The following is a 92,136-nucleotide window of genomic DNA, read 5'->3' as shown; positions in this document are numbered from 1 at the left end:
TAGAGTTTTACAACACAAAAAGGCCTCACATGAGTCTCGACTATAAGACACCTGTTGAAGCCTCAAAGTGCAAAGGGAAAATCCCCAAGAGGTGGAAAAGCTATAGAGAGGAGTACCTTGAAAATCAAAAAATAGGATAGGTGCCCAAGTTTTGGTACCTTTAGTCCTGTGAGGGGTTTCCTTCCGGGCTACGCCCTCCAGTCAACCCCTCACAGGACTAAAGGCTAGAAAGTCAACATAAAGCAGGATTAATAACAACGTAACATTAACCGAGTCAACCTTTTTCAGGAAACCACATTTACCCCATTCATCGGCTCTGCGAGCCTCGAATGGGGGTTACGACAAATCGGACCTCCTCGCGGAGGTCCTTACCCATTGACTCTCTGATGAATGTCTCGTGGTAAGAACATTCTAATGCGTAACCCCTGGTCACTTTTCGGACATAATAAAGGGTGCAGGCTACCTAGGTAGTCTGCACCCTTATATGATCGGTTGTTATCGGCTTACTTAGAAAGCTCTTCTAGCTTAGCCTTAACCTCGTCAATGTCGTGACCACGAAGGAGTACCTCGCCCTCTGGTGAGAAGAGGATAAAGGTAGGTACGCCACTTACGCCATAGAGCTCTACGCCCTTGCTTTGAGCATCTTGCATGGTTGCCCAAGTGATTTTGTGGGTCTTTACCACCTCTGCATAGGCAGCGCCATCATTATCTCTTTCCCATACAGCGATGCTAACAGAAGAGAGGATCTTGCTATACTGCTTCTCAACCTCTGCTAGAGTAGGCATTGACCTCTTGCATGGGCCACACCAAGAAGCAAAGAAGTCGAGAAGGAAGTACTTACCCTCCTCACGGAACTCGCTTAGCATCTTGCTTTCGCCAGCAGGGTTAACGATCTCGTAGTCTACAAACTTACCACCTACACTAGTGCTAACGGCAGCCTTAGCCATGTTGTAGCGAGCTTGTAGGTCCTTGTCGTTTTTGATCATGCTTCCTGCAGCATCAAAGTGCTCAACATACTCTGCATCGTCGTACTGACCAGCAAGGTATGAGAAGGCTGTGTAGTCTAGAATGGTATTGCCCCCATCGGTATAGTACTTCTCGCTGATAGCTCTATACTCCTTGAAGAAGTCTGATTGGAGCTGGTTGATCTCGTTGATAAGCTCCTCAGAGGGCTCCTCACCTTCTGGTACTGTAGCCATCTTGGCATTAATGAGGTCGGTGTACTTCTTATTGACTGCTGCCACTTCGTCATTGAGGGCCTGAACCTTTACGAAGCTACTGGTTTCTTTGCCCCCACGAACTAAATTGGTGTTGCCGGCCTCGTCGGTTTGTTGTGTCAGGGTATACTCACCCTCTTCGCAAGAAAAAGCGATTGGGGTCTCCCCTACCATTATAGTCCTTGCTACAGTGTCATCAGCTGGAGTGGTGTAGACGAAGCCACCATTTTGGATTAGTACAGAGTCTATCACCTCATTGTTGATATCATAGACCTTAGCATAAGTCCCATTGATTCCCTCAGAAAGTCCAGTAGCTGTTAGCTTAAACTCCTTTTGGTTGGGTTGGCATGCGATAGCAAGCAGTGCCATAGCACTTGCTAATACGCCTAGTTTTAGTGAAATTCTTTTCATGATAAATAATTCATTGTTTAATGACTATTACTTCTATCACGCAAAGGTATAAAAATAAACCAATATAGTGTACGTTTGTGGGTTTATTTTACACTTATTGGGGTGGTAATCGGTCCAAAATTGTGTAGATGTCTGCTTTTTTTGGTATCTTTAGCCACTTTTATAAGTGAGGGGAGGTGCAGTACATATTTGTATCTACTAGCGAGTAACTAGTGGTTGAACTTTTTTTAGAAAGGATTAAGATTATGGAGCAAGAGAATACTCTTTTGACGCCTAGTGAGGAGAAGAATAATGTGACCCCAACAGAGGTGACACAGACTGATGGTGCTGAAGCTACGAAGGAGCAGCCTACGGAGAGCGAAGAGCTTGAGAAGGTGGATACTTCGGCATTTTCGGTTGCCGAATTATTGGATCATCTGTCTGAAATGATCAATAAGGAGCAGCTGCCAGAGCTCCAGGAGATGAAGCGTCTAAAGCGAATGATCAACCACCAAGAGCCTATCGCTAATGACGAGGAGGAGCTTGATGAAAAGGAAGAGACTGGCGAAGAAACCCCTGAAGCATCGGCCGACTCCAAGGATGAGTTATTGACAAGGTTCATCAATCTTAAGACCAGGTTCCACGAGCTACAGGCTAAAAAAGAGGAGGAGGAGAAGGCCGAAAGACGCCTCAATTATGATAAGAAGTTAGAGCTGATTAAGCGCCTTGAGGCCAATCTTGAGTCTACTGACGACTTCTTTAAGGTGCGTAATGAATTTGAGAATATCCGTAATGAGTGGAAGAATATAGGTCATGTACCTGAAAATCTACGCTCTGATCTGCTCAATCAATACTCTACTCTGCTGGAGAAGCACTATGAGATTAATAAACTCAATAAGGAGGCGCAGGAGTACGACTTCAAGCACAATCGTGTGGAGAAGGAGGGCTTCATCGCTAAAGCACGTGCTCTCGCAGATGAACCTGATATCGTGAAGGCCTTCAGAGAGCTCCAGACGCTCCACGATATGTGGAAGGAGACGGGGCCTGTGGCGCCAGAGTTTAGAGATATTATGTGGAAGGACTTTAAGGATGCCTCCACAGTGATCAATAAGCGTCATGATGATTACTTCAAAGAGCTCAGGGAGAAGGAGGAGCAGAACTGTGCTCATAAGATGGAGATTATTGAGAAGCTTGAAAATCTCTTAGTAACCCTTCCAACTACTCGTAGAGGATGGAGAGAGTATGAAGACCAAATGGAGGCGATCCGTAAGGAGTGGAAGTCGGCTGGTCGTGTACCACGGGCTAAGCTCAATGAGGTAAATATGCGTTTCCGTGTGGCGGTAGATGAGTTTTATCTACAGCGTAGGACGTTCCTCCGCGAACTGAGCGAGGAGATTACTCCTAAGCTGGAGCGTATGCGCGAGATCGTAGCTGAAGCCGATGCCCTTAAGGAGAGCACCGATTGGCAATCAACTGCCGATAAGCTGAAAGCTCTGCAAAAGGAGTGGACGGTGATCTCTAAGCTGGGTACCCGAGTAGGGGAGGCTCAGAAGCTTTGGAGGCAGTTCCGCAAGGCGTGTGATACTTTCTTTGAGGCAAAGAAGGTCAATCATAAGCACTTCTCTCGTGAAGAGAACCTGGAGAGGAAGCTGGAGATCGCTGATAAGATAGAGGCTCTGGAGGCTAAGAAGCTGGAGGATCCGACTGCCGAACTAGCTGAGATTGAGGCTGAGTGGGCATCGGTTGGCCCTGTGCCTGATGATCAAAAGAGCGAGGTGCTCAATAGATATTATGGTGCTCTAAGACGTCTGAAGGGGATGGACGATAGCCGTCGCAGTCCTCGTAGGAGAAACGATAACCAGCGTGACAACAATCGCCGTGATCGGAGACCACGCAAGGTGGATATGAAGAAGGATCTTACCGAGCTATCTAGCAATGAGCTAAAGGATGAGCGGAGTATGATCAATGGCAATATCTCTGCACTCGAGGAGGAGCTACGCCAGTATGAGAATAATATTGGTTTTTTCAATGCTTCGCCAGATAATCCTATGGTGATGCAGATACAGAAGAAGATTGATGCACTTCGTGAGAAGATTGAGTCGCTGGAGGGGCGTAAGCGTGAGGTAGCTGAGGAGATCAAAAATCCTACCGCTAAGGAGGAGGAAACTCCAAAGACAGAAGAGCCAGCTGAGACAACTGAATCTACTGAGACAACTGAGGCTTAAGCCTTATTAAATGATGGAAGGAGCCATGCTTTTAACGGTGTGGCTCCTTTTTAATGAGACTGTTGCACGAAGGCGATCTGCTGCGTTGCTTTCGGAATTCGGCCTCGGTCACGTACGTGAGTACGCTCCCTTCGGTCTCATCCTCAGCGCCTTGCATCTCATCCTTCGTGCAAAGTCTCAGCACATTTGATTTAAATGTGCGAGAATGGCACTTCGTGCAACATTCTCTTAATGGTATGGTGGTACACTTCTTTAATCCTGGTTACGAAGCCTCTATTCTTAGAGGTGTAGAGCATTATACCCCGCCTAAAATGGTTCGTAGGCTGAGGGAGGACCTACAGACGCTTCCTATCTACTATGCAGGAGATGAAGATAAGGTCTTGGTCACAAGGAGGTTGCCAGAGGAGTTGCGGCACTCTCGGCTGACGGCACATCTGCCTGTGGGGGCGGAGTTGATACCATGGGGGTGGGGACCTGAATTGCGTGGGCTTTTTCCATCTATTAAATTGCCGTATAGCTCTGCTGAGATGGCTTACTTCGCCAGTAGGGAAAGAGGGATGGAGCTTTGGCATAAAGTCTTTGAGGCATCGCCAAAGTGCTTTCGAGATACTCCCCCTCGTAAGGTGGAGCCATCGCTGGCATTATCGCCAGGTCGGTGGGTGCTTAAGGAGGACTTTACCAGTTCGGGTCGTGGCATTGAGATGCTGGATAGTAGCAACGTGGATATCACTGAAGTGTTGCAGACAAAGTGGGTTCAGACCCCTCCGAGGTCACTATTTATTGAGCCCTATTATGAGATTGTCTATGAATTGGGCTTTGAATACCAGCGGAAGAATGGAGCGGTAGCATATTTAGGTCATCATCGAGCCATCACCCACAAAGCACAGTACATAGGAAGCTATCTAGGTGAAGCGTCATTGGGAGTAGATATTGATGCCTACGCAGAATGGGTACGCCAATCCTTGCAAGAAATGGAGCTCTACGATTATGAAGGAATTATCGGGGTGGATACAGCCCTTTATCATTGGGCTGATGGCTCACTGCATTTCGTTCCTTGTTTGGAGGTGAATATTCGCCCTACAATGGGCTTTGTAGCTCTATCTCTAGCCCAAAGGTATCTCGGTAATAGGGGTGGACGCTTTGTGATTGCGAGGCGTGATGATCCTATTATTCGGAGGTTGACTGATTCTAAACCGCTCTACCTCTATGACGATTCCACATTGGTAGAAGGTGCTTATTTGCTTTCTCCTATCCTTGATAATACCTATTTCGTGGCTATCTTAGAGGTAGGACTGAAGCATTAAAAACTCCTTGCAACATTCTTTTTATAGGCATATTTATACCAAAGAAGAGTATATATTCGGTTGTTTGTTTTGCAAACTACCGAATTCTTTGTATCTTGCAAGCGAAAAGGAAATGTATTCACTATTAGATGAAGTATAAGATGCAAGAGTCGTTGGAAAAAACTAAGTCGCAGATGCGCAAGGGGGTAATGGAGTATGCCATTCTCTTGATATTACGTCATCGGGAGGCCTATAGCGTAGATCTCATCAATATCCTTAAGGAGAATGACCTGATCGTGGTGGAGGGGACTATCTACCCTCTACTCACTAGGCTCCGTAAGGAGGGACTGATCAAGTATACGTGGGTGGAAAGCTCGCAAGGGCCTCCTCGCAAGTATTACGTCATCACGGATGCCGGTAGGGTCTACCTAGATGAATTACGAAAGCTATGGGTATCGATGAGAGATTCTGTAGACCTGCTAGATAACGAGACACCCTCTTGGGGTACTGGCACCTCACGAACTGGTTTGGAGTTTGCCGAAGGGGAGTATGTTATCTCCACCCGTGATGATGACCGCTTTATCCAAAAAGAGGATGAAAAGGCTGTGAATGATCAAGAAGAGAAGTAATACACACCACACACATTACCAATATGAAAAAGACAATAAGCGTTAATCTAGCCAATCGCAATTTCTATGTAGAGGAGGATGCCTACTATGTGCTAGACCAGTATATCAAGGGGATCCGCGAATATTATCTTGCCGATGACCCAGAAGGGGAGATCGTTGGGGATTTTGAGATGAGGCTCGGGGAGTTATTTGCCGAAAAAATGAGACTGGGGCACGAAGTAGTGACCCTCGACCTAGCTAAAGAGGTGATTTCTCAGCTGGGGCGAATTGAGGATTTAGAGGCTCCGGAAGGAGGAGAAGAAGAGCCATCAGTGCAATCATCTTCGGGAGAGTCTTCACAGCCAGAGACTTCTGAAGCTTCGGCGAAAAAGGAGGAGACCTTTGCCGAGAAGCTCAATAAGAAGCTCTACCGCGACCCGAAGCATAAGTGGTTGGGCGGTATCATCGCAGGACTATCTGTGCACCTTGGTGTGGATGTGGCACTTCTCAGACTAGTGGCTGTTCTACTCCTCTTTACACCACTCAATTGGATCTTTGTGGTGCTCTATATTGTGGGGTGGATGGTGCTCCCTGAAGCCACTGAGGCAACCGACCGACTGCGTATGGAGGGTAAGCCACTCACTAGCCAAAACCTTTGGCAGACGATTTCAAGTGAAACACCAGGCGTCCAAACGGATGAAACTTCTGTGGAGCCAGAGACGGAAGTAAAGGAGAAGCGTCGGAATAATATCCTTTGGTGGATAGTGGCCTTCTTCCTAGTCCTATTTATTGTGGGAGCTTTGATTTGGGGGATTGTGGCTATAGGTGAGGGCACATTTTTCCCTGGTCTTCCCTTTGGTGACAGTAGTTCCACCGTATGGGTGGTAGGGCTGTCCATTTTACTTGCTATTTTTGGGTTGCTTTTAGCTTTGATGATTCTAGCTGGCATCATCACTCTAGTCTATATCTGGCCATTCAGTATCATCATGCGCTCCAAGTCGCTAAATACAGCCACTAAGATAGTGATTATAGCACTTTGGATTATCCTCACTACATTCTGGATTTGGTTATAGTTTTGTAAGTTCTCAATAAGCAAGGCGGGCTACATGAGTGATCATATAGCCCGCCTTCATTATAAATACGTTGCGATTACTTCTTCAAATAGCGATCCATCCAATCAAACCAAGTACGGTAGAATAGAATGCCATTTTGTGGCTGAAGAATCCAGTGGCTCTCATCGGGGTAGTAAAGGATACGAGCTGGGATGCCTCTTAGCTTAGCAGCATCAAACGCCATAAATCCTTGTGAAGAGAGGATGCGGTAGTCTCTATCACCGTGAGTAACGAGGATTGGGGTATCCCACTTATCCACAAAGCGATGAGGAGAATTGGCATAGGTGTGGCGAGTAGTGGCATTATCTTCCCAGTAGGCACCACCCATATCCCAATCGGCAAAGAACTTCTCCTCCGTCTCAAGGTACTGAGCATCGAAATTAAAGATACCAGCGTGGGCCGCTAAAGCCTTGAAACGACCCTCGTGGTGGCCTGCCATCCAGTAAGTAGTGTAACCACCATAGCTAGCACCCGTACATCCTAAGCGGTCGGCATCTACATAAGGCTCCTTTGCCACCTCATCAATAGCAGCTAGTAGGTCCTTCATATTCTGTCCGCCCCAGTCGCCCGAGATCTGCTCATTCCACTCCTTGCCAAAACCAGGCACACCACGGCGGTTAGGTGCCACCATAATATAGCCGTGAGAGGCAAAGGTGCGGAGATTCCAGCGATAGCTCCAGAATTGGCTCACCGTGCTCTGTGGCCCCCCTTGGCAATAAAGGATCGCAGGGTACTTCTTATTAGCATCAAAATGAGGAGGAAGAACCACCCACGTGAGCATCTTCTTGCCATCGGTAGTGGTGATCCACCGCTTCTGTATCTCAATATTTGGAATGGTAGCAAGGAGTGCGTCATTCTCAGTGCTCAGCTTCTCCATCGTTGCCTTCGCTCTCCTACGCTTTGGTGCTTGGAAAGCATAAATATCGGTGGGGTGCTTCATCGATTGCAAGGTGTAGAGGAAGTCCTTGCTATTACCAGCAAAGCCCACTACATCGGCCATGTCGTAGTCAGTGATTTTGGTTGCCTTGAGACTCTTAATATCTATCTCAAATAGATTGCCCAGCCCTTGGTCATTGGAGAGGAAACGGAATCCCTTATCCCCCTCTAGCCACTCAAACTGATCTACCCAAAGCTCATAATCGCGGGTCACAAAGGTCTTCTCCTTGGTCTCAAGATTCATCATGAAAAGACGGTTGAGGTCTGCCTCATACCCATCCCGCTCCATGCTGGTCCAAGCAATATACTTACCATCCGACGAGAACTTCGGCGTATCATCGTAGCCCATCATTCCCTCGGTGAGGTTAGTGGTGGTGCCGGTCGTTAAGTCGAGCAGATAAATATCAGTATTGGTAGAGCGCGCATACGCCAACCCCTTCAGCTTCTTGCAGCTATAGGCAATCGCCTTCGAATTAGGGTGCCAAGCCAGCTGATCAATCCCACCAAAAGGCTCTATAGGTAGCTCGTAGCTCTCTCCCTTAGGAAGTACATTCGTGAGCTTTTGTGAGATCGCAAGCCCTTCACCCACCTCGGCGATGTACGATTGTGGGTACTCAAGGGTCCAGTGATCCCAATGCTTGTACATTAAGTCATCGTAGATCCGTCCCGTTGCCTTATCGAGGTCGGGATTCTCTTGCCGCATAATGCTAGGCGTTTCCACCATCCGGCTAATGATCACCTTAGAGCGATCGGGTGCAAAAAGGAAACCTGTGACATCAAAGTCAAAGTCCGAAAGCGCCTTCTTCCCCGTGCCATCTACCTTGATGATCCCCACCTGTGCGTGCGCCCCCTCCGTAGAGATATAGGCTAGGGTCTCATTATCCAAGAAAATAGGCGAGTGCCCCTTGAGGGGAAGCACCTTTTTTTCTCCCCCTTTGCCCAAAGTCGATAGCACCATCTCCGTGGTACTGCTATTCTCCTTTACATTTGGAAGGGTTCGTGTGTAGACATAGCACTTGCCATCGGGCGAAAGCACCGGCGTCGATAGTCGCCACATTTGCATCAGCACCTCGGGTGTAAATTCAGTAGGCTGTGTGTCGCCTACGGGTGCTGCTGTGGAGTGAAGTATTGGCATACTACTCATGAGTAAAGCTGTAGAAACAGCGGTTAAAATGTTCTTTCTCATCGTATAAAAAATGATAAAAATAGAAATATTCCCATTTGAATGGCTAAATTACAAAATAAAAGTCTAACTTTGTGGGAAATGAGGGAAAAACTCCTATATTTGATAGGAAAAGGAATCATTCAAACCGACTTATATAGAATATGATGAAGAAAGTACAGTATGTAGCAATCGTAGCAATCGCCCTGCTCACAGCAGGTGCCATGACTTCTTGTAAACCAAAGCAGAGTGCCTATAAGGCTGTAATGGAGCGTGCACAGCAGAGAGAAATCGCTAAAGAGGCCGAGGAGACTCCTAAGGATGAGATCATCCCAGTGGTGACCGACAATGCCGATGTACGACCTGAAAAGGTGACCCCAGCCGTAGGAGAGGATGCCAGCGGACTTCGTAGGTACAGTGTGGTGATTGGTAGCTTCCTAAGCGTTACCAATGCCAATTCTCTTAAGGCTCGTATGGCTGATCAAGGGTACAACCCCATCCTAGCACAGAATGAGCAAGGTATGTATCGTGTGATCGTCACTAGCTTCGACGATAAGAGCGACGCTGTAAGAAGCCGTGAATCCATTAAGAGTATGTATGCCGATAAGGGACTCTTCCAGGATGCATGGATCTTGGAGCGTACCTATTAATCTGTGACTAGCTTTTATTTTTGAGATGAAAAAAGTAGAGACGTAATGGATATTGTTACGTCTCTACTTATTTTTTTCTATGCCAAAGAAAAGGAAGAATAACACCCACTGGAGGTTTGAAAACCCTCAAGCCAGCCCTCAGGAGAAACCCTATTATACCATAGGCGAGGTGGCAAGGCTCTTTAAGGTAGATGAAACGCAGCTGAGGTATTGGGAGCGACACACGCCCTTGGCACCTAAGCGGGCGGCATCGTCGGGTACTCGTCTCTATACTCAGGACGACCTGAAGCTGGTGGAGCGGATTCGCTACCTATTGATTGATAAAGGGCTCTCACTACAGGCGGTTGCGGAGCAGCTGCAGAGTGGAGGTGCGGTAGATACCGACCTTCAGATCCGTGAGAAACTATGGGAGGTGAGAGCAAAAGTGCTAGAGCTAAAGAGGGTGGTAGACCAACAATTGAATAATGCAAACAGCAGTAATGAATGATGCCAATTACGGCGATGGAATGTACCTAAAGGTGCTGGGCTGTGGCTCGGCACTCCCCAAGCCTGGACAGCAACATAGCTCACAGCTATTGCGTCTGCGGGAAAAAGTCTATATGATTGATTGTGGTGAAGGCACTCAGATGCAGTTGCTCCGCTTCGGTGGCTCGTGGGCCAATCTTCACCGCATATTCATCACCCACCTACACGGCGATCACTGTCTAGGTTTGCCCGGATTGCTCAGCAGTATGTCTTTGAGTGGTCTCGACCACCCTGTGCATATCTATGGGCCCGAAGGGATTGAGGCTTATGTCCGCTTTATCGTGGAGACCTTTTGTCGCGACGATGCCGAGCGAATCATTCCTCACCAGATCGATCATCGGCAGGTGCAAACGGTCTATGAGGATCATTCGCTAGTGGTCACCTCCTTTCCCCTCAAGCATCGGGTGCCCTGCATCGGCTACCGTTTTGATGAAAAACCAAAGCAACGGCACATTGATCGGGAGATGTGCGACTTCTACCAAATACCCATCGCCTACTTCGGACTCCTCAAGCAGGGAGCCGACTTCCAGCGGGAAGATGGTACCGTGATACCCAATCACAAGGTGACCAAGGCGCCCCGAGCACCCTATAGCTTTGCCTATTGTAGCGATACCGCCTACTTCCCTCCCATTGTGGAGACCATCAAGGGGGTGGATCTGCTATACCACGAAGCTACCTTAGGTGCCAAGATGACCGAGCGGGCAGCCGAAACCCTCCATAGTACCACCACCGATGCCGCTACCATTGCCCAGCAGGCCGAGGTGGGGCACCTCCTCATTGGGCATTACAGTGCTCGGTATGCCGCCCCAGCTCTAGTACAAGAGTTGCTCAGGGAAACTCAAGCTATCTTCCCATCTACTTTGGCAGCTGAGGAAGGGCTCACCATCGACTTTCAGAAATTACGAACACTATAATCCATTGCCCCCCTATGAAAATCCTACTTTGTGGCTCTGTCCATCAAAAGAGCGATCCAGAGACTTTCCGACAACTCATCAAGACGATCCTTGCGCTCCACCCTGAGCATTCTCTGCAGATCGAGCAGCGCCTCTACACCTATCTCCTCTCCGAAGGATTTTCACTTGGGGGTATCTCTATCTGCACTCCTAGAGGAGTGGTGGATACCGACCTGCTGATAAGTGTGGGCGGTGATGGTACCTTCCTACGCACTGCCAAGTTGATCGCCGGCACCAAGGCAGGCATTATCGGCATCAATTCAGGTCATCTCGGCTTCCTAGCAAGTCTACAGCCGGAGGACTTTCCCCACTTCTGGAAGGAGCTAGAGGAGGGCACCGCCCTTTCGGAAGAGCGCGACCTGCTGGAGTGCTTCGTCACCGACCCAGAGGGTAGGGAGACTTTCCGCGCCCTCACTCTCAACGAGGTGGCGGTGATGAAACGCGATACCGCCAGTATGATTTCAGTCGCCACCTATATCAATGGCGAATTGATTGCCAATACCGATGGCGACGGTCAACTCATCTCCACCCCCACTGGCTCCACCGCCTATGCCCTCAGTGTCAATGGCCCCGTCGTCCACCCACATAGCCCAGTGGTGCAGATATGCTCCATTGCTCCGCATACCCTCAATATGCGACCCATCGTGCTCCCCAATAGCGTCGAGATAGAGCTCCATATAGATAGCCGAAGCGGTGCCTTCCTCCTCGCTATCGATGGCAAAAGTCACCCCGAATCCATCGGAGCCACGGTGCATATCCGTCGGTCGGAAAAGCGACTCAAGGTGCTCCACTCACAGCACTACTCCTTCTACCAAACCTTACGCCAAAAGCTCATGTGGGGTCAAGACCCTCGCCTTTAATCCTCGCGTCCCCCGATTGAAGAGGTTCCATAAACGCACCCGACAGGGTGCCATTCAGATAGCCCCCGCATCGGAGGGGGCAGAAGCCCCCGAACGACCGGCGGGTAAAATAGTGCGATAATATCAATCGACCCTTGTGGTCGCACAACCTATAGCGGGGACAACCACCCCATCAGAAAATAGCGTCATCGGCACGGAAATAATCAATCAGCATCCATGGTGATTGGCTATCCATTCTGCCAAATAGATACTCCTCAATCATCTCCGACCCTAGATACCCTTTGCAAAAGGCAGCTTCATTTGGGGCTAATTCCCGCCAAGCAGCAAAGAAGTAAGTGCTATCGGGAGGGGCAATCGCAATCTGTAGCTTCCCAAAGTCTGGAGTACTTGACCCCTCGCCAAGAGAAGTCCTAGCACGCTGAAAAGTGGCATCCTCTCTAAATCGGTCTATAAATTGAGATAGCGGTTCACTGCCTTGATTAAAAGGTGCTTCGGCATCTTCAAAAATCATATTATTGGTATAATAATCCTTGTAAAGATCGTAGAGAGGCACCTCATTATTGGCTTCGGCGATCAGCTCCTCCGCTTCGTCTACAGAGAGACTGGAAGAAAGCGAATCCACTGGCCGTACTACCCGCTCCGTAGTAGTGACGATCTCTTTGTCGCTTGCACCTCTATCTCCATACTTGGTATAGAGCCAAACCCCTCCCAAGGCAAGTAATGCCACACCCCCTGAAATCAAAAGTCCCCTATGCTTTGACATGGTATTAAAGTATTGAAAATCTGTAGCAAAGATACTGAAATTATCGTAATCCGTGAGTGCTATTCGCAATACCTACAGGGGTTTACGCATTAGAAAGTTCACACCGTATGGTTTTCAGCTCCTCAAGCAGGAATAGCAGAAGCCCGAAGGGCTTCCATGGTCTATTAACCCAGCCTTCCCCCTCCGTAGGTAGGCGAAGCGTACCTAGAGGAGGAGAAGGTTGGGGAGAGGGGCAAGGCATCATCAACTACCCCGAAGGGGTTGCACTTTTACATCCATAAGCGATGGTGTATATGCAACCCCTTTGGGGTAGCTTATTTATAGTCCTTTCCCTACCCAAGCTTCACCTTCGGGCTCGCTAACGCTCCCCTTCAGGGGGAAGCTTGGGTTAATACACCATGAATCCCTCTTCGGGGTTTTCCATCAATCATTGATAAATAGACTCTTGCAATCCCCCTCCCCTTGAGGTGTTTTCTTCTCAATAAACAGCCCGCACATTTTCCGCTACGAGCAGGTCAAAAGTGGAGATGCAACTAAGCAATCGGCGAGATGCAACTAAGCATTTGCCGAGTTGCATCTCGCCGATCGCTTAGTTGCATCTCGGCAAACGCCTTCGTATGGTATTGAATTCCAATTGATTACGAAGGAGGTCTTGAAGCCCCTATTTTATTCAAATTTTGCATCTTAATTACTAGCTTGAAGAACGGGCTAGTGGAGTGCCCCGTGAGGTATAATCGGATGCCTGCTGACGCCCCCTGATAACCGTGAGCCACCATGGTAGACACCGCCCTCTCCTCTCATTCGGATGACTATATCTACCTCTCAAATGTTAAATTAATGGGGTAACCCTATTTTTTTACTATTAGAGTGAGAAATTGTTTGAGATACTGCAGAGATGTCGCAGTATCTAGTGCTATATTTGCCCCAAAAGAATAAACACATTAAGAGTAGTAGCACTATGATTTCGGGGAACATAACATTTAAATGTGATGAGTGTAAGCACAGATTTAGAGGTCCACGCATTGAGTACATGGCAACAGCCTTATCTTGTCCATTAAAGTGCCCCCACTGTGGTAGCTATCATACGTTACCATGGTCCCTTTTGGATTATTTCAACAAAAGTATATATAAGAAGATATGGGCTGATCGTGACCTCTATGAAAAAGGAAAGCAACAGAACCAACAATCCAAATGAGTCAACTATTGACATATCACAAAGCGAGCCAAACGCTTTCAATAATACATTTCTGGCACCCGCCACAGCGGTGAAATTAACCACCCACTAACTAACAATTTGTATACTATCATTAATAAGTAAATAATATGAGCAAAATTTATCAATCGTTCGTGTCAAAACTAGGTCGTGATGTTGTACCAGGTCTTTATGATTTTGTCGATAGAAAGTTCACATTTCTTATTGACATCCCTGATGACATTGCTCATCGATTGAGACGAGATTTTTACTTGTCTTATGATGAGGAAATTCTTATGTACAGTAGTATATTCCAAGTTAAAGGATACAATTCTATAATACCATTACTGCGTTCTTCTAAACAATTATCAGGGGATTTGCTTACTGACAAGCAGCTAATCTTTAAAGATGATGACTGTCAAAATAAAGAAGATATGATCGCAGTTGAGTGGAGTCGGATTGAGCAATTTACTTACAAAGATAGAACTTTATATCTCCATTTGCGTAATGGGAATGTTTTTGATCGTAATGTGTTTGCTTATTGGGGTTCAAATTATATTGATAAAGAAAAATTTGATGCTCTGGGATATGGAGAGTTATTTTGTGAGGCACTAAATGGGATTGTAGAAATTGCCAATAGTGAGAATCCTTTAACTGTAGTTTCCCAGATGATAGATGATGATAAGTTTGAGGAAGCAAGAACCTTATTGCAATCAACAATGGAAAGTTCAGAAGATACTTTTTTCAGACTTGTTTGCAAATATCGTTATGCTCAATGCTACTTTTATGAGGGTATGCAGTTGGATTGTGATGATGATAATCCTGATAGTGAGCAATGTAAAGAAAGAGATGGGCTATTGAAAGAGGCAATTACTCTTTGTAAGGATATTCTTGGCGAATTTGAGAGTGAAAGAAGGAAAAAGGATGATGGGTTAATTGATGGTTTGTGGCTGAGAGGTAGAGTTGCATATTTATTGGTATTTAGTTTTATCAATGTTTCTAATAACTTGGATTTGAATTTTACATTTGTTGAGGCTAGGAGATTTCTCTTCTATATTCTAGAAAGTGAAGATGAGGACCTCATTAAAGATGGAAAAGAAATACTAAATAATGCTTGGTCATTTAGAGTGGCATTAAAAAATGAAGAATCAGGTGCAGAGGAGTATATGTCATTTGCTGATGCGGTAGACTTTGATGAAAGAAGTGTAATGTTGGTTGTAAAGGACCAATCCGAACTTGCTGGTATGGTTGATGAGGAGGGGAATATACCTCTTGTTTGCACTGTTAGAGATTATCCGCCTAGCATTCAACTCCCTATTGGTCACCCAATAGCGAATACGTTATATTTTGCTCATCCCGTTAGACCTGATGTGTATCTTCCTTTTGAAACAGCATATGATGTATTATTTATTGAAAAGGTGAAAGAGTTCTGCTATCTCTGCCAATGTCTTGGCGCTACAGAAATTAAGTTTAAGATGACTAAAGGAAGTAGCTCTGCCAGCCAATCGAATATCATGAATAAGATCGGAGCAGAGGTCGGTGTGAAGGCTGTCAGTGTTAATGGTTCATTTGATGAAACTCTTGAGAAGAAAAATGCCTCAACAGAAAAAGGTGAGCATAAGATTACCTATACATTTGATCCAACAAATTACCCCTATGTCCCTAATGACTTAGTGTGGCTGAAAAATAATGAGGATTGGAAAATCCTCGTGCGTCAGCGCACGAATGGGGAAAATTTACTTAGCTATACGGAGAGTATTTCATCTTATGAGTCCTCTAATACGAGTGCCTCACATAACCTGCAGTTAAAAGCATCGTTCAAAAATTTAATATGTAAGGTGGATGCTTCATTTGAGCGGAATGTTGAGCAGACGTTTAGTAATGTTGAAGAGAAAGAACTCGTTATATCTGTGAGTTTCAAGTCTGTTGACCAATTGCAAAAGGTCAAGAGAGAAGATCCTGAGGTGGAAGTACCTATTATTGAGACCGAGGAGTATTCCGATACTGAAAAAGCTTTTATTGATGAGATTAAGTTCGCTATAGAAGAAGGTGGAACCATTACTCCTCTTCATAAAGTTTTTCTTGAGCAGGTTCGCAGTAAGCTTGGTCTCTCCAAAGAGGTGACTGATGCATTGATTGCAGAATATTCCGACCCTTACACAGAAAATGAAAAGGAATATATGAAGGCAGTCTCGGAATATATCGTTGATGGTGCCATTGCAGAAGGAAGTGATAGACTTCTTGTAAGACTAGCACAAGTGTTGGAGATTGATCAGGAGAGAGCGTTAAAGCTCCAATCAAAATGCCTCAAACAAAATTAATCATTGTTTAGTGGAATGGTGCTTGACAATTTGTTGTAGTTTTGGTCTACACATAGTCGAGCGATACTATTTTGAGTCATAATTAAGAAGTACAGATGATATGCAGAATGTTCAAGAACAAGTGAAGGAATTATGCCTATTGGCAGATATGGTTGTTTCCAACCCAAAAACCTCACTAGAGGTTATCGCTAAAGAAATCAATGTCGGTCCTGCTGTAGGTGCCTTTATTTCAGGACGATCAGCCATAGTAGGACCCATCATAATTGGTCAATTAAGACTTCCCTTTATCGGTAAGAAGGAGGTTAAGAATATAGTTATTAGGGGTACTGAAGTCTTATTCCCGACTATAAGCTATGTAATAGCTCCATTAGTGATGTCCTATTGGAAGAAGAATGCTCTAAAAAAGAAAATGGAAGAGATGAGGAAGATGCAGGATGAGGTTAATTCTACGCGATTCAAGATCATTAATTCAATGAAAGTCGTTGATAGCAATTATGGGCAGCTAGAGATTAGTAATCTAAACAATATGCTTGGACTCTTAGATACGGCAGTTTTAGACTTAAAGAGGTTATAGTAATTGTACGAAATTAAATAGTGAAGTTAACTAGCACCTTATATCTCATTAGTTAGTTAAGTCCTTTTCCTATTGTTTAGCTAGGGTGTGCAAGGAAGTTTGGGAGTGAAGCGATGAGCATCTTTTGTGGTGTTCATCGCTTTGCTTTTTATTGTGATTCTTTGTTTAGTTACTTGGTTGGCTGTACGTCAGTGAGTTCGCTTTGGTGATTGGGTGGGAGGGCTTTTTTTGTGTGGAAAAACTTTGGTGGGGGCTTTGTGGTGGCGGTAGTTTTTGGTATCTTGCACGAAAGGTAATTCTATCCAGTAACCATTTAATTAGAGTTGGAAACGTATGGAACAGGGAAAGGCAAAATTGATCGGGACGTTGGCTATAGCAGTGGCGATTATCGTGGCTGTAGCGATTGGAGGACATGCTCTTGTGCATCGTAATGATGGGCCTAAGACACTCAGTGTGAAGGGTGGGGCAGAGCAAGACTTTGTCAGTGACTTGGTGGTGTGGAATGTAACGATCCAGAGCCATTCGTCTACTCCATTGGAGGGGCTGAAGGATGTGGAGCGTCAGCAAAAGATACTTGCTAACTTTCTCACCACTCGTAAGGTGCAGGAGAGTGAGGTGGTCTTTGGACCCGTCTCTTATCGGGAGGATATCACCGGCTACTACGATCCTAAGCAGGAGCGGTATATTGAGATTAAGAATGGCTTTATCGTACAGCAAACTGCTACGGTGACTAGCCAGAGAGTGGATGAGATAGAGAATGTGGTGCGTGAGGTGGGTGAGCTGATTGCCCAGGATGTGACTGCCAACTCTGAGGATCCTCGTTATTACTACACTAAGTTGGCCGACCTGAAGCTACAGATGGTGGCGGCCGCCTCTGAAGATGCTCGTATGAGGGCAAAGCAGATTGCCGATGAGAGCAAGGCACGCCTGGGAGGGCTTCGGAAAGCGAGCCTAGGGACTTTCCAGATAATAGGGAAGCACTCTAATGAGGATTATTCGTGGGGTGGCAACTTCAATACCTCTAGTAAGGAGAAAACGGTGAGCATCACGGTCACTGCGGAGTATCTAGTGAAGTAAAGAAAACCCATAAATATCTCAGATCCCTCTACATAAGCATCTATGGATTTATTTCAGGCAGATTATGATCGGATAGAAGAGCTTCGGAAGCTTCTGGAGCGGTATGAGCAGGAGTACTATGTGCTGAATGCTCCTACCATTAGTGACCAGGAGTTTGACCTCTTGATGAAGGAGTTGGAGGCGCTGGAGGAGCAGTATCCCGACCGTGTGACTCCCGATTCGCCCACACAGCGGGTGGGCAGTGAATTTTGGAAGGAGGGCAAGCTGGGGAGGGTGAGCCAGTCTGAGGGGTCTACGTTTAAGCATCGCTACCCGATGCTTTCGCTTGCCAATAGTTACTCGTGGGAGGATACGCTGGACTTCTACCGGCGGGTTCATCAATTGGCGGGGAAGGATGCTGACTTGGTGGCGGAGCTGAAGTTCGATGGTACCTCTATCTCTATTATCTATGAAGGGGGAGTCTTGAGCCGGGCTTTAACGCGAGGTGATGGCACAGTAGGCGAAGATGTGACGAGGGCTATCCAAGCGATGGAGTGTGTGCCGAAAAGGCTTGCGGGCGATCATCTACCTAGCTATGTGGAGGTGCGTGGAGAGATCTTACTCCCTTGGGCGGAATTTCAGAGAATCAATAAGGAGCGTGAAGAGGAGGAGCTTCCTCCATTTGCTAACCCTCGAAATGCAGTGGCGGGAACCATTAAGACGAAGGAGCATGTGGAGGCGGTGATCCGTAGTCGTCGGCCGACCGCTTTCTTTTATTACCTACTGAGTGATGATGAGCAGTGGTTGCCAGACCTGCATCACGACCGCTTGGCGCTGATGAGGCAGCTGGGGCTCCCTGTGGATGAGCATAGCCAGGTATGCGATTCGCTAGAAGGTCTGAAGGCCTATCTGGACTATTGGGATACCCATAGGCATCAACTACCAGTGGCAACTGATGGAGTAGTGGTGAAGGTGGATAGCTATGCGTTGCACGCTCTTTTGGGCACCACGGCGAAGTCGCCCCGCTGGGCGATGGCCTATAAGTTTTCGGCAGAGAAGGCGTTGACGCGACTAGAGTCGGTCAGCTATCAGGTGGCACGGACGGGGGTGATGACTCCTGTGGCGAATCTGGAGCCGATAGAGCTCTCTGGGACTACTGTTTCGAGGGCTACGCTCCATAATGCAGATATCATTAGTGAACTGGATCTGCACATCGGGGACTTGGTGATGGTGGAGAAGGGGGGTGAGATTATCCCGAAAATCACCTCGGTGAGGTACGACCTTAGGGATGAGAAGACGGGTGCTGCGGTGACGATGCCTAAGGTTTGTCCGGATTGCGGAACTCCACTGGAGCGTGAGGAGGGGTTGAGTGCCACTTTTTGCCCCAATGAGTGGGGCTGTCCGGCTCAGATCGAGGGTAAGATAGAGCATTTCTGTAGCCGTAAGGCGATGGATATCAATATCGGTCCTAAGACCATTCACCTGCTCTGCACTTTGCTGGGGGTGAGGAGTGTGGCAGATCTGTATGACCTTACTGAGGGGGAGCTTTTGAGGTTGCCTAGCTTTAAGGACCAGAAGGCGACCAATCTACTCAAGAGTATTGAGGCCTCTAAGGCGACCCCCTTCGATCGGGTGCTTTTCGGCCTTGGCATTCGTCAGGTAGGGAGTACGGTGGCAGCACATTTGGCCGATCACTTTCGGTCACTGGAGGCTCTGCGGTCGGCAAGTCGTGAGGAGCTTTTGGAGCTAGAGGATATTGGTCCTGTAATTGCGGAGAATATCCTGAGGTATTTTGTGGAGAGCCACAATGTGGAGACTTTGGAGCGACTAGAGAGGGTGGGGCTACAATTGCGGTTTACGGAAGATACTGCTCCTAAGCCAAAGGGTTCGCTACTGGAGGGGATGAGCATTGTGGTGAGTGGCATTTTCCATACCATTACACGTGACGAACTGAAGGAGCTGATTGTGGCGAATGGAGGTAAGAATGTATCGAGTATTAGCGGAAAGACGTCGCTGGTGATCGCTGGGGAGAATATGGGGCCAAGTAAGAGGGAGAAGGCTGAGAAGCTAGGAATTGAGATGATGAGCGAAGAGCAGTTTTTCGCTAAGTATGATGAATTGAAGGGGAGGTAATATAGATGCAGAACTTTGTACACTTACATGTCCACTCTTACTACTCTGTACTGGATGGACAGTCGTCAATAGAGGGGTTGCTGGAGCAGGCCAAGAAGAATGGACAGCCAGGGATTGCCCTTACAGATCACGGGGTAATGCTGGGGATTAAGTCTTTTTGGGACGCCCCTAAATCGATGAAGAAGAAAAAGATCAAGGATCTTACGAAAAAGCTCGAAGGGGCTTCGGAGGAGGATAAACCTAAGATCCTTGAGGAGATAAAGGGGTGGGAGGATTGGAACTTTAAGCCGATCATTGGCTGTGAGTGCTATGTGGCAAGGAACGGACGCCTGAGCAAGAAGGGGAAGCAGGACTTGAGTGGCTATCACCTGATTGTTTTGGCGAAGAATATGCAGGGGTACAAGAACCTCATTAAGATGGTTTCGAGGTCTTCGTCCGAAGGCTTTTATGGTCGTCCTAGGATTGATAAAGAGCTGCTGGAGGAGTATCATGATGGATTGATTGTGCTGAGTGCTTGTCTCGGTGGAGAGATTCCGCAGCTGATCATGAATGGTCGGCTGGAAGAGGCTAAGCAGGCGGTGCTATGGCATAAGGAGGTCTTTGGGGAGGACTATTATCTGGAGTTGCAGCGACACAAGACCGATAAGCCAAGGGGAAATCAGGAGACCTACGCTCATCAAGTGAAGGTGAACGAGGTGTTGGTGCAACTCTCTAAGGAGACGGGTGTAAAGCTGGTAGCCACTAATGATGTCCACTTTGTACGAGAGGAGGATGGGGAGGCGCACGATAGACTGATCTGCGTGAGCATGGCAAAGAACTACGAGGATCCTAACCGTCTGACCTATACTAAGCAGGAGTGGCTCAAGAGTACGGAGCAGATGGTGGAGCTATTTGCCGATATCCCTGAGGCGATAGCCAATACCATGGAGATCTTTGATAAGGTTGAGACCTATTCTATTGAGAATAAACCTCTGATGCCACACTTTGAGATCCCAACTGAGTTTGAGAATGATGATGACTACCTCCGCCATCTAGCCTATGAAGGGGCTCATAAAAGGTTTGGTGAGGAGCTGAGTGCTGAGGTAACGGAGCGACTAGACTTTGAGCTCTCTACCATTAAGAACATGGGTTTCCCTGGCTATTTCTTGATTGTGCAAGACTTTATTGCCGAAGCTCGCAAACTGGGCGTGGCTGTGGGGCCAGGAAGAGGTTCTGCTGCAGGCTCTTTGGTTTCCTACTGTCTGCGGATTACCGACTTGGATCCACTGAAGTATGACCTGCTTTTTGAGCGTTTCTTAAATCCTGACCGTATTTCATTGCCGGATATTGATATCGACTTCGATGATGACGGTCGGCAAGATATCCTGAGGTGGGTGACGGAGCATTATGGTAAGGAGCGTGTGGCACATATCGTTACCTATGGTACGATGGCAGCTAAGATGGCCATTAAAGACCTTGGTCGTGTACTTGGATTGCCCCTTTCGGAGACCAATGCTCTGGCAAAGATGATCCCTGACCGTATGCCTGAGGGAGGAAAGGTCAATATCAATAATACGCTGAAGCAGATACCAGAGTTTAGGGATGCCTATTACGAAGGTGATCCTCTCAAACATGATGTGATAGAATATGCACGGCAGCTAGAGGGAACCGTGCGTAATACAGGGGTGCATGCTTGTGGTATCATTATCGGTCAGACTGATATTTCGGACGTTGTTCCGACCTTTGTGACCACTGATAAGGATACTGGTGAGGACATTTTGGTGACACAATATGAGGGGAGTGTGATTGAGTCAACCGGCTTGATCAAGATGGACTTTTTGGGTCTTAAGACCCTCTCCATTATTCGTGAGACGCTCAATAATATTAAGCTTCGCCACGGGATTGATCTAGATATCTCTAAAATCCCTCTGGATGATGCCAAGACTTATGAACTATTCAGCGCTGGAAAGACTTCGGCTGTATTCCAATTTGAGTCTCCTGGTATGCAGAAGTCGCTGATGCAACTGAAGCCTACTAAGTTTGAGGATTTGATTGCGATGGTGGCACTCTATCGACCGGGCCCTATGGATAATATCCCCTCCTTTATTGCCCGTAAGCATGGTAGGGAACCAATTACTTACGACCTCTCTGTGATGGAGGAGTATCTTGAGGAGACGTATGGTATCACCGTATATCAGGAGCAGGTGATGCTACTTTCCCGTAAGATTGCCAACTTTACTAGAGGGCAGTCGGACTCTCTCCGTAAGGCGATGGGTAAGAAACTGATTGACCAGATGGCTTCGCTGAAGGAGTTATTTATGGAGGGAGGTCAGAAGAATGGTCACCCTGCGGAGATTCTAGAAAAGATTTGGGGCGACTGGCTCAAGTTCGCTTCGTATGCCTTCAATAAGAGCCATGCTGCTTGCTATGCTTGGGTGGCGTATCAAACGGCTTATCTCAAGGCTAATTATCCTGCAGAGTTTATGGCAGGTGTGATGAGCCGAAACCTCAATAACATCACGGAGATTACGAAGTATATCGATGAGAGTAAGAAGATGGGAATAGAGGTCTTCAATCCTGATGTAAACGAATCCAACTTCGCCTTTTCGGTGAATAAGGCTGGGCATATCCGCTTTGGACTGGGTGCTATTAAAGGCTTTAGTAGTTCGGCAGCTCGTGAGATTATTGAGGAGCGGCGCGAGAATGGACTTTTTGCCGATGTCTATGACTTTTTCGCTCGGGTCGAAGGAAAAGCGACCACTAAGAAGGTCTCTGAAGCATTAGTGCTGAGTGGCGCATTTGACTCTTTCGAGACTTTCACTCGTGAGGATTACTATCAAATGGAGGGCAATAAAGAGGAGACCTTCTTGGATAAGTTGATCAACTATGGCAATAGAACTCAGGAGGAGAAGGCACACTCAATGGGCTCTCTCTTTGGTGATGACCTCTTTCAAGAGATGGCGAAGCCAACGCTCTCGGAGCATGCTCCTCAGTGGAATGATATGGACCGCCTGAATAAGGAGAAGGAATTATTGGGCTTTTATCTCACAGCCTCGCCACTAGACCAGTATGCACTTCCACTGAAGTATAAGTGCAATATTGGAGTGTCAGAACTACGAGACGTGATGGATCATGTGGGGAAGGAGCTGATCTTCGGTGGCATTGTGACTGGGTTCCGTGAGATGATGACCAAGAAGAATACCAAGGCGGGCTTCATTAAGATACAAGACTACAATGGTGAAGGGGAGCTGGCTCTCTTTGGTGACTCCTACCTTAAGTACTCTATGTATGGCCGTGAGGGACTATTTATTTTGGTGCGTGCTGAGGCAGAGATGGGCTACTCGGGTGACCGTGCTTTCCTTAAGATCAATAGCATACAACTTCTGGAGGAGGTGGCTGATTCACTACTGAGCGATCTGCAGATTACTATCCCCACATGGGCTATTACTGAGCAGTTTTATGAGGATATTATGCCTCCGCTGAATAATTGTAGAGAGACGAAGGGGCCTATGTCCATAGGTTTTTATATCTTTGATAGCACTCAGGATGTTTATGTCAATCTAGAGTCGTCGCAGCTCTCAGGAGTATCGGTCTCTACGGAGCTACTAGATAAGCTGGCTCTTTATGAGGAGAGTGGGGTTAGTTTTGAATTGAAATGAACTATCTAGGCGAGTGATGTGTTGAATATAGTAGAAGAGAGAATATAAACAGTATAATTTTAATAGAGATAAGTATTATGGCTTTAACTTTTACAGACGCTAACTTCCAAGAGGAGGTTGCTAAAGGTGGTGCAATGGTGATTGACTTCTGGGCACCTTGGTGTGGTCCATGTCGTATGGTTTCACCTATCATTGATGATCTTGCTGAGGAGTACGGTGATAAGGTACGTATCGGTAAGATGAATGTGGATGAGAATAACGATGTGGTAGCACAGTTCGGAGTTCGCAATATTCCTACAATCCTTTTTGTTAAGGATGGCGAGGTAGTTGACCGTAAGGTGGGTGCCCAAAGCAAGGACTCTTTGAAGCAGTCTATTGAAAAGATCCTATAAGCTATCGGCTTTGTGACAAATAAAGGGGTGCATACAAGCGTATGCACCCTTTTATTGATACTATCGCACGAAGGCGATATTATTGATTAGCGGTTAGCTGGGAAGTAGAAACCGGCAGGATAAGCTACCTTATTTTCGTACTTCTTAACGAGCTTACCAGTGTCGCCAGAGAGATCTAGCTCAAGGATGGCATTCACATCGTTTTCACTCCAATCTTTGATACGAGTGATGTAGACGTGACCTGTGCGTGGGTGTACCCCTAGGCTATTGTAGGTGATAGTTCCTTCAGGATAAAAGCCTTCGCTAGCTACATCGACCATTGCCTTTGTTTCGTTTTTAGCAAAGTTGTGACGGTAGATGACTGAGCCACCACCGGCGTAGTAGATGATGTCGTCTTTTGCAACAATCACTGATGACCTACCCCAGTAGTTATTTCCCATTGCCTTACCTTCTGCACCTGTAATTTCATTTTGCTTAATGATAGAGAGGTCATCGGAGTTGATTCTGTAAATGGTGCTCTTCTCACCTGCAGGAGCTGCTACAAACACATCTCTACGGCAAGCTTGTGCTATGCCCTTGATGGAAGCATCTAGTGTAAGCTCTTTGGTAACCTTATCTTCGTTCCTATTGATAGAGACTAGTTTCTTGTCTACTGCGGCTACTACTCTATTGTTTAGAGCTACCATTTGCATCTCGGAAGCACCGTCAGTGCCCTCTACCTTGGTGAGTTTGCCATTCACGAGGTCTAGACGATGGATCGCCTTTGCGTCACGAATAAAAATATTGTGTAGGTCGAGAATGGCGATGTGTGAAGGCTTTTCTAGATCTGAGATGAGTTCTGAGTAATCCTTATCTATGCTATAATCAGCAGTTTTTAGAGAAACCAATCGACCTTTGTGCGTTCCTTCTATTGGATCCTTGGCAATAACGTAGGTATAATCACTGAAGAAAGCGAGATCTTGTGCTGTGCCTCCTAGGTTTGATTTATCAACCTTAGACTGGTAGCCGCCTTCTGCATTAATGACGTCAAGGAAGCCAGTCTCTTTATTGTATACTCCTTCGTTGAGGACAAATACACGAGCATCATTTTTGCTCTTTTGTGAGTCTGGAGTCTTGTCAGAATCGGAGATACAGCTAAATAGCGCTAAGCTACTTAGTAGCGTGAGTAGTAGTAAATTAAGCCTTTTCATTGTTCTGTTGTTTATAAATTAATGAATACTTATTTATCTGGTATAGTAGCAGCTGTAAAGGTGTTGCTGAGTCGTTCTCCCTTCATTGAACCATTGTTTAATGGGCTCCAGGATATTCCGTGCCAGCTACCATCTATTAGTAGCGTATTCCAAATACCTGTGCTGGAGTAGCCAAATGGGTTGAGACGTCTTTCTTTGTGAAAGTAAGACCAATAACCAATCTTGTAAAAACCTGTCTGCCATCTGACGGTAGGGTCGCTAATGGTGAAATGGTCCACAGCATCGTCCTTCTTTGGATCAAAGTCCACGATATGTACCCCTTGGCTCTTGAGCGTGAGTGTCTTTTCTTGATATCTTATCTCATAGGGTGTAGTACCAATGACAGGGCGATAAGCGATGCTAAATAAACAAGTGCCACTTTTCATACCTTCACCGATGGCAATCAGTAGTCTAGGGTCTTGATTAGCGATCTCCTCTAGCATTTCACCTGCACTCTTCTTGCCGTCAAAACGATAGCCCCAGACAAGTGCTTCGGGTTGGTTTCCATCGTGCCAGTCGATTATTAGTGCTGCCTTTTTGCTACCTGTGCCAATCCAATACTTGATGTCTCTGAATGCGAAGTAAGGATCTCCACCACCTGAGCTATTTGCTGGGTCGTAATTAAAAAGCTGTGTACTAAGTGAGATCTTATCCGCAGTCTCAAGGCCAATGGCCATTTCGTCGCTGAAAGGAACGGCGTTGCTCTCAATGTCGGTGGCACTGATATGTACCTTGGTATCTTTGTTTACCTCGGGAAGCCATAATAGGATCTTTTGGCTTTCCTTTGGTTGCAGCTCTTGGACGTTGAAACTGAGTGGTAGGGAAGAGAGACTCTTTTCTCCTTTTAATTTGCCCTCTACATAATCATAAGTGGAACCTTCCCATAGCCATGGTGTATCGGAAGTGAGCTGCAGCTCCTTTGGTGCCGTAAGTGGTTGATCAGACTGATTGGATAGCTCAATAATAGAGAAGTGCCCAAGCGTGGAGAGCTGTAAGGATTGTTTGCCTGATGACCTGTGTAGAGTCGTCTCTGGTAGATAGATTGGTGGGTTAATGCCCTTCTCGCGAAGATTGAAGGAGGGGTTCTTGTCATTATCTTGTAGTGGCGCTTGATAGGCTAGTAGAGTAGGGGTCGAATGGTCATCCTTTCTTTTCACCTCCCCCCGAATGGTTAGTCGTGTGGTACGCATATCCTCAGGTAGGGTGATGGAAAGAGTCGCTTTCAGTCCATCGGAATGGCGGGTGGGGGTCAGTTCGTGGAGGGTGATGCTTTTGCCACCGCTGAGAATTTCTAGCGTAACTAGATCATCTTCTTGCCAGAAGTAGCTTAAATTTTTGCTTATCTCTTGGCCGGAAAACATTGCTGGCATGGAGAGTTCTAATTGAAGTTCTCCAGTATCAGGGGTAGACTTTTCACCCTTACATGCTGTTAGGAGCAGCGATAGTAGGGCAAGTAGGGAAATAATAGTTTTCTTCATGGTTAAAACCTTATTTGTAGTGAGCCAAGTACTGTGCGTCTAGGCATTGGGTAGTACTTGGTTGATTCGTAGTAAGTGTTGAATAGGTTGTCTATCCTTATTTGCGGGGTGATAGCGTACTTTCCGATGGTATAATGATATCCGAGGAGTAGGTGGGATACATTGTAGGGTCGGGTAAAGTAGCTTTGGTCGGTGGTAATGTATCGTACACCGACATAAGAGGTCTGTAGGTTGAGAAAGCAGCGTGCATAATCGAGTGTGAAGCGGAGGCTCCACTTCTGGCGAGGCACGTAGGGAAGTTGGTGGAGGAGAGCACCATCATCATTATGTTGCTTGGTGCGAGTAAAGGCTCGGGTAAAAGCGTAACTCCAAGAGAGAGAACTTCGAACCTTCTCGCCAGTGTAGGCTACTTTGAGGAGCAGGTCCGTGCCGTAAGAGCGCGTGTCTCTCTTATTTTGTGGTCGCCAAAGCCATTGATTGTGGCTCTGACCAGATCGCACCGTTTCGTCTACTGGTAGCCAGAGAATCCAATCGTCGATATCCATAAAGTATCCGGTTGCCTCAGCTGAGAAATCTATTGGGGCTTTGAAAGGGTGGATCTTGAATAGTAGAGTGGCATCATAAGTGTATCCTTTTTCAGGACGAAGGTGTGGATTGCCCCCCGGGTGCCAGTACAATTCATTGAGAGTGGGCTGTCGGTAGTTGTAGGAGAAGGAAGAGCGTAGATGAAGCATCTCGGGGAGTATCGTAGCGGATGCTCCTAGGGAGTAGGTGAGGACAGGGCGGCGCCAATCTATACTCTCAATCATCAATCGACCATCGGTAATTAGCCACTCTATAGGCTTATAGCGGAGTGCGTGGTGCCATGCGAGCATATCTCTGGCGGCACCTGCGATGGGATCCTCTTCTCTGCTATCCTCTGCTTTGGCACGGTCGTGCCGGTAGGTGAGGGTGGTATTGTAAAGCCACTTTGGGCTAAAGGAATGGCTAAAGTCAATGCTGGAGTGTACAGTGCGTGAGCCATTGAGGTTATTAGTCGGTGGAAAGTAGTTGTTATCAAACCACCGATGATACTTCATACCATACTGGATGTAGGCTATTTTGCCCTCCAGTTTACTAGCTCCAAAGTAACCATTGTACCCTATGTATGCTCTTAGGTTTTGCTCCTCTTGACGCTCGTGAACTGTGGTTTCAATACCTAGTGGCTGTGGTAGCATTCGATTGCCACGTTGATACCAAAGTGCCGATGAGAGAAAGGCTTGGTCGCCTAGCCGGAAGTGTAGTTCCTGCATAGCCGAGAGCATTGAGAAGCTTGCATCTTGTCGACGTTCCTTGAAGGCATCAAGGCCTGAGACTTTATTGATGTATTGATAGTCATTATCGGAGTGCTGGTAGTAGGCTCTGCTTTTGCCAGAAAAGCGACGGGTGCCGTATCGGGCATACCCTTTAGCCGTGTAGGTGTTGTAGGAGCCATACTCGGCACCAAGGTCAAAGTGAGAAGCTCCGTCCCAATAGGGGAGGTTATCGATGTTGACGCTTCCGCCCACTGCTCCTGTGCCACTCTTGATATCGTTGGCACCGTGATAGAGAGCTACCTGGTCGGCAAAGAAGACTGGCATCTGGGAAAAGTCGAATATCCCTGCCATCACAGGGGTGATATTGATCCCATTCCAATTAACTCTTGTCTGAGCTGCACTGGCCCCACGAAAGGAAGCGGTCGCATTGGCTCCAAGCCCCTGGCTCTTGACGCTGATAGAGGTGTTTTCGGCAAGTAACTCTGCCATATTTCTAGAGCTATTGATCTGTAGTAGCTCAATAGGTATTTGCTCTATTTTAGCACCTGTATTAACTTCGGAGCGGGTGGTAATGGATTTGGAGACCACAAATAGCGTATCTAGTACGGTGGTCTGCTCTTGTGCGTAAGAGACTATGGCGCCAGCACAAAAGGTAAGTATGATGCTAAGAATTCGCTTCATTGCCAACCTCCTTTCGGTGGAAAGAATATGCGATTGGGGTATACACCAACCTTGTAACTTCGTACTTTACCACCATCTTTAGGAAACTGACGAATATACCCACGCTGTGCTGAGTAATCGAGGCAGTCGCAGATAAAGACATCTCCATCGGGTGAGACATTCATGCCATACATCATCTTAACTCCAGGAAGCTCGAGATATTTGGAGACTTTGTGACTGTCTACGTCAATGGTGAATAAGGTCTGTAGAGGTTGCCCCTCTTTTGACAGAGTGTATAGATTGATATAGATATATTGCCCAGTGGGGTCTATATCTACACGATTGTTTTTGGGCATGCCTATGATATCGCCCTCCTGAGGCTCTGAGCGATCAAAGGGTAGTACCACCTCAGCTACGATCGTTTCACTCTGAGAGTCGATAGCCGATAGCTTTACCCCATTGGGCAGAAGGCTAGTGCACCACACTCTCTGGTGATGGTCAACTAGCAATTGGCAGCCACCAAGTTCCCATGGAATATCTAGCCCATCAATAAGTCGCATATTGGGTATCCATAGCTTTTCGGCATCTAAAATGGCAATTCCCCGATTGAGGTAGACGCCGAATACCTTGTTTCTGACTGTAGCCATCTGCTCTATGCCCGAGCTTGCAGTGGGGAGTGAGATATATTCTAGTACCTCATAGGGTGGGGTGGTGCTGATCTTCACTAGCTGACCGTACAGGTCACTAACCAGTGCCGTATTATTGGTTAGGGGAGTGATGTAACGTGGAGAGCCACTTTGGCTATATCGTAGAGAAGCAACGGACTTAAAGGTGGTGGGGTCTAGTACTTCTATACGTCGACTGTTATTAATGGCTACGAAAAGCTTGCCATTGATAAGGGTGATGCTTTGGGCAACATCGCCAAGTGGTCGCTGATTGATTGGCTCAAAGACATCCCAGTAAATGGTACCATCCTTATAGACAGCGGAGAGTGCTGCTGTATTGGTGGTGAAAAGCCCTTCATTGACCACTAGAAACTGGAGTGGGTTATCCTTTGAGAGCTGGATAGAAGGTAGTTCTGGTACTCTATCGCATGCCAATGCAAGTAGCGAGATGAGCAATACTATTAATCGATAGCACTTAGACATAATTGTCTTTGATATTTGCCGTGACAAGTGGGGTTAATAAGTGGAGTTAATAAGGAATAACCAATCGCTGACCGGGCCGTATGTTATTTCCGCGAATGTTATTGGCTCGCCTTATCTTTTGTACGGTGGCTCCTTTATGCTTTTGAGCTATTCCGCTTAGGGTGTCACCTTTCTTTACCGTATAATATCTGACCTTTGGAGAAGCACTACTTTGTTTGGAGCTTCTTTGGCTACTACCTTTGGAGCCGTTGATGGAGAGCTTTTGCCCAACCCTTAGGCTGTTACTAGAGAGGTTATTCCATGCTTTGATATCGTTGATGGTGACCCCGTATTTAGAGGCTATCTTGGAGAGCGTCTCACCTCGCCTTACGGTATGGGTGATCGCATGGGCAGCGGTATCATTGCTAGACTCCTTAAGCTCTGCGGTACTCTGCTCCAACTGTCTCTTGGCGAGTAGCTGATCCTTTTGTATACTAAAAGCAGTAGCATCGGCAGTGGGTAATCTAAGTATCTGTGTGCCGTTATTGCCGGGGATAATCCTCTTTTTATACATTGGGTTGAGATCCTCAATCACCTTCATATCCACTCCGCTGGCTTGCTGTATCTCATCGAAGCTGAGTCGGAATTTAATATGTACGGTATCGGTGGCGAGAGGGACATTGACTATATTGGGTCGGATATCGTGCTCATCGTAGTGCTCCATAGCATAGAAAGCAGCAATGAAAAAGGGCACGTATGATCGGGTCTCACGAGGTAGGTATTGATAAATCTGCCAGAAATCGGTCTTACCTCCTGAGCGGCGGATAGCTTTATTGACATTCCCTGGACCACAATTATAGGCGGCAATGGAGAGCATCCAATCGCCGTATAGAGCATACATATCCTGAAAGTAGCGTGCCATTGCTTCGGAGCTCTTGTAGGGGTCGCATCGTTCGTCGACCATGCTATCGATATGAAGTCCGTAAGCCTTGCCCGTGGGGAGCATAAACTGCCAAAGCCCTGTGGCTCCAGCCCTACTGACAGCAGTTGGGTTGAGGGCACTCTCTACGATGGCGAGGTATTTTAGCTCTAAAGGCATTCCATACTTATCCAAGGCCGACTCTATGATGGGGAAGTAGTAGGTGGCCTTAGCAAGCATTAGGCTGAGCAGGCGACTTCGCTTATTGACATAGAGCTCAATGGCTTCGCGAACTATGGGATTGTATGTGAGGGGAATGGCACTCTCCATAGCGTGTAGACGACTGCGATAGAGTTGATCTAGCGTCCGAGTACTTTGGGTATTGGGCTTATCTCTCTTGGAGAGATTGTAATATTCTTTATATCTACGATTGAATAGTGAATCAAGGCTCATCTCAAAGCTTTCGGGAAGTCGGCCAAGATCCTCTATGTTTACCTCCTCCCCATTATTGGGCTCTTGACTGAAAAGTGCAGTGCAAAAGCCAAGTAATAGGGTAGCTGTAAGAAGAAGTCTATTCATCGTCATAAGTCTAAAATGCTTAGAATGTAAGTGCTAATTGCACGCCTATCCCGCTGTCGGGCGTTTGTGGGGTGGAGGGGATATAGGCTGGGGCATAGGAAAGAGTGAGGTTGGGCGAAATATCGAAGCTATATAGCTCAGCATCGACATAGGCATCAATCATAAATAGGGCATAGATACCTACAGTAATGATGATGCTGAGATCGCGATTGCGTCGATAGAAGTCACGACCTCTCCTAAGTTGTTCGTGAAAGCCTGTATTATTGACATAGCTCTTGGGGTCTGCACCGTAGGGAATAAAGTCTTTCCAACTTTGATGCTCCATAGGTGTGGAGCTCTTGATGTCCCTAAATGCAGTTGCGTAATCAAGGAGGTTATTATTATTCCAAGAGATAGCATAGTAGCAAGCCGTATAGGCACCAATTACTATAGGGAGTTTCCAATATACTCGGTTGTACACTTGTCCACCACCAGGAATGATGCTAAATAGTACGGCTTTTATGGAATTGGGTTGAAAGCTCTTGACCTCTTTACTCTTTTTATTTGGCACTACCTCTTCTACCACCTTGTCTCTAGTGGCACTTTGAACGACGGAGTCGGGAGGTATGCTATCAGTTGGCACAAGGTCTGCTTTGGCCGATAGCGATAGTGCCAGCCAAAAGAGTGCTAGCAATGAGATTTGCTGAACTCTCCTCATAGTCGGTCTAGCAGTGCAAGAATATGCTCAAGCTGGTCATTGGAGTCAAATGGAATATTTATTTTCCCCTTGCCCTGCTCACTGAGCGTCATGGTCACCTTGGTCCCAAAGAGACTTCTGAAGCGATTGGTGAGTAGCTCTACCTCTTCGCTATTAGTGGGTTTCCTTTTGCCGTTGTTGGAGGAGCGTGGTTTATTGGGTATCTCTTCCTCTGGCTCATTGTAGTCCTTGACCATTTGCTCTAGGCTACGTACTGAGATGTGGTCTGCGATTACTTGCTCGTAGAAAGCTAGTTGCACCTCAGGGTCGTCGATGCCTAGAAGAGAACGGGCATGCCCCATAGAGACTTTGTTATCCTTTAAGCCCATTTGTATCTCTGCAGGGAGCTTTAAGAGCCGGATGTAGTTGGAAATAGTGGCTCTCTTCTTGCCCACTCTATTGCTCAGCTCTTCCTGTGTAAGGTCGTAGCCTTCGATCAGCTTCTTAAAGGCGAGTGCTACTTCGATGGCGTTGAGGTCTTGGCGCTGAATATTTTCAATCAGAGCCATTTCCATAATCTGCTCATCTTCGGCGGTGCGGATATAGGCGGGGATGCGCTCGAGCCCAGCTATCTTAGCTGCTCTATACCGGCGCTCTCCACTGATGATACGGTACTTCCCTATATTGTCAGAGAGTGCATGCACGGTGATTGGCTGAATAATACCTAGGTGCCTAATAGACTGTGCTAGCTCCTCGAGGGCTTCAGGGTCAAACTCCTCTCTCGGTTGCTCGGGATTAGGTATGATATCCTCAAGATTTATTTCATTAAAGGAGGAAGAGCCCTGCACATCCACATCACTGAGTGTTGGTGTGATCAGAGCATCTAGTCCCCTGCCAAGGCTATTTTTCTTATTGATGTTTTTGCTCATAATTGTTTGTTCTTCTCCAGAAGCTCGCGAGCTAGTTGAAGGTAATTTTGACTGCCACGAGAGTCTATATCAAAGTCTAGCACCGACTGCCCGAAGCTAGGGGCTTCGCTGAGTCTCACGTTACGATGTATGACGCTGGAGAATACTAAGCTCTTAAAGTGTTTCTTAACCTCCTCGTACACTTGATTGGAGTGACGAGTACGGGCATCATACATGGTCATAAGGAAGCCCTCAATATCTATCTTTGGATTGATTCTTCGCTTAACTACCTGCAAGGTGCTCAATAGCTTGCTGATCCCCTCCAGTGCAAAGTATTCACACTGTACAGGTATGATTACAGAGTCTGCTGCAGCCAAGACCGATACCGTGATGAGTCCTAAGCTTGGAGAACAATCGATAAATATAAAGTCATAATCGTCTCGAAGCTGATCCGTAATCTTACGCATTACGAACTCACGGTCAGGGACAGAGACTAGCTCTACTTCTGCCCCAGAGAGATCGCTATGAGAGGGAAGTATCATGAGCCCTTCCACGGAGGTCTCCACAAGACACTCACGAGGATTGGCTTCGCCTAGCATGCAGTTGTAGACCGTCTTATTGGGTGATAAAGGGGTAGCTCCCAAGCCACTTGTTGCATTGGCCTGAGGGTCAGCATCTATGATTAGTACCTTTTTCTCTAAGGCCACTAGTGATGCGGCGAGATTGATTGTCGTAGTCGTCTTACCTACGCCACCCTTTTGATTGGATATTGCTATTACCTTTCCCATCTATTGCTCTATGAAGTCACTTTTTCACACTAGCAAAGGTAATCAATTATCTATTATTCCCCAAAAAGATGTCAGAAGTAGACGTGCCGGGGTGTTGGCAATGATTGAGGCTTATCTACTTAGCGCTTACAGTGTGGGCAAATCCCCTTGAGTATGAGTGTGTAGCCATCCACCTGAAAGCCCTCTGGAATGGCAAGCTGTGTAAGGTCCAAAGTGATACCTTCGAGGCAAATGGTTTCAGCACACTTCCGACAAGTGAAATGAGCATGGGTTGTGGGGTGTTCAACGCTCTCTACCTGACTTACGGCATACTTGGCAACGCCACTACCATCCTGTATTTGATGGATGAGACCAGCCTCGAGAAATAATTGTAGGTTCCGAAAGATACTACTCTTATCTATCGTGCGTAGCTCTACCTCTAGATCGCTCAGACTCATTGCCACAGTCGCTTCCTCTAGAGCCTGATACAAGAGGTATCTCACTGGAGTTACCCTCACGCCAAAGTGGCTTAGTAGCTTTGATAGTCTTTCTCGTTCCATAGTCTTTCCTATCATTCTTGAAGTGTTTTGGCTCTAAAGTAAAGTGCACGGAGTGAATTGAGTACTGCAAGGAGTGTCACACCTACATCGGCAAGTACAGCAAGCGTTAAGGAAGCAAAGCCCAATAGTGCCAAAATCATCACTGCAAACTTAAACCCTAGTGCAAAGATAATATTTTGTACTACAATCTTATGGGTATGCCTTGAAACTTCTATTCCTTGCACCACTTTATATGGGTCGTTACCTTGTATTACGATGTCTGCTGCCTCTATAGTGGCATCACTGGCGATACCACCCATTGCTATTCCCACGTGGCTCATGGTCATTACTGGAGCATCGTTCAGTCCATCCCCGACAAAGGCTACCCGATCATTTACCATCAGCTCCTCCACTGCCCTCATCTTATCATCAGGGAGTAGGGAGCCTCTTGCATCCTGAAGACCTATTTCTTTAGCTGTTGCTAGCACCACTTCTGGTTTGTCGCCAGAGAGCATCACCAGTTTATTGATTCCAAGGTGTTGGAGATCCGATATAGTTGCCTTGCTCTGAGGCTTTATTTGGTCGGAAAGAATTACAGTTGCTTTGACAGCTCTGTCTATGGCAAGCAGTACGGCACTTTCTCCCTGAGGAGATAGAGATTGGGGCACCTCAAGCCCTTCCTTGAGCATCATTCGTTCGCTTCCTACTAGTAACCGTTCGCCATTACTGCCAATTGCTGTCAGCCCCATTCCGGTAACCTCTTCAATGTCCTTTACTTCCTTCCGCTCACTATTTGTAGTGTGCCTCAGAATGGCTTGTGCCATTGGGTGGCTACTATGTGCTTCAACTGCCGATATGTACCCCAATGCATCTTCACTGCTGATGCTAGATGTGAGCACCTTTTTTACCTCAAACTCTCCTACTGTGAGGGTTCCAGTCTTATCGAATACTACTGCTGTGATCCTCCTTAATTCTTCCAAATAGAGTGCTCCTTTAAATAGTAGCCCATGACGACTAGTAGCCCCCATTCCGCTAAAATAGGTCAGAGGGACACTGATGACCAATGCACAAGGACAAGAGATTACCAAGAAGACTAGTGCCTTATAGAGCCAATCAGAGAACTCGTATTGGAAGCTAGAAGATGCCAAGCTCCATATCCATGGTGCTAATACTACAAGGAGAGCAAGCCCGAAAACAATTGGGGTATAGACTCTTGCAAATCGACGAATAAGTCGCTCTGTTTCAGGTTTTCGTTCGCTCGCCTCTTCGGTCATCTGAAGGATACGTGCCAATGTGCTATCCTCGTATGGTTTGGTCACTACAATATCTATAGGGCGTGTGCTCACTACACTGCCGGCAAGGATTTCTGCACCCTTCTCCCGCTCCTCAAGCATACTCTCACCTGTAAGTGCAGAGAGGTCCAAAAGGGCTTCCTCCGAGAGAAGCTTTCCATCCAGCGATACTCGCATGCCTGGGATTACTCTCAAGTAATCGCCCACTTGCGCCTCTTTTGCTGGTATCTCTTTTGTCTCTTGTCCCTCTATTTTAAGGACTGTTTGGCTACGCACATCGGCAGTCTTGGAGATACTGCGGCGCACCTTGTGTACCGCTTTATCTTGCAGGTACTCTCCTAATTGGTAGAGAAGCATAAGGAGTACCGCTTCATTTTGTTGGTCAATACAAAATGCCCCAATGGTTGCTATCGACATCAATGCACACTCATTAAAGAAGGAGTGCTCCTTCCAGAGGAGCTCCCACGCCTCTATAAGGACAGGAATTCCTACAGGGCAAAATGCGAGGATGTAAAGCACATCTTGTAACCACCCTTGTGGCCACCAACTCCAGAAGTGTTGGCCCACAACGATTAACACTAATATGGCTGCCGAAATGAAAATCGGCTTAAGGCTTACCTCCTCTTCCTCATGTCCGTGAACTTGACTATGATTATCTCCCATAATTCTTGTACCTGTTTGATTGTTATTACTTCCACAAAGATAGACCCTTTTCTCTGCAACCTAGTTGCAGAGTTGATCCTACTATAGCTCTACTGATAAGGTGGCAATAATTCAATTTTACCTGCGAACTTCTTGAGGAAAATAGGGCGTTAAAAGATGTTTTTGTAATAGGTTGATACTCAGTGTCGTATAAAGGCGCTAGTTTAGTTGCAACTAAGCAATCGGTTCGTTGCAACTAAGCAAATGATTAGATGCATCTAAGCAAATGCTTAGTTGCATCTAATTTTTTGCCTTGATATACCATCGGGTTATGAAGCTCTATAGCTAGGCTCAAAAGAGGCTAATTGGAGAATGGCACTTCGTGCAACATTATCGTGCACTTATTGAGCATTACCATGATACAGAAAAAAATCACCCCGACGCCTTCGAGGCGTCGAGGTGACTGCAATCATCATTTAAAATCCCAAATGTATCGAATGTCAACCAAGGTCAACACCCGAGCAAGGGCTCTTGCCAACCCTTACTATCGTTGTCCAAACTTGGAGGCGCCTATTTTGCTTTCAAGTTGGCTATATCTTCATACTATATGCTAGTTAGCTTATGCAACACTCGGAGCAATGACCTCTCATTCACTCCCGTTAATTCCCTTTGTTGGCAAATATACACTAAAAATTTCAATTGCAAAGACTTTTGACTTGTAAATTTTCTGTTTCTCTAACATTAAAAGGAATGGCACCCTAAGAATAAACTCTTAAGGTGCCATTTTAGGTCACTTATAATGTAGATTTACCGATAGTCACTCAATTGCTCTTGAAGCTGCTTGCGAGCAAAGAATATTCGACTTTTGATTGTCCCTATTGGGAGATCAAGTTGGTCCGCTATCTCCTTATATTTAAAGCCCGAAAGGTAGAGTGAAAATGGGATCTGATATAATTCGTCTAATGCCTCTATTGCTTGATTGATCTCTTTAAGACTTAGCTCGTGATCGGGAGCCCCAAGCCCCTCTGTATCTCTTTGGCTACCAATATAGGAGAGGTCGGCAGAGTCATCAATAATATTATTGGTCCGAACGCTTCTGTGGTAGCTATTAATAAAGAGGTTGCGCATCACGGTAAATACCCACCCTTTGAAGTTGGTATTGGGTCGATACTTGTCTCTATTATCCAGCACCCTGAGCGAGGTCTCTTGCATCAAGTCTTCGGCATTTGTGGGATTAGCGGTTAATGAGAGGGCAAAGCTGTACATATTTGGCTGTAGGCCAACGAGCTCTTTTTCAAAGTCGGCTTGATCCTTTTTGGTTGGTAGTTTATGGTCGTTTATCATTATATATGTATCTGTTTCTGGTCTTTGATTTGCTTTTCAAATATACAAAAACTTCGGCAGTTAATCTCCCCTGACATCTCTATTTTCTTTTTCTTAACAAAGAGACTCCTGCCACTATGAACGTCGTGCGATAATGGCCTTTCTAAGGTGTGGCCCCTACTTACTTGGGGTGGTGGCTTGGAGTGTCATTAAAAATGAGTACATTTGAGCACTTGATCAATTTGTCATCGTAAATGATACTTATGAAGCTTATAAGGAATTTTAAATGTCTTGCTGTGACCTCAGCGTTATGGCTTTCTTTAGCTCTTGTGGCTTGTGGGGGAGCTGAGAGTAAAAATGAGTCGCTATTCTCTAGTGAGGTAGTGCGTAGTGCCGAAAGTGCACTCTCTGATAAGTTGGCATACTTGGGTATTGAAGCTATTGACTTTGGTGACTCTCTCACTTCAAATGAAAAGGCCGCAATGACTTGGCTCTATGCCTATTCTTATACTCCTGATATATTGGATCATTCCCCTGAGTTTTATCGAGCCAATATCGATGTGGCAATCAAAGCGCGTCAGGAGCTTCCATGGGGAAGTAGCGTGCCACTCGATCAGTGGAGAGCTTTTGTCTTACCATTAAGGGTGAATAATGAAATTCTTGACGACTTTCGCACTACCTACTATGAGGAGCTTAGAGATCTTGTGAAGGATATGACCATGGAGCAGGCAGTGATAGAGCTCAATCACTGGGCTCATCAACACATTACTTATGCTCCTAGTGATGGTCGTACCTCTTCGCCTTTGGCTACTCTTCGAAATGCGCTAGGACGGTGCGGGGAGCAGAGTACCTTTTTTGTTTCAGTATTGCGTACGGTAGGTATCCCCGCTCGGCAAGTATACACTCCAAGGTGGGCACATACTGATGATAATCACGCTTGGGTCGAGGCGTGGGTAGATGGCGAATGGCACTATTTAGGAGCTAGTGAGCCTGCTCCTGTACTAGACCACGCTTGGTTTGATGCTCCAGTGCTTAGGGCGATGCTCTTGCATACTAGGGCTTTCGGACCGTATGTGGGTAAGGAAGAGTGGCTTGGCGCTGATCTCAATACGACTGAGCTCAACGTCTCTGAGAATTATATCCCTGTAGCTCCAGCGATGGTGACCGTAGTGGATAAAGAGGGAAAGCCACTGGAGGGGGTTAAGGTGACCTTTAGAATTTATAACTATGCCGATCTCTATCCTGCTGTAACTCGCACTACCAATCGATTGGGTGAAGCCTCGGTAGAGCTAGGTTTTGGAGATGTAGTGGTGGTGGCTAGTCGTAGTCCGCAGGAGATGGCGATAGGCAAACTCACTAATAAAGAGGGCGGTGGTACTCTGAAGCTTACTCTAGGTGATTGGAGTGAGGTCCCCTCTGAGATGCATCTGACCATCACACCTCCTATTGAGAGAGTGCCCCAAATTGCCGTCACGGAGGAGATGGAGCACATCAACGCTAAGCGAATGGAGGAAAATAATGCCCTTCGCCAATCATATACCGATACCTTCCCTACTGATGAGCAGGCAAATTCGTTGGCTACAGAGCTAGGACTTTCTGGAGAAAAAGCAGCACAGCTGTCACGTCTGTATAAGGAAAGTCGTGGCTATCATAGGGAGATTGCGGACTTCCTGAGATCTTCGGCACAGCAGGGGAAAGTCCAAGAAGCCATAGCCATATTAGCCTCATTGACCGATAAGGATCTCCATGACGTCAATATTGACGTACTGAGAGAGACTTTGTCTCGTGACCTCACCTCTGTTCAATGGAGTGATGCCGAACTATTCTCTCCTAGAGTGATGTTGGAGCATCTCTATCCTGTCCAGAAGCAACTCGATGAAGCGATCAAGGAGATAAAGAGTGCACACCCAGAGTGGGAAACTCTTTCTATAGCAGAAAAGGCCAAGACGCTTGCAATGGTGGTTGATGGATTTAAGGTTGATGAGTCATATAATCCGAGGGAGATTGTAATAAGCCCAGCATCTGTGTGGCAGTATAAAGTTGGTGATTTGCGTAGCCTTCAGGTGCTATTGGTGCGTTTGCTTCGTACAGCAGGTATCTCTGCGAAGTACGACACAGCTAATGGTGTGATTCTTTTCAAGGACGAGCAACAGCGTGCAGAGATTTTGCCATTCAAAGAAAAAACTGAAATTGAAGAGGTCAGTGCCGACTGCCAGCTTCTACTCTCCTATAAGCCTGAAGGATACCTTAAGACACCTAAGTATGAGACCAACTTTTCAATAGGCTATGTCGATGATGAGGGACAGCTATCTACTTATGGCTTTGATTGGCAGCTTCCATATGATCAAGTCGCAGGAGCTAAGCTTCTCCATGATAGAAATTACCTTCTTACTGGTACAAGGCTTGCCAATGGTGCTGTATTGATGGCTTTACGTAAGCAAGAGTGTGGCAAGGTCACTCCTCTCATTTTTGATCGAGATGAAACAGCAATTGGTGTAATAGGAAGCCTTAATGCCGAGTCTCTTTACCACGATCTAACTAGCGATAGCGATAAGTCACTTATTAGTTCTACTGGGCGTGGGTATTATCTCCTTATTTTAGGACGTGCCCATCATGAGCCTACCGATCACATCCTGCGAGATATGCAAGCGATAAAGGGGGCTGATGGAAAGCTTTTGTTGCCTACTGTGGTACTTATCAATGACCCCTCTGCTGAGCTGAAGTCGCTATTACCAGAAGCAATTTGGGGTGAGGATAAATGGGATATAGAGTACGACTTCGTGAAGAGCAACGAGCTATCTGGCAGGTTGGATAAACCAGTGGTGATCATTGCAGATACATTCAATAGAGTGGTATTTATCTCCCAAGGTTATACCATCGGTATTGGTGAGAGGGTGGCTCAGATTGTAGAGGAACTCAAGTCGAAGTGACAGAATTATGGCGACCGATGGTCATAGTAGCAAGCTAAAGCAAAAGCTTGCGCAAAACCTCTCTACCTGGCAGATACAGGTGATGAATATGGTGATGCTTCCTCATACGGAGCTAGCTGAGCGTGTCAAACAGGAGCTGATCGAAAACCCAGCACTGGAGGAGGGGCATGACTCGGATCCTGATGAGCCTCTTGACAGCCTGTCTGACGAGATGCAATCAGAGGAGGAGATCTCCATGGATGACTATGCAGATGTGGATGACATCCCTGAGACCACTCTGCGTCGCTACTATGAAGGACAGAAAGGTGCTGATGAGATTCCTTTTGCAGAGGAGCAGAGCCTTCAAGAGTCTCTGAATGAGCAATTGCCACTCACGGAATTGAGTGAGCGAGATCAGCAAATTGCTAGTTTCCTCGTTGGTAGCCTAGATGATGATGGTTATCTCCGGCGATCACTGCTGGGTATTTCGGACGATTTAGCAATCTACCAGGGTATAGAAATATCGGAAGCACACCTTATATATATATTGAGTGTAGTGCAGAGTTTGGAGCCTGCAGGGATAGCAGCTCGCTCTTTGCAGGAGTGTCTGATGCTACAATTGGAGCGTCGTAAGCCTACCGAAGTGGTGCAACTAGCGCGAAAGCTTGTAAGAGACCACTTTGATGAGCTGACTCACAAGCAGATTGACCGTCTTTCAGAAAGTACTAAAGCAAGTGAGGAGGAGCTAAGGGCAGCTATCCGTTTGATTACTAGTCTCAATCCTAGTCCAGGGCTAGACTTTTCTAGTAAGTTGCAGGATACGCTGATGACGGTGATACCCGACTTTGAGGTTACTGAGCGCGATGGGGAACTTCTGGTGACACTCCATAGTGGTGATATACCCGAGGTAAGAGTAAGCCATGAGTTTGAGGAGCAGCTACAGGAACTTACTCAAAGAGAACCTAAGGGTAAGGAGGAGCGTGAAGCAAGTCGATTTGTTAAGCAGAAGATTGATGACGCTCGCGGGTTTGTGGAGATGATCAAGCAACGCAATAATACCCTCATTACTACTATGATGGCGATTGTCCGATTACAGCGCGACTACTTTCTTACGGGTGATGTGGCGTTGCTTAAGCCGATGATTCTTCAGGATGTGGCCGATATAGTAGGGTATGATGTCAGTACCATCTCCAGAGTGACTAGTACCAAGTATGTGCAAACCGATTTCGGGATCATCCCTTTGAAACAACTCTTCTCTGAGGGTATCACCAATGATGACGGAGATGAGGTGACTACGCATTCGGTAAAGCAGTTGTTGAAGCAATTGATTGAGGAGGAGGATAAGAATAATCCCCTTTCCGACGAAGCTCTCCGACACAAATTAAAGGAGGAGGGATTTACCGTAGCACGCCGAACAATAGCTAAGTATAGAGATGGTTTGGGCATACCTATTGCGAGATTGAGAAAAGTTTGGTAACTTTGGCGAATAAAAGTTGTAAATCAAAACAAAACTAAAAACAAAAGACGCAGTTATGAATTTTCCAGAGAACTTGAAGTACAGCAAGGATCACGAATGGTTCCTTATAGAAGGCGACAAGGCCACTGTAGGTATCACAGACTTCGCTCAGAGCGAGCTTGGTGAGATCGTATATGTAGATGTGGAGGATAGCGTAGGTGAGGACATTGCAGCGGGTGAGGCTTTTGGCTCAATTGAGGCTGTGAAGACTGTTTCTGACCTTCTTACTCCAGTAGCATTTACTGTAGATGAGTTTAACGAAGAGCTCGAGGACGCTCCTGAGCTTGTGAATAGCGATCCATACGGAAAAGGTTGGATTATCAAGGTGACCCTTGAGGATCCTGATCAGGTTGGTGATTTGATGAGTGCTGAGGAGTACAAGGCACTTATCCAGAAGTAAGAGAGCCCATAGCTCTGTTTACACCCTATTAATATATTAGTAAGAGATGTCTTTACAGCCAAGAGTAAGCATTATTATGGGCAGTACTAGTGACTTGCCTGTAATGCAAAAAGCAATTGACCTACTAGAGCAGATGGAGGTGCCTTATGAGGTACACGCCTTGTCGGCACATAGGACTCCAGAGCAGGTAGAGACTTTTGCTAAGCAAGCTGAGGGGCGTGGTATTAAAGTGATCATCGCTGCAGCTGGTATGGCGGCCCACCTATGTGGAGTTATTGCAGCTTTCACCACACTCCCAGTGATTGGAGTGCCTATCAAGTCGACCCTTGAGGGGATGGATGCTCTACTTGCTATCGTACAGATGCCTCCTGGAGTGCCTGTGGCAACGGTAGGTATCAATGCTTCTCTTAACGCTGCACTGCTAGCCGTCCAGATGCTTTCATTAGCAGATAGTGACCTAGCAAGCAGATATGCAGCTTACAAAGAGAATCTTAAGCAGAAAATAGTTAAGGCCAATAAGGAGCTCCAAGCTCTAGAAGGGCTTAAGTATAAAACAAATTGAATTGTTCACAAGAACTTATCTTTTATTTATCACAACATTTTTAGAGATTGTATTATGAAGAAGTTATTTATCGCAGCAGCCGCTGTAGCAGTTGCTCTCGCTTTCACTTCATGCAAGTCTGAGTCTAACAATAACGACCAGCAACAACAAGCTGAAGAGGCTATCGAGACTGTTCAGGAAGGTGTTGAACAAGGTGCTGACCAAGTGGTTGATACTCTTGATTCCCTTAAGAACGAGGTAAAGGAAGGCGCTGAGGCTGCTGAGCAAGTGATGGAGGGTGCTGCTGAGAATGCACCTGCAAAGTAAATTGAGATTGTGACTTGCGGTGTTCTGAATACCGTTGTTGTAGTCTAATTACTTTAAAGTAAAAAGAAGAGGGGTTGACTGCCGACTGGCAATCAACCCCTCTTATTTATGTGAGGAGTGCACCTCGTGCAACAGACCCTAATTCATTGCCCAAATCTCCTCGTCAGTAGGGACATGGATGGTCTCAGACATTCGTGCAATACGAGTAATATTGAGTAGGTGCTTGTAGGTTAAATTCTCAGATATGGAGTTGTTACCCCAAGTACCACAACCAAGGGTAGTAGTTACAGAGAGCCCATTCTGAATAGATCCACCAGCAGTGATAGAGCAAGGGGCATTGACTATTAGTCGAGACACCTTGATGTCGTTACCGGCCTTGATGATATTACCTTGGTTATTGGAGTGAATACCAGCTGAGTGCCCGCTTCCCTCCATATTAAGGTTGGCGTTGGCAAGAGCTATTGCTTCGTCGAAGTGATCGTAAGGAAGACAGGTCATTACTGGACACATTTTCTCCTTGCAGATAAGATCGGCTTGAGCTACTCCCTTTGCAGGTACTACTAAAATACGGGTGTCTTTTGGAATCTCGATGCCAGCCATTTTGGCGATGATCTCTACGTCCTTACCCACTACATCTTTACTAATAGTCCCATTTACAAATATGGTATTGACCATTTTATCGTGGTATTCTTCGGGTACGAAGTAGGCTCCATTGCGCTTGAAAGCCTCAAAAATCTCCTCCTTATACTTCTTTGGGTAGATGAAGCACTGCTCTCCAGAGCAGATGATCCCATTATCAAAGGCTCTACCCTTGATGATGATCTTGGCGGTTTCATCAAAGTCATTGATGTTTTCATCAATAATAACCTGTACGTTTCCAGCACCAACACCGAATGAAGGTTTGCCAGAAGAATAGGCGGAGTGTACCATACCCATCCCACCAGTAGCTACTACTACGTCTACAAGCGACATCAGTTCTTGAGTCTCATTTAGACCAGGTTCGGCTAGGTATTGTACTAGGTTTTCAGGGACTTTATGCTCTTTCAGTACCCCTTTGATTAGTTCAATAGCATGTCCAGAGCAGTTCTTGGAGCGTGGGTGTGGAGATACGATGATAGCATTCTTTGTTTTGAGTGCAAAAGCAATGTTGGCCATAGGGGTCACGATAGGATTCGTTGTAGGAGTGATAGCGGCTACTACCCCTACCGGCTTTGCTATCTTAATTAATCCCGTGCCTTCCTCAATGTCTATTACCCCCATAGTTTTCTTCCCTTGGAGGTTCTGCCATACGCCTTTGGACTTATTGCGGTTCTTTGCCACCTTGTCCTCGTAACGTCCCATGCCGGTCTCATCTACTGCCTCTCGTGCAAGTATCTCGGCGTTGTCATAGATTACCTTGCAGAGTGCCTTAACTACGCTGTCAGTACTCTTTTGATCGAACTTCCGCTCAAATTCTTGCTGTGCCACTTTAGCAAGTGCCACCATTTCTTTTATTTCCATAATGTATTGTGATTAGTGAGTTATAGTTCTTAGAATAGTTTCTTATAAATATCTCTGATCTCATCTCTGCTGAGTGCCACGTAGTTATTGGCAAGTAGTCGCTGTTGGGTCGCGAGGACAGCATCAGCAAAGCCCTCTATCTCCTCCTCCTTCATGCCATAAGTGTGTAGTGGATTCTTGGAAATAAGTGCCGAGAGAAGGTGATCTATTTCTGCAAAAACCTCCTCTGGTGTGCACTGTAGTTCCTTAGATAACTTCTGCTTTAGCTCTGCGATGCGCCCATTGGGGTTCTTACGCTCATAAGCCATAAATACCTCGGTAAAGAATTGGTAGTTAGCTTCGCCATGAGGGACATGGTAAGCGCCTCCGAGAGGGTAGGAGAGAGCGTGGACTGCACCAACTCCAGCATTGCCAAAGGCGATGCCAGCAAAGTTGCTCGCCATAATCATCTTTCCCATTACCTCAAATCGATATTCCTCACCTTTTTCCTTGATCTGGCGGAATACATCAATAATGATTCGCCAAGCTGCTTCGCTAAATAGCTCGGTATAGGGATTGGCCTTAGGTGAGACGTAGGACTCTACTGCGTGGATCAATGCATCAATAGCGCTACAGGCGTAAAACTTAAAGGGGAGTCCTTTCAGTAGCTCAGGAATAATCACAGCATTGTCTGCGACAATTGCATCATCCGCTAGACCCATTTTGGTCCCCCGACTCTTAATCTCTGCAATAGAGATATTAGTCACCTCGCTACCGGTGCCACAGGTAGTGGGAATCACGATCAGCTGTTTCTCCTTCTCGAGAGGGATCTGCCGGTCAAATGCTCTGAGGACATCATCCTTTAGCCCCTTGAGGACAAAGAGCTTGGAAATATCGATAACAGTGCCTCCCCCGATGGCAATGACTCTCTCAAAGTCTTTCCCCTGAACATTGAGGAGAATTTTATTCATCATCTCGTCGGATGGTTCGCCCAAGCCATACTTCTCCTGCATCACGAAGTGGCATTTGAGGTGGCAAGCCTTCATAAAAGGCTCATAGAGAAAATCATTGGTGATTACCAAGTCTTTTTCACCCAGATTAAATGCCTTGGCAAAGTCTGCAAAGGTATCAAACTGGTCAATGGTTGTTTTAAGTTTAAATAGTTGCATATCAGTATTGTTATAGATTAGTGTGAATACTTTTCTCTGTAAACCGCCTCAAGTTCAGGTCTGAATGAAGGGTGAGCGATAGCAATGAGTGCTTCTGCACGTTCGCGAAGGGTTTTCCCCTTTAGTTTTGCGATGCCATACTCTGTCACTATGTAGTCCACATCATTGCGAGAAGTAGTAACGGCAGCTCCCTCGGAGATAATAGGTACGATGCGAGATAGTTTACCGTGTCCAGCTGTTGAGGGCATAGCAATAATACTTTTGCCATCTTTAGACCGTGCCGCACCTCTCACGAAGTCTATTTGCCCGCCAACTCCACTGATCTGACGAGCTCCAATACTCTCAGAGACTACCTGCCCCATTAGATCCACTTCTACACAACTATTGATGCTAACTACGTGATCGTTTTGAGCAATAACCCAAGGGTCATTGACATAGTCCACGGGATACATCTCCACGTCATTGTTATTGTGTACAAAGTCGTAGAGTACTTGAGTGCCCATGAGAAAGGTTGCTACTATCTTCCCCTTATTTATTTGCTTACGACTACCATTAATAACGCCCGAATTGACTAGTTCGACCACTCCATCCGAGACCATTTCAGAGTGAATTCCAAGGTCCTTCTTATCCTTTAGGAAGAGCAGGACAGCATCTGGAATAGCTCCTATACCGAGCTGTAGCGTGTCGCCATTATCTACAAGTTCAGCACAATATTTCCCAATGCTCTCTTCTACTTCTTTGATTTCTGTAGGTGCGATCGTATGTAAGGGATAGTCTGCTTTGACCACATAATTCATCTTAGAAATATGGATGAGGTTGTCACCTCCTATGAATGGCATCTGTGCATTCATCTCAGCGATAACTACTTTGGCTTGCTCAGCAGCAGGCTTAGTATAATCGCAGGAGACCCCGAAGCTACAGTACCCTTCGGCATTGGGGTAGGAGACCTGTATCAGTGCGACATCAGGGTGCAATAATTCACCTGGATTCATCATCGCTGGCACTTCTGAGAAATATCCAGGGAAAAAGTCCACTCTATTCTCTTTCATGGCTTGACGCATATTGCCTCCTATGAAGTTTGTAATATGTTGTAGGTGGCCTGCCATCTCTGGTGGGTTGCAGATTCCCTTGCCCAGTGTAAGCATATGAAAAACGCGTACATTGTGGTATGCTTGGTAGTTATTTATCAGAGCATCCACACACAATTGAGGTGCACCGGCTGCATGTGCTACGACTACGAGGTCGTTGTCTTTAATGTGTGTAACAGCCTCTTCCGCAGAAATCTGCGGAACACTATACAATTTACTCCAGTCCATACAAGTGATTGGAAATATGATGGTTACTTATTTACGAATAATCTTGAGTGCTTCTTGGATTAAGCTAGGGCTTACCCCTCTATCCACTTCTACCTGAATGGTGGTGTCGTTAAGGGCGTCCTGCAGGGATTGTAAAACAATTTCCTCGATAGTGTCGTTAAGGGAAGGGCAAGATTGGCATGTCCCCGTGACCTTAAGGCGAATGGTATTACCTTTGATATCAAGGAGGTGGAGGTCACCCCCGTGTACTTGGAGCTGAGGCTTGATGACCTCTTCAAGTACACGGGAGACCTTCTCCGTTGTTATTTGGGATTTTAAGAGCATCTTATACTCCTCTATTTCTATTATTTACGATCCAATGTGGTATCTACACCTGCTATAGTTCTAGCAAGCTCCTTTTTACCCTCCATATTACATTGTCTAGAAATCATAATGCGCTGAGCTTGTGGTGAGCCAGCACCATGCAAGCTCTCTGTGCGGTAGCCTACAGCTGCTGTCCCTAAGCAGAGATTCTCAATGAGGCGCAGTATTCGCATACGGTTGGTAGTATCGGTCCCCTTTGCACCAGCCAAATACTTCTTTACGATAGGACCAATCTCAGCATGCTTTAGATCTGCTTCGGATGGCATCGTCACCATAAGACCTCCAGCAATATCCTCAGCAAGGCGAGTGATATCGTATGGGAAGCGTGTTACATTCTGCTTGCAAACATTCGCAAGCAACATATCTATCAGGTAGTTGCCAGATGAAGTGGCCTTGCCTTCAGCCGAACAAGCGATGCCACAGCTGTAGAGAGTTTCATTAAGGTGTACCATTTCAATGAGCTTATCCTTGATGTGAGAAGCCTTGGGTACACCATTGTAGTCGGCAGCTAGTGCTGCAGCACCAATTAATACGTCACCTACACCTACTTTGCAACCACCATAGGATTGTCTGTGGTAGCCAGCAAAGCGCTCAACCAGCATATTAGTGAACTGGTACTCACGGCACATAAAGATGCGCTCATTAGGGACAAATACATGATCCATCACAAAGAGGGTTTCGTGACCACCAAAGGTGGCATTACCGAGGTCTATCTCTGCCCCTGGCTCTAGTTTTCGGGTGTCGCAAGATTGGCGGCCATAGATAATGGTCACACCCTCGGCGTCGCTTGGTATTGCAAATGATATAGCGTAGTCGGCATCCTCTTCTCTCATCGTGCAGGTGGGCATTATGAGGTGCTCGTGAGAATTGACCGAACCCGTCTGGTGTGCCTTGGCTCCTGTTACGACGATGCCATCAGGGCGAATCTCATTGATGTGGACGTAAAGATCAGGATCCTCTTGCTGGGATGGAGAGCAGCTACGATCACCCTTGGGATCGGTCATAGCACCATCCACTACTAGGTCATTTTCCTGTACATACTCTACATATTTCCTAAAGCGTTGGTGGTAGTCTGTGCCTAGAGCTTCGTCCATTTCGTAGGTCGTACTCCATACAGCATTGAAAGCATCCATACCGACACAGCGCTGAAAGCATGAAGCTGTCTTTTGTCCCAATAGGCGTTGCATCTTAACCTTATTTACGAGATCTTCAGTGCTCTGATGGATGTGGCAAAAGCGATTAATGGTGTGTCCTGTGAGGTTGGACTTAGCAGTCATCAAGTCCTTGTACTCCTCTTGTTGTGCCAGTTCATAGGTCATCGCTAGAGAGTTAAGGGATGGTCTCATCATAGGGTGGTCCACAGGATTATCGATTTTCTTTCCCATAAACCATACATTTAGGTTGAGCTTCCTTAGGCTCTCGATGTACTCTTCTCTTGTTTTCATTTACTACTTTTTTTAGTGGTTTGTATTAGTTGTATTTACTTGTTATTTTTCCACTATTGTTTTTATTGCTGAAGAGAAAGTTGAGAAGGTACATTGCACTATCTCTATTCTAACTATACCATAGGGCAAGATGCCCCTATCTGTGGAGCAACTATGGGTACACCAAATAAAGAGGATACACCTCTTTTATGGGTAAAAAATAGTCTATCTTAGTAACAATGTCCGTCCTTTGTTCCCAAATTCCCCAGAAACAAAAAACTATCAGTGAAAAGGCAGGTCTTCTGACTCATTCTGTTGCTTATTGGCATTTGCTTTGCGGTCTTCCCATAGACTTCTCCCGCACTCGGAAGAGCTGTCTACAGTGACATTTTCTAGAGGGCAAAGCTGTATACAGAACATACAGCTGAGGGTCCAGTCTCAGATTCTCACTGAGTTCCCTTTTCAATCAAAACACATAGGCAATGTCCTTTGATCACCTTTTCAAAAGCAAAGGTATGAATTTATTCCTAATTGCCAAAACTTTTCCATAATATATTTAATGAAGGCTCTTACACAAAGGCGATCTGCACTACCTAGATATCCTTACGGAGGACTAAGTATTGCAAATCGCCTTTGTGTAAGAGCCTCTACTTAGGGCATTTGATTCGTAACCCTCATGGCTACCCAGCCACCTGGCATTTCAATGTGCCCAGAGTGGGTGAGACCATGCGCTGAAACGGCATCCATAATCTGTGGAAGGTCTTCATCAAGAAATCCTGAAAGGAGCATGATGCCACTTGGGTGCATACGCGAGACGTATCGCTCGAGGTCTTGCAGAATAATATTCCGATTGATATTTGCTAGGAATATATCGGCACGTGGTATCTTCTGTAGTATATTGGCATCACCTTGAAGTACTTTGAGTGCTACATTATTTTGGCGGGCATTCTCTTCCGCATTCTCTATGCACCAATCGTCAATGTCTATACTCACGCACTCCTTAGCGCCTCTCATCATCGCATAGATGCCGAGAATTCCGCTACCACAACCCATGTCAATCACTGAGCAACCCTCAAGGTAAATTTGGCTGAGGAGTGTGAGCATAGCCTGTGTGGTAGCGTGGTTGCCTGTGCCAAAGGCCATTTTGGGTTCAATAACGATTTCGTGCTTTACCCCCTCAATAGGTTGATGAAATGGTGCCCGTATCCCTAGCTCTCCCTCCACTACTACCACAGGGTCAAAATAGTGTTTCTCCCACTCTTCATTCCAGTTTTTATCCTCTACCTCTTCGAGTTTGGCTTGCTTTTGCAATGCTTCAAAAGGAGCCTCAGAAAGTGTCGCCTCTATACTTGCTTCGTTGTAGGAGCTAACTGGTATGTAAGCATGTAACTCTTTGCCGTCATTTTCAAAGGAGTCAAAACCGATATCCCCTAGCTTTTGCATCAATATATCTGTCGCCCACTCATCGGCTGGAGTAGGTAGTGTTACTCTATAATATTTCATTTATTCATCCAATACTTTAGCGTTAATACTCTATTATTCCTTTCAAAGCTACTTAAAAGCTACTATATAGGCAAAATATATCTGACTTATTTGCTATCTTTGTGCATATGAAAAGAATACGTCTAGATAAATGGCTATTATGTGGCTTGCTATTGTGGCTATGTTCGTCAGCGACCATGGCACAGCAGCCTACTCGCCCCACTATCTTTCAGGCACTTCAGGCGATGGAGCCAGGTGCTGGAGTAGTGCTCGTAACTCAAAGTCCTGAGATCGAATCCCTTGTAGGGATGAAGTCCGCTAGTTTGTTGGATAATGCACGCATCGTGAATGGCCTTGCGGTTATCTCGGGCTTTCGAATTCAGGTTTATAGTGGCAACCTGCGGAATAGTAAGGCGATCGCAACGCAGCGACGCAATCAGATTAATGCTCTTTACCCTGAGCTACTACCAACAGTGGAGTATGATGCTCCCTTTTGGAGAGTGAGGGTGGGTAACTTTGTAGACCAGAGTGAAGCGCATACTAAGATGCAAGAGCTCAAGAAATCATTTCCTGCCTTTGCTAGAGAAATGTACATAATCAGGTCACAGGTGCGTCTAGATCCTCAAGACTTATAAATTAGTAGATCAAGAATATGTCACATCACGATAACCCTTATTACACAGAGAAGATTGACCAAGAAGAGGAGAGTCAATTGATTGCCGATTTGGCAGCACATAATAAAGAGATACTTCAGCTTATCGGAGAAGACCCTACAAGAGAAGGGCTACTAAAGACGCCTGAGCGTGTTGCAAGAGCCCTACGTTTTTTAACCCAAGGTTACCATCAAGACCCAGCAGCAGTGTTGGAGTCTGCTAAATTTAGAGAAGACTACAAGCAGATGGTGATTGTCAAGGATATTGGTTTCTATTCTATGTGTGAGCACCATATGTTGCCCTTTTTCGGTAAGGTCCACATTGCTTATATCCCTAATAAGTACATTACGGGACTGAGCAAGCTCCCTAGAATCGTTAATATTCTTTCCCGTCGATTGCAGGTTCAGGAGCGACTGACCACACAGATTAAAGAATGTATCCAAGATACCCTTAAGCCTTTGGGCGTGATGGTGGTTATTGAGGCGCAGCACATGTGTATGCAGATGCGTGGAGTTCAAAAGGAGGGCTCTATTACTACTACTAGCGACTTTACAGGAGCCTTTCAGGACTTTAAGACCCGAGAGGAATTTATGAGCCTCATTAAGTAACACTACTATTATTTGAGGTGGAAGACCGTGTTATACTAAGCCCCATGCAACGCTGTGTGCATGGGGCTTAGCTTTGTTTGAAAAAGCAGTCACAGAGAGTCGGAGTTTATACTTTCTAGAGATACCATAGCTCTGGGAAGCAAAAAAAAGAGACTGTTGCACGATGTCTCACGCCCTAGTTAGGAGAGCAAAAGTTGAGTTGCAACTAAGCATTTGCTGAGATGCAACTAACCATTTGCTTAGTTGCAACTAACCGATCGCTTAGATGCAACTCGAAAACCGCTAAAATATACACCTGGTTATCAGACGTTTACAAAAACGCTTCTAACGGTCTATATTTCATAATAATTCAATGCCATTAACCCCCTCCCCCATGAAACGCCCTAACATGATTTTATGCAAGTGTCTGAGAATGGCACTTTGTGCTACATTCTCTCTCAATGTGAAATTAGTGGGAATTCTCATTAGTGTATGTGGTGATAAATTGGTATCTTGCAATGTCGGAGGTTAGGTCAATACCTTATGCGATTAAGAGGGTATTTGGCTCAATGTTTTTACTTGAATAATAGCACGGATAGCGTAATTATAGATTATTGAAGGATGAAAAGTTTTCTTAAAGTAGTTTTTGGCTCTTGTCTTGGAGTCATTTTAGCAAGTGTAATAGTATTTATTATCTTTTTCTCAATGTTGGGTGCTGCAGTTGGTGGAGTAATGGGTGCCTTTAATGGAGAAAAAGAGACAAAGAAGGTAAAGGCGGAGAGTGTACTACTCCTGGATATGAATGGTGTTGTGACCGATACTTCCGTGGAGAATCCTTTTGACTTCTTGAGTAAAGAGGTACGTAAAAACTACACTCTACCTGAGATCCTAAAGGCTCTTGAGGTGGCTCGTGAAAATTCGGATATCGAAGCAGTTGTATTGAAGTTAGAGAATACAGGTCTCAACTTCGCAACTGCCAAGGAGTTGCGAGATGCTTTGAAACGTTTTCAAGAGTCGGGAAAAGAGGTGATTGCCTATTCGGATAATTATAGTTTCCTTAATTATTACGTGAGTAGCGTTGCCGACCAAGTGATTGGTGGTCCTGAGGGAAGCCTAAATATTATTGGACTTACTAGCTCCACAGTGTTTACCAAAGGGCTACTTCAGAAGCTCGGTGTGGAGATGCAGGTCTTTAAGGTAGGTACCTTTAAGGGGGCTGTGGAACCCTATATCCTTGACGGTCTAAGCCCAGCTAATCGCTTGCAAATTGAGGAGTATCTTCAGGGTCTATGGCAAGGAACTACCACTGAGATGGCAGTGAGTAGAGGGGTAGATGCTAGTGTATTCCAGCAGTTTGCCGATAATGTTCAATTTATGGATAAGTTGGACGTTGCCGAGCAACTAGGTTTGATTGATACCCTTGTGTATCGTGTAGATCTAGATCAGACACTTGCCGAGAGGTTATTTGGAGATAGTGAATATGAGATGGATTACCTCCATGTGGAGGACCTTCTTCCACTTTATGATTCAGGTAGTGGTAGTGATGAGGTTGCTGTTATCTATGCCGAGGGTAATATCGTGATAGGTACTGGTGAGGATTCTGATGACCTATGGTCTTCAGAACGTGTGATTACGGAGCGTGTGGTGAAGCAACTTCGTGAAGCTGCTGAAGACGATGACGTGAAAGCGGTAGTCTTGAGAGTTAATTCGGGTGGCGGTGCAGTGACGACCTCTGAATTGATTTGCCATGAACTGGCACAGTTGAAGCAAGAGAAGCCTGTGGTAGTCTCTATGGGTGACTACGCTGCATCGGGTGGCTATTATATCTCGTCACATGCTAGTGCTATTGTTGCTAACCCTTATACTCTTACGGGCTCTATCGGTATCTTTGGTATCATTCCTAATGCTGAAGGCACTATGAAGAAGTTGGGGCTAAAAGAGGAGCAAGTAAGCACTTCTACTGCTGGTAGTCTCTCTGTTACTAAGCCACTAAGCCCTCGTGTAGCTGGTAAACTTCAGGAGATGATAGAGCGTGGCTACGATCAGTTTATTACGCGCGTGGCAACAGGTCGTGACTTATCAAAAGAGACTGTCGACTCTATTGGTCAAGGTCGTGTATGGCTTGGTGCTAAGGCCATTGAGCTTGGGCTAGTAGATCAGTTGGGTGGTCTTGATGTGGCTATTCAAGAGGCAGCCAGATTGGCCGAACTAGATAGCTATACCATTGTGGAGAGTAAGGAGGAGGTTGATTGGCTACAAAAAATATTTGGAGTCAATGTTGGTGCCAGTGTACAGACCCTCTATGAGTATTTCACCCTCACTAATGAGGAGAAGCTCTATAAGCGTGCCGAGCAGCACATTAAGCAGATGAGCGGGGTAAAGGCACTACCTCCCTATGACCTTACTAGAGTAGGGGCTACCGCATGTGAGACTACTCAGACGACTCTAGGCGTGATGTAAAAAAGAGATTGCTTAAGCATGGGGAGACCAGAGCGCAGAAATATCTTATTGTGGATACCCACAGCCCTTTATTCGATGGCTGTAGGTATCCGCAATTTTGCTTATGATCACCGCCTAGTCTCCTCTTGGAAGTCGGAAATACCCACTATTTGTGTCGGTAATCTATCCGTTGGAGGAAGTGGTAAAACCCCTCATATTGAGTTGCTTATATCTCTTCTGAAGCGAGATTATAAGGTTGCTGTCCTCTCTCGTGGTTATGGTCGTCGCACACGTAGGCCTATCATCGCATCTCTGGAGGATAATGCAGATAGAATAGGTGACGAACCTTTCCAAATCAAGCAAAAACATCCAGAGGTGATGGTTTATATTGATGGAGACCGTCGGCGCGCTCTCGAGACGATGGAGGCGATGCCAGATGAGGAGCGTCCCGACGTGGTACTCATGGACGATGGTTTCCAGCACCGCAGAGTGACCCCATCCTTTTCTATACTACTGACTCCGTACTGCAAACCTTACTATGACGATTATTTGATGCCGTATGGGCGACTACGTGAGAGTAGAAAGGAAGCAGCTAGAGCCGAGGCAATTATCCTTACTGGAACTCCTCGGCAGGTCAATGTAACTGAGATGCGACTAAAAATGGACAATCTCGGGACGATGGCCTATCAAGATGTCTTCTGTACCAGTGTAAGATATGAGCAGCCAAGGCCACTCTTTACTGAGGCAGATACTACTTCAAGTCATAGGCTAACACAAGATAGTCCAATCTTGGTGGTGAGTGGTATTGCACGCCCAGCTGCTTTTCAGCAGACTTGCAAAAGTACTTTCCCTAAGGTGGTTGATTACATTGAGTACCCCGATCACCATCGTTTTACTAAAGAGGAGGTGGAAGTGCTAGTGGATGACCTCCAAAGTGATCAAGAGCTCTTTGTGCTCACAACAGAGAAGGATGGAATGCGCCTGCTCACCTGCCAGCAATGGATTCCAAAGGAGGTAAGGAGTAGAATATGGATATTGCCAATATCTATTGACATTGCTTTGGAGGATAAGATAAAATTGCTACAAAAAGCTAAGAAAGCAATCAAGTACAATGGTTTACCACTATAGATAGAATATATGAATAATCAAGTAGAGATTAAAATAATCAATCAAAGTCCTTACCCACTTCCAGAGTATGCCACACCCTTATCGGCGGGCCTTGATATTCGGGCAAATATAGAGTCTCCAATAGAGCTGGAACCACTGCAGAGAGTGGCGGTATCGACGGGCTTGTATATTGCATTGCCAGAGGGGTATGAGGCACAGATAAGGCCACGAAGTGGATTGGCACTAAAGCACGGTCTCACACTGCTCAATGCACCAGGTACTATCGATGCCGACTATAGGGGTGAGATAAAGGCAATCGTTGCCAACCTTTCGGATACCAGGTATACGATTGAACCAGGCGAACGGATCTGTCAGATGGTAGTGGCGAAGCATGCTCATGTGACATGGCATGTGACTGAAGCACTAGAAGAGACTGAGCGTGGAGCAGGAGGGTTTGGACATACAGGGATTAAGTAGAGAATAATTGAGGATAATAGAGATGAGTAAAAAGCTGATGTGTATGCTAGGTTTGCTAGCTACACTTTTGATGGTTGGTTGCAAGGAGAGTAAGCAACAGGTAGTGGCAGAATTGATCCCTACAGATTATGTAGACCCATGGATCGGCACAGGTGGTCATGGACATGTGTTCCTTGGAACTTCTGTCCCTTGGGGAATGGTTCAATTGGGTCCCACCAGTGTCACCACTGGGTGGGATTGGTGTAGCGGTTATCACGTAAGCGACTCTACGGTGATAGGTTTTTCACACACTCATCTCAGTGGTACTGGAATTGGTGACTTGCTAGATATCACCGTGATGCCCGTCACAGGCGAGGTGACTTACGCACGTGGAAATCACGATGATCCACAGAGCGGGCTTTGGAGCTATAGCCGTCGGTCGGTAGAGCAGGTGGAGCCAGGCTATTACTCTACCCATTTGGAGCGATATGGCATTGATGTAGAGCTGACCACGACAAGCCGTATTGGCTACCACAAGTACACCTTCCCAGAGGGGTCAGAGAAGCGTGCCATTATCTTTGATTTGGAGAATGGAGGCAACTGGGACAAAGCTACAGAGGGATACATTACTATAATTAATGATACACAACTAGAGGGGTATCGTTACTCTACTGGTTGGGCAAAGGATCAGAAGGTTTACTTTGCAGTAGAGCTATCTCAACCTATCGAGGATCTGACTGTGATAGCTGATGGTCAGTTTCTTGAGAAGGAAGGTCGAGGTAAGGTGGTCTATGGTCATATAGATCTAGATCCCAAACTCGATAGAGAGGTGATGATGAAGGTCGCCCTTTCGCCAACTTCTATTGAGGAAGCGTGGAAGAATATGGAAGCTGAGCAAAAAGGATGGCAGTTTGATGAGGTCCGTGCTGAGGCTAAGCAGCTATGGAATCAAGAGCTCAGCAAGGTGAAAATAGAGAGTCACCTACCTGATGTGATGAAGATATTCTATACTGGCCTATACCATACCATGATAGCACCTAGCCTCTTTTCTGATGTCGATGGTAGCTACTATGGCGCTGACCAAAAGGTGCACGAAAAGGCCGACTTCACTAACTATACGATCTTCTCACTATGGGATACCTATCGGGCAGCACACCCATTGATGACGCTGATTCACCCCGAAATGATGCCCGACATAGTGGCAACGATGATGGCGATCTATGAGGAGCAAGGAGAGCTGCCTATCTGGCACTTAGTGGGTAATGAGACCTACACCATGGTCGGTGCCCCTGGCATTCCAGTACTGGCAGATGCTATCCTCAAGGGATACGTCACTGATAAGGAGAAGGCTTATGAAGCACTTAAGGCATCGGCTATGGTACCAAAGCGAGGACAGGAGTATCGTATCCAGTACGGCTATATCCCATACGATAGTATGCTAGAGAGTGTAGCTTATGACCTCGAATATGCACTAGCCGATTGGTCGGTTGCCATGGTGGCACAAGCACTGGGGCACGACGAGGATTATACCTATTTCCTCAAGCGTAGCAAGAGCTACCACTACCACTACGATCCAGTGACACGCTTTATGCGTGGCGTGGACCAAAAGGGTAACTTTAACCCCGACTTTAATCCACTGGCCTCTACCCACCGCAATGATGACTATTGTGAGGGAAATGCATGGCAATACACCTTCCTAGTTCCTCACGATGTGAAGGGCTTGGTAGAGTGCTTTGGTAGCGAAGAGCAGTTCCTCTCCAAGTTGGATAGTCTCTTTATCCTCCCCTCAGTCATTGAGGGCGATGATGTATCTCCAGATATTTCAGGTCTGATCGGCCAGTTTGCCCACGGCAATGAGCCAAGCCATCACATACTTTATATGTATAGTATGCTAGGGAAGCAGAGCAAGGCCGCTCCTTTGCTCAGACAGGTGATGACCGAGCTGTATCATGCCGATTACGATGGTCTGTCGGGTAACGAAGATGCTGGGCAGATGAGTGCGTGGTACATTTTGTCGGCACTGGGCTTTTATCAGATAGAGCCCTGTGGAGGACGTTATTACTTCGGTAGTCCTATGATTGATAGTGCTGAGCTACAGGTTCGTGATGGCCTCTTTAAGATCAAAGTGCTAGATAATAGCAGTGAAAATATCTATATCCAAAGCATTCGATTTAATGGCGAGCCCATGAATGAGCGGTATATTACCTTTGAGCAGATGGCTAAGGGAGGTAACCTTGAAATACAGATGGGTCACACACCACATGATTGGTAAATTTAAGGTGAAGATGAAAAAGAAGAAGTTAGTAGCTCTTACAGGAGCTGGAATAAGTGCGGAGAGTGGCATCGCCACGTTTAGAGATAGTGATGGACTGTGGGAGCACTACTCAGTGGAGGAGGTTGCTTCGGCCGAAGGATATCGGAGAAATCCTAAGCTGGTGATTGACTTTGCCAACGACCGTCGTGAGCAGTGTGTGAATGCTCAGCCTAATCAAGGACATAAGCTACTTGCCGAGCTGGAGAAAGAGTACGACGTTACCGTCATTACCCAAAACATCGACGACCTCCACGAGCGAGCTGGGAGTAGCCACATCATTCACCTTCATGGAGAGCTGATGAAGTGCTGTAGTGAGAATGACCTCTCCACTCCGCTTCCCTTACCAGAAGGACGGCTAAGGATGACCACCGAGGATAGAGATGCCCAAGGCCATTGTCTCCGCCCCTTCATTGTCTATTTTGGCGAGCCAGTCCCCCGTATGGAGGATGCTGTGCGTGAGGTTGAAACCGCCGATATCTTCGTAATCATCGGCACAAGCCTCAACGTCTACCCAGCAGCTGGGCTAGTACAGTTTGTGCCAAGAGGTACACCTATCTACCTCATTGACCCTAAAGATGTGCCCGGATCAAGCCAGTTCGTTCATATCAAGATGGGAGCAGGCAAAGGTATGGCAGAGTTAATCAATAAGCTCCATAATTCTTGAGCAATGAGTAGCGAAATGATGCAATGGGAGAGGCTGATAAGCGATAGGCGATTTGGACTTGAGTCACACAGCCAAAAGCAGGAAAATCGAACCGATTTCCAAAGAGACTACGACCGACTTATCTTCTCTCCACCCTTTAGACGGTTGCAAAATAAGACTCAGGTATTCCCCCTACCAGGGAAGGTGTTCGTTCATAACCGATTGACTCATAGCCTAGAGGTTTCCTGTATTGGGCGTTCTCTCGGCACACAGATAGGGCGAGAGGTATGCCGAAGATACCCCGATTTACTCCCCGATCATGCCGACTTTGGCGCCATTGTATCGGCTGCTTGTTTGGCTCATGATATGGGTAACCCTCCCTTTGGGCACGCTGGAGAGCGGGCTATCAGTGCCTACTTTACCGAAGGCAAAGGGACTCGATGGAAGCAACAAGTGCTAGATGAGGGTGGCCGTTGGGAAGACTTTGCCCACTTTGAAGGCAATGCCAATGCTCTGCGGCTACTCACACATGGATTCAAAGGGCGTCGAAAAGGGGGCTTCGTACTCACATATAGTACCATTGCTTCCGTGGTCAAGTACCCTTATACATCGCTCAGCTCCCAAGGAAAGTTCGGCTTTTTTGAGACCGAACAAGCTAGCTATCAAAAGATTGCCGACCACTTAGGTCTCATCTTGAAGTCCAAGAAAGGCGAGCCACCAGTCTATGCACGTCATCCCCTTGTCTATCTTGTAGAGTCAGCCGATGATATCTGCTACCAGATTATGGACCTCGAAGATGCCTACAAACTAAAGCTAATCAGCCGAGAGGAGTGCATGGAGTTGATGCAAGCCTTCATCCCCACTGCGCAGCATAAGTATGTGGATGAGATTCTCTCCAAGGTTACCGACCACAATGAGCAAGTTGCCTACCTTCGTTCGGTGGCTATTGGTCGCTTGGTTGCTACCACTACCGCTGCCTTCTTGGATCACGAAGAGCAGATCCTCAAAGGCACCTTCGAAGGGTCGCTCATTCAGGCACTGCCAGAGCGCGAGCGTACCGCCTTCGAGCATGCCCGTGAAATAGCTTTTGATAAGATCTACTTTACCAAGGAGGTGCTAGATATCGAGTTTGCCGGCTTCCGTATCTTTGAGTACCTATTAGATACCTTGATAGAGGCACAGACCAAGCCCGATAACGCTTATAGCCTTTTATGGTTTAAGCGTATTCCCGAGCAATACGATATGCACCGCGTCACCATGTACGGCAAGATACAGAGTGCCCTAGACTATATAAGTGGAATGACCGATGTCTATGCCCTCGACCTTTATCGCAAGTTTACAGGAATGAGTTTACCTGCTATTTAATCCATTTCCCGAACGTATGAATACAACAATTGACGAAATCATTCTCAAAACAGACAAAATAAAAGCAGCCCTTCAGGCAGCGTCCATTGATAGCTTGCTACTCGGTAGTGTCCCCAACTTCTTGTATCTCACGGGGAGTGTGGCACAAGGGTATATCTTTATTCATAAAGATGAGGCCCTACCGCTACTCTTTTTGGAGCGCCCCACCTACGTGCTAGAAGGCTATCCCGAGGAGCTTATCTTTAATGTGCGCAAGCCCGAGTTGATTCCCGATCTACTTAAGGGTAGGGGGCTCGCTATATCTTCCACCACAGCCCTAGAGCTAGGCTACCTCCCCGTGACCGACTATCAGAGACTCTCCAAACTCTCTCCCGAGGGAGTGAGTAGTGTGGATGCCTCATCACTTATGCGGAGCGTAAGGAGCATCAAGACCGAGCAAGAGCTCACCGCCATACGCCACCTTGCAGAGGTGCATATGGAGATCTATCGGCTGGTACCAGAGCTTTATCAGAGTGGTATGTCCGAGCTCGACCTCCAGCATCAGCTAGAGTATCAGATGCGTCGCCGCGGTTCCATAGGCCTCTTCCGTTCCTTCGGAGCTAGGTCGGAGATATTTATGGGCAATGTGATATCTGGTCGCAATGCCGATAACCCTGCCCCTTACGACTTTACAATGGGGGGAAAAGGCACCTTTGCCATGCCTATGGGCGCTTCCAATCAGGAGATAGCCCCCAATACCACGGTGATGGTGGATATGTCGGGAAATTATGGGGTGTACCAAACCGATATCACCCGCACCTATTACTTAGGGACACTGCCAGAGGATGTGCATAAAGCCCACCAGCTTTCTATGGAGCTTCATCAGTGGTTCCAAACCTATGCCAAGGAAGGGGCACCTGTGGCCGAAGTCTTCAATCATTGTGCCGCACGTGCCGAGGAGGAGGGGCTCTCCGATTACTTTATGGGACACGCCAATAAGGTGAAGTTTGTTGGTCATGGTTTTGGCATTGAGATCAATGAAGTACCAGTGCTCACCGCACGCTCTCGAGATACCTTCAGAAGCGGTATGACCATTGCCCTCGAGCCGAAGTTTGTATTCCCTGAAGTGGGGGCGGTAGGATTGGAGAATAGTTATATCATTGGCACGGAAGGAGCGGAGAATATTACCCCTCTACCCGAGGAGCTGACCCCATTGTGCCAGGACGACCTTAGTGTATAATTGATAAATAAATATTGACAATGAAACGAACTCTTTGTATACTCGCTACCTTGCTCTTCGCTTTGCCACAGTTGTTGGTAGCAGAGCAACCAACCAAACCAGTTAAAAACGTCATCTTTATGATTTCTGATGGTACATCGCTCAGTACCATCTCACTAGCACGCTGGTATCAAAATCTACAGGCCGATTCACTTACCAAACTACACCTTGACCCTTACATGAGTGGTACCGTGCTCACCTTTTGCTCCGATGCCCCTATTGGTGATTCCGCCCCTACCACCTCTACCTATATGAATGGTATGCCTTCCATTCAAGGAATGGTTGGCACTTATCCTTATGCCACTTCCCAAGATCTGATCCCCGTAGATAGCACCATGGGGTACCGACCACTCGTTTCACTGATGGAGGCCACTAGGGTGTTACAAGATCGTAAGGTTGGGGTAGTGGTTACTTGTGAATTTCCACACGCTACGCCCGCCGATGCCACTGCACATAGCTACAGTAGAAAGCGCTACGATTGGATTATCCCACAAATGGTACACAATCACCTCGATGTAGTGATTGGGGGTGGGGCAGGCTTGATCAGTGAAGAGCAGGTCAATTACCTACGTAGCCAGGATTATGGCGTCTACCTCAATGACCACGCCTCACTTACTTCCAACCAAAAGGATCGTATGTGGAGCCTATTCTCTCATCGTGATATCCCGTATGATATGGATGGGGTGGCTGGCAGAGACCCTAAGCTAAGCGAGATGGTCTCCTCGGCGATTTCTTTGCTTGATCGCAATAATCCTAATGGTTTCTTTTTGCTCGTTGAGGGCTCAAAGGTCGATTGGGCGGCACATGCCAATGACCCCGTGGCGATGGCTACAGAGTTTCTCGCCTTCGATCGTGCCGTGCAGGTGGCACTCGACTTTGCCAAAGCTGATGGAAATACCATTGTAGTTGTTACCGCAGACCATGGTAATAGTGGACTGAGCCTCGGTAGAGGAGACCTGCACAATTATGCTGGTGCCTCCAAAGAGACTCTCTTTGGCCCACTTGTCAAGATTCAAAAAAGCTCAGTCGGTTTGGCCGAGATGATCAAGTCGGAGGAGGAGAGTGAGTTGGCAAAGATCTTTGAAGAGGTGACCACCTTCGCCCCTACAGAGGAGGAGTTAGTGGCACTTAAGTTGCTTCGTCAGCTAGAACTCGCTCCCGATGCCGAGCGTGCAGCCATTAAGCAGCAATTAAAGGCTCTCAACATTTCAGGCGAAGGTGCCCTCTATACTGCCGGGCTATCCGACTTCATCGCATCCATCTACCGCGACAGGATGTACCTCGCATTTACCACCCATGGGCATACCGCTGAGGATGTATTCCTAGCTAGTTATGCGCCAACTGAGGAGCAGAGACTCATGGGTGTCCATAATAATATGGAGCTCCATGACTACTTACGTCGCTCACTTGGCTTAGAGCCTACCATGCTTGAGCTGACACACGAGTACTTTGCCCCACACAGTGAAGTCTTCAGTGGGCTCAAGGTGACCATTAGTGGTGACGAGCCACAGAATAAGGTACTGACTGTAAAGAAAGGACGTAAGACGCTTCAGATCAAGAGTTTTACCAACCAACTCTATCTCAATAAAGAGCTACACGAACTGCCAATGCCAGTGGTTTACGTGGATAAAACCAATCAGTTTTATCTCCCCACTTCCCTTCGTGCATTGCTAGATTAGTCGGAAGACGCATAATATAGGGCGACCGTGGATAGGTACCATCTCGGTGTCTATCCACGGTCGCTTGCTTTTATCGAGAATTAGAGGGAGGAACTGGTGAACTCGAAGCTTTGAGTTACTCCATTGTGCTCAAGCTCAATAGTGCTTTTTTTATCTCTAGCCTTTTTGCCATTAAGTCGCTCCTCAAATTGGTAGGAGCCCTTGGTCCCTATTGAATTAGGTGCCTCGATCTTTCCTTTGACCGATACTCGCCTTGCCTCCTTGATTCTAAAGGTGTAGGTCTTAGTCTCACCCTCTTTGATATTGGTGAATGTCTTTTCTTTATTCGCTATTGGGCGGTGCTCTTCACTCCACAAGATTTCCTTGGCGTCAGTGTCAAAGGTGTAGAATATATGCATCTCACCTTTTTCTGCTGTCACCGTAAAGATGTATTCGTAGTCATTGACAGAGCCTTCCTTCGGAAGGTTATCACCATTACCACAACTTACCATCACCACCGCAGCCAATGCTGCTACTAGGGACCATAAAATCTTCTTTTCCATATTCTTTCAATCTTTCTTTCTGTTGTTGAAAATAAATCAGCGGCAAAGATATCATATCGCCACAATATGGCTATTTAATAAATCATAAACTTGATATCATCTCCTCAATTTGGTAAGTTTGTAATTCAAATGATGAATTCAGTAATACCTAATTTCTTTTATTATGCCTATAGATTCTATGTCGCAGACACTTCCAGAGAGTTTTGAACTTTGTTTTACCAATCATTGCTCCAAGAAGGAGAGTTGCTTGCACTTTCTCAAAGGGCAGGAGGTGCTACCTAGTAATATGCCTATCCTTTGCTTCCACCCTAATAAACCCGATGTGGGTGCTAACTGCCAAGCGTATGTGGAGGATCGATTAATCCCTCATTATGTAGGCTTTATGAAGGGTGCTGGTCAAGTCCCCACCAAACTGCTAACTACTTTTAACCGACGCTGTATGCAAGAGCTCGGTATGCAAAAAACACGCTTTTATCAGCTGCGTAAAGGCGAATTGCCTTTGCGTTCTTGGGAGGCAGAACGTATCGCAGCGATCTTTGCTGAGATGGGTATCAATCCCGGTGACGTCTTTGATGAAGTGGTTATGCGTTTCGATATTTAGTCCGATGCATCAAAGCTTCATTCCGTATGCGTGCGGAATCCATTCCGTAGCCCTGCGGAATGCGTTCCGCACGCATGCGGAATATATGCGCGGCCTAGTCTTGTATTCCTAATTATGTAGACACCGACAAAGGTTTATTCCTAAATAAGTAGACACTCCCTATGGAATTGTACCGATACCATATACTTTTTCCCTGTTATTGAGCGTCGGAATTCCGTATTAGATGAGGCTGTCGTATGAAGGATAAAATGCTTATATCTGTCAAGGCTTCTCATGGATTGGAAGGACCTCGGCAGAGGTCCTTCTGTGATTCTTGATTGTTACAATGGTTTCCGTGGATATAAAAATAGAGTGATGAACTGACTTTTCAGCTCATCACTCTAGTATAGATAAAGTGTAAGTTGATTACTTCTTAGCTGGTACCTTGAGGTGCTCTACATTGTCGCCCTCTGCTACGTGACGGTAGAAGTCTTCGCTATAGCCTGGTTGCTCTGGGAAGGCTACGAGTCCGTGCTCCTCTACAAATTGACCATCTTTCTCTAGCTTGACATTGCCATCAATGTACTTCACTAGTAGGTACTCTCCGAGTTGCTTCCACTCAGCTGTTGATTGGTCGGCAATCTGGCAGGAGTAGTTGGTAAGGAACTCTACTGCAGCTGCTTCGCCTTGGCTCTTAGCAATCTCCATAGCTCTTGCCTCGATGGCTGGCTGTATGCTTTGCCATTGCCCCTCAATCTCTTGTTGCTTCTTGCGGATATCTTTAATCATATAGCTGTACTTGCCATAGGCCATATTGGCTACCCAGTTGTGCATCCAAAAGGCTGAAGTCCAAGAGAACTTAGTCATAGAACCATTCCCTGGTGCAAAACTATGAGGTACGCGGGTCATAGAGGCGTACATAGGCTTGAAGAGGGTCATATCTGCGTCATCCACACCAAACCATAGGATACCTCCAACATAATCGGGTAGGTCTTTACGCATCTGAGCCACTAGTACAAAACCAGTTTGCTGTGTTGCGATAGCACGTTCATTGACATACTCTTGGCCATCTACCTCAAAGCCCATAGGTCTCCAGCGGTAGGGAACTTTATAAGCACCTGCACCACGATCCTTGGTCATATCCATTGGGGTATCCTCGTAGTGGTCTCGCATCATATTCTGCACGTCGGCAAGTGAGAGCTTGCGATTAGGCTTTACATAAAGTGGCATTGGCTCTGCATCTGGCTCGTATCCCATAACTAGAGGTAGGTATTTATCCATGCCATCGGCAAAGCGATTGAAGAAAGACCACACTCTTGCCTCACAGCCACGTAGACCACCAAAGTCGTAGGGGTTGTAGGCTTTTTGGAAGCTAAAGTCCTTGTCACTTCCCTTGTAGAGGCCCTTTTTGCGAGCAAACTCTACAACGTCGGGACTGTAGAGGCAGTTCTCCTTGTCATTAAAAGGAATCTGCTGGATACGTGCTTGGTTGGCGTGAGCTGAGATAGCATCGTCGGGGATGCGAATAGCTACCCAAACGGCACCCTTCTCGCCTTTGCCCTTACCGATCATCTCCATTACCCATACTTCGTTTTTATCGGCAATGGTAAAGCTTTCACCACTACTTCTATAGCCATATTGATCTACTAGACCTGTGATGACGTCAATAGCTTCGCGAGCTGTTGCCGACCTTTGAAGTGCGATATAAATAAGGCTTCCATAGTCCATCAGACCCTCTGTGCCTTGGCACTTGTCGCAACCGCCCCAGGTACTCTCTGTGATGGCTACTTGCTTTTCATTCATATTGCCAATCACGTTGTAGGTGCGCCCTACATACTGTGCAATCTCACCTGTTGGAATACCTGAATCCCACTCAGTTACCTTAAGGATGCTTCCCGTGGTCCAAGTGGCGGCAGGCCAATGGTATAGCTCGCCATATAATGTGTGGCTATCTGCAGCGTAGCTAATAAAGACGCTCCCGTCTGTAGATGCCTTGGGTCCTACAATTAGGTCGGTACAAGCCTCTGCTGAGACTCCCGCTCCTAGAGTGGCGATAGCTAGTGCCATAGCCACCTTGCATAGAGTTTTCTTCATGTTGTTACAGTCTTTTGTATTATTGGTTTGAAAATCTTCAGCAAGTTACCCTTTTTTCGGCAGATAACCAAGCCTAAAGCCTCCTGTTACTCCTGTAGCGGGTACCAGGAGGCGTACATTTGGTAGTTATCGGAGATGCGCTTATTGATGGTTTGCTGTTGCTCAGGGTCTAGCATCTTCACAAACTTAGCAGGGACGCCGGCGTAAAGTGCACCAGGTTCTATTACCGTATTGGAGAGGACTACAGCTCCACCAGCTACAATCGCTCCTCTCCCTACCACGGCATGATCCATCACAATAGCTCCCATTCCTACTAGGGCTCCCTCTTCGATCTTAGCTCCGTGAATGATAGCGTTGTGCCCGATAGAGACATTGTCCTCTAGTATTGAGACCGACTTTTGATATAGGGTGTGGATGACAGCTCCATCCTGTACATTCACGTTTTTGCCTATGCGAATGCTATTGACATCGCCACGCACCACAGCACCAAACCATATACTGCTCCCTTCGCCTATCTCTACATCTCCCACCACGGTAGCATTAGTAGCGAGAAAAACATTGTGAGCGATCTTGGGTGTAAAACCCCTCACCTCTTGAATTATTGCCATATAAAAATGAAAAAAAGTAGGAGGTACTCTAGGAAGTACCCCCTACTATTAGTCTAAAAAACTACCTACTCAAGGGTGCTGTTTTGGCTTTGAGCCAAGCAGCCTCTTCGCTATTAAGAAGTGGTGATACCTCTCGGTATACTCGTTCTTGATAGTTATTGTACCACTCCAGCTCCTTATCGGTAAGCTGTGGAAGGTCTACCAAGCTATTATCTAGGTAGCAGAGGGTGAGTGTCTCGAAGCAGAAGAACTTGCCAAAGTCTCCCTCAGAATATGGCTTGGTATAGATGAGGTTCTCAATACGAATGCCATACTTGCCGGTGATGTAGATACCTGGCTCATTGGAGGTAACCATACCTGGCTGAAGCACAGTAGGATTCTCGTCCATTCGGATGTTTTGTGGCCCCTCGTGAACATTGAGGAAGTAGCCCACACCGTGCCCAGTGCCGTGTCCATAGTTCTGACTATTATCCCAAAGGGCTTTACGTGCAAGGATATCCAGCTGCGAGCCTCGCGTCCCCTCAGGGAAGATAGCTGTTGCCAACTGAATATGTCCCTTCAGTACACGCGTATAGTCGGCCTTTTCTTCTGCTGTAGGCTTGCCATCCAGCGAAATGGTACGGGTAATATCTGTGGTACCGTCGTAATATTGACCACCAGAGTCCAGCAAGAACATTCCATTGTGCTGCAACTTGTGCGAGCTCTCGGGAGTAGCACTATAATGGACAATAGCCCCGTGGTCGCGATAACCAGCGATAGGGGCAAAGCTATCATTGACATACTGCTCATCCATTGCACGGAACTTTGCTAATTGGACACCTACCTCATACTCGGTAGGAGTTTCGCCACTCTCTAGTGTCTTTTCAAGCCAAATGATGAAGCGGGTGAGGGCAGCACCATCACGCTTCATCACATTTACATATCCTTGGTGCTCTGTTTCATTCTTCACCGCCTTAAGTAGCGTGATAGGGCTCAATTGCTCAATTACGGTTACGCCCTCAGGGATCGCTCTGTAGAAAGCGTAGTTGTTTCGAGCTGGGTCAAAAGAGAGCACCGTCTTCTTAGGAAGTGCTGCCACATCGGCATAAACTGCTTCGTATGGTTTGATGTTCACGCCATTCTCCTTAAGATGCTGGCGTACCTCGTCTGGCAACTTTTCGGGGAAAGCATATAGCGTCACTTGATCCTTAGTCAGTAGACCATATCCGATACCCACAGGGTTAAAGGCTACATCATTACTTCGGATATTAAATAGCCAAGCCAGCTCGCAAAGCATATTAATGATGATGGCATTAGCCCCCTTTGCCTCTAGTGCAGCACGCACATTAGCCACCTTCTCCTTCGTAGTGAGACCCGCATATTTCGTAGGCATGATAAAGAAAGGATTGCGTGGAATCTCAGGGGCATCTGTGTAGACCTCCGAGATCAGATCCTTCTCCGTCACCATCTCAATACCAGCGATATCCAGCACCTTCTTGTAGCGAAGTGCCTCCGCCGTACTCATCGACTTCTCAAAGAATCCTACCCGCTTCACCCCCTTCTTCGTGCGAAGGTAATCGGCGATAGAGGGTGTCTCAGGAAGACCCTCCTTACGCAGATCAATGGTTGTCCCCTCCAATTGCTGAGTTGCCTGAAGGAAGTAGCGTGAGTCGGTCCAAAGACCAGCCTCATCCATCGCTATCACTGCAGTACCCGCCGAGCCATTAAATCCTGTAATCCACTCCCTATGCTTCCAGCAAGTAGGGGTATATTCACTCAGATGGTGGTCTGAGCTAGGTACAATGTATGCATCTATCTGCTCCCTTTTCATCGCACCTCTCAGTGCTTTCAGTCGCTCCTTGATATTTTCTTTCATATTGTTTAATATCTATTGATTATTATCTCTTTCTTATGATAGTTGATGGCTAGGGCGGAGTAGGTCATTCACCTTCTTCACTGGGTTGAAAGTGGTTCCAGGTACCGCCACAAACGCCGTGAGCCAATTGCTCATCGCCCCATTCCACAAGCCTGGAAGCTCCAGAGCCTTTAGCTCCTGCCCTTCTTGGCTCTTGTGGCTGATAAATCCAGTCTCCTCATCCACAAACGAAAGGAGATCAAACTTATTGCCCCGGTAATCCTTCACACAAAGCACTAGATCCACAGGATTGAAGTAAGTACTTGTCTCAAATAGTTCCTTATCCAAAGGGTCATTCATATTGATCTGAGTGCTTTCCAAGATCTGCAGACCTGTAGTACCATTTTCATTCTTCACAATGTAAGGGCCACCCCCTGGCTCACCCGTATTTCGCACCATGCCACAAACGCGGATAGGTCGATTGAGGATCCTCCTTAGGAAGTTGGCCTGCTCCTCCAGGGATAGCTCATCAAGTGCCGAGGTCTCGATGCAGAAGTTCTCCTCCACAAAGGTTTTGATCTCACTGATAAGGTTATTACTCACCTTTTTATCCTCCCCTAATTGCGCCATATACTTGTAGACCTTATTGCGGAGCTGTACTAGATAGCCTCCAATTGCCTTTTTGTAGATCAGCGTGTCGCACCAGTAGGGCTGAGGGATTACATTATCAATATTCTTAATAAAGATAATGTCCGAATCGATTTCGTTAAGGTTATGGATCAGAGCCCCATGCCCTCCTGGACGGAAGAGCAAAGCCCCCTCCTTAGTCCTCATCGGCTGGTTATCCATATCCACAGCAATGGTATCTGTATTGCTTCTCTGAATAGAATAGGTCACCTCTAGTACAGAGGAGTAGCGCTCCTCTATCTCACCCCTTTTTCGCTTGAGGAGTGCCTGGAAAGGCTCAATATGCTCAGGGCTTAGAGTGAAGTGTATCTTTACCGTACCATCGGCATTGCGTGCGTACTTAGCACTCTCCCCCAGCTGCTCCTCCATAGCTGTGCGGCTTCCCTCGGGGTAGCGATGAAATTGGAGCAACGCCTTAGGTAAATGCCCATAGTTAAGCCCCTTTTCCGTCAAAAGGTATTCAATCACCGTATGCTCTTTGCCCGATTGGATCAACTTCAGACAGCCCTTGCCACCCTCACCCAGCATACAAGCACGATTGAGACTATCAAAAAAGGCAAAGTCGGTGATGTGGTCTAGCACCTCACGGGTATCATCGTTCATCTCCTCCGTGTGTAGATAGGCAAAGAGCGCCTTAAACATTCGCGAGGCAGCACCACTAGCTGGCACAAATCGGCTCACTACCGAGGTGGGGGAGGATAGCGTCCGCTCCCACTCCTTGAGTGCTGCATCTAGTGCATCGCCCTCTAGTGTCACGATGCCCTCCTCCTCCGAGGCCGCTTTTACCAAATGTAGGTAGGGAAATCCTTGGGCAAATCGCCGTAGCTGCCCTTCAAGTTGAGTCTGTGAGATGCCCTTCTCCTGCAATTGCTTTAGGTCATTGTCCGATAAGTGTAGGTCTGCCATAGTCTCTGTCGATTGCTTAGTGAATGAATTCCTTCCCCCTCTCCTCCTGCACACAAATGTACTCATTTTTCACGAGACTTCCCGAAAAATAGAGCACTAAAAAGGGAGGTAACCATTACTGGCGCCTCCCTTTTGTGAAAAGAGCTATTTTACTTGTGAAATGGTTTACTTCACCTCCCAGCTCGAAAGGCTATTGAGGTAGCTTTGGAGCGTTAGCTCGGGCTTCTTCTCCTGCTCCTCAACGATCTGGCGAGTCACCTCACGGTCGTAGGTGGGTGCCTCCACATTGCGGATCACACCGAGTGCTAGTGGCATTCCAGGTGTCGTGTGCATCATTGCCAGCATTGAGTGGAGTACGGGGCTCTCTGTGGTGGCATCGTGCACCAGGATATCCTTCTCCGTCACCCCATTTTCACCAATCGTCACACTCTTCAGTTGCAGACCGTCCAGCACTAGCCCCTTATTCTTTTCCTTGCCATAGATCATAGGCTCTCCATGGCGGAGCGTAATCGTCACATCGGCACGAATAGTACGGTCGGTGTACATTAAATGGGTGCCATTATTGAAAATCATACAGTTCACCAAGCTCTCCACCACACTAGTGCCTCGGTGCTTAGCCGCCTCTATCATGATCTCCTCTGAAAGACCCATGTCCACATCAATGGTACGGGCAAAGAAGGTCCCTCTTGCCCCAAAGACCAATTCTCCAGGGATAAAAGGATCCTCCACAGTGCCAAAAGGAGACGACTTCGAGACAAAGCCACGGTCGCTAGTAGGCGAATACTGCCCCTTGGTGAGCCCATAAATCTTATTATTAAAGAGCACCATATTGATATCCACATTACGCCGAATCATATGGATAAAGTGGTTGCCCCCAATCGCCATGCTATCGCCATCCCCCGAGGTAAGCCATACGCAAAGGTCGGGATTCGCCACCTTCACTCCAGTAGCCACGGCAGCTCCACGACCGTGGATGGTATGCATTCCATAAGTACCCATATAGTAGGGTAGGCGAGAAGAGCAACCGATACCACTCACCACCACTGTATTGTGTGGGGCAATGCCTATTTTTGCCATTGCCTTATGTAGCGAATTCAATACAGCGTGGTCACCACACCCTGGGCACCACTTCACCTGCCCACCACTGTGGAAGTCCTTACCTGTATATGTGAGTCCTGAGGGCTGTGGCCCTATTACTTGATTTAGTTTCATATCTTTATAGCCCTCCTTGCTTTACATTTTCACCATCCAGTATATGCAGTAGATAGTCTGCGATCTCTCGTACCTTGAGTGGCTGACCCTCCACTTTATTAAACTTATAGGGGGCTAACCCACCTATCTGACCACTGAGGTAAGCGGCAAACTGACCCAAGTTTTGCTCCACTACCACCACCTTTTCAAAGCGCTTTATCAGCTCAGCAGTGTTGCTAGGTAGTGGGTTGATGTACTTGAAGTGCGTCATTGCAATCTTCCGTCCAGCAGCACGAATCTCCTCTACTGCCGAAAGGATATGTCCATAAGTGCTTCCCCAGCCTATCACTAGTAGCTCAGCATCCTCATCACCTATGATCTCTTGCTGAGGAAGGCGATGGGCAATGCGTGCAATCTTTTCCTTACGGTACCCTACCATACGTGCGTGGTTGCGTGGGTCGGTGCTAATCACACCCGTCTCACTATCCTTCTCCAGGCCTCCTACGCGGTGGGTAAAGCCCTCCACACCAGGGATCGCCCAATAGCGGACATAGCTCTCAGGGTCACGGAAATAAGGTTTCCAAGGTTGCTCCCCCTGGTAGTTGCTCTCTACGTATGGAGGTTTGATCTCAGGATAAGTGCTCAGATCGGGAATCCGCCAAGCCGAAGCACCATTACCTAGGTAGGCATCGGTGAGGAGGATCACAGGTGTCATATGCTCAAGGGCTATCTGAGCCGCTTCAAAGGCGGTATCAAAGCAGTCGGTTGGCGTGGTCGCTGCCATTACCACCAGCGGACTCTCACCATTACGTCCATAGAGAGCCTGCATCAAGTCAGTCTGCTCACTCTTGGTAGGCAAACCAGTAGAAGGGCCACCTCGCATCACATCTATCAGTAGCAATGGTAGCTCCGTAATCACCGCATACCCTAGTGCCTCACTCTTGAGGGCTAGTCCAGGTCCCGAGGTACTAGTCACCCCAAGGGCACCGGCATACGAAGCCCCGATAGCAGTAGTGATGCCAGCAATCTCATCCTCTGCCTGCACCGTCTTCACACCGAGTGCTTTCAGCTTTGACAAGGTGTGCAGAATGTCGGTCGCAGGGGTAATGGGGTAGCTCCCGAGGAATAGCTGTTGGCCCGACTTCTCAGCAGCCGCCACCAAACCGAGGGCAGTCGCCTCATTTCCCGTAATCTCTGTATAGTGCCCAGGTCGTTGATCTCGCCCCTCGATATGATAGGTGGTGGCCGAAGCATGGGTGTTGTGCCCATAATTGTAGCCATCGGTCAGCACCTTGATATTAGCTTGTAGGATAGTTGGCTTCTTGCCAAACTTTTTCTTCAGCAGTTCCTCTGCTGGAGAGATGTCCTTATTATATAGCCAAAGCACCACGCCCAGTGCTAGCATATTTCGGCATCGATCTACCGACTTCAGATCCATATCAAATTCCTTTAGGCTCTCTCGGGTCATCTCCGTGATTGCCACGGGGATAATGGTATTATTCGTTAGCCCAAGCTCCAAGAATGGATCCTCCGACGTGTACTCCCCCTTCTTCAGCCCACTGGCATCAAAGGCGCTACTATCGTAGATAATCGTCGCATTGTTTTTAATCGCCTTTACATTCACCTTGAGGGCAGAAGGGTTCATCGCTACCAGCACATCGGAATAGTCGCCAGGGGTATAGACCCCCTCGGTGCCAATCCTTACCTGAAAGCTCGAGACCCCAGCCAAGCTCCCGTGGGGTGCCCTGATCTCCGCAGGGTAATTGGGGAAAGTAGAGATCTGATTTCCCAGAATTGCTGCAACATCCGAGAAGATAGAGCCCGATAGCTGCATCCCATCCCCCGAGTCTCCAGCAAAGCGAATCACCACATCGTTGATGGTGCTCACATTGGTTGTTTTGCTCATAGTAGAGTTGTCTTAATGATGTTAGTTACTTCACACAAAAGTCTCTAGTTGCTATTTGAGATTTAAATATAATGTGTTTTGTAAAGGCAAATCTACATTATTTATTTGATATGATGCAATAATGAACCTCATTTTCGGTAAATATACCATCACAGCGTCAAAACTACGAGGCAGAATCAGCTATCACCAACCCTCTGTAAGAGCCCCATTATGTGGGTAAAAGAAAGGGGTAAATAGACCCGCTACTGCAAGCCATTTGCCGAGATGCAACTAAGCAATTGCCGAGATGCAACTAAGCATTTGCTGAGATGCAACTAACCGATTGCTTTGTTGCATCTCGGCAGACGATAATATAGAGTGTTGGATATCAGTTGGTTATAAAAGTTCGGAAAATGGCCCATATCTAGTGGAGATTTTTAATGATGCAACCAATAAACAAGCTCTAAATTATGTGCAGAATATTAATCCAAGGCCCTAAAAAAATACCAGTGTAAAAAACAATAACTATATAACTGGAAAAATATAAGTAAATTGCACTAGTAATTTGAATCCACACTGAAATTAGACGGGATAAAGAGAATGAAAGAGAGAGTAATCTGTTTTTTAGTGCTTGCGCTTATTTCAAGCTCAACACTAATGTTTGGTCAAGATAAAATACTTGACTATTGGGATAAGAAGAAAGTATTACCTGACTCTGTAATTTGTTCTGGTCAGGCACTGGGATCGTCAATTCCTGAAAATATTGTTTTGGATTACTTGTGCAATACTAGAAATGATTACTTTAATCCGAACAGTAGATATAGGTTACGATATTATCCTGTTTGCAAAGTCGAAGCGAGTAGCTATTGGCTATTAATGTATGCAATAACAGATGGTTACTCACGAGATTACTATATAGCTTCTTACATCCCATCTGAAAATCGAATAGCATACAAGATCCATGTATACAGCACAGTTTGCTGTGATCTGCCTACAATCTTTTACAAGCTAAAAGGGGATTCGATTGAAGTCTATCGTAAGATCCCTAAGATAGAAGATTATCCGGGAGAAGATATTATACAGGAAATCTATAGATTGGATAGTTCATTGAGTTTAATTTCAAGAAATCCTCCAGAATATGACTTTATTCAGATTCAACCTGAAGATATTATACCTGTCTTCCGGGTGAATAGAGCAACCAATGAAACGACAATTACATATAATATCGAAGGGATAAGTAGTGAAGGAGCAGAGGCTAAAGTAACTTATGTAAACGGGAAAATATCAAAGAGCATTATATCCATTTACGGGGAGACAGGACAGGCAACAATAATATATGAGTTTGGAGCTGAAAAGATAAAGGTGTTGGAGACTAAATACTTCTATAAGAGTAGGAATGAGGAGGTGGAGTCGGATAGTGATTTGTCGTTGGATTACAAGATAAGTTACTTCATCAATTATAATGGAGAAATTGTAGGAGTAGAGAAGCCGGAGCATATTGACATATTTCAAGAATTTCAAAGAGTAGTTCCTTTTGAATGGTAGAGAAATAGAATAGCAAATGAAAAGTAGTTATATGAGTATGGTGCTCGTCTTATTGACGGCTTTGTTGTGTTTGAGTTGCAGTCCTCAATTATATTTACAAAAGAGGACTAGTAGATTGGTTGATAAACTTCTTTTGAGTAACGATTCTATCTATGTCTATTCGATAGCATTTAATAATTACAACTTGCTCTGGTTTCATCATGGGAATTCAATACAAGCATATATGATTAAGCCCTATCATGCCAAAAAGTATCCATCAATACCAGCTGAAAAGTTTACTCTCCACTCTGATAGTGTAGATTATTTCGATAGATCACTTGATAAAGATGTTGAATGTTTTTGGCATATGCTTGATGGGGAAGGTATAAAATTATACCTTAAAGAAGGAGTTGTCTTGTATAGCAGTGTGGATACACAATGTCTGTTCAATAAAAAGTATATAAGAGGAAGCTTTCCCTATCAGCTTCAATATGATCTCTTTAAGCTAGGGCGAGCCCCAAAGGGATATAACTTTGAGGAAGTGTACTTAAAATAGAGAGTTTGCTTGAGGCTAAAGAAGATATATGGAAAAGCAAAATAAAGCCTTCAATAGGCTTCCTTCAATCCTTTCTTTTGTTGCAACTTTTCTCTTAATGATTCGGGTGTTTAACTTTTGGCTTGGTACAAAAGAGGATTTGTTGATGGCGATGAGAGAGCCCTCCTTTATAGTCATGAGAATTGCGATGACATTTTTACTCGGGTTGATTGTATGCTTTTTGTTGGAGTTTATCCTATTGCGTTTATCATCTTTATGTGGGTTTAGAAGCTTAAGAGCTGTTAGTGCTGTAACTAAGATTCTAGTTGTACTCACAGAAGCATTGGTAGTAAGCCTACTTTCATTGTAACTGCTGGCTATCAAGGAAAATTATCGTACCTTTGAGTACCCTTATGTCTCCAATATATAGACCTAAATAATTGCGTATGAGGCTATTTATGTTAATATTATCACTTGTCGTTTGCTCCAATATTTGGGGGCAATCAGTAAGCTTGCCCATAGCCCCCTTGGATATTAACTTGAAGCATATTAATCAAACAGACTCTTTGGGTAATAAAGATGGGTATTGGTGTGAAGTTTCTGATGATATTGTTACACTATGTCTCTATGCTGGTGGAGTTAAAAACGGCTTTGCTCAAGTATACAGAAAGGTGGGACAAGATAAATATTATCTTGAAGCTTCAGGATATTACAATAATGATAGGCAGGCGAATCAATGGCTATTTTTTTATGCTAATGGTATGGTGGCTACTTCCCAAACCGAGATCTCCAGGAATACTCACTTTTTGAAAGAGGCACGAGCTGCTGGATTCTATGATCCAGAGGCTACATGGCAGTGCTATATTCTGAATTATGATACCGATGGCCAACCGACTTCCGAAGGATGGTGGATATATGGAGATGATGTAGAAGCTGAAGGAGAGGAGGTGGGCTTGTGGAAATACTACACGCCTCAAGGGGTTAAAATTGTAGATAAGTCTTTGGCGTTTTGAAATGACCGATGTTGGCACAACATTGTCTTAGTGGGTGTAAGAGCCTTTTCACCACCTCCATCACTCCGTGTGGGGGTGCACTACCCCTGCATCGTGTTGTGTTATCTTTCAGAGGTTCGCTATTTTTTCATTACCTTTGCACCTGATGGAGTAGGGGGCATCAGCTCCTCCTGCTTCCCTTTTTTTGTTTTTACCAAAAGTAATAGAGAGATAGGAGGTCTCTAGTGAGATGATGAAGCGTGATGCGAGGTATATATTTGTGACAGGTGGTGTGGTCTCTTCGCTTGGGAAGGGTATTGTGGCGGCTTCGCTTGGGAAGCTCTTGCAGAGCCGTGGTTATAGTGTAACGATCCAGAAGTTCGACCCCTATATCAATGTGGACCCTGGCACGCTCAACCCCTACGAGCATGGTGAGTGCTATGTGGCTGAGGATGGTCATGAGGCTGACCTTGACCTTGGGCATTACGAGCGCTTCCTAGATATTCGTACTTCTCGAGACAATAATGTCACTTCGGGTAGAATCTATCAGAATGTGATTCAGCGGGAGCGTCGGGGTGACTTTCTAGGGAAGACGGTGCAGGTGGTCCCTCATATCACCGATGAGATTAAGCGTAATGTGAAGCGACTCGGTCTGACCGGGAAGTATGACTTTGTGATCACTGAGATAGGTGGTACGGTGGGAGATATCGAGAGCTTGCCTTTCCTGGAGAGTGTGCGACAACTGAAGTGGGAGCTGGAGGATAAGTGTATGGTGGTGCACCTCACCTATGTGCCCTATATCAAGGCGGCGGGCGAGGTGAAGACCAAACCAACTCAGCACTCGGTAAAACAGCTACAGGAGGAGGGTATTCAGCCCGATATGCTGGTGCTCCGGACGGAGATGAAGCTGGATGAGGGCATTCTGAATAAGGTGGCGCTCTTCTGTAATGTGCCTAAGCGTGCGGTGGTACAGAGCTACGATGTGCCTTCGATCTACGAAGTGCCTCTGGTGATGCAGGAGCAGGGCGCTGATGAGGTATTGCTTCGGAAGTTTGGCATGGAAGTGGGGCCTAAGCCTGAGATGAAGGAGTGGCGTGCCTTTATTGACCTGATGAATAAAGCGAAGGAGCACATTAATATTGCTCTAGTAGGTAAGTATGTGGAGCTACAGGATGCCTATAAATCAATCGATGAATCGCTTCAGCAATCGGCGATCTACAATGGTCGGAAGCTGAACCTAGTGCATGTGCAGTCGGAAACGCTGACGGAGGAAACTGTGGCGGAGCAGCTCTCTAAGGTGGATGGGGTGATCATTGCCCCTGGCTTTGGAGCGAGAGGTACGGAGGGCAAGCTGGTGGCGATCCGCTATTGTAGAGAGCATAATATGCCTACCTTTGGCATCTGCCTAGGAATGCAAATGATGGTGGTGGAGGGGGCTCGGAATGTGCTGGGATTGGAGGATGCCAATTCGGCGGAGATGGAGCCCAATACTGCCCACCCTGTGATTGACCTAATGGATGAGCAGAAGTCTGTGGTGAACCTTGGGGGTACAATGCGTCTGGGGGCGTATGAGTGCCATCTGAAGAAGGGGAGCAAGGTGGCAGAGGCGTATGGTAAGCAGGAGATCAGTGAGCGCCATAGACACCGCTATGAATTCAATAATAAGTATGAGGAGCCATTTGAGCAGGCAGGCTATGTGCTATCGGGAAAGAATAGTGACACTGGGCTGGTGGAAGTGGTGGAGCGTCCCGACCTGGATTGGTTTATCGGGGTGCAATTTCACCCTGAGTACTCTAGTACGCTACTCAATCCGCACCCCCTATTTATGTCGTTTATGCGTGCAGCGATCAAGCATGCAGAGAATAGAAGTAAATAAGTTTTATTGATGGATAAAAATACGATTGCAGCGATTGTGCTGATGGGATTGGTCTTGGTGGTTTTCTCTTATTTGGGTCGGCCATCAAAGGCGGAGATAGAGGCACAGCGCAAATACAATGACTCCATTGCTGCCGTGCATCAGGCAGAGATGGAGGCGGCAGAGGCTCTTATTGCCAAGCCTGTGGAGAGTGATGAGCTAGAGGTGGCGGGGCTTACGGAAGAGGAGAAGGATTCTCTCTTACTCGCCAAGGCGAAGATGAACTACGGTGAGCTAGCTACTGCTACTTCTGGTGAGGAGCAGACTTTTGTGCTGGAGAATGATAGTGTCGCCTACCATTTTAGCACCAAGGGCGGTTTTTTGGTGGGTAGTGAGCTGAAAACCTACACCGATTTTCAGAAGCAGCCAATTCGGTTGATTCGTCCCGAGGAGGCGTCGTTTGGTTTTAGTTTTATTACCCGTACCAATCGGGTGGTGAGCACGAAGGATCTCTATTTTGAGCCTGAGCAGATTGGACCGAACCGATTGCGCATGACGCTCCATAGTGAGGGCGGGGCAACGCTGAGCTTTATCTATACCCTGGAGCCTAACTATCTCCTTGATGTGCAGATTGAGAGTAACGGTTTTGACCAAGTGGTGGCTCCGAATGCCCCTTACCTTGATGCGATGATGAAGATGCCTATTTACCAAAATGAAAAGGCAGCAAAGACGGAGCAGCGGTACTCTGGTATCTCGTACGAGACGGCATCGGGCAGTGTGGAGAAGCTGAGCACCTCTAAGAGTGTGGAGGAAAATATCAGTGGACGTGCTAAGTGGGTCGCCTTTAGAGATATGTTTTTCTCTACGATCTTCTACAGTCCGAATGGTCTGGAGTCGGTGGAGCTCATTAGCGATGTAAAGGATGCGAAGGGAGGCAGTGGTATCCTAAAGCAGATGGAGGCGAAGTATGTGATCCCAGTGGGAAATGAGGGTATTTCGATGAAGATCTATGTGGGACCTAATGACTACAACCTGCTGAAGGGGCTAGATGAGACGTTGGGTGGTGAGACGCACCTCTCTAAGGTGGTGGAGATGGGTGGATGGTTTAGATTCATCAATATCTGGATTATTCAGCCGGTCTTTAACTTCCTAGAGAAATTTATCAGTAGCTATGGTCTTATCATCTTGTTACTCACTATCTTTATTAAGCTATTGGTGTTGCCTTTTACCTACAAGAGCTACCAATCGCAAGCCAAGATGAGGGTGCTACGTCCGCAGGTGGATGCGATCAATGAGAAGTACCCTGGTGAGGAGAATATGATGAAGCGACAGCAGGAGACGATGGCACTCTACCGAAAGGTGGGGGTGAGCAGTATGGGCGGTTGCTTGCCGATGCTTCTACAGATGCCTATTTTGATGGCGATGTACCAGTACTTCCCTACGAGTATCAACTTGAGGGGGCAGAGCTTCCTTTGGGCTAATGACCTCTCGACGTACGATGATGTGCTGAGCTGGGGCTTTAATGTGCCTTTGATTGGGGACCACTTGAGCTTATTCTGCTTGATCATGACGGTGGTGCAGATATTCTATATGAATATGACGCAGCGTGCTTCGGGTCAGAGTATGCCAGGAATGAAGTTGATGCCGTGGATTATGGGTATTATGCTCTTTTTCTTCCTCAATGAAAATGCGGCGGCACTTAGTTACTACCTGCTACTATCGATGCTGATTTCAATACTGCAGACGCAGATATTTAAGTGGACTACTAATGATGAGAAGCTACTAGCTGAGCTAGAGGCTAATAAGAAGAAGCCTAAGAAGAAGTCCAAGTGGATGGCTCGCCTAGAGGAGATGCAGAAGCAACAGGAGCAGATGCTCCGTGAGCAACAAAAGAAGAAATGATTGTCATTAAATAGAGTACGCCTCGGAATCGCTTACCGATTCCGAGGCGTACTCTATTTATTAGCTGACTTAGAAGCGCTGGTCTAGTTCCTTGTGGGTGAGGATGGAGATGATGGTTTTTCCTTCGGGAGTGACGAGGTGCTCGGGCAGCTCCATAAGTTGTGTGAGTAGCTCTTGAGCCTCTTCGGGAGTAAACTTGGAGGGGCTTTGCTCTACCCTAAAGTGAATGAGCTGTCGGAGTAGTGCCTCGAGGATGTTTTCCTCTTGTCCTTTACTGCCACCGCTACACTCTGTGAGTAACTGTATGAGTAGTAGCTCTTCACTTCCAGCCGAGATACCATCGGGGATCGCGTTGATAGTAAAGGCATTTTGCCCCATATCGGAGATGTCAAAGCCAATGCGTGCGAGAAGCTCTTGATGTTTTTTGAGGAGGTCGGTCTCCTTGGCGCTTAGTTCTATCAATGATGGGAATAGCAGTCGCTGTGACGTAGCTCCGCCGGCTTTGTAGCCTCTCTTGACCTGCTCATAATATATCTTGTAGCGCACCCGTGAGAGGTCGGCAATGGCTAAGCCCATAGGGTGACTAAATAGCGCATACTTGCCATAGATCATTGGTCTAGGCACCTCAATGGAGGTGGTACTCTCCTCGGTAGGTGCCGTGATCAGCGGGTTTTGATGGGGTGCTTGTGACTTGGTGTGCAATCGTTGGGACTCAAACTCTTCATAAAACTTATCCCAATCCGATAGATCGGGCATCTTGAAGTCGCTTTCTAGGAGCTGTATATTTTGTGCCGTATCGCCTCTGCTATTCATCTTGCTCGACACCTCTACCTCTGGTGAGATGGTAGGAGGCTCGGGGAAGAAGTCGCTATCATTCCGTTGTTTTGCTACAGGAATGTCCAGAGGATTATGTGTGTCGAAGTCTAGTGAAGGTACTGCTGCGCCCATCATTAGTACTTCTCGGATGGAGGAGTAGAGGATGGAGGCGATATCTGTCTCTGCCTCAAACTTGATCTCTGTCTTGGTCGGGGAAATATTGACATCAATGGAGGCGGGATCTACCGTGAGGAAAATGAAGTACTCGGGGCTCTCTCCCTCGGGCATTAGGCCTCCATACGCATTGAGCACCATCCGATGGAAGTAGGGGTGCTTCATGTATCGCTCATTGACAAAGAAGTATTGCTGTGCCCCTCTTTTACGCCCTGCAGTATTCTTTGTGACAAAACCTCTGATTTGTACGAGTGGCGTCTCCATGTCAATGGTGAGCAAATTATCCTGTAGCCTTTTGCCAAAGATATCAATGATCCGTTGCTTTGGAGAAGTAGGGTCGAGGCGTAAGGTAATCGTCTCATTGTGCCTAAGAGTAAAGGCAATGCGCGGCCTCACTGCTGCGATATTCTGTACCTCATTGATGATGTGTCGGAACTCCGTTTCGTCAGTTTTAAGAAACTTTCGGCGGGCTGGTACATTAAAGAATAGGTGCTTTATGGCAAAGTTGGCACCTACAGAGCAGACTACCGGCTCGCTACTCACCACTTTAGAGCCCTCTAGCTCTATCCGTATCCCTTGCTCAGAGTCTTCGGTGCGGGTTTGTAGTACCACATGCGATACCGCTGCAATTGAGGGAAGAGCTTCACCTCTAAAGCCCATCGTGGTGAGGGCAAAGAGGTCGTCGGCTTTGCGTATTTTGCTCGTGGCATGTCGCTCAAAGGCCATTCGTGCATCTATCGGTGCCATCCCTTTGCCATTATCTATGACTTGGATAAGCGTCCGCCCAGCCTCTTTGATCTCAATTTGTATCTCAGTGGCACCAGCGTCAACCGCATTCTCCACTAGCTCTTTGATGACTGAGGCTGGGCGCTGAATCACCTCGCCAGCAGCGATTTGATTGGCGATATTATCGGGTAAAAGTTTGATGAGACTATCCATTGATGCCTAGTAAGCTACCTATTTGTTGAAATCCTTGTAAAATGTATCGCATCAATCCTGAGTCGGAATTGCGGAGTAATGACAAGAGTAATACCGCTCCTAAAATCAGGAGTATGATGGGTGTGCGATTGGCCTCGGCAAAGGACTTCTTACGCACCCCCTCCTTGCCGTACTTTTGGAGTACCTCCGACTGCCGGCGAAAGGAGCCTTTGAGTTCCTCTTTAATATCCTCGGCATTCACTTCGTCGGTGAGGCCGAGCTCTCTCCGTATGCGACGACGTCGCTTTTCATCCTCCTCTTTCTTGGGGTCGTAGTAGCGGTAGACGTACCTGAATTTACTTGGCTTCGGTTGTTTGTAAAAGTTCCCTATACCCATATATCTCTATATCCTATTCATGTTTTGGTAATAGACAAAGATAACAATTCCTTGGGAGATTATTTCTTGGCGGTCGTACTATTTGTAATTGTGGAGAAAAGTGTTATCTTTACACTCGCAATTGCAAAATGCTTTAATATTAATGATTTTAGAGTATCAACTATGTATTGGACACTTGAACTAGCCTCTAAGCTCGACGATGCCCCATGGCCGGCGACTAAAGATGAATTGATCGACTACGCACAGCGTACGTGTGCTCCTATGGAGGTGATTGAAAATCTTCAAGAGATAGAGGATGATGAGATGATTTACGATAATATTGAGGAGATTTGGCCTGACTATCCAAGTAAAGAGGATTTCTTTTTCAATGAAGAGGAGTACTAATCTCACCCCTCTATTTTAATAATGATACAATACCCTTCTCCAAGAGAGGAAATCTTTGGGGAAGGGTATTCTATGGCTATCCACTGGGTTCTTCAAATGTGATATATTACACGTAACTAGGCGCCTATATCCCGTAGTTAGTTATTTTTTAGAATAAAATAGTGGAGATGTCGGATATTTAAGTATATTTGGAGCAAATCTTAGATAGTCAAATAATATTTATATTGCCATGGATTCATTTAAGTATGTCATACCTTTTCTGCCCGTATTGGATGCATTGGATCTTTCATCTCAAGAAATGGTGATGGAGACCAAAGCATTGCGTCTGCCCATTATGACAGCCAATTGGCCTGATGAATATCCTTATAAGCCAGTGACAATAGCAGATATTGCCTATTCGACCAAGGGTATATATTGTCGTTTTTGGAGCAAAGGGATAGGTCTTAAGGCTAGCTACGCTGAGGATGGCAATAGAGTGCACGAGGATAGCTGTGTAGAGATATTCTTACAGCTGCCGGGCGAAAAGCGGTATTACAACTTTGAATTCAATTGTATCGGTACTTGCGATGCGGCTCATAGAGCTAGTCGGTACGTCAGCTCCTCTCTTTCAAGTGCAGAGTATAGCTCTATCAAGCGAGTAACGAGTGAGCGAATGGGCTTAATATTTGACCGTCCACAGGGAGTCCATACTTTTTGGGTTTCGGTATTTATCCCATTCGAGATTCTGGGATTGGATATTAATAGAGAGCCATTTCCCAATCATCTTTTGGCTAATCTCTACAAGTGTGGCGATAAGACAGCAGCTCCACACTTCGTCTCTTGGATGCCTGTAAAGGCTGATAAACCGGATTTCCACCGTCCAGAGTACTTCTATCCACTCTACTTTGGTGAACGATAATTAAATCTAGATATATATTTCCAGACAAGTTAGGCGAGGCTTATGCTTCGCCTTTTTTGTTGAGACTGTTTCACGAAAGCAACGAAGCTGATCGCCTTAGTGCAAAGTCTCAGCACATTCGACCAAAAGTTCGAGATAGCCCCTTCATACATCATTCCCAATGTGTCTACTCTTTCAGGAATAGAGGAGACATAGTGTCTACCCTTTCAGGAATGCGATAATATACCGACCTCATATTCCGCATAGGGTGCGGAATGCATTCCGTATGCGTGCGGAACGTATTCCGTAGCCCTGCGGAATCCATTCCGCACGCATACGGAATATGAGGTTGATACAAGAAGAGTTTGTTGACGAAACGAAGGACACCATTTAGAGTTAGTACTTCGGTAGAGATCCTTACTCAAAATGACAACGTACGTGGAACGCTCTCTAGTTTTGTGATTTATGTTCCATTATATGTTGCCTTAAGATTTTCTATAAGCACCATCTGTAGGTTAAATGTATTAATATTATGTATAAAGTTAAATAAAACAGACTTTTGCCGACCTATTTGTTGCCAAAAGTTGATTTTTACTGCCTTTTTCTTGGCTATGTTATTAATAATTATAATATTTGCATCATAAAATAAATGCAACGATATTAATTTGGATACTAATACCAGAGTAATACTAACAATATTCATATTAACTGATAGATAGATGTTGAAAAAGATGAAAGCATTCAAATGGACACTATTGGCTGCAACGCTCTCTTTGGGCTTAGTGCAATGTACCAATCTTCCTACTCAAGTTACAAAGGAGATTGAGAAGGAGGTCGAGAAGAAGATCGACGAGAAGAAAGTTGAGGATGAGACTCCTAATAATCCTGGAGAGAATCCTGATAACCCCAACAACCCTAACCTCCTTACGGGTGATGCTATAATCAACACACTACGAACTTATGCCGTTCCAAATGGTATGTTTGCAGGTGATGATACCCAAGGCAAAAAAGTGGTGGAGACAAAGTCTCTGCCCGGTGATGGCAAAATCTACAATAATAATGGAGTGCTTACCGACCCTAATATCGGTAATGAGCCTGGTAGTGGGTACGAAGGTGATAAACTGCTAGATGGCGTAAAGCTATATCGTAATAAGAAGCGCTACGAAAAAGCCACCTATAGTGAGCCATTGGTGCTAGCTCAGTACCTGGAGAGTGTCTACCCAGGTATGGTACTAAAGAGTGACCAGATCACCAATGGTGCTTTTGCTACCGTGGCACAATATGCAGTGAATCCTATAACGATATCTGGTAACTGGCTTGCTACTCAAGGGACTGATGCTACATCTCTCAAGTCAAAGGTGATCGACGTGCCTTCTACCTCTACTTATAGAGACGCGTTGATTGATGTGTTCCAGGGTTTCCCAGAGGAGTCAGCTGTAAAGACTACTCTTGATATTCAGGAGGTTGATATCAGCCACGAAGGGGGTATCTCTGCAAAGTATAATCAGAAGACCTTGATGGATCTAGGGTTCGAACTTGATGCTAATGTTTCAAAGTATAAGAGCCATCTCTTAGTGCGCTTTGTGCAAAATCTATTTACCGTGTCTATGGATTTACCACAGTATGGTCTCCTGCACAATATTAATACTGAGGGGCTTAATGGTTATAAGCCAGTCTATGTGAGTGATATCCACTACGGACGTATTTGCTATGCACTCTTCTCTAGCGATGCTCTTGCAGTAGACCTACGTGCTAGTGTTGAGGCAATGCAAAAGATGATCTTTGGTATGAGCCAAGGAGGTGGTGGTAGCTTCAACTATAGCCATGTTATGGACAATTCACAGGTGCAATATGTGGTAATTGGTGGTAGCCAGCAAGATCATACAGCATTGATGACATCTGGTACAGGACTTAAGAACATCCTTGCACAGCCTATCAATATCCGTAATGCAGCTCCTATTGCTATTAATCTTAGATTCGTTGATGATAATTCTCGTGCTCGTGTGATGAAGGCTACTGAGATGCCACTACAAGAGGCGATCTTTATTCCAAATAAGCAAAATACACTTGAGTTCGGAGCACAGCTTACTGGTATCAAAGCTACTTACGCCAAGTTCAAGAAGGCCAATGTGGCTGGAGAGGTGACCATCAAGATTCCTACAGCTGTAGGTCATAAAACTATTACGTTGCTCAACAACACCAAGAAAAATCCTCTTATCATTGAGACGGGTGATAGCTTTAGAGATGTACGCAATAGTACCAATAAGGAAAGTGCCCGTATCCTACTTTCTAGCTTTGCCAATAAAGATAAGGCGGGTTATTACGATCAACCTGTCGAGATCCATGTGAAGCTCAACTTTGCCGGTATGAATGGTCTGATTGATGGCAAGGAGCTTATAGAGCTCAATATCAAGAAGCCTCTGCGCGACTTTATCTTCGACTGTCAGGATGGGGTGCTTCAGGTTGAGACCAAGGGACTTGGTGCTGGCATTAATTATAGCGTAGCCCTTGATATTAGGCTAGATCCTGTAGTTACTGGTAATTATCAGTAATCCAACCTATAGATGAGCACAATCTTTTTTCCAACAATTATAACTGGAAAAGTATGAAAAAGAATAATATATTAGCATTGATGCTAACAGGTGCCCTTATAGCTTCGTCCGTTGGCTGTACTCAAAATATTATTGTAACTCCAGAAGAGAAGAAGGAGGAGGTCAATAAAGAGGAGCCAAAGGATGGTGAAGGGCAAAATAAGCCAGGTGATAACCCCGGTAACACCCCCGGGGAAAATGGTGATAATAATGACAATACACCTGGTGTGGAACCTGAAATTCCTGTCAATCCAATACCTGTACCAGCTGGGCTTAAGGGCCTAAGAGCTGCTCCTGGAGTTGAAGAGATTAAGGGCGGTCAGCGCACCTACTTCAATTATAACAGTGGAAGTGATATGAATCTATTCCACGATTATGCAGTAGGAGTGCCACCTATAACATTTGATAATAATGGTGCAGCATTCCGCCAAATGCTATTACAGTCCGATAGAAATGGGGTGACCATCTCAAGAACGCGCAATGCCAATCGAGATGACTTCCTCTACTCTGAGCAGTTCGTATTTGATCGTAAGAGCGATCAAATCTTCTTAGGCAATGTGTTGCAAGGCCGTTCAGTATCCGATGGTAGTTTTGTCCCTCTAGCAGGGGTCATTACTCAGCCTATTACAATCTCTACAGCCCTTGTCTCTACAGGTAATCCTATTCACTCACAGATTATTATGCCAAAGCTTAGTCAGTACCGCGATGTGGTAAATGGCTGGATGAGTAATGATTTTAAGCCTTCTGCAGCACGTACTAGCACTGAGATTAGAGATATCAAGATCTCAGAAGAGAGTGGTACCAATAGTGGTTTTAATATTGATGGGCTATCTGAATATCTGCAGAGTATTGGCTTTAAGCTAGAAATTGCACGTATTAAGAGGCGTACCAATATATTGGTGAAGTTTATTCAATCGGCTTATAGCGTTGCTATGGACCGACCCAATGGTTGTCTCGTGATGGATTACGACTTACAAGCCTATTTGAAAGATCGTAGTCGTCCGCTCTACATCAGTAATATCGAGTATGGAAGAGCCTACTATATTATGATTTCTAGCAACTACTCTAGCGATGAGGTCAAAGCTGCTTTTAATCTAAGTGGTAAGGGAGCTACTGAAGGATCTATGTGGAGGGCCTTCTCCGAGAGTTATTACAAGAAGATCCGTGACGAAGCCATTGTCAATGCCTCTATGGTAGGCGGTACTAGTTTTGATCATGGTGTGCTGATAGCACAAGGGTGGGAAGCCTTTAAGCAATCACTAGCCAATCAATTTCCACTTACTGCTGCTGAGCCAATTGCTATAGGGCTCAACTTCGTGGACAACAATGCTCCTGCTCAGGTGCACTATACTGGCACAGCCAATACCAAGGAGAGCATATTCATTCCTAAGTGTAAGGAATTACGTGTGAAGATGAATGCTTCAGGTATCCGTGCTACAGCAGGGTTTAAGGGTATTGGTAAAGTTCGTGTCTATGGAAAGGGATACATCTCTGTTCCAGGAAGGGGACGCCAGCAGTTCTTGAATATTCCTCAGAGTTCCTATCTCAATCTTGAGAAGGGAATGGATGAATTTGTAGTGCCTAGTGGCCGCCTTGATTTCACTAAAGCTATAGAGATAAGAATCCCTATGTTTGGAAGTCGTCTCTCTATGGAGCGAAAACTTAATCAAGAGGTAACAATTGATCTCGAGCTCAATCACTCAGGTGCCTATGGTTCTGGTCATGAGGGTTTAGGAAAGCTACAAGTCAAGATGACTCTTGCAGAGTTCCTATTCTACTGTCAGGATGGAGGTTTTACCATTTCCACTCGTGAAAATAGACTTATTGACTTCCAAGGAGAAATTAGAATACAGCTAGAGCCTTTTACGGTTATAAGCTAATATGGAAGAGAGTGTTGCATACGTGTCCCGCGTGCAACACTCTCAACTTATAATTACCCAAACTACTGACAAAAAAGAGGGATCTCGACGAGATCCCTCTTTTTTGTCAGTAGTTTTTAGAATCTTAGCATCTTGAGGGCAGTGACAGCTGCCTCTACCCCCTTATTGCCTAGTTTGCCACCAGCACGATCGAGCGCTTGCTGCTTATCGTTGGTAGTTAGCACACCATTGATAATAGGTACGTAGGTAGAGCCCGATAGTTGCTTGGTATGGGTATTAAGATTGCCCAGGTTCACCATCACACTCTCCGAAATATAGTCGAAGTGAGGGGTTTCTCCTCTGATGATACTCCCGAGTACAATGATCGCATCACAATTGCCAAATTGGAGCGTCTTGGCGGTGGCATAAAGTAGCTCAAAACTACCAGGTACGTAGCGTACCACGATATCATCCTCTCGCACACCAAATTCACGGAGGGTCTTCACTGCTCCATCTCTTAGGGCAAAGGTGATGTCACTATTCCACTCAGAGACAATGATGGTGACTTTCTTCTTCTCTCCCGAAGGTACTTGGCTCGGGTCGTAATGGCTTAGATCTGTTGTCGACATAGATTACTTGATTTATTGATCGGTGTTTACTTATTATCTAATGACCAAAGATAAGACTTTCTGCTCGTCAATGCAAATTCAATGCAAATGTTTTCACTTGAAGTGCTTATTCAGAAAGGCTCGTAACGGCTTTGGAAATGCATACAGATGATGCTCGCTAATTGCTATTTGCTCTAGTGGTGCAGGGAGTGATGAGGGGAGCTCCCCTTGCCATTGATAGGTATGTACCTTGATATGTAGGAGCCGATGTGTGAGCCGATGGGCTGGCAAATCTATCGTTTCTACCAGTTCCCATTCTCTTTCATATTGCTTATGAAGTTGCTTTTCCGTGAGAAACTCTTTCTTCTGTTCGTGCATGGGGAATTGGTAGAGACCCTTCCAAATCGTTTTCTTGTCTCGTCGCTCCACCCACATTTTATCGCCATCAAGGAGTAGAAAGTAGTCGATGTATCTGTTTTCTACTGCTGTCTTCTTTGCCTTGATAGGGAGTAGTTGCAGTAGCTCTGGCTTCTCTTTGCTGTGACAAAGTTTGGCTACAGGGCATTGGGCGCAATCAGGGTTGTAGGGTGTGCAGATAGTAGCCCCTAGGTCCATCATAGCTTGATTGTACTTCCCAGCTCTTTCAGGGTCAAGAAACTCTTGTGCAAGGGCACGGTAATACTTTTGTCCCGGGGTGGTATCAATTGGAGTTTCACACGCCTCTACACGAGAAAGGACGCGGTATACATTGCCATCCACCACTGCCAAAGTGGCATTATAGGCGATACTCATGATCGCTGCTGTAGTGTAGGGACCAACCCCCTTAAGTGAGGCCACCTCTCGCTCCTCTCTTGGAAACTCGCCACCAAATGCATCTATTATCTGGCGGGCGGCAGTGAGCATATTCAGGGCTCTAGAGTAGTAGCCCAATCCTTGCCACAAGAGTAGCACCTCCTCCTCCTTCGCCTTGGCTAGGGATCGCACATCGGGGTAGGCGGTGATAAATCGGTGGTAGTAGTCCCACCCTTGTGCCACTTGCGTCTGTTGTAAAATAATCTCCGACACCCATATCTTGTAGGGGTCGTCTATGCCACGCCAGGGGAGGATACGCCCATGGGCATCAAACCACTCAAGTAGCTTTAATCGGAAGAGAGACAGCTCTCCCTGTGATCGTTGGGAGTGCTGTCTCTCTTCAATATTCTTATGAACTTCTTTTGAAGCCACTATTGATTACATAGAGTAAAGGTCACTGATGGACTCATGCTCTACCACACGACGAATCGCCTCGGCAAACATGGGAGCCACTGACAGGCAATTGATCTTCTCTCCACCCTTGGTGTAAGGGATCGAATTGGTGAAAATCATCTCCTTCAGTGCACTCTCCTCTATTCGGGAGGTGGCAGGATCGCTCATCACTGGGTGGCTAGCAAGTGCCCTTACAGAGCGAGCACCATTCTCCATCATCAGGTTAGCAGCCTTAGTCATCGTGCCAGCAGTATCTACGATATCGTCTACTAGTAGCACGTCCTTACCCTCTACGTCACCAATAATGCGCATCTCAGCTACCACATTGGCACGCAGACGGAGTTTATGACAGATCACGAGAGGTACCCCGAGTGTCTTGGCATAGGTATTGGCACGCTTAGTACCTCCTACGTCAGGAGTCGCAATCACCAGATTTTCGTGAGAAATCTCATCCTTCTCAATCAACTCTTTTACATAGTCAACGAAGATGTTGGAGGCATAAAGGTGGTCCACTGGCACATCAAAGAAACCTTGGATCTGGTCGGCATGTAGGTCCATCGTAATCAGTCGAGAGATACCAGCCGTCTGGAGCAGGTCGGCGATTAGCTTGGCACCGATAGATACTCTAGGCTTATCCTTACGGTCTTGGCGTGCCCAACCGAAGTAGGGGATAACCGCAGTTATATAATGTGCACTTGCCCTCTTGGCAGCATCAATCATCAGGAGAAGCTCCATCAGATTGTCCGTGGTGGGTTGTGTAGACTGTACAAGGAAAATATCCTTTCCGCGGATTGACTCCTCATAGTAGACCGCAAATTCGCCATCGGCGAAACGATCTACACGCATTTTCCCTAGTTCGCAGTCTAAGCTCTTGCAAATCTCCTCGGTAAGGTATAGGCTCTTAGTTCCCGAGAAAACGGCAAATTCATTTGGTCTCATTGCTTGTTGTAAGTTGTGTTGTTATGTAGTTTTGTTTCTTTGTTTTCTAGTTTTATGGCTTAGTGATTTTTTGTTGCCATTTCCATGCACTCTTTAGTGCCTCTTGGAGCGTGCTCTGTGCCCTCCAGCCAAGTACCTCATTCGCCTTAGTTGGGTCGGCCCACACCTGCTCTATGTCCCCTTCTCGTCTTGCCCCTATCTTATGTGGCACCTTTACACTGGTTGCCTCTTCAAAGGTATGGATCAGTTCCAATACACTGGCTCCACGCCCCGTACCGATGTTGAATACCTCCAGAGGTTCAGTGGCTTTAGCCTCAAGTAGCCTATCAATTGCCACCACGTGTGCCTTTGCAAGGTCCACCACATGGATATAATCGCGAATGCAAGAGCCATCGGGTGTGTTGTAGTTGTCCCCAAATACCGTCAGCTCCTTCCGAATGCCAGCTGCCGTCTGCGTTAGATAAGGAATGAGGTTTTGTGGGACTCCAAGGGGAAGCTCCCCGATCTCTGCCGATGGGTGTGCCCCGATCGGATTGAAGTAGCGTAGCAAGATGGCTCTAAAGTCTACTCCAGAGTGGATGGTATCACGAATGATCTCCTCATTGATCTGCTTTGAATTGCCATAAGGCGAAGTGGCGGGTAGGATAGGTGCCTCCTCAGTTACTGGCAACTCTTTAGGCTGACCATAGACCGTACAAGAGGAAGAGAAGACGATGCCTTTGGTGCCAAACTCCTTCATCAGCTCCAGCTGCACGATGAGCGAAAGGATATTATTGCGATAGTAAAGGAGGGGCTTCTCTACCGATTCGCCCACCGCTTTACTGGCAGCAAAGTGAATCACCCCATCTGGGCGGTGACGATCATATATCTCTCGCATCGCTACTTGGTCGTTGCAGTCTACTTGGTAAAATGTTGGCTCCACACCCGAAATCGCTTTGATACCATTCAGTACCTCACGATTGGAGTTGGAGAGGTTGTCTACAATGATTACCTCATGCCCCACGGCCTGAAGCTCCACCGTAGTATGGCTACCTATGTAGCCCATTCCGCCAGTTACTAATATCCTTTTTGGGTTCATGCTCTATCTATCTCTGTTACTATTGACCTGCTGGTCTAAACTTTTTACAAATTTAGAGAAATAAAATGAGGTAGGCTAATCAACCGCCCACAAGCGTAGGGGGTACGCATCAGAATAGTCTTGTAAGTGGTAGTTATCGGGGTATCTATGAATAAGGAGATTGTTACTCTGAGTTCATAATTAACATTCACGGATAAATCCATAACACAAATAAGGGGGCTGATGGTCTTCGTACAACTGCCTAAAAAAGCAACAGCTAAGTGG

Annotated in this window: 73 protein-coding genes and 1 riboswitch; of the genes, 40 read left to right on the top strand and 33 right to left on the bottom strand. The window is 46.3% G+C overall.

Going from position 1 to position 92,136, the window contains the following annotated elements:
* Positions 1–503: 503 nt before the first annotated feature.
* Positions 504–1,628, bottom strand: coding sequence for a TlpA family protein disulfide reductase (locus tag A3GK_RS0100775; RefSeq protein WP_018027623.1), 1,125 nt, complete (start codon positions 1,626–1,628; stop codon positions 504–506).
* A 245-nt stretch (positions 1,629–1,873) separates the two neighbouring features.
* On the opposite strand from A3GK_RS0100775, the gene A3GK_RS0100770 reads away from it, so the two are divergent.
* From A3GK_RS0100770 to A3GK_RS0100750, 4 genes are all read left to right on the top strand, one after another.
* Positions 1,874–3,832: a DUF349 domain-containing protein gene (locus A3GK_RS0100770; RefSeq protein ID WP_018027622.1), complete on the top strand. Its 1,959-nt coding sequence runs from the start codon at positions 1,874–1,876 to the stop codon at positions 3,830–3,832.
* A 236-nt stretch (positions 3,833–4,068) separates the two neighbouring features.
* On the top strand, positions 4,069–5,136 hold the full coding sequence (locus tag A3GK_RS0100760; protein WP_018027620.1) for a hypothetical protein: 1,068 nt from the start codon (positions 4,069–4,071) through the stop codon (positions 5,134–5,136).
* 128 nt (positions 5,137–5,264) lie between these two features.
* Positions 5,265–5,744: a PadR family transcriptional regulator gene (locus tag A3GK_RS0100755; RefSeq protein ID WP_018027619.1), complete on the top strand. Its 480-nt coding sequence runs from the start codon at positions 5,265–5,267 to the stop codon at positions 5,742–5,744.
* A gap of 23 nt (positions 5,745–5,767) precedes the next feature.
* Positions 5,768–6,796 carry a PspC domain-containing protein gene (locus tag A3GK_RS0100750; protein WP_018027618.1) on the top strand — a complete coding sequence of 343 codons (1,029 nt, stop codon included), beginning with the start codon at positions 5,768–5,770 and terminating at the stop codon, positions 6,794–6,796.
* A 76-nt stretch (positions 6,797–6,872) separates the two neighbouring features.
* On the opposite strand, the gene A3GK_RS0100745 is transcribed toward A3GK_RS0100750, so the two are convergent.
* Positions 6,873–8,957 carry a S9 family peptidase gene (locus tag A3GK_RS0100745; protein ID WP_026161617.1) on the bottom strand — a complete coding sequence of 695 codons (2,085 nt, stop codon included), beginning with the start codon at positions 8,955–8,957 and terminating at the stop codon, positions 6,873–6,875.
* 143 nt (positions 8,958–9,100) lie between these two features.
* Here A3GK_RS0100745 and A3GK_RS0100735 point away from each other — a divergent pair, with 143 nt between their 5' ends.
* The 4 genes from A3GK_RS0100735 (at position 9,101) to A3GK_RS0100720 (ending at position 11,921) form a co-directional block, all read left to right on the top strand.
* Positions 9,101–9,583, top strand: a complete 483-nt coding sequence (locus A3GK_RS0100735; RefSeq protein ID WP_040575695.1) for an SPOR domain-containing protein — start codon at positions 9,101–9,103, stop codon at positions 9,581–9,583.
* Positions 9,584–9,662: 79 nt separating this feature from the next.
* Positions 9,663–10,070: a MerR family transcriptional regulator gene (locus A3GK_RS0100730; RefSeq protein ID WP_018027614.1), complete on the top strand. Its 408-nt coding sequence runs from the start codon at positions 9,663–9,665 to the stop codon at positions 10,068–10,070.
* A complete protein-coding gene (locus A3GK_RS0100725) occupies positions 10,048–11,022 on the top strand; it encodes a ribonuclease Z (RefSeq protein WP_244860707.1) in 975 nt (324 codons plus the stop codon). Before A3GK_RS0100730 ends, A3GK_RS0100725 begins: the two co-directional genes overlap by 23 nt.
* A 14-nt stretch (positions 11,023–11,036) precedes the next feature.
* Positions 11,037–11,921, top strand: coding sequence for an NAD(+)/NADH kinase (locus tag A3GK_RS0100720; RefSeq protein ID WP_018027612.1), 885 nt, complete (start codon positions 11,037–11,039; stop codon positions 11,919–11,921).
* A 172-nt stretch (positions 11,922–12,093) separates the two neighbouring features.
* On the opposite strand, the gene A3GK_RS0100715 is transcribed toward A3GK_RS0100720, so the two are convergent.
* A complete protein-coding gene (locus A3GK_RS0100715; protein ID WP_018027611.1) occupies positions 12,094–12,684 on the bottom strand; it encodes a hypothetical protein in 591 nt (196 codons plus the stop codon).
* A 1,323-nt stretch (positions 12,685–14,007) separates the two neighbouring features.
* Here A3GK_RS0100715 and A3GK_RS0100710 point away from each other — a divergent pair.
* The 6 genes from A3GK_RS0100710 (at position 14,008) to trxA (ending at position 23,990) form a co-directional block, all read left to right on the top strand.
* The gene (locus A3GK_RS0100710; protein WP_018027610.1) at positions 14,008–16,197 is read left to right on the top strand and encodes a hypothetical protein; all 2,190 of its coding nucleotides are present in this window, start codon (positions 14,008–14,010) and stop codon (positions 16,195–16,197) included.
* Positions 16,198–16,297: 100 nt separating this feature from the next.
* Positions 16,298–16,771, top strand: a complete 474-nt coding sequence (locus tag A3GK_RS0100705) for a hypothetical protein (RefSeq protein ID WP_018027609.1) — start codon at positions 16,298–16,300, stop codon at positions 16,769–16,771.
* A gap of 333 nt (positions 16,772–17,104) precedes the next feature.
* Positions 17,105–17,848 (top strand): SIMPL domain-containing protein, encoded by a 744-nt coding sequence (locus A3GK_RS0100700; protein WP_018027608.1) that lies wholly within the window; start codon positions 17,105–17,107, stop codon positions 17,846–17,848.
* Between the two features lie 42 nt (positions 17,849–17,890).
* Positions 17,891–19,960 carry an NAD-dependent DNA ligase LigA gene (ligA, locus tag A3GK_RS0100695; protein ID WP_018027607.1) on the top strand — a complete coding sequence of 690 codons (2,070 nt, stop codon included), beginning with the start codon at positions 17,891–17,893 and terminating at the stop codon, positions 19,958–19,960.
* 5 nt (positions 19,961–19,965) lie between these two features.
* Positions 19,966–23,598: a DNA polymerase III subunit alpha gene (gene dnaE, locus A3GK_RS0100690; protein WP_018027606.1), complete on the top strand. Its 3,633-nt coding sequence runs from the start codon at positions 19,966–19,968 to the stop codon at positions 23,596–23,598.
* 77 nt (positions 23,599–23,675) lie between these two features.
* Positions 23,676–23,990: a thioredoxin gene (gene trxA, locus A3GK_RS0100685; protein WP_018027605.1), complete on the top strand. Its 315-nt coding sequence runs from the start codon at positions 23,676–23,678 to the stop codon at positions 23,988–23,990.
* 86 nt (positions 23,991–24,076) lie between these two features.
* On the opposite strand, the gene A3GK_RS0100680 is transcribed toward trxA, so the two are convergent.
* The 11 genes from A3GK_RS0100680 to A3GK_RS0100630 form a co-directional block, all read right to left on the bottom strand.
* Positions 24,077–25,180 carry a DUF5074 domain-containing protein gene (locus tag A3GK_RS0100680; protein WP_018027604.1) on the bottom strand — a complete coding sequence of 368 codons (1,104 nt, stop codon included), beginning with the start codon at positions 25,178–25,180 and terminating at the stop codon, positions 24,077–24,079.
* A 29-nt stretch (positions 25,181–25,209) separates the two neighbouring features.
* Entirely contained in the window at positions 25,210–26,697 is a 1,488-nt protein-coding gene (locus tag A3GK_RS0100675) for a hypothetical protein (protein WP_018027603.1), read from the bottom strand.
* A 2-nt stretch (positions 26,698–26,699) separates the two neighbouring features.
* Positions 26,700–28,673: a TonB-dependent receptor plug domain-containing protein gene (locus A3GK_RS0100670; RefSeq protein WP_018027602.1), complete on the bottom strand. Its 1,974-nt coding sequence runs from the start codon at positions 28,671–28,673 to the stop codon at positions 26,700–26,702.
* Complete coding sequence (locus A3GK_RS0100665; RefSeq protein WP_018027601.1) at positions 28,670–29,800, bottom strand: DUF5074 domain-containing protein; 1,131 nt, start codon at positions 29,798–29,800, stop codon at positions 28,670–28,672. The genes A3GK_RS0100670 and A3GK_RS0100665 overlap by 4 nt, the downstream gene beginning before the upstream one ends.
* A 46-nt stretch (positions 29,801–29,846) precedes the next feature.
* Positions 29,847–31,283 (bottom strand): lytic transglycosylase domain-containing protein, encoded by a 1,437-nt coding sequence (locus tag A3GK_RS0100660; RefSeq protein WP_244860706.1) that lies wholly within the window; start codon positions 31,281–31,283, stop codon positions 29,847–29,849.
* 13 nt (positions 31,284–31,296) lie between these two features.
* Positions 31,297–31,974 (bottom strand): DUF5683 domain-containing protein, encoded by a 678-nt coding sequence (locus A3GK_RS0100655; RefSeq protein WP_018027599.1) that lies wholly within the window; start codon positions 31,972–31,974, stop codon positions 31,297–31,299.
* Complete coding sequence (locus A3GK_RS0100650; RefSeq protein ID WP_018027598.1) at positions 31,971–32,882, bottom strand: ParB/RepB/Spo0J family partition protein; 912 nt, start codon at positions 32,880–32,882, stop codon at positions 31,971–31,973. The genes A3GK_RS0100655 and A3GK_RS0100650 overlap by 4 nt, the downstream gene beginning before the upstream one ends.
* Positions 32,879–33,649, bottom strand: a complete 771-nt coding sequence (locus tag A3GK_RS0100645) for a ParA family protein (protein ID WP_018027597.1) — start codon at positions 33,647–33,649, stop codon at positions 32,879–32,881. The genes A3GK_RS0100650 and A3GK_RS0100645 overlap by 4 nt, the downstream gene beginning before the upstream one ends.
* Before the next feature lie 119 nt (positions 33,650–33,768).
* Positions 33,769–34,188: a Fur family transcriptional regulator gene (locus tag A3GK_RS0100640; protein WP_026161614.1), complete on the bottom strand. Its 420-nt coding sequence runs from the start codon at positions 34,186–34,188 to the stop codon at positions 33,769–33,771.
* 11 nt (positions 34,189–34,199) lie between these two features.
* Positions 34,200–36,122 (bottom strand): heavy metal translocating P-type ATPase, encoded by a 1,923-nt coding sequence (locus tag A3GK_RS0100635; RefSeq protein WP_018027595.1) that lies wholly within the window; start codon positions 36,120–36,122, stop codon positions 34,200–34,202.
* 786 nt (positions 36,123–36,908) lie between these two features.
* The gene (locus A3GK_RS0100630; RefSeq protein ID WP_018027594.1) at positions 36,909–37,445 is read right to left on the bottom strand and encodes an RNA polymerase sigma factor; all 537 of its coding nucleotides are present in this window, start codon (positions 37,443–37,445) and stop codon (positions 36,909–36,911) included.
* A 242-nt stretch (positions 37,446–37,687) separates the two neighbouring features.
* Here A3GK_RS0100630 and A3GK_RS0100625 point away from each other — a divergent pair, with 242 nt between their 5' ends.
* The 5 genes from A3GK_RS0100625 to A3GK_RS0100605 are packed head-to-tail and all read left to right on the top strand — an operon-like array spanning position 37,688 to position 43,117.
* Positions 37,688–40,354 carry a transglutaminase domain-containing protein gene (locus tag A3GK_RS0100625; protein WP_040575691.1) on the top strand — a complete coding sequence of 889 codons (2,667 nt, stop codon included), beginning with the start codon at positions 37,688–37,690 and terminating at the stop codon, positions 40,352–40,354.
* 7 nt (positions 40,355–40,361) lie between these two features.
* A complete protein-coding gene (gene rpoN, locus A3GK_RS0100620) occupies positions 40,362–41,810 on the top strand; it encodes an RNA polymerase factor sigma-54 (protein WP_018027592.1) in 1,449 nt (482 codons plus the stop codon).
* A 55-nt stretch (positions 41,811–41,865) separates the two neighbouring features.
* Positions 41,866–42,249 carry a glycine cleavage system protein GcvH gene (gene gcvH / locus A3GK_RS0100615; protein WP_018027591.1) on the top strand — a complete coding sequence of 128 codons (384 nt, stop codon included), beginning with the start codon at positions 41,866–41,868 and terminating at the stop codon, positions 42,247–42,249.
* 46 nt (positions 42,250–42,295) lie between these two features.
* Positions 42,296–42,811, top strand: a complete 516-nt coding sequence (gene purE / locus A3GK_RS0100610; RefSeq protein ID WP_040575678.1) for a 5-(carboxyamino)imidazole ribonucleotide mutase — start codon at positions 42,296–42,298, stop codon at positions 42,809–42,811.
* A gap of 54 nt (positions 42,812–42,865) precedes the next feature.
* Entirely contained in the window at positions 42,866–43,117 is a 252-nt protein-coding gene (locus A3GK_RS0100605; RefSeq protein WP_018027589.1) for a hypothetical protein, read from the top strand.
* 138 nt (positions 43,118–43,255) lie between these two features.
* On the opposite strand, the gene A3GK_RS0100600 is transcribed toward A3GK_RS0100605, so the two are convergent.
* The 6 genes from A3GK_RS0100600 to prmA form a co-directional block, all read right to left on the bottom strand.
* Positions 43,256–44,617 (bottom strand): aldehyde dehydrogenase family protein, encoded by a 1,362-nt coding sequence (locus A3GK_RS0100600; RefSeq protein WP_018027588.1) that lies wholly within the window; start codon positions 44,615–44,617, stop codon positions 43,256–43,258.
* Positions 44,618–44,646: 29 nt separating this feature from the next.
* Complete coding sequence (locus tag A3GK_RS0100595; protein WP_018027587.1) at positions 44,647–45,765, bottom strand: 4-hydroxybutyrate dehydrogenase; 1,119 nt, start codon at positions 45,763–45,765, stop codon at positions 44,647–44,649.
* 17 nt (positions 45,766–45,782) lie between these two features.
* A complete protein-coding gene (locus tag A3GK_RS0100590; protein WP_018027586.1) occupies positions 45,783–47,081 on the bottom strand; it encodes an acetyl-CoA hydrolase/transferase family protein in 1,299 nt (432 codons plus the stop codon).
* A 27-nt stretch (positions 47,082–47,108) separates the two neighbouring features.
* Positions 47,109–47,405 (bottom strand): NifU family protein, encoded by a 297-nt coding sequence (locus A3GK_RS0100585; RefSeq protein WP_018027585.1) that lies wholly within the window; start codon positions 47,403–47,405, stop codon positions 47,109–47,111.
* A 20-nt stretch (positions 47,406–47,425) separates the two neighbouring features.
* A complete protein-coding gene (locus tag A3GK_RS0100580; protein ID WP_018027584.1) occupies positions 47,426–48,889 on the bottom strand; it encodes a 4-hydroxyphenylacetate 3-hydroxylase family protein in 1,464 nt (487 codons plus the stop codon).
* Between the two features lie 254 nt (positions 48,890–49,143).
* Positions 49,144–49,384: riboswitch (cobalamin riboswitch) on the bottom strand.
* Positions 49,385–49,519: 135 nt separating this feature from the next.
* Complete coding sequence (prmA, locus tag A3GK_RS0100575; protein ID WP_018027583.1) at positions 49,520–50,371, bottom strand: 50S ribosomal protein L11 methyltransferase; 852 nt, start codon at positions 50,369–50,371, stop codon at positions 49,520–49,522.
* Between the two features lie 107 nt (positions 50,372–50,478).
* Between prmA and A3GK_RS0100570 the strand changes: the two genes are divergently transcribed.
* The 10 genes from A3GK_RS0100570 to A3GK_RS0100525 all read left to right on the top strand — a co-directional run bounded on the left by A3GK_RS0100570 (position 50,479) and on the right by A3GK_RS0100525 (position 62,851).
* Complete coding sequence (locus A3GK_RS0100570) at positions 50,479–50,985, top strand: SPOR domain-containing protein (RefSeq protein WP_040575675.1); 507 nt, start codon at positions 50,479–50,481, stop codon at positions 50,983–50,985.
* A gap of 17 nt (positions 50,986–51,002) precedes the next feature.
* Positions 51,003–51,611: a GTP cyclohydrolase I FolE gene (gene folE, locus A3GK_RS0100565; RefSeq protein WP_018027581.1), complete on the top strand. Its 609-nt coding sequence runs from the start codon at positions 51,003–51,005 to the stop codon at positions 51,609–51,611.
* Between the two features lie 600 nt (positions 51,612–52,211).
* Positions 52,212–54,050 (top strand): signal peptide peptidase SppA, encoded by a 1,839-nt coding sequence (gene sppA / locus A3GK_RS10205; RefSeq protein WP_051052288.1) that lies wholly within the window; start codon positions 52,212–52,214, stop codon positions 54,048–54,050.
* Positions 54,051–54,068: 18 nt separating this feature from the next.
* Entirely contained in the window at positions 54,069–55,157 is a 1,089-nt protein-coding gene (gene lpxK, locus A3GK_RS0100555; RefSeq protein WP_081605291.1) for a tetraacyldisaccharide 4'-kinase, read from the top strand.
* 9 nt (positions 55,158–55,166) lie between these two features.
* Positions 55,167–55,613: a dUTP diphosphatase gene (gene dut, locus A3GK_RS0100550; protein ID WP_018027578.1), complete on the top strand. Its 447-nt coding sequence runs from the start codon at positions 55,167–55,169 to the stop codon at positions 55,611–55,613.
* Between the two features lie 22 nt (positions 55,614–55,635).
* Positions 55,636–57,864 carry a GH92 family glycosyl hydrolase gene (locus tag A3GK_RS0100545; RefSeq protein ID WP_018027577.1) on the top strand — a complete coding sequence of 743 codons (2,229 nt, stop codon included), beginning with the start codon at positions 55,636–55,638 and terminating at the stop codon, positions 57,862–57,864.
* A 13-nt stretch (positions 57,865–57,877) separates the two neighbouring features.
* Complete coding sequence (locus A3GK_RS0100540; protein ID WP_026161611.1) at positions 57,878–58,570, top strand: SIR2 family NAD-dependent protein deacylase; 693 nt, start codon at positions 57,878–57,880, stop codon at positions 58,568–58,570.
* 18 nt (positions 58,571–58,588) lie between these two features.
* Positions 58,589–59,914, top strand: a complete 1,326-nt coding sequence (dgt, locus tag A3GK_RS0100535) for a dGTP triphosphohydrolase (protein ID WP_026161610.1) — start codon at positions 58,589–58,591, stop codon at positions 59,912–59,914.
* A 16-nt stretch (positions 59,915–59,930) separates the two neighbouring features.
* Positions 59,931–61,133: a M24 family metallopeptidase gene (locus A3GK_RS0100530; protein WP_018027574.1), complete on the top strand. Its 1,203-nt coding sequence runs from the start codon at positions 59,931–59,933 to the stop codon at positions 61,131–61,133.
* Positions 61,134–61,153: 20 nt separating this feature from the next.
* Positions 61,154–62,851: an alkaline phosphatase gene (locus tag A3GK_RS0100525; protein ID WP_026161609.1), complete on the top strand. Its 1,698-nt coding sequence runs from the start codon at positions 61,154–61,156 to the stop codon at positions 62,849–62,851.
* An 80-nt stretch (positions 62,852–62,931) separates the two neighbouring features.
* On the opposite strand, the gene A3GK_RS0100520 is transcribed toward A3GK_RS0100525, so the two are convergent.
* Positions 62,932–63,393, bottom strand: coding sequence for a hypothetical protein (locus tag A3GK_RS0100520; protein WP_018027572.1), 462 nt, complete (start codon positions 63,391–63,393; stop codon positions 62,932–62,934).
* A gap of 163 nt (positions 63,394–63,556) precedes the next feature.
* Here A3GK_RS0100520 and A3GK_RS0100515 point away from each other — a divergent pair, with 163 nt between their 5' ends.
* Positions 63,557–63,994, top strand: coding sequence for a DUF6078 family protein (locus A3GK_RS0100515; protein WP_155799392.1), 438 nt, complete (start codon positions 63,557–63,559; stop codon positions 63,992–63,994).
* 405 nt (positions 63,995–64,399) lie between these two features.
* Here the strand turns inward: A3GK_RS0100515 and A3GK_RS0100510 are convergent, their stop codons facing one another.
* The 6 genes from A3GK_RS0100510 to A3GK_RS0100485 form a co-directional block, all read right to left on the bottom strand.
* Complete coding sequence (locus A3GK_RS0100510; protein WP_018027570.1) at positions 64,400–66,067, bottom strand: dipeptidase; 1,668 nt, start codon at positions 66,065–66,067, stop codon at positions 64,400–64,402.
* An 86-nt stretch (positions 66,068–66,153) separates the two neighbouring features.
* Positions 66,154–66,675 (bottom strand): gamma carbonic anhydrase family protein, encoded by a 522-nt coding sequence (locus A3GK_RS0100505; protein WP_018027569.1) that lies wholly within the window; start codon positions 66,673–66,675, stop codon positions 66,154–66,156.
* A 61-nt stretch (positions 66,676–66,736) separates the two neighbouring features.
* A complete protein-coding gene (locus tag A3GK_RS0100500; RefSeq protein WP_018027568.1) occupies positions 66,737–68,530 on the bottom strand; it encodes an aminopeptidase P family protein in 1,794 nt (597 codons plus the stop codon).
* A gap of 33 nt (positions 68,531–68,563) precedes the next feature.
* Positions 68,564–70,102 (bottom strand): DUF4301 family protein, encoded by a 1,539-nt coding sequence (locus A3GK_RS0100495; protein WP_018027567.1) that lies wholly within the window; start codon positions 70,100–70,102, stop codon positions 68,564–68,566.
* A 165-nt stretch (positions 70,103–70,267) separates the two neighbouring features.
* Complete coding sequence (locus A3GK_RS0100490) at positions 70,268–71,314, bottom strand: 2-oxoacid:ferredoxin oxidoreductase subunit beta (RefSeq protein WP_018027566.1); 1,047 nt, start codon at positions 71,312–71,314, stop codon at positions 70,268–70,270.
* Between the two features lie 4 nt (positions 71,315–71,318).
* Positions 71,319–73,199: a 2-oxoacid:acceptor oxidoreductase subunit alpha gene (locus A3GK_RS0100485; RefSeq protein ID WP_018027565.1), complete on the bottom strand. Its 1,881-nt coding sequence runs from the start codon at positions 73,197–73,199 to the stop codon at positions 71,319–71,321.
* Positions 73,200–73,778: 579 nt separating this feature from the next.
* Here A3GK_RS0100485 and A3GK_RS0100480 point away from each other — a divergent pair.
* The 6 genes from A3GK_RS0100480 to yidC all read left to right on the top strand — a co-directional run bounded on the left by A3GK_RS0100480 (position 73,779) and on the right by yidC (position 79,986).
* Entirely contained in the window at positions 73,779–74,723 is a 945-nt protein-coding gene (locus A3GK_RS0100480) for a hypothetical protein (protein ID WP_026161607.1), read from the top strand.
* 223 nt (positions 74,724–74,946) lie between these two features.
* On the top strand, positions 74,947–75,258 hold the full coding sequence (locus A3GK_RS11490) for a hypothetical protein (protein ID WP_162138125.1): 312 nt from the start codon (positions 74,947–74,949) through the stop codon (positions 75,256–75,258).
* Positions 75,259–75,286: 28 nt separating this feature from the next.
* Positions 75,287–75,607: a hypothetical protein gene (locus A3GK_RS0100470; RefSeq protein ID WP_018027562.1), complete on the top strand. Its 321-nt coding sequence runs from the start codon at positions 75,287–75,289 to the stop codon at positions 75,605–75,607.
* A gap of 301 nt (positions 75,608–75,908) precedes the next feature.
* Positions 75,909–76,250: a hypothetical protein gene (locus A3GK_RS11665; RefSeq protein ID WP_244860705.1), complete on the top strand. Its 342-nt coding sequence runs from the start codon at positions 75,909–75,911 to the stop codon at positions 76,248–76,250.
* Positions 76,251–76,479: 229 nt separating this feature from the next.
* Entirely contained in the window at positions 76,480–78,105 is a 1,626-nt protein-coding gene (locus A3GK_RS0100455; protein WP_018027559.1) for a CTP synthase, read from the top strand.
* Positions 78,106–78,114: 9 nt separating this feature from the next.
* Entirely contained in the window at positions 78,115–79,986 is a 1,872-nt protein-coding gene (gene yidC, locus A3GK_RS0100450) for a membrane protein insertase YidC (protein WP_018027558.1), read from the top strand.
* Between the two features lie 69 nt (positions 79,987–80,055).
* On the opposite strand, the gene mutL is transcribed toward yidC, so the two are convergent.
* Both mutL and A3GK_RS0100440 read right to left on the bottom strand, forming a co-directional pair.
* Positions 80,056–81,915 carry a DNA mismatch repair endonuclease MutL gene (mutL, locus tag A3GK_RS0100445; RefSeq protein ID WP_018027557.1) on the bottom strand — a complete coding sequence of 620 codons (1,860 nt, stop codon included), beginning with the start codon at positions 81,913–81,915 and terminating at the stop codon, positions 80,056–80,058.
* Positions 81,908–82,291, bottom strand: a complete 384-nt coding sequence (locus A3GK_RS0100440) for a hypothetical protein (RefSeq protein WP_018027556.1) — start codon at positions 82,289–82,291, stop codon at positions 81,908–81,910. The genes mutL and A3GK_RS0100440 overlap by 8 nt, the downstream gene beginning before the upstream one ends.
* Before the next feature lie 162 nt (positions 82,292–82,453).
* On the opposite strand from A3GK_RS0100440, the gene A3GK_RS0100435 reads away from it, so the two are divergent.
* The 4 genes from A3GK_RS0100435 (at position 82,454) to A3GK_RS0100415 (ending at position 88,023) form a co-directional block, all read left to right on the top strand.
* A complete protein-coding gene (locus A3GK_RS0100435; protein WP_018027555.1) occupies positions 82,454–82,675 on the top strand; it encodes a DUF2795 domain-containing protein in 222 nt (73 codons plus the stop codon).
* A 229-nt stretch (positions 82,676–82,904) separates the two neighbouring features.
* Positions 82,905–83,573 carry a carbohydrate-binding family 9-like protein gene (locus A3GK_RS0100430; RefSeq protein ID WP_026161606.1) on the top strand — a complete coding sequence of 223 codons (669 nt, stop codon included), beginning with the start codon at positions 82,905–82,907 and terminating at the stop codon, positions 83,571–83,573.
* 710 nt (positions 83,574–84,283) lie between these two features.
* Positions 84,284–86,104 carry a thiol-activated cytolysin family protein gene (locus tag A3GK_RS0100420; RefSeq protein ID WP_162138124.1) on the top strand — a complete coding sequence of 607 codons (1,821 nt, stop codon included), beginning with the start codon at positions 84,284–84,286 and terminating at the stop codon, positions 86,102–86,104.
* Between the two features lie 53 nt (positions 86,105–86,157).
* Complete coding sequence (locus A3GK_RS0100415; RefSeq protein WP_018027551.1) at positions 86,158–88,023, top strand: thiol-activated cytolysin family protein; 1,866 nt, start codon at positions 86,158–86,160, stop codon at positions 88,021–88,023.
* A 116-nt stretch (positions 88,024–88,139) separates the two neighbouring features.
* Here A3GK_RS0100415 and ribH read toward each other — a convergent pair whose 3' ends face one another.
* The 4 genes from ribH to galE form a co-directional block, all read right to left on the bottom strand.
* Positions 88,140–88,631: a 6,7-dimethyl-8-ribityllumazine synthase gene (gene ribH, locus A3GK_RS0100410; RefSeq protein WP_018027550.1), complete on the bottom strand. Its 492-nt coding sequence runs from the start codon at positions 88,629–88,631 to the stop codon at positions 88,140–88,142.
* Between the two features lie 93 nt (positions 88,632–88,724).
* Positions 88,725–89,834, bottom strand: a complete 1,110-nt coding sequence (mutY, locus tag A3GK_RS0100405) for an A/G-specific adenine glycosylase (RefSeq protein ID WP_018027549.1) — start codon at positions 89,832–89,834, stop codon at positions 88,725–88,727.
* Positions 89,835–89,840: 6 nt separating this feature from the next.
* Positions 89,841–90,794, bottom strand: a complete 954-nt coding sequence (locus tag A3GK_RS0100400) for a ribose-phosphate pyrophosphokinase (RefSeq protein WP_018027548.1) — start codon at positions 90,792–90,794, stop codon at positions 89,841–89,843.
* 52 nt (positions 90,795–90,846) lie between these two features.
* Complete coding sequence (gene galE / locus A3GK_RS0100395; protein WP_026161605.1) at positions 90,847–91,872, bottom strand: UDP-glucose 4-epimerase GalE; 1,026 nt, start codon at positions 91,870–91,872, stop codon at positions 90,847–90,849.
* Positions 91,873–92,136 lie beyond the last annotated feature (264 nt).

Origin of the sequence: Porphyromonas somerae DSM 23386, from assembly GCF_000372405.1 — a bacterium.
Classification (GTDB): Bacteria; Bacteroidota; Bacteroidia; order Bacteroidales; family Porphyromonadaceae; genus Porphyromonas_A; species Porphyromonas_A somerae.
Note: the sequence above shows the minus strand (reverse complement) of the source record. Positions and strands in the feature narration are given on the sequence as shown.

Excerpts from the sequence above, each read along its gene's own strand:
- A3GK_RS0100775 (WP_018027623.1), bottom strand. The coding sequence starts at position 1,628 with ATGAAAAGAATTTCACTAAAACTAGGCGTATTAGCAAGTGCTATGGCA.
- A3GK_RS0100770 (WP_018027622.1), top strand. The coding sequence starts at position 1,874 with ATGGAGCAAGAGAATACTCTTTTGACGCCTAGTGAGGAGAAGAATAAT.
- A3GK_RS0100760 (WP_018027620.1), top strand. The coding sequence starts at position 4,069 with ATGGTGGTACACTTCTTTAATCCTGGTTACGAAGCCTCTATTCTTAGA.
- A3GK_RS0100755 (WP_018027619.1), top strand. The coding sequence starts at position 5,265 with ATGAAGTATAAGATGCAAGAGTCGTTGGAAAAAACTAAGTCGCAGATG.
- A3GK_RS0100750 (WP_018027618.1), top strand. The coding sequence starts at position 5,768 with ATGAAAAAGACAATAAGCGTTAATCTAGCCAATCGCAATTTCTATGTA.
- A3GK_RS0100745 (WP_026161617.1), bottom strand. The coding sequence starts at position 8,957 with ATGAGAAAGAACATTTTAACCGCTGTTTCTACAGCTTTACTCATGAGT.
- A3GK_RS0100735 (WP_040575695.1), top strand. The coding sequence starts at position 9,101 with ATGAAGAAAGTACAGTATGTAGCAATCGTAGCAATCGCCCTGCTCACA.
- A3GK_RS0100730 (WP_018027614.1), top strand. The coding sequence starts at position 9,663 with ATGCCAAAGAAAAGGAAGAATAACACCCACTGGAGGTTTGAAAACCCT.
- A3GK_RS0100725 (WP_244860707.1), top strand. The coding sequence starts at position 10,048 with ATGCAAACAGCAGTAATGAATGATGCCAATTACGGCGATGGAATGTAC.
- A3GK_RS0100720 (WP_018027612.1), top strand. The coding sequence starts at position 11,037 with ATGAAAATCCTACTTTGTGGCTCTGTCCATCAAAAGAGCGATCCAGAG.
- A3GK_RS0100715 (WP_018027611.1), bottom strand. The coding sequence starts at position 12,684 with ATGTCAAAGCATAGGGGACTTTTGATTTCAGGGGGTGTGGCATTACTT.
- A3GK_RS0100710 (WP_018027610.1), top strand. The coding sequence starts at position 14,008 with ATGAGCAAAATTTATCAATCGTTCGTGTCAAAACTAGGTCGTGATGTT.
- A3GK_RS0100705 (WP_018027609.1), top strand. The coding sequence starts at position 16,298 with ATGCAGAATGTTCAAGAACAAGTGAAGGAATTATGCCTATTGGCAGAT.
- A3GK_RS0100700 (WP_018027608.1), top strand. The coding sequence starts at position 17,105 with ATGGAACAGGGAAAGGCAAAATTGATCGGGACGTTGGCTATAGCAGTG.
- ligA (WP_018027607.1), top strand. The coding sequence starts at position 17,891 with ATGGATTTATTTCAGGCAGATTATGATCGGATAGAAGAGCTTCGGAAG.
- dnaE (WP_018027606.1), top strand. The coding sequence starts at position 19,966 with ATGCAGAACTTTGTACACTTACATGTCCACTCTTACTACTCTGTACTG.
- trxA (WP_018027605.1), top strand. The coding sequence starts at position 23,676 with ATGGCTTTAACTTTTACAGACGCTAACTTCCAAGAGGAGGTTGCTAAA.
- A3GK_RS0100680 (WP_018027604.1), bottom strand. The coding sequence starts at position 25,180 with ATGAAAAGGCTTAATTTACTACTACTCACGCTACTAAGTAGCTTAGCG.
- A3GK_RS0100675 (WP_018027603.1), bottom strand. The coding sequence starts at position 26,697 with ATGAAGAAAACTATTATTTCCCTACTTGCCCTACTATCGCTGCTCCTA.
- A3GK_RS0100670 (WP_018027602.1), bottom strand. The coding sequence starts at position 28,673 with ATGAAGCGAATTCTTAGCATCATACTTACCTTTTGTGCTGGCGCCATA.
- A3GK_RS0100665 (WP_018027601.1), bottom strand. The coding sequence starts at position 29,800 with ATGTCTAAGTGCTATCGATTAATAGTATTGCTCATCTCGCTACTTGCA.
- A3GK_RS0100660 (WP_244860706.1), bottom strand. The coding sequence starts at position 31,283 with ATGACGATGAATAGACTTCTTCTTACAGCTACCCTATTACTTGGCTTT.
- A3GK_RS0100655 (WP_018027599.1), bottom strand. The coding sequence starts at position 31,974 with ATGAGGAGAGTTCAGCAAATCTCATTGCTAGCACTCTTTTGGCTGGCA.
- A3GK_RS0100650 (WP_018027598.1), bottom strand. The coding sequence starts at position 32,882 with ATGAGCAAAAACATCAATAAGAAAAATAGCCTTGGCAGGGGACTAGAT.
- A3GK_RS0100645 (WP_018027597.1), bottom strand. The coding sequence starts at position 33,649 with ATGGGAAAGGTAATAGCAATATCCAATCAAAAGGGTGGCGTAGGTAAG.
- A3GK_RS0100640 (WP_026161614.1), bottom strand. The coding sequence starts at position 34,188 with ATGGAACGAGAAAGACTATCAAAGCTACTAAGCCACTTTGGCGTGAGG.
- A3GK_RS0100635 (WP_018027595.1), bottom strand. The coding sequence starts at position 36,122 with ATGGGAGATAATCATAGTCAAGTTCACGGACATGAGGAAGAGGAGGTA.
- A3GK_RS0100630 (WP_018027594.1), bottom strand. The coding sequence starts at position 37,445 with ATGATAAACGACCATAAACTACCAACCAAAAAGGATCAAGCCGACTTT.
- A3GK_RS0100625 (WP_040575691.1), top strand. The coding sequence starts at position 37,688 with ATGAAGCTTATAAGGAATTTTAAATGTCTTGCTGTGACCTCAGCGTTA.
- rpoN (WP_018027592.1), top strand. The coding sequence starts at position 40,362 with ATGGCGACCGATGGTCATAGTAGCAAGCTAAAGCAAAAGCTTGCGCAA.
- gcvH (WP_018027591.1), top strand. The coding sequence starts at position 41,866 with ATGAATTTTCCAGAGAACTTGAAGTACAGCAAGGATCACGAATGGTTC.
- purE (WP_040575678.1), top strand. The coding sequence starts at position 42,296 with ATGTCTTTACAGCCAAGAGTAAGCATTATTATGGGCAGTACTAGTGAC.
- A3GK_RS0100605 (WP_018027589.1), top strand. The coding sequence starts at position 42,866 with ATGAAGAAGTTATTTATCGCAGCAGCCGCTGTAGCAGTTGCTCTCGCT.
- A3GK_RS0100600 (WP_018027588.1), bottom strand. The coding sequence starts at position 44,617 with ATGGAAATAAAAGAAATGGTGGCACTTGCTAAAGTGGCACAGCAAGAA.
- A3GK_RS0100595 (WP_018027587.1), bottom strand. The coding sequence starts at position 45,765 with ATGCAACTATTTAAACTTAAAACAACCATTGACCAGTTTGATACCTTT.
- A3GK_RS0100590 (WP_018027586.1), bottom strand. The coding sequence starts at position 47,081 with ATGGACTGGAGTAAATTGTATAGTGTTCCGCAGATTTCTGCGGAAGAG.
- A3GK_RS0100585 (WP_018027585.1), bottom strand. The coding sequence starts at position 47,405 with ATGCTCTTAAAATCCCAAATAACAACGGAGAAGGTCTCCCGTGTACTT.
- A3GK_RS0100580 (WP_018027584.1), bottom strand. The coding sequence starts at position 48,889 with ATGAAAACAAGAGAAGAGTACATCGAGAGCCTAAGGAAGCTCAACCTA.
- prmA (WP_018027583.1), bottom strand. The coding sequence starts at position 50,371 with ATGAAATATTATAGAGTAACACTACCTACTCCAGCCGATGAGTGGGCG.
- A3GK_RS0100570 (WP_040575675.1), top strand. The coding sequence starts at position 50,479 with ATGAAAAGAATACGTCTAGATAAATGGCTATTATGTGGCTTGCTATTG.
- folE (WP_018027581.1), top strand. The coding sequence starts at position 51,003 with ATGTCACATCACGATAACCCTTATTACACAGAGAAGATTGACCAAGAA.
- sppA (WP_051052288.1), top strand. The coding sequence starts at position 52,212 with ATGAAAAGTTTTCTTAAAGTAGTTTTTGGCTCTTGTCTTGGAGTCATT.
- lpxK (WP_081605291.1), top strand. The coding sequence starts at position 54,069 with ATGGGGAGACCAGAGCGCAGAAATATCTTATTGTGGATACCCACAGCC.
- dut (WP_018027578.1), top strand. The coding sequence starts at position 55,167 with ATGAATAATCAAGTAGAGATTAAAATAATCAATCAAAGTCCTTACCCA.
- A3GK_RS0100545 (WP_018027577.1), top strand. The coding sequence starts at position 55,636 with ATGAGTAAAAAGCTGATGTGTATGCTAGGTTTGCTAGCTACACTTTTG.
- A3GK_RS0100540 (WP_026161611.1), top strand. The coding sequence starts at position 57,878 with ATGAAAAAGAAGAAGTTAGTAGCTCTTACAGGAGCTGGAATAAGTGCG.
- dgt (WP_026161610.1), top strand. The coding sequence starts at position 58,589 with ATGCAATGGGAGAGGCTGATAAGCGATAGGCGATTTGGACTTGAGTCA.
- A3GK_RS0100530 (WP_018027574.1), top strand. The coding sequence starts at position 59,931 with ATGAATACAACAATTGACGAAATCATTCTCAAAACAGACAAAATAAAA.
- A3GK_RS0100525 (WP_026161609.1), top strand. The coding sequence starts at position 61,154 with ATGAAACGAACTCTTTGTATACTCGCTACCTTGCTCTTCGCTTTGCCA.
- A3GK_RS0100520 (WP_018027572.1), bottom strand. The coding sequence starts at position 63,393 with ATGGAAAAGAAGATTTTATGGTCCCTAGTAGCAGCATTGGCTGCGGTG.
- A3GK_RS0100515 (WP_155799392.1), top strand. The coding sequence starts at position 63,557 with ATGCCTATAGATTCTATGTCGCAGACACTTCCAGAGAGTTTTGAACTT.
- A3GK_RS0100510 (WP_018027570.1), bottom strand. The coding sequence starts at position 66,067 with ATGAAGAAAACTCTATGCAAGGTGGCTATGGCACTAGCTATCGCCACT.
- A3GK_RS0100505 (WP_018027569.1), bottom strand. The coding sequence starts at position 66,675 with ATGGCAATAATTCAAGAGGTGAGGGGTTTTACACCCAAGATCGCTCAC.
- A3GK_RS0100500 (WP_018027568.1), bottom strand. The coding sequence starts at position 68,530 with ATGAAAGAAAATATCAAGGAGCGACTGAAAGCACTGAGAGGTGCGATG.
- A3GK_RS0100495 (WP_018027567.1), bottom strand. The coding sequence starts at position 70,102 with ATGGCAGACCTACACTTATCGGACAATGACCTAAAGCAATTGCAGGAG.
- A3GK_RS0100490 (WP_018027566.1), bottom strand. The coding sequence starts at position 71,314 with ATGAAACTAAATCAAGTAATAGGGCCACAGCCCTCAGGACTCACATAT.
- A3GK_RS0100485 (WP_018027565.1), bottom strand. The coding sequence starts at position 73,199 with ATGAGCAAAACAACCAATGTGAGCACCATCAACGATGTGGTGATTCGC.
- A3GK_RS0100480 (WP_026161607.1), top strand. The coding sequence starts at position 73,779 with ATGAAAGAGAGAGTAATCTGTTTTTTAGTGCTTGCGCTTATTTCAAGC.
- A3GK_RS11490 (WP_162138125.1), top strand. The coding sequence starts at position 74,947 with ATGATTAAGCCCTATCATGCCAAAAAGTATCCATCAATACCAGCTGAA.
- A3GK_RS0100470 (WP_018027562.1), top strand. The coding sequence starts at position 75,287 with ATGGAAAAGCAAAATAAAGCCTTCAATAGGCTTCCTTCAATCCTTTCT.
- A3GK_RS0100455 (WP_018027559.1), top strand. The coding sequence starts at position 76,480 with ATGATGAAGCGTGATGCGAGGTATATATTTGTGACAGGTGGTGTGGTC.
- yidC (WP_018027558.1), top strand. The coding sequence starts at position 78,115 with ATGGATAAAAATACGATTGCAGCGATTGTGCTGATGGGATTGGTCTTG.
- mutL (WP_018027557.1), bottom strand. The coding sequence starts at position 81,915 with ATGGATAGTCTCATCAAACTTTTACCCGATAATATCGCCAATCAAATC.
- A3GK_RS0100440 (WP_018027556.1), bottom strand. The coding sequence starts at position 82,291 with ATGGGTATAGGGAACTTTTACAAACAACCGAAGCCAAGTAAATTCAGG.
- A3GK_RS0100435 (WP_018027555.1), top strand. The coding sequence starts at position 82,454 with ATGTATTGGACACTTGAACTAGCCTCTAAGCTCGACGATGCCCCATGG.
- A3GK_RS0100430 (WP_026161606.1), top strand. The coding sequence starts at position 82,905 with ATGGATTCATTTAAGTATGTCATACCTTTTCTGCCCGTATTGGATGCA.
- A3GK_RS0100420 (WP_162138124.1), top strand. The coding sequence starts at position 84,284 with ATGAAAGCATTCAAATGGACACTATTGGCTGCAACGCTCTCTTTGGGC.
- A3GK_RS0100415 (WP_018027551.1), top strand. The coding sequence starts at position 86,158 with ATGAAAAAGAATAATATATTAGCATTGATGCTAACAGGTGCCCTTATA.
- ribH (WP_018027550.1), bottom strand. The coding sequence starts at position 88,631 with ATGTCGACAACAGATCTAAGCCATTACGACCCGAGCCAAGTACCTTCG.
- A3GK_RS0100400 (WP_018027548.1), bottom strand. The coding sequence starts at position 90,794 with ATGAGACCAAATGAATTTGCCGTTTTCTCGGGAACTAAGAGCCTATAC.
- galE (WP_026161605.1), bottom strand. The coding sequence starts at position 91,872 with ATGAACCCAAAAAGGATATTAGTAACTGGCGGAATGGGCTACATAGGT.